Source organism: Campylobacter sp. MIT 12-8780 (genome assembly GCF_006864535.1).
Taxonomy (GTDB): domain Bacteria; phylum Campylobacterota; class Campylobacteria; order Campylobacterales; family Campylobacteraceae; genus Campylobacter_D.
On the sequence record NZ_QHLL01000005.1, the window covers coordinates 57180 to 158168 of the forward strand.

Consider the following 100989-nt stretch of genomic DNA (forward strand, 5'->3'; position numbering starts at 1 on the left):
TAAGTAAAATTGTAGCTTATATTTAAGTTGTTTAAGGAAAATTATGGATTATAAAGATACTTTGCTTTTGCCAAATACGAGTTTTGCTATGCGTGCAAACCTTCCAGAAAATGAGCCAAAGGCTTTTCAAAGGTGGTTTGAAAACAATTATGCGTATGAAAAAATGAAAAAAAAGCGAGAAAAAGCAAGCAAAAGTTTTACGCTTCATGATGGTCCTCCTTATGCAAATGGCTACATTCACATAGGACATGCCTTAAATAAAATCCTTAAAGAAACTATCATTAAAACACATTATTTTAATGGCGAAAAAGTGCGTTTTACACCGGGGTGGGATTGTCATGGTTTGCCTATAGAACAGCAAGTTGAGCTGAATTTAAAAGAAAAAAAACAAAGTGCAAATACTCAAGAAATCCGCACGTTTTGCCGTGAGCATGCAAATAAATTTATCGCTTTGCAAAAAGAAGGTTTTAAAGAACTTGGTGTGATTGCAGACTGGGATAAGCCTTATTTGACTATGGATTTTGCTTTTGAGGCAAATATTTATCGTGCGCTTTGCAAGGTGCTTGAAAAAGGGCTTTTACTTGAAAGAAGCAAGCCTGTATTTTGGAGCTGGGCAGCTCAATCAGCCTTAGCTGAAGCTGAGGTGGAATATGAAGATAAAGAGGATTACTCACTTTTTGTAGCCTTTGATTTAGATGAAAAAGCTTGTGAAAAGCTTGGAGTAAAAGAAGCAAAGGCTGTGATTTGGACAACTACGCCTTGGACTTTGGTAGCAAATGTAGCTATAGCCTTAAATCCAGATGAAGAATACGTACTTACAAGTGAAAATTTAATCTTTGCAAAGCCTTTGCTTAAAAGTATGGTAGAAAAGGGCTTAACTAAAGCTCAAGTGCAAAAAAGTTTTAAAGCTAGTGAGCTTGAGTATCTTGAGGCTATCAATCCTTTAAATTCAAGAAAATCCTTACTCATATTAGGCGATCATGTCTTAATGGACGGAGGAACTGGGCTTGTGCATACAGCTCCAGGACATGGTGAAGATGATTATCATGTGGGGTTAAAATACAAGCTTGAAGTGCTTATGCCTGTTGATGATAAGGGACTTTATGATGAAACTTTAAGAACAAAAGCACTTTTACCACAAGATAAACTTGATGAGTTTATCGGACTTCATATCTTTAAGGCAAATGAAAAGATTATAGAGTTGCTTGGCTCAAGTGTGTTATCTTGTTCTAAATTCATACACTCTTATCCATTTTGCTGGAGGACGCACAAACCTGTGATTTATAGGGCGACAAAGCAATGGTTTGTTGTAATGGATGAAAAAAAACTTAGCCAAAAAAGCCTAAGAGAGCTCGCCTTAAAAGAGCTTGAAAAGATCAAATTTTATCCACAAAGTGGGATTAAACGCATAGGTTCTATGGTGCAAAATCGCCCTGATTGGTGTATCTCAAGGCAAAGAGCTTGGGGAACACCAATAGCTTTTTTAAGAGATAAAAAAACAAAAGAAGTGCTTTTAGACTTTGCTTTATATGAGCATATAGCAAAGATTTTTGAGCAAAAAGGAGCTGATGCGTGGTGGAATTTGAGCATAGCTGAACTTTTACCGCCAAACTCAAGCTATGAGGCTAAAGACTTAGAAAAGGTTGAAGATATACTTGATGTGTGGTTTGATAGTGGTTCTACCTTTGAGGCTGTGCTTAAAAGCGGACTTTATGATGCAGGTGAATTTCCAGCAAGTATGTATTTAGAGGGTAGCGATCAGCACAGAGGTTGGTTTCAAAGCTCGCTTTTAATCTCTTCAATCATCAATGAAAAAGCCCCTTATAAAAGTGTTTTAACGCATGGTTTTACCATAGATGAAAAGGGTCAAAAGATGAGTAAGTCTAAGGGCAATGTCATCGATCCAAAAATGGTTGCAAAGACTTATGGAGTAGAGGTTTTAAGGCTGTGGATTTTTTTAAGTGATTATTCAAGTGATTTAAAAATTTCAGAAAATATACTCAAACAAGTTGCCGAACAATATAGAAAAATCCGCAATACCCTGCGTTTTTTACTCGCAAATACCAACGATCTTGAATTCTTAGAAACACAAAATTTTAGCCTCATTGATAAGTGGATATTAAGCAAAGCAAGCAAGGTTTTTGCAAGTACAAAGGCTTTGTTTGATGCTTATGAATTTGCTAAAGCTTATGGACTTTTGATGAATTTTCTTATCGCCGATTTAAGTGGAATTTATCTTGATATTTGCAAGGATAGATTGTATTGTGATGCAAAAAACTCGCCTAAAAGACAAAGTGCGCAAAGTGCTATGGCTTTGATAGCAAAAGAGCTTTTAATCCTACTAGCTCCTACCTTAACTTACAGCGTTGATGAGGCTTTAGAGCATGCAAATACGCTTATAAAAGGCAGTGCAAAAGATGTATTTGATCTTTGTTTTGATGGGGGTTTGGAGTATGATTTTAAGATAGAAGATGAATTATTGTTGAGTGCTAGAGCGAAATTTTTAGAACAAATTGACACTCTTAAAAAAGATAAAATCATCAAATCAACCTTAGAACTCAGCCTGCAAAGCACAGCAAATGAGCTTTTAAGCCATGATATAAGTGAGATTGAGGACTTTTTTATGGTGAGCGAGGTGCAAAGCTTTGATCAAAGTGAAGCTTTGGCTGAATTTAGTGTAGGAGATCATCAATTTAAAATCATTAAAGCAAGTAAGCACAAATGCCCAAGATGTTGGAAATTTCACGCTAAAAGTGAAAATGAACCTTGCTCAAGATGTGCTAAGGTTTTAAAGGCGATGAATGTTTAGTCAAGAAGTGCCAACAAGTCTTATCATCACAACGATAATTGTCGTTTTTGCCCTAGCTGGGCTTTTTTTTGTTTTAATTAAGAAAAAGGATAAAAAATGCTGAGTTTAAAAGAGGCTTTAAAGCTCTCAAAAAATGAGCTTGATGAGCTAAGAAAAGAGCTTAATGAAAGAGCTAAAAAAGAAGCAAAAATAGGTGCTTATGTCGAGCAGTTTTTAGGAAAAGATTTAAGTCAAAGTGGGGATGGCGTGCCTATAGCGATAAAGGACAATATCAGCGTAAAAGACTGGGAGCTTACTTGTGCAAGCAAGATTTTACAAGGTTATGTTGCGCCTTATGATGCTACGGCTATAGTAAATTTAAAGAAAAATGGCTTTGCACCTTATGGCAGGACAAATATGGACGAATTTGCTATGGGAAGCACCACAGCAACTTCCTTTTATGGCAAAACCTTAAATCCTCTTGATCCTACAAGGGTGCCGGGCGGCTCAAGTGGAGGCAGTGCCGCAGCAGTTGCAGCAAACCTAGCTTTAGCAAGCTTAGGTTCTGATACGGGCGGTTCTGTGCGTCAGCCAGCAGCTTTTTGTGGTTGTGTGGGTTTTAAGCCAAGTTATGGCAGGGTAAGTAGGTATGGACTTAGTGCCTACTCATCAAGCCTTGATCAAATCGGTGTTTTGACAAGAAGCGTTGAGGACGCTGCTTTTCTTTATGATGCTATAGCTGGAGCTGATGAAAAAGACAGCACCAGCTTAAATGAGCCTTTTGAGCTAACTGCACCAAAGCTAAATTCCAAAGCAAAAGCCAAAATCGCTGTGATACAAAATTATATAGATGAATGCACTCCAGAGGTAAAAAGTGCTTTATTAGCAAGTCTTGATAAGCTTAAAAGCGAAGGCTTTGAGCTTGAGTTTCACTCCTTGCAAGATTCTAAATTTGATATAGCAGCATATTATATCATCGCTACGGCTGAAGCAAGTGCGAATTTAAGCCGCTATGATGGGGTGCGTTATGGAAGAAGGGCTGAAAATTTAAGCAATCTTAAGGATTTATATATAAAAAGCAGAAGCGAGGGCTTTGGTGATGAGGTTAAAAGACGTATAATGCTAGGGTGTTTTGTGCTTAGTAGTGGGTATTATGATGCCTATTATATCAAGGCTCAAAAAGCAAGGGCATTGATTAAACAAAAATACGACGAGCTTTTAAAAGGAGCTGATCTTATCTTTATGCCTGTTACTCCAAGCACAGCCTTTGAGTTTAACAGCCAAAAAAGCCCTATGCAAGTGTATTTAGAAGATATTTTTACTATTTCTGTAAATTTAGCTGGTTTGGCTGGAATTTCTGTGCCTATAGCTAAGGATAAGGACGGGCTTAATATCTCAGCTCAGCTTATTTCAAATGATGAATTAAAGCTTTTAAACTCAGCCCTTAGCCTTGAAAATTTAGTAAAGGAAAACAAATGAAGATCATCAAACGCGCTTTAACCTTTGAAGATGTGCTTTTAGTGCCTCAGTATTCTGAAATTTTACCTAAAGAAGTAAGGGTAGAAACTCGTTTAAGTAAAAACTTAAAGCTTAATATCCCTATCATCTCAGCAGCCATGGACACAGTTACAGAACACAGAGCTGCTATTACTATGGCAAGGCTTGGTGGAGTAGGCATAATCCACAAAAATATGGATACAGCAAGCCAAGCAAGAGAAGTCAAACGAGTGAAAAAAAGTGAAAGCGGAGTTATCATCGATCCTATTTTCATCAGCCCAAAAGCAAGCGTAAAAGATGCCCTTGATCTTATGGCAGAGTATAGAATTTCAGGCGTTCCAGTTGTTGATGAAGAAAAAGTTCTCATAGGCATTTTAACAAATCGCGATTTGCGTTTTGAAGGCAGGCTTGATAACTTGGTTGAAAATGTCATGACAAAAGCACCTTTAATCACGGCTTTAAAAGGCTGCACCCTTGATGATGCAGAAAAGATTTTTAGCACAAACAAGGTAGAAAAACTCCCAATCGTCGATGAAAAAGGACGACTTGAGGGCTTAATTACCATTAAAGATTTAAAAAAACGCAAAGAATACCCAAATTCAAACAAAGATGAGTTTGGAAGGCTTTTAGTTGGTGCTGCTGTTGGAGTAGGACAGCTTGAAAGGGTGCAAGCTCTTGTTGAAGCTGGGGTTGATATCATTGTGCTTGATAGCGCACACGGGCATTCAAAGGGTATTATTGATACAGCAAAGGCTATAAAAAAGACCTTTCCTAAGCTTGAGCTCATCGCTGGTAATGTCGCTACAGCAAAAGCCACAAAGGCTCTTTGTGAGGCTGGGGTTGATGGGGTTAAGGTAGGCATAGGACCAGGAAGCATTTGCACTACACGTATAGTTTCAGGTGTAGGCGTGCCTCAAATTTCAGCCATAGAAGAATGTGCCTTAGAGGCGAGTAAATTTGGTGTTCCAGTGATAGCTGATGGAGGTATTAAATACTCAGGCGATATAGCAAAGGCTCTTGCAGCAGGAGCAAGCTCAGTGATGATAGGCTCACTTTTAGCTGGCACTGATGAAAGTCCGGGCGAGCTTTTTACCTTTCAAGGCAGGCAGTATAAGACTTATAGAGGCATGGGAAGCTTAGCAGCTATGCAAAAGGGAAGCTCAGATCGCTATTTTCAAGAAGGAACAGCCAGTGAAAAGCTCGTGCCAGAAGGCATAGAAGGACGTGTACCTTATATAGGCAACATCAAAAGTGTGCTTCATCAGCTTGTAGGTGGTTTAAGATCGGCTATGGGTTATGTTGGAGCAAGGGATATACTTGATTTTCAAGAAAAGGCTGAATTTGTAGAAATCACTTCAGCTGGACTTAAAGAAAGCCATGTGCATGATGTCATCATCACTCAAGAAGCCCCAAATTATAAGGTCAATCAATGAGCTTTGAAGAGAATTTAAACAAGGCAAACAAAGCCCTAGAAGAGCTTAACAAAGATGAATTAAGTCTTGATGAAAGTGTAAAAATTTACAAACAAGGCTTAGAATTTATCAAAAATGCAAGAGAACTTTTAGAAAAAGCCAAGCTTGAGATAAAGGAAATTGATGAGTAAAATAGCTGCACTTCAGCTAGCGACTTTGCCTTTAAGCGAGATGAGGCTTGATTATTATCTTAAAGCTTCAAAACAAAGTGGAGCAAATCTTGTCGTGCTTGGCGAATATGTGCTAAACAGCTTTTTTACCGAGCTTTTAACCATGCCTAAAAATATGATTAAAGAACAAAGCGAGGCAAAAAAAGAAAGCCTCGTGCGTTTAGCAAAAAAGTATGAACTCAGTATCATCGCGCCTTTTATCGAGGTGCAAAGTAAAGCTTATAAAAAAGTGTGTTTAAAGGTAACTTCAAATGGCGAAATTTCAAGCTACGAACAGCAAATTCTTATGCCTTATACGCATTGGAATGAAGAGAAATTCTTTAGCAACAAAAGCACGAACTTAAAACTTTTTCATTTTGATTATGAGGGTATAAAATGCGCCTTACTTTTTGGCTTTGAGGCTCATTTTGACGCCTTTTGGGCTTTGATTAGAGCTAAAAAAATCGATCTAGTGATACTCCCAAGTGCTTGCACTTTTAAAAGTCAGCAAAGATGGCTAGAACTTCTTAAAACAAGGGCTTTTTTAAACTCAGTAGCTATTTTAAGAGTAAACCGCATAGGACAACTTAAAAATGATGAAGATTGGCTTTTTTATGGTGATAGTTTGTATATAAATGCTTTTGGCGAGCTTGAAGATAGACTAAAATCTGATGAAGAAATGCTTATCATAGAGCCTGTAAAGGCTGATGAGGCGCGTAAAATTTGGGGCTTTGATAGACTAGCTAAAAAGCATAAGGCTTAAAAAAGGTTAGATTTGAATTTAAATGCCGAAATTTTAAATAAAAATATTGCAGCGCTTATCTCAGGCACAAATGAGCCACTTGCTCGCAAGCTTTTAGATTTTTTGAAAAGCAAAAGTTTTACTCGCTTTAGTTTAAGTGAGGATTTTAATATCTATGACAAAAGCAATCAAACTTTTATGTATGAAAATTTAGAAAATGAGCTAGAGCATTTTTATACACATATACTTGCTTCAAGTCCTCGTTATCCTTTTATCTGTCTTTATGGTATAGCTAATGCTTTTCTTGTGAAAAAGCTTGCAAGGCATTATAAGCATATCTTTGTTTTTGAAAGCGAGCTTGAGCTTTTTGCTTTGGCTTTATCAAGCGTTGATCTAAGCTTGGAGCTAACAAGTGGAAAGGTTTATCTCATCGATAGCTTAGAAGAAAAGGTAGCAACGCAACTTTTGATTTTGTTTGATCAAAAAGATATGTTTGAATACCTTCTTTTATATGAACTTTTTATAAACAATGCCTATTATAGTCGTTTTTATGAGCAAGAGCTTAAAAACATCAATGAATTTATCCTAGAACATATTCAAATCGTTATTCGCAATCTTAATCTTAACTCCAAGCTTCCTTTGTTGAATTATCAGAATTTTCTTAGCAATACACCCGCAATGCTTCAAAGCATTCCTTTTCAAAAATTACTCAGTCAAAGAAAGGGTAAATTTGACACAGCCATTGTCGTTTCAGCAGGTCCTAGTTTAAACAAACAGCTTGAGCTTTTGGCTATGGTGCAAGAAAAGGCTGTGATTTTTTGTGCAGATGGAAGCTTAAATACGCTTTTAGCGTGCAAAATCAAACCAGATTATGTGACAAATTTAGATTATAGCGATCATGCTTTGAAATTTTTTCAATGCACCTTACCTTCAAAAACAATCAACGCCATTTCTGCTTCAACTCATCCTAATATGCTTGCAAAACTTGAAAACAAATGCGTGATCTTAAAAACCACTCCTATATATGAGCGTTTTGGCTTGAGTGAATTTGGATATTTAGATGTTGGCACCCAAGTTTCTCATTTTTCTTATGTGCTTGCTTTAGAACTTGGTTTTAAAACTATTATTATGCTAGGACAAGATTTAGCTTTTGATGAGGCTGGAAATTCACACGCTAAAGGTTTTGCTTACGGACAAAGCTTTGAAGCTGAAGAAGAATTTACAAAGCTTAAAGTTTTAGCTTATGGCGGTAAGGGCGAGGTTTTGACGCATTATACTTGGTATGATTATAAGATAAAACTTGAGTTTCTTTTTTCTTGTAATGCTTTAAAGGCTAAATTTTACAATGCTACAGAAGGTGGAGCAAGGATAGCTTTTACTGAGGAGCTTAGTTTTAAAGAGTGCTGCGAGCGTTTTTTGAGTAAAGAAAAGCCAGAATTTGAAGTCCCTAAAAGTTTGCCAGAAAACAAAAGTAAAAAGCTTTTGCTTAAATTTAAAGAAAAATTACAAAAAGATCAAAAAACTTGCGAACTTTTCTTAAATGATAGCACAAGTTTATATCAGGCTTTAGACAATATCTTAAACTCAAACAAAGATTTGCCTCTTGAGTTCTTGCAAAGCGTAAAAGCAAGTATAGAAAAGCTTAATTTTAGTTTAGATACTAGTGATTTTTGTCAAGATGGTATGCTTAGGGCAGTGTTTTTTCAAAGAGGAAGACTTATAAGCAAGGTTTTAAATTCAAAAATTCAAGATGAAAAATTATATTTGTTTCATTTTGTGTGTGCTTATAAAGAATGGCTCGAGCTTTTTATACAAGCCTTAGATGAAAGAAAAAAAGCCATTGAAGAAGCTTTGTTTGAAAGATAATTATAATTACAAATTTATAATTCATTTTTTGTGTATAACATATCAAAGTTTTTATTTTTTGCCCTAAAATTAAGCAAAAAAAGTGTAGAATTAGCTTTTTAAATTGAAGGTTTATCATGCAAAAAATTCATTTTATCGGTATTGGTGGCATTGGCATTTCTGCTCTTGCTCGTTTTTTAAAAGAAAAAGGTTTTAGTATTAGCGGGAGTGATTTGCAAGCTTCTAAGATCACTACTGAACTTGAAAATGAAGGCGTGATAATCAGCATTCCTCATCATAAAGATAATGTCTTAGGCAAGGACTTAGTCATTTACTCAGCTGCCATTAAAGAAGAAAATCCAGAGCTTAAAGAAGCTAGAGCCAAAGGCATAAAATGCCTTTCACGCAAAGAGGCTTTACCTCTTATCTTGCAAGATAAAAAGGTTTTTGCTGTGGCTGGAGCACATGGAAAAAGCACTACTTCAAGTATATTAGCCTCGCTTTTAGATGAAAGCTCAGTCATCATAGGAGCGATTTTAAAGGAATTTAACTCAAATATGATCTATAAAGAAAACGAAAAGCTTATCTTTGAAGCTGATGAATCAGATAGTTCTTTTCTAAACTCAAATCCTTATTTAGCCTTAGTAACAAATGCAGAAGCTGAGCATTTAGAGCATTATAATGATGATATTTCTAAGCTTCATCTAGCCTATAAAGACTTTTTAATGAGTGCACAATTAAGAGTGATTAATGCTGAAGATGAGTTTTTAAGCACGCTAAAATGCGAAGCAACAAGGCTTTATCCAAGTAAGGATATAAAAAATATCAGCATGACTTTAGAAAATTTTAAGCCCTATGTAAGCTTTGAGCTTAAGAACCTTGGTGAGTTTAAAGTGCAGGGCATGGGCGAGCATTTAGCCCTTGATGCGTCTTTAGCTATACTGGCTACTCAACCTTTTAAAGAGCCTGAGCAAATTAGAGCGAAGTTAAAAAATTATCAAGGTATCAAAAAACGTTTTGATATACTTTTAGCCAATGAAAAATGTGCGATTATTGATGATTATGGACACCATCCAACCGAGATAAAAGCCACTTTAAAAGCAGCCTTTGAGTATGCTAAGCTTGCAGGATATTCAAAAATCACAGCCATTTTTCAGCCTCATCGCTATACTCGTTTAGCTTTAAATTTACAAGGCTTTAAAGAAGCTTTTAAAGGCGTTGATGAGCTATTAATCTTGCCTGTATATGCAGCTGGAGAAAGCAAGATAGAGCTCAATTTACAAGCTGTTTTTGAGAAAGCACTTTTTATAAATGATATTAAACGTATAGGAAATTCTTTGGTTGATGATAGTGGTAGAGTTTTTGATACTGGACTTATTATAGGCTTTGGGGCTGGAGATATTAGTCAAAAACTTAGGCTTTGATTAAGGGTGGTTTGTGTTAGAAAAGCTTGTCGTTCAACTTGATTTAAATGAGTATTTACAATCCTTTGAAAAGCTTTTTGCGCGTAAAAAAAGCTTTATTTTACAAGGTGATTCTAGCCTTCATTTTAAACGCATTAATGAGCTTTGCGAGCTTGAGTTTAAGCCAGCCCCAAACCTTAAAAACCTTGATATAGCTTTAACTCACTTAAGCAAGCAAGGGGTATTGCATTTAGAAGAAATTTTTGAATTTGTTAAAATCATCTCATATTTTATATATCTTAAAAAACTTGAATTTAAGCCAAATTTAGGCTCTTGGCTTGATAAGATCATTATCCCAAACGCATTTGAAAGCTTGCTTGAAAGCTTTACGCAAAAAGGCGAGTTAAAAACTGATCTTGATGAAAGGCTGATTAATCTTGAAAATGTCTTAAAGCTTAAAAAAGAAAGCATACAAAATGAGTTTAAAAAGCTTATTTATTCAAAGTCCTTAAGCCCTTATCTTATCGATACGCAAATTCATCTTATCAGCCAAAGTGAAGCCTTGCTTGTAAGAGGGGGCTTTACGCACGCTATAAAGGCAAAGATAGTAGCTAGAAGCAGTAGTGGAGGCTTTTATATCCTGCCTTTAAGCGTTGAAAATTTGCAAAATGATATGGCAAAAATTCAAAATGAAAAAGAAATGATTTATTATGAATATGCTAAAAATTTCTCCTTGCTTTTGCATAAGAATTTAGCCTTTTTAAAATTTATTAATTCAGCCTTTGATCTTTTTGATCATTATAGCGCAAGGGCGCTTTTTGCTAAGGCAAAAGATTATGAATTTGTCTTAGCAAATGGAAGTAATGAAATCGTGCTTAAAGACTTTGCCCACCCAGCGCTTAAAAATCCAAAAAGCATAAGTTTAGACTTTAGCAAACAAGTCTTAATCATCACAGGGGTAAATGCTGGAGGAAAATCCATGCTTTTAAAAAGCTTGCTTGCAGCAGCCTTTTTAGCCAAATACTTACTGCCGATGAAAATCAATGCAAGCTCAAGCAAAATAGGCTCTTTTAAGCATATACAAGCCATACTTGAAGACCCGCAAAATGTCAAAAACGATATCTCAACCTTTGCGGGCAGAATGCTTGCTTTTTCAAAGCTTTTAGGACAAAAAGACTTACTTTTAGGCGTTGATGAGATAGAACTTGGCACGGATTTTGAAGAAGCAGCGAGTTTATATAGTGTTTTGATTCAAAAGCTTATGAGCCAAAATCAAAAAATCATCATCACTACGCATCACAAAAGACTTGCTATGCTACTAGCAAAGAATGAAGCTGTCGAGCTTCTTGCAGCTTTATATGATGAAGAGGCTTCGCGTCCAAAATATGAGTTTTTAAAAGGCACCATTGGTAAATCTTATGCCTTTGAAACAGCCCTTCGTTATGGCATAAGTGAAAACTTAGTTGCCAAAGCAAAGCAAATTTATGGTGAGGATAAGGGCGATCTTGAGGAATTGGTTAATAAAAATATCAAGCTTGAACTTGAGCTTAAAACGCAGTTAAAAAGCCTTGAAAATAAAGAGCAAAAAGTCGGTACAATTTTACACTCCTTAAAAGAGCAAAAAGAGCGTCAAGAAGAGCGTTTTAAAGAGCAAAGTAGTAGGCTTGAAAGGCAGTATTATGAAGCTATAAAGCAGGCTAAAGCGACTTTAGAATTTAAAGAGCTTAAAGACAGACAAAGAAGCATAAATAAAGCCAATGAGCTTAAAAAAAATATCATCTTGCCTCAAAAACAAGAGACTAAAGACTTTAAAGTCAATGATTTTGTAAAATATGAAAAAATCAAAGGAAAAATCAAAGCCTTAAAAAAAGATGAAGCCTTGATAGAATGTGAAGGTTTAAATTTGAGAGTGCCTTTAAGCTTGCTTAAAAAAAGTGGAGAATTGCCAAAAGCTACTCAAAAAGCAAATATTAAGGTTGATAGAGTGCAAAATTTAAGTCCAAGCTTAGATTTACACGGCTTAAGAAGTGAAGAAGCCATAGAAAAGCTTGATAAATACCTCTCAGATGCTTTAATAGTAGGCTTTGATGAGGTGCTAATATATCATGGCATAGGCACAGGAAAGCTTGCCTTTGCGGTAAAAGAGTTTTTAAAGACGCATAAAAGTGTGAAAGAATTTAGCGACGCACCTTTAAATCAAGGTGGTTTTGGAGCAAAGCTAGTGAGGCTTTAATTTCTCTTAAGATAAGTTTTGTTTAAGCTTTATTTTTATAATGAAAGTGTAAAAATATAAAAAATTATTTTAAAAAAGGAGAAAAAATGACAAAAGAAATTTTGGATTTGCTTGATAAAAGTGTTGGCTTTATTGCGACAAAAGGAACTTGTGGTAATCCACGCGTGCGTCCTTTTCAATCGCCTTTGTTTTATGAGGGCAAGCTATATTACTGCACTAGCTATAAAAAGAATTTTTATAAGCATACTCAGGCTCATTCAGGCGTGGAGTTAAGTGCGTATGATGGCAATTCTTGGGTAAGAATTAGAGGCGAGGCTGTATTTGAGGAGAACTTAGCTGTGAAAAAAGCTATGTTTGAAAAATACCCAAGCCTAAAAGAACTTTACCAAAGCCCAGAAAATAAAGATTTTGCAGTATTTTATTTTAAAAATCCAAGCATTAAAATTCAAGATTTTAATGGTAGAGATGAGATTGTTAAATAAAAACACAAAGGCAAGGTGATGAAAAAAGTGCTGATTTTAAGTGGGGCTGGACTTAGTGCTGAAAGTGGGTTAAAAACTTTTAGAGAAAGCAATGGACTTTGGGAAGAGCATGATGTAATGGAGGTTTGTTCAGCAAGTGGCTTTCGCAAAAATCCTAAAAAAGTGCGTGAATTTTATGATGAAAGAAGAGCTCAGCTTGAAAAAGTGAAGCCAAATCATGCCCATGAGATGATCGCAAAGCTTAAGGCTGAATTTAAAGATCAGATTTTTGTGATTACGCAAAATGTTGATGATTTGCTTGAAAGGGCAGGGTGCAAGGATGTGATCCATTTGCATGGTTTTTTACCAGAGCTTTATTGTGCGAGTTGTGGGACACATTTTAACATAGCTTATAAAAAGCAAGAAAGCACAACTTGTCCTAAGTGCAAGCAACCTTTTTTGCGTCATAATATCGTTATGTTTGAAGAGCCAGCTCCGCAGTATCAAACCTTGTATGAGGCTTTAAGCCAGAGTGGGCTTTTTGTGTGTATAGGTACGAGTGGTTATGTGCTGCCTGTTGGACATTTTGCGAGCATGTGTGAACATAGCATACTTAATAACCTTGATGCTGATCCTGCTTTAGATTCGTGCTTTGATAAGGTTTATACTCAAAAAGCAAGCACGGCAATTGATCAAATCGCTCTTGATATACGAAATTATCTCGGAGGAAATTATGTTTGAAGCCTTTGTGCAAGGAGCTTTACTTGGATTTGGTGTAGCTGTGCCTTTTGGTCCTTTAAACATCTTGATTTTAACTTATGCCCTAAAGTCCTTAAAAAACTCTTTAGCTGTAGGTTTTGGGGCGATGAGCGCGGATATTTTGTATCTTGTTTTACTTCTCTTTGGGGTGCTTACTTTTTTAGATAATGGAGTTTTTAAGCAAATTCTGGCAATTGGAGGCTTTGTTTTTTTAACTTATATGGCTTTAATGATGTTAAGAACAAAAACAAAAGATTTAAATTTAAATGAAAAAGACGCAAAAGTTATACAAGAAAATGTGTTTAAAAGCTTTATCAAGGGTTTTAGTTTAAATCTCTTAAACCCTTTCGTTATCGCCTTTTGGCTTAGCGTATCTTTGCTTTTTTCACATAATGAGTATCATGAGTTTATGCTTTTGGGCTTGTTTGTGGCGATTTTGCTCTGGGTGTGTAGTTTAAGCTTTTTGGTTGCTAAATTTTCAAAGTTTTTTAGCCATAAAGTTATTTTTTATATCAATGTCATCTCAGCTTTTATCATCGAATATTTTGCTTTAAGTTTGCTTTATAAAGCCTTTGTTAGTCTTTGATCTCAAGCACGATTTCTTGCCTTAAACCTTGTTTTTTGATCTCTTTAACGCTAAGCTTATGAGGTAAGTGAGTGAGCAAATCTTGATTACTTTTGCACTCAAAGCAAGCAAGTATGCGAAGCAAAGTCCCACGATATGCTTTTGCAAAATGACTAACGACTTTGTTATTTTTTAAGAATTTATAACTTGTATAAGTTTGCTTTAAGGTATAAAATTTCTCATAAAAACCAGCTCTAAGATCGATGATTTCTTCATTTTGTAAAAACTCATCTAAGGCTTTACTGAAGTGCGTTTTATAAAATTTAGCTGTGTCAAATTCTTTGATTTTAGCCCCTTGCTTGAGCTTATAAAGTGGTAAATGATCTTTTGCTTGAACGACGCCAAAAAGATTTGAGAAAATAAGCGTATTTTCATATACATAATTTTGAGCTTTTTCATCCAAGCTTTCAAAATCAAGATAATCATACGCCACGCCTTTATAACGTTTGATCGCTTCGCAGGTTTTTAGCTTTAAAAGATCATTTTGCAAATTTTGCACTTCTTTTTCGCTTTTAAGTTCGAAAAAATCCTGAAGTTCATTTATTGACGCATATTTAACGAAGTCATTGTAAAGTTTGATAACTTCAAGTCTTTTATCAAAAAGTTCTGCAAAGATAAACGAGCTTTTGTTTATAGGTGCAAGATAGGCTAGCTCGCTCTTACTTTCGCTTGGAGAAAAAAGTATTTTCATTTGTTGTAGCCTTAAAAAAATTTTTAGATTATTATAGCCTAATTAGTCTTGACAAAAAAGAAATTTTAGTCTATAATTTCAGTTTATTTTTCGCTGGTTTAGCTCAGTTGGTAGAGCAGCTGCCTTGTAAGCAGCAGGTCGGGGGTTCAAGTCCCTTAACCAGCTCCATTGTTTTTTAGCAGTGTTTGACCAGAAATGAGAGGCAAATTCTAAGGTGAGTTACTCAAGTGGCCAACGAGGGCAGACTGTAAATCTGCTGGCTTTCGCCTTCCGTGGTTCGAATCCACGACTCACCACCATTGCTTTGCGGGAGTAGCTCAGTTGGCTAGAGCATCAGCCTTCCAAGCTGAGGGTCGCGGGTTCGAGCCCCGTTTCCCGCTCCACTAAATTTAGGATAAACTGGGAGCTGTATTTTTTTCTCGCAGTCCTTCTTAAATTTATTTTGTTGTCTGTAGTATATAATTTTTCTGAGCGCTCGTATGGCTCAGAGGTAGAGCACTCCCTTGGTAAGGGAGAGGTCGCGGGTTCAATTCCCGCTATGAGCTCCATTGTTTTCTAAAAAATTATATTTTATAGACTTGTTTTTGCATTTTATTTATCACAAAACGAAAGGATTTCTTATGGCTAAGGAAAAATTTTCTCGTAACAAGCCACATGTCAATATAGGAACCATCGGTCACGTCGATCATGGTAAAACAACCTTGACAGCAGCTATTTCTGCTGTTTTATCAAGAAAGGGTTTGGCTGAGCTTAAAGATTATGACAATATCGATAATGCTCCAGAAGAAAAAGAAAGAGGTATCACTATTGCTACTTCTCACATTGAGTATGAAACAGAAAAACGTCACTATGCACACGTAGACTGCCCAGGACACGCCGATTATGTTAAAAACATGATTACAGGTGCAGCTCAAATGGACGGAGCTATCCTTGTTGTTTCAGCAGCTGATGGTCCTATGCCTCAAACTAGAGAGCATATCTTGCTTTCTCGTCAAGTAGGCGTGCCTTATATCGTTGTATTTATGAATAAGGCTGATATGGTTGATGATGCTGAACTTTTAGAGCTCGTTGAAATGGAAATTCGTGAGCTTTTAAGCTCTTATGATTTCCCAGGTGATGATACTCCTATCATTTCAGGTTCTGCTTTAAAAGCACTTGAAGAAGCTAAAGCTGGACAAGATGGAGAATGGTCACAAAAAGTTATCGCTTTGATGGACGCTGTTGATGAATATATCCCAACTCCAACTCGTGATACTGATAAAGACTTCTTAATGCCAATTGAAGATGTTTTCTCTATCTCAGGTCGTGGAACTGTTGTTACAGGTAGGATTGAAAAAGGTGTAGTAAAAGTAGGCGATACTATAGAAATCGTAGGAATTCGCGATACTCAAACTACAACAGTAACTGGCGTTGAAATGTTTAGAAAAGAAATGGATCAAGGCGAGGCAGGCGATAATGTTGGTGTGCTTTTAAGAGGAACTAAAAAAGAAGATGTTCTTCGTGGTATGGTTCTTGCTAAACCAAAATCAATCACTCCACACACTGAATTTGAGGCTGAAGTGTATATCCTAAACAAAGATGAAGGTGGTCGTCATACTCCATTCTTTAACAATTACCGCCCACAATTTTATGTAAGAACAACTGATGTTACAGGTTCAATTAAACTTGCTGAAGGCACTGAAATGGTTATGCCAGGTGAAAATGTGCGTATCACAGTGAGCCTTATTGCTCCAGTTGCACTTGAAGAAGGAACTCGCTTTGCGATCCGTGAAGGCGGACACACTGTTGGTTCAGGCGTGGTTTCTAAAATCATCAAATAAAAATTCAATCAAGCTCCTTTCTTTTGGAGCTTGAGTTTCATTTAAGGATTAAAGTATGAGAATAAAAGTTGGCTTAAAATGCGAAGAAACAGGCGATATTAATTACAGCACTTATAAAAATAGCAAAAATACAACTGAAAAGCTAGAACTTAAAAAATATTGCCCAAGATTAAGAAAACACACTATTCATAAAGAAGTTAAATTAAAAAGTTAAAGGGCAATAGCTCCAACGGTAGAGCGCCGGATTCCAAATCCGATGGTTGGGGGTTCGAATCCCTCTTGCCCTGCCATTTTCGAAGGTTGTAGATTATGAAGAATTTAATAAGTTATTTTAAACTCTCAAAAGCCGAGTTATCAAAAGTCATTTTTCCACTTAAAGAACAAGTAAGAAATGCTTATATTACGGTTTTTGTTGTAGTAACGGTAATTTCATTGTTTTTAGCTTTGGTGGATTGGATTATGTCTTCCATAGTTTCTTTGTTTGTTTCTTAAAAAAGGAAAACGATGAGCGAAGAAAAATATAAATGGTATGCGATACAAACCTATGCGGGAAGTGAAATGGCGGTAAAAAGAGCCATAGAAAATTTAATCCGCGATAATGGAATAGGCGAAAGATTAAAAGAAATTGTTGTGCCAACTGAAGATGTGATTGAGTTTAAAAATGGTAAAGAAAAGATTAGCGAAAGAAGCTTGTATTCAGGCTATGTTTTTGCTTTACTTGATCTTAACACTGAGCTTTGGCATAAAATTCAGTCTTTACCAAAAGTAGGGCGTTTTATAGGCGAAGCAAAAAAGCCTACACCTTTGAGTGAAAAAGATATCAAGCTCATCTTAGAAAAGGTACAAAATAAAGCTGCACCAAAACCAAAAATTTCTTTCGATGAGGGTGAAAATGTGCGAATCATCGAAGGTCCTTTTGCAAACTTTACTGGTATGGTTGAAGAATACGATATGGTTCGAGGTTTGCTTAAGCTTAATGTTTCGATTTTTGGGCGTTCAACACCGGTTGAAATTCTCTATTCTCAAGTTGAAAAAATTATATAAGGAGTTTTTATATGGCAAAGAAAGTTGTTGGCGAGATAAAATTACAAATTGCAGCCACTAAGGCAAATCCATCTCCGCCAGTTGGTCCAGCTCTTGGACAACAAGGCGTGAATATCATGGAGTTTTGTAAAGCTTTTAATGAAAGAACAAAAGATATGGCAGGCTTTAATATCCCTGTTGTTATCACTGTTTATGCAGATAAGAGTTTTACTTTCATCACAAAACAACCTCCTGCTACTGATTTGATTAAAAAAGCAGCTGGTATTAGCAAAGGTGCGGATAATCCGCTTAAAAATAAAGTTGGCAAACTTACTCAAAAACAAGTTTTAGAAATCGTTGAGAAAAAACTTGCTGATTTAAACACCAAAGATAAGGATCAAGCGGCGAAAATTATCGCTGGATCAGCTAGATCTATGGGTGTTGAGATTGTCGATTAAGCCTTACCACTTGGCTTAAAAAGTGGAAGCACTTTAAAAATGCGGAGAAAATAAATGTCTAAAATAAGTAAAAGATTAAAAGAACTTGCAAACAAAGTTGATTCTTCTAAAGAATATGCTTTAGCAGAAGCTATTGATACGGTTAAAACTCTAGCTTCAGCTAAATTTGATGAAACTGTTGAAATAGCCTTAAAGCTTAATGTTGATCCAAGACATGCTGATCAAATGGTAAGAGGTTCAGTTGTTTTACCAGCTGGTACAGGTAAAAAAGTAAGAGTAGCAGTTATTGCAAAAGATACAAAGGCTGATGAGGCTAAAAATGCTGGCGCTGATATAGTTGGAAGCGATGAATTGGTTGAAGAAATTCAAAAAGGCAATATCAATTTTGATGTCTTAATCGCCACTCCAAATTTAATGGGACTTGTGGGTAAGGTTGGTAGAATTTTAGGACCAAAAGGACTTATGCCAAATCCTAAAACAGGAACTGTGACTATGGATGTAGCTCAAGCCGTAAATAATGCTAAAAGCGGACAAGTCAATTTCCGCGTTGATAAACAAGGCAATATCCATGCTGGACTTGGCAAGGTAAGCTTTTCAAAAGAGCAATTAAATGACAATATCAGCACTTTTATCAAAGCCATAAACAAACACAAACCAGCTGCAGCTAAAGGAAGATATATCAAAACAGCTGCTCTTTCTTTGACAATGAGCCCATCTGTAAGCCTTGAAACTCAAGAACTTTTAGATATGAAATAAGCCTCTTTTTGAGGCTTAGGCTTAAAATAAAAATTTTAGAATTTAAGTTTAAATTTTAAGATTTTTATTTTAGATTGGAGATAGCCGAGGCTTTTTAAGCTTAATTGTTTAGTTTTTAAACGCTCTGCTTGAAATCACCGGTCGGAAAGGAGAAGTATGACCAAGAGCGAAAAGATCGAGATCGTTGCTTCTTTGCAAGAAGATTTCAAAAAAAGTGAAGCCATAGTAGTATGTGATTATAGGGGCTTAAGCACAAAGAAACTTGAAGTTTTAAGACAAAACGCAAGAGAAAATAATGTCAGAGTTCAAATCATTAAAAATACACTTGCTCATTTAGCCCTAGAAAATGCTGGTAAAAGCGGACTTGAACTTAAAGATACAAATATCTATCTTTGGGGTGAAGATCAACTTAGTGTTTCTAAGGTAGCATCTAAATTTGAAGATGATCATGAGCAGTTTAAGATCAAAATGGCGTTCATTGAGGGAAGTGTGGCTGATGTGGCTAAGGTAAAAGCTTTAGCAAAAATGCCTTCACGCAACGAATTGCTTGCTATGCTTTTGCAAGTATGGAATGCCCCATTACAAAATTTTGTTATAGGGCTTAATGCCTTAAAAACCAAAAAAGAATCAGAATAAAAAAAGGAGATAAAAATGGCAATTTCTAAAGAAGATGTTTTAGAATATATTTCAAATTTAAGTGTTCTTGAGCTTTCAGAGCTTGTAAAAGAATTTGAAGAAAAATTTGGTGTTTCAGCAGCTCCAGTTGTTGTAGCTGGTGCTGGCGGCGGTGCAGCTGCTGGCGGCGGTGCAGCTGAAGAAAAAACAGAGTTTAACATCGTTTTAGTTGAAAGCGGTGCAAAGAAAATCGAAGTGATTAAGGTTGTTCGTGCGATTACTGGCTTGGGCTTAAAAGAAGCAAAAGATGCAGTTGAGCAAACTCCTTCAGTGCTTAAAGAAGGCGTGGCTAAGGCTGATGCTGAAGCAGCTAAAAAACAACTTGAAGAAGCAGGTGCTAAGGTAGAGCTTAAGTAAGTTTTATCAAAGCTTTTTATTTTAATTCAAGTCAAAAGGTTTGCACAAGCCTTTTGACTTTTGTGCGTTTAAAGAGTTTTGCTCTTTATTTTAAAGTTCTTTAAAAAATAAAACGAGGTTTATTATGCCAAGAAGCCAATCTAAAAATCGTCTTAGGATCGATTTTTCCAATAATTCCCAAGATATAGAAATACCAAATCTTTTACAATTACAACAAAAAAGTTTTGATGACTTTTTAAATTTAAACAAACAAAATACCGAAAGTGGTATAGAAAAAGTTTTTAAATCCATCTTCCCTATCCATGATCCACAAAATCGCTTAAGCTTAGAATATGTTAGCAGTGAAATTGGCAAACCAAAATACACTATTCGAGAGTGCATGGAAAGAGGACTTACTTATGCTGTCAATTTAAAAATGAAAATCCGCCTTACTCTGCACGAAAAAGATGAAAAAAGTGGAGAAAAAGTCGGCATTAAAGATATAAAAGAACAAGAAATTTTTATAAGAGAAATTCCTTTAATGACAGATAGAACTTCTTTCATCATCAACGGCGTTGAAAGAGTTGTGGTTAATCAACTTCACAGAAGTCCAGGCGTGATCTTTAAAGAAGAAGAAAGTGCAACTATAGCAAACAAGCTTGTTTATACGGCTCAAATTATACCAGATCGTGGTTCTTGGTTGTATTTTGAATACGACGCTAAAGATGTATTGTATGTGAGGATCAACAAACGCCGAAAAGTGCCTATTACCATGCTTTTTAGGGCACTTGGCTATAAAAAACAAGATATTATCAAACTTTTTTATCCGGTGCAAACCATTCATATCAAAAAAGATAAATTCCTTGTTGAGTTTAATCCAAATGACTTTTTAGAACGTGTAGAATACGATATCAAAGATGAAAAAGGTAAACTTATACTTCAAGCTGGAAAAAGGCTTACTAAGAAAAAAGGCGAACAACTTATTAAAGAGGGCTTAAAATTCATTGAATACCCAATCGAAATTCTCACAAACAGATACCTTGCCAAGCCTTTGCTTGACGCAAAAAGTGGTGAAATGCTGTATGATTCTTTAGTGCAACTTGATGAAAGCAAGCTAGCTAAGATCAAAGAAAGTTTTAAAAGTTTTGATATAGCAAATGACCTTGCGGCTGAAGTTGATGCAGCGATTATAAATTCTTTTATCCAAGATAATGAAACCCTAAAAACACTCAAACAAAGTGAAGGCTTAGACGATGAAAACGATCTTGCGGCTATTCGAATTTATAAGGTTATGCGTCCGGGCGAACCGGTGGTAAAAGACGCTGCAAAAGCGTATGTGAATGATTTATTTTTTAATCCTGAAAGATACGATCTTACCAAAGTAGGACGTATGAAGATGAATCATAAGCTTGGGCTTAAGGTTAGTGAATATGTAACCATACTTACTAACGAAGATATCGTTAAAACCGCAAAATACTTGATCAAGGTTAAAAATGGCAAAGGACATATAGACGATAGAGATCACTTAGGAAACCGCCGTATCCGCTCTATAGGAGAACTTTTAGCAAATGAGCTTCATTTGGGCTTGGCTAAAATGCAAAAAGCGATTCGTGATAAATTCACTTCTTTAAGCACGGATTTAGATAAGGTTATGCCTTATGATTTGATCAATCCAAAGATGATTACTACGACTATCATTGAATTTTTCACTGGCGGACAGCTTTCTCAGTTTATGGATCAAACCAACCCGCTTAGCGAAGTAACGCACAAACGTCGTTTATCAGCACTTGGTGAAGGCGGACTTGTGAAAGAAAGAGCTGGTTTTGAAGTGCGCGATGTGCATCCTACGCATTATGGACGCATTTGTCCGGTTGAAACTCCAGAAGGACAAAATATAGGACTTATCAACACTTTAGCCACTTATGCAAAAGTCAATGATCTTGGCTTTGTTGAAGCTCCTTATAAAAAAGTCGTTAATGGCAAGGTAAGCGATGAGATCGTATATCTTACCGCTACTCAAGAAGAAGGTATTGCTATAGCTGCAGCTTCAACTAAGCTTGACGCAAAAGGCAATATAGTAGAAGATTTTGTAGAGGCACGAAAAGATGGCGAAAATATCCTTGCCAAAAAAGATGAGATCGAGCTGATTGATCTTTGTTCTGGTATGATAGTAGGTGTTACAGCTTCTTTAATCCCTTTCTTAGAGCATGATGATGCAAACAGAGCCTTAATGGGTTCAAACATGCAAAGACAAGCTGTGCCGCTTTTAACTTGCACTGCTCCTATTGTTGGTACTGGTATGGAGCGCACTATCGCTCGTGATGCATGGATGGCAGTAAAGGCTAAAAGAGCTGGCGTAGTTGAAAAAGTAGATAATAAAAGCATATTTATTTTAGGTGAAGATGAAAAAGGTCCATTTATCGATCATTATTCTATGGAAAAGAATCTCCGCACTAATCAAAATACCACTTACAATCAACACCCTATAGTTAAAAAAGGCGATGTGATTGAAGTTGGACAAATCATCGCTGATGGGGCAAGTATGGACGAGGGCGAGCTAGCTATCGGTAAAAATGCTCTTATAGCCTTTATGCCTTGGAATGGCTACAACTACGAAGATGCGATCGTGGTAAGCGAAAGAATGATACGAGAAGATACTTTCACAAGCGTGCATATTTATGAAAAAGAGATTGAAGCAAGAGAGTTAAAAGATGGCATTGAAGAGATCACAAAAGATATACCAAATGTCAAAGAAGACGATGTAGCTCATCTTGATGAAAGTGGTATAGCACGCATTGGCACTCATATAAAACCGGGCATGATACTAGTAGGTAAAGTCTCTCCAAAAGGTGAGGTTAAACCAACTCCTGAAGAAAGGCTTTTAAGGGCTATTTTTGGCGAAAAAGCTGGACATGTAGTCAATAAATCCTTATACGCTACTGCTTCTTTAGAAGGCGTGGTTGTAGATGTAAAAATTTTCACCAAAAAAGGCTATGATAAGGATGCAAGGACAATTCAAGCGTATGATGAGGAAAAGATTAATCTTGAAAAAGAGCACCACGACAGACTTTTAATGATGGATAGGGAAGAAATTTTAAGAGTGTGTGCCTTGCTTGCTAAAACTCCACTATCAAGTGATCAAAAAGTAGGGGATAAGAACTATAAAAAAGGCGATAAAATAGATATTAAAGAACTTAAAAAAATTAATCGTTTTATTTTAAATTCTTTAGTTAAAGCTTATCCTAAAACCATACAAAAGCAGTATGAGGACTTAAAAAACCACTTCCAAAATGAAAAGAAAAAGCTAAAAGCCGAACATGATGAAAAGCTTGAAATTTTAGAAAAAGATGATATTTTACCAAGTGGGGTTGTTAAGCTTGTTAAAATTTACATAGCGACAAAAAGAAAGCTTAAGGTTGGGGATAAAATGGCAGGACGTCACGGCAATAAAGGCATAGTCTCAAACATAGTCCCAGAAGTTGATATGCCTTATCTACCAAATGGCAAAAGCGTTGATATAGCCTTAAATCCACTGGGCGTTCCAAGTCGTATGAATATAGGACAAATTCTAGAAAGCCATTTAGGTGTAGTTGGACTTTCTTTAGGACATCAAATTCAAGAAATTTTTGATAAAAAACAAAAAGATTTTGTGAAACAACTTAGAACAAAAATGCTTGAAATTTGTTCTATCCCTAGACTTGCTAAGGAAAAAGAATTTTTAGAAAAGCTTGATGATGAGAGTTTGATCGCTTATGCAAGGGATTGGGCTAAGGGCGTAAAATTTGCTGCTCCTGTGTTTGAGGGCACGACTATGGACGAGTTTGCAAAGCTTTTTGAGCTTGCTAAGGTAGCAATGGACGGAAAAAGTGAGCTTTATGATGGACGCACTGGCGAAAAGATAGCTGAAAGAGTGCATGTTGGTTGTATGTATATGCTTAAACTCCATCACCTTGTTGATGAAAAAGTGCATGCTAGAAGTACTGGACCTTATAGCTTAGTTACCCAGCAACCTGTGGGCGGTAAGGCTCTTTTTGGTGGGCAAAGATTTGGGGAAATGGAAGTTTGGGCTTTAGAAGCGTATGGGGCTGCTCATACTTTAAGGGAAATGCTTACTATCAAATCAGATGATGTTGAGGGTAGATTTAGTGCATACAAAGCCCTTACAAAAGGTGAAAATGTCCCAGCAACTGGAATTCCAGAAACCTTTTTTGTTTTAACAAATGAGCTAAAATCCTTAGCTTTAGATGTTGAAATTTTTGATAAGGACGATGAAAATGAGTAAATTTAAGATAATTGAGATTAAAGAAGAAAACCGCCCAAGGGATTTTGAAGCTTTTCAACTTCGTCTTGCAAGCCCAGAAAAGATCAAATCTTGGAGCTATGGGGAAGTTAAGAAGCCAGAAACCATTAATTACCGCACCTTAAAGCCTGAAAGAGATGGGCTTTTTTGCGCTAAGATTTTTGGACCTATAAGGGATTATGAATGCTTATGCGGTAAGTATAAAAAAATGCGTTTTAAGGGTGTAAAATGCGAAAAATGTGGGGTTGAAGTAGCCAGCTCAAAGGTAAGACGTTCAAGAATGGGACATATTGAGCTTGTTACTCCTGTAGCACATATTTGGTATGTCAATTCCTTGCCAAGTCGTATAGGCACACTTTTGGGCGTTAAGATGAAAGATTTAGAACGTGTGCTTTACTATGAAGCTTATATAGTAGAAAATGCGGGCGATGCTTTTTATGATAATGAAAGCAATAAAAAAGTTGAGTTTTGCGATGTTTTAAATGAAGAGCAATACCAAAAGCTTATGCAACGTTATGAAAATAGCGGTTTTAAAGCAAGAATGGGTGGCGAGGTGATACGAGATTTGCTTGCGAATTTAGACCTTGTTGAGCTTTTAAATACGCTTAAAGAAGACATGGCAACGACTAATAGTGAAGCAAAGAAAAAAAGCATAGTTAAGCGTTTAAAAGTAGTTGAAAATTTCTTAAATTCAAATCTTAATGCCAATACTAGCGATGAAGAAGCCGTGCCAAATCGCCCTGAGTGGATGATGATTACAAATTTACCAGTTTTACCGCCTGATTTACGTCCTTTGGTAGCTTTAGATGGTGGAAAATTTGCTGTTTCTGATGTGAATGATTTATATCGTCGTGTGATTAATCGCAATACGCGTTTAAAACGTTTGCTTGAGCTTGATGCACCTGAGATTATCATTAGAAATGAAAAAAGAATGCTTCAAGAAGCTGTTGATGCACTATTTGATAATGGCAGAAGAGCCAATGCTGTAAAAGGAGCAAATAAACGTCCTTTAAAATCGCTAAGTGAAATCATCAAGGGTAAGCAAGGACGTTTCCGCCAAAACTTGCTTGGAAAACGTGTGGATTTTTCAGGCAGAAGTGTTATCGTTGTTGGTCCAAAACTAAGAATGGATCAATGTGGCTTGCCTAAGAAAATGGCTTTAGAGCTCTTTAAGCCTCATTTGCTAGCAAAACTTGAGGAAAAAGGCTATGCCACAACAGTAAAACAAGCTAAAAAAATGATAGAAAACAAAACCAATGAAGTGTGGGAATGCCTTGAAGAAGTGGTGCAAGGACACCCTGTTTTACTTAACCGTGCTCCAACCCTTCATAAGCTTTCTATACAAGCTTTTCACCCTGTTTTGGTTGAGGGTAAGGCTATACAATTGCACCCTTTGGTGTGCTCAGCCTTTAATGCTGACTTTGATGGCGATCAAATGGCTGTTCATGTGCCTTTATCTCAAGATGCAATCGCAGAATGTAAGGTTTTAATGCTTTCATCAATGAATATCTTACTTCCAGCAAGCGGTAAATCAGTTACCGTGCCAAGTCAAGATATGGTTTTGGGCATTTATTATCTTTCTTTAGAGAAAAATGATGCTAAAGGAGCGCATAAAATTTGCACTGGCATTGATGAAGTGATGATGGCTTTAGAATCAAATTGCCTTGATATACACGCAAGCATACAAACCCTTGATGGGGGACGCAAGATCACAACTACAGCTGGTAGGCTTATCATTAAGTCTATTTTGCCAGATTTTGTGCCTGAATATATGTGGAATAAAATTTTAAAGAAAAAAGATATAGCCGCTCTTGTTGATTTTGTTTATAAAAAAGGAGGTTTAGGCTTTACAGCAAGCTTTTTGGATAGACTTAAAAATCTTGGTTTTGAGTATGCAACTAAGGCTGGAATTTCTATATCAATCGCTGATATTATCGTGCCTGAAGATAAACAAAAAGAGATTGATAATGCTAAAAAACAAGTGCGAACCATACAAAACTCATTTAATCAAGGGCTTATTACAGCTGGAGAAAGATACAATAAAATCATTGATATTTGGAAAAGCACAAATAACGCTCTTTCAAAAGAGATGATGAAGCTTGTGCAAAAAGATAAAGATGGCTTTAACTCAATCTACATGATGGCAGATAGTGGGGCAAGAGGTAGTGCGGCTCAAATTTCTCAGCTTGCTGCTATGCGTGGGCTTATGGCAAAACCTGATGGTTCTATCATTGAAACGCCTATTATTTCAAATTTCCGCGAAGGGCTTAATGTTTTAGAATACTTTATTTCAACACATGGTGCAAGAAAAGGGCTAGCAGATACTGCGCTTAAAACAGCAAATGCTGGTTATTTGACAAGAAAGCTCATTGATGTGGCTCAAAATGTGAAGATTACTATGGAAGATTGTGGCACTCATGAGGGTGTTGAGATTAATGAAATCACCGCTGATGGTAGCTTGGTTGAAAGCCTAGAAGAGCGAATTTTAGGACGCGTTTTAGCCGAAGATATTATCGATCCTATTACCAATGAAACTTTATTTGCTGAAGGTGCTTTGATGGATGAAGAAAAGGCTAAAATTCTGAGTGAAAGTGGGATTAAAAGCGTTAATATCCGCACGCCTATCACTTGCAAAGCAAAAAAAGGAATTTGTGCAAAATGCTATGGTATTAACCTTGGCGAAGGAAAGCTTGTTAAGCCGGGCGAAGCAGTAGGCATAATCTCAGCTCAAAGTATAGGCGAGCCAGGAACCCAGCTTACTCTAAGAACCTTCCACAGCGGTGGAACAGCAAGTACGGACTTACAAGATAGACAAGTTGTAGCTCAAAAAGAAGGTTTTATAAGATTTTATAATATCAACACCTACACCAACAAAGAAGGCAAAAGCATAGTTGCAAACCGCCGAAATGCTGGAATTTTGCTTGTTGAGCCTAAGATAAAAGCTCCATTTAAGGGCGTTATTCACATAGAAACTATACATGAAGATGTAGTTATCAGCGTAAAAGATAAAAAACAAGAAGCTAAATACATACTTAGAAAATACGACTTAGCCAAACCAAACGAGCTTGCCGGTGTAAGTGGCAATATAGGTGGAAAGCTTTATTTGCCATATCAAAACGGAGCTGAAGTTGCTCAAGATGAAAGTATAGTTGAGGTGATTAAAGAGGGCTGGAATGTGCCAAATCGTATCCCTTACGCAAGTGAAATTCTTGTTAATGATGGCGATCCTGTGGTGCAAAATATCAAGGCTGGAGCTAAAGGCACGCTTAAATACTATTTGCTTAAAGGCGATGGACTTGATAGAGTAAAAAATATCAAAAAAGGCTATATAGTCAAAGAAAAAGGCTTTTTTGTGGTGATAGCTGATGAAAATGATAGAGAAGCAAAACGTCATTATATACCAAGAGAAAGTGTGATTGAATTTGATGATAGTGCAGTGATTGATGATGCTAATACCTTAATCGCCACTGCTTCAAAGCAAGAAAAAACGATCATCGCTGAATGGGACGCTTATAATAACACTCTTATCGCTGAGCTTGATGGCACGATAAGCTTTGAAGATATTGAGCTAGGTTATAGTGCAGATGAGCAAATCGATGAAGCTACTGGTAAAAGTTCCTTAGTGATTAACGAATATCTTCCAAGTGGCGTTCGTCCAACCCTTATCATTACAAAAGGAAGCAAAAGTATCCGCTATCCGCTCGAGCCAAAAAGTGTTATCTTGGTTAGTGATAAAGATAAGGTTGCCTTGGCTGATATTTTGGCTAAAACTCCAAAAGCAGCAGCCAAATCAAAAGATATTACCGGAGGTTTGCCTCGAGTGAGTGAGCTTTTTGAAGCAAGAAAGCCTAAAAACGCAGCTATTATAGCAGAGATTGATGGTGTAGTCAGATTTGATAAGCCTTTGCGCTCAAAAGAAAGGATCATCATCGAAGCAGAGGATGGAAGCACAAGTGAATATCTTATCAACAATTCAAAGCATATTCAAGTGCGAAATGGCGAGTTTATCCATGCTGGTGAAAAGCTTACTGATGGGGTTATCTCAAGTCATGATGTGCTTAAAATTTTAGGCGAAAAAGCCTTGCACCATTATTTGATAAGCGAAATTCAACAAGTCTATCGCGGACAAGGGGTTGTGATCTCTGATAAGCATATCGAAGTGATCGTTTCTCAAATGCTCAGGCAAGTTAAGGTTGTTGATAGTGGCAATACTAAATTTATCATCGGTGATTTTGTTTCGCGTCGTAAATTTAGAGAAGAAAATGAACGCATAGTGGCTATGGGTGGCGAGCCAGCTATCGCTGAACCGGTATTGCTTGGGGTGACTAGGGCAGCTATTGGTTCTGATAGTGTGATCTCAGCAGCATCTTTCCAAGAAACAACAAAAGTGCTTACAGAAGCAAGCATAGCTGGTAAATTTGACTTCTTAGAAGACTTAAAAGAAAATGTTATCTTAGGAAGAATGATCCCAGTAGGCACAGGGCTATATCAAGAAGAAAAAATTCGCCTCAAAGAAGAAGAATAAACTTCTAAACCTTTAACCAAAAGTAAGCATTAGCGAACTTTTGGTTCTTGGCTCCATTTGATTTAAAGAAAAATCAAGTTTTTTATATGTTAATCGAATTTATATTATTTTTTTTATTTGCAATGAGAAAATTTTAGAGGGTGGCTTTAAATAAAAAAGAGATAAAGTAGGGCAGACTCTAAAGAGGCGCGAGAAAGCAAGCTGTAAAGAAAGATAAATGCTTAATTACCACTCTAAAAAAATACATGATAAAGATAAGTTTTATTTTTGCTTAAAAAAAAGAAGGAATTTCAAGCCTAAAAGCTTGAAATTGAAGTTTTATGCTAGATAATCATTAATGATAACGCCATCATTTAGCCCCACAACTATGCTTGCGCCATTTTTTGTAGCGATATCGCCAGCTACAAATATGCCTTTAACATTGCTTTGTTTATGTGCGTCAAATACAGGCACGCCTTTGTCATCAACTTCTATGCCACATTTTTGTAAAAAATCCACCGGCGTAGAACCACCGATCGCATAAATGGCTCTATCATATACTTCGCTACTGCCGTCATTGAAGAGCATTTTTACCTTACCATTTTCATCTTGGACTTCGCTAATATCAACGCCGAGCTTAAGTGTGATTTTACCTTCTTTAGCAGCCGTTTCTACATCGTTTAGATTGATATCATTAAGCCTTGTGAATTTATCTCTTCTATAACAAAGCGTAACTTTGTGTTTGCTTGCAAGATCAACAGCATATTCAGCCGCTGAGTTTCCACCGCCTATGATAATGATTTTTTCGCCCTCTTGCACGCTGTTTGCGTTGAAATTGACGACTTTATTTAAAGTGGCTGGGATTTTATAGTCTGGTTTGTTTGGTTTGCCCATTCTGCCTATAGCGACGATGATATTTTTGCATTCATAGCTCTGTTTTGGTGTAGTGATGATGAAATTTTCTCCGCTTTTTTTCACACTTTCAACTTCGCTGTTAAGCTCAAGTTCTATATTGTTTGCTTTTAAGGCTTCTTCAAAGGTTGCAAGCGAGCTTTCTTTGGTGCCGTCTTCAAAAGGGATATGTCCGCGGTTTGTGCTATCATGCCCTTTATACTCTTTATCAACTCTTTTGCCATCTTTATAAAATTTCACAAAGGTTTGGCATATAGCATCAGCTTTTTCAAGCAAAACAACTTCTTTACCCTTAAGCTTTGCTTCTACGGCTGCTCCAATGCCAGCTGGACCAGCACCTATAACGATAAGATCAACTTTTTTCATACTCAAAATACCTTTCTTGATAAAATTTTTGTATAATGTATCAAATTTTTTATAAACAAAGGATTAAAAATGCGTCAAAGCCTTGAAAAACTTAAGAAAAATACACAAAAATTACTCGAACTTAATCCAAGCCAAAAAGAAAAAATCATACTCGCTCTTGCTCAAGCTTTGCGTGAAAAAACACATTTGATTTTAAGAGCAAACGAAAAAGATTTGGCAAATTTTAACAAAAATGAAGCTTTTAAAGATCGCTTAAAACTTGATGAAAAAAGACTTGAAGCGCTTTGCAAAGGCTTAGAAACGATCGCTTTTTTGCCTGATCCTGTTGGTAGGGTGCTTGAGGGCTGGGTAAATTATGCTGGTTTAAAGATAGAAAAAGTGAGCATTCCTTTAGGTGTCGTGGGGGTGATTTATGAGGCGCGTCCAGCGATTAGTGCGGAAATTTTGGCTTTGCTTTTGAAAAGTTCTAATGCTGGAGTTTTAAAAGGCGGAAGTGAAGCAAGATACAGCAATGAAGCGTTTTTTAGCATTATAAATGAGGTGCTTAAAGGCTTTGATTTGCATGAATGCTTTTTAATGCTTGTTGATAGGGCTGAGTTTCAAAGTTTACTTGAATTTGATGATATTATCGATGTGATCGTGCCTCGTGGAAGTTCGGCTATGATCGCGCAAATTGCTGCAAATACGAAAATTCCGCTTATCAAACACGATAAAGGCTTGTGCCATATCTTTGTCGATGAGGGTGCAAATTTAAAAAAAGCATGCGAGATTATCATCAATGCAAAATGCCAAAGAGTAAGTGTTTGCAATGCTTTAGAAAGCTTGTTAGTGCATAAAAATATAGCCAAAGAGCTTTTTGGTTTGCTTGTGCCAGAACTTGAGCGATTTAAGGTAAAAATTCACGCACACGAAAATGCTCTTGAGTTTTTTAAGCATTCAAAGCTTGAATTTCAAATCGCTGATGAAAAGGCTTTTGCGAGCGAGTGGCTTGATTTTGAACTCAGTGTAAAGCTAGTTGATAGTGTTCAAGAAGCTTGCGAGCATATCAATGCTTTTTCTTCAGCTCATTCTGAAGCTATACTTTCAAATAACGCCCAAAATATCGCTTTTTTTCAAAGACATATTAACTCAGCGTGCGTGTATGTTAATGCCTCGACGCGTTTTAGTGATGGAGGCGAGTTTGGTTTTGGTGCAGAGCTTGGAATTTCAACAAACAAGCTACACGCTAGAGGTCCTATGGGCGTAAATGAGCTTTGCACTTACAAATACCTTATCAATGGAGAAGGGCAAATTAGGCTTTAGTCGCTTTAAGTGTCTTAGTATTTTTACTAAAATCAAGTAATTCTTGAGTGGTTTTGATATAAAATGGGAGTTTTTTAAGGCAGTGTTTTAGGATTTCAGCTGCAGCTTTAGCATCGCTTAAGGCTCTGTGATGCACGCTTGTGATATGTAAAATTTCTTTTAAGCTATCAAGCCCATAACGCTCACTTTGAATAAGTCTTCGTGCAAGATCAATGGTGCAAAGGCGTTGATTTAAAAGCACGCCAAAGCCACATTCTTGCAAAGAACTTGAGATAAAACCATAATCAAAACGCACATTATGAGCCACAAAAATACTATCTTTTAAAAAAAGTCTAAATTCATTTAACACTGAAGCTAAAGAAGGTGCATTTTGTAGCATAGAGCTTGAAATTCCAGTGAGCTCTTGTATATTTAAAGGCACATTTGAGGCTTTGATAAGCGTGTTAAAATGGGCTATTTCTTTGTAGTTTTGGATTTTAACAGCTCCGATTTCTATGATCTGTCCGCCTCGTTTAAAGCTTCCGTTGCTTTCTATATCCACAACGCAAAAAATTTGATCTTTTAAGGCAGTGCTTTTGCTTTTTAAAGTAAGCTCATTTTGAGCATTTAAATTCACACTTAAGCCCAAAAGTTCAAGCATATATAAATCAAAATCGATAAAATCAAGCTCTTCGATCTTGTTTAGTTCTTGAAGTGCGAGTGTGTAGGGCTTGTTTTGTTTAGCGAGTTTAGCGACAAACTCATCGATTTGTTGTTGGCTCAAAATTCAAGCTTTAAAGATGAAATAGCGTTTTTATAATCTTGCGAAGAAAAGATATAGCTTCCAGCCACGAGTATATCAGCTCCAGCAAGTTCAAGCTCGCTTGCATTAAGCCCATTTACCCCTCCATCAACTTCGATGAAAAGTTTAGCGTTTTTTTGATCGACAAGTTCTCTTAAGCGTTTGATTTTATCATAAACTAAGGGCAAAAACTCTTGTCCGCCAAAGCCAGGATTAACGCTCATTAAAAGCACTAAATCCACAAATTCAAGCAAATGCTCAAGCGTGGAAATGTTTGTATGTGGATTTAAGACTATGCCAGCTCCAATACCTTTTGATCTTAAGTATTGACAAAGTTTTATAGGGTGGGCATGGTTTTCTATATGAAAGCTTAAAAATTTAGGCTTGAAAGGTAAAAACAAATCCACAAAAAAGTCTATATTATCAACCATCAAATGAATGTCAAGTGGCACAGAGCTTGCTTCTTTGATACTTTTAAGCACGCAAGGTCCAAAAGTAAGATTTGGCACAAAATGTCCGTCCATAACATCAATATGTAAAAGATCAGCCCCAGCTTCACATACTTTTTCTATCTCTTCTTTAAGGTGCAAAAAATCAGCCGATAAAAGACTTGGTGCTACATACATTTTTGTTTTTCCTTTCAAAAAAGTGAATTTTATCTTTTAAAGTATAAAAAAAATATAAATATTTGAAAAATTTAAGCTTAAATTTGCTAGAATTGCACTTTAGAAATTATTTAACAAGGAAAAATCATGTCAAGAATTTGTCAAGTTACAGGAAAAGGTCCTATGGTAGGAAACAATGTAAGCCATGCGAACAACAAAACAAAAAGACGCTTTTTGCCAAATCTTAGAACCGTTCGTATCACCTTAGAAGACGGCACTACAAGAAAAATCAGAGTTGCTGCTTCAACTTTAAGAACTCTAAGAAAACAAAACTCTTAACCACAAGCCTCTACTTAAGAAATACCTTAAATATACTTTTTACCTTCGCTTTTATATTAAGAGCGGAGGTTATCTTGTGTGCTTATCTTGATTTTAATTAAAATTGCACTTTTGTATCAAATTTTCACAATTTGTTCTTTCAAAAGCAAAAAAACACCCAATTTTTTTGCTTATTTTATATAAGTTTAGCATTTTTTTTGTTATAATCTTGATTATATTTAACTTAGATTCAAGGAGTATTTAAAATGTGGCATGAATATAGAGATTTGATGACCGAGCTTAAAGGGAAGGACGGACGCTTTGACAGCTTGTTTGAAAAACATAATGAACTTGATGATCAAATCAAAGCTGCCGAAGAAGGAAGAGTTCATCTTGACGATCTTGAAATTTCAAGAATGAAAAAAGAAAAATTACGCGTAAAAGAAGAATTAGGACAATATTTGGCTAATTATTCTAAAAATCAATAAGGAGCTATCGTGTTTGGCTTAAATAAAAAAACTTTAGATGTGGCATTGAATACAAATTCAGAAACACAAAAAATGCAACTACAAATCTCACAGCTTAGAAGCGAAAATGAAAACTTAAAAGCTGAGATTGAAAAACTTAAAAGTAGTTCTCAAAAGACTTTGCAGTCTGATCTTTTCCGCACGCTTTTAGCCGGAGTTTTAAGCAATATCACGGTTGTTCAAAATGATATGCTTGCAAATGTAAATAAAGCTGAAGCGATCGCAAACTCTTCTAACTCTTCTTTAGAAGCTATGAATGAGCTTGATGAAATCACCAATTCTATCACGCATTCTTTAGGTGATATTATAGAATCAGCAAATAAATCCCGAGATACAGCCGGCACCTTACATAGAAGCGTTGATGAGATCAGTAATGTTATCAATTTAATCAAAGATGTTTCAGATCAAACCAATCTTTTGGCTCTAAATGCAGCTATTGAAGCAGCAAGAGCTGGCGAACATGGGCGCGGTTTTGCTGTCGTTGCTGATGAGGTAAGAAAACTTGCTGAAAAAACCCAAAAAGCAACAGCTGAAGTAGAAATGAATATCAACCTACTCAAACAAAATGCGAATGAAATGTTTTCTCAAAGCGAACAAGTTGAAAAAGTTTCTATGGACTCAAATACTCATATTATGCAGTTTTCTGATAAATTTAATGAGCTCAAAGAAGAAGCAAATGCAAACAATGTAAATGCTACCGGTATAGTTTCAGAAGCTTTTGTGTCTTTAGTGAAGCTTGATCATGTCGCCTTTAAACTTAATGGATATAAAGAAATTTTCACTCATTCAGGTAAAAAACTTTCAGATCACTTAAGTTGTCGTCTAGGCAAATGGGTCGCAGCTGATGGAAAACAACGTTTTGGAACAAACCCAATGTTCCCACAAATCAATGAGCCACACCAAAAAGTGCATCAAAGTATGAATGAAGCGATCGAGCTGGCAAAAAATATAGATGGAAGCGAAAGCGAGCAACTCAAACAAGAAATTCTTTCTAAGTGTAATGACGCTGAAGCTGCTTCAAATCGTTTGTTTGATATATTCAAAGATATGCTTGCTATTGCAAGTAATACACAAACTAAAACTCCTTCGCAGCAAGAATCTTCTGCTCCTCAAGAAACTCAAACAAATAAAGAAAGCTGATGTTAAAGCCCATAAATTTGGGCTTTGTTTTTCATAAACCAAAGATAAGCAAACTCAAAACTTGCTGCGCGCACAATGTGTTTTGAGAATTCTTCAAATTCTTTAACCTTAACAAAAACACTTTGAATTTCCTCATCATCAATTCCACCGCCCTCAGCCTTCTTGTCCTCTTCGCTCACTTCGGCAAAAAACAGGCTTTGCTTGCTTGCTCCAGAACCAAAACCGCCATAAAAATCAGCTACTTTTTCAAGGCTTTTTGGTAGATAGCCAAGCTCTTCAAGGCATTCTTCTTTGGCTATATCCTCTATGCTTAAGTTTTTATCAACAAGTCCAGAGCAAAGCTCTACGCTATAGCCAAGCTCGCTTTTGTCTATATTGACATTGTTTCTTACTTGATAATCCCACAAAGGCACACGAAACTGCCTTACAAAGATAAAACTTTGCTTTTCTTTATGATATAAGAGTATAGAGACGCTATCTAGGGCTTCTATAAAGTCCCAAGTATGTTTTTTGCCGTTTTTAAGATAACTGAAACGTTTGGCTTTGATATAAATAGAGCTTTTAAATTCTTCCTGTTTGAGTGTGCTTATATCCATAATTTTGCCTTAAAAGTTTTTGAAATTATAATTAAAAAAACTCAATAAGGCAAATTTTTAGTGAAAATCTCATTCACTTTAAAGTTTGTTGTTTTTATTTAAGAGCTTTAAAAACTTCATCAACCATAACTTTAAAAGACTCTAAACCACCACCTGAAAGATACCAATACTCCGGATCAAGATAGATGATTTTGCCATTCATTGCTGCATTTGTTTTTGCCACTAATGGATTATCAAGGCTAGTTTGAGCTCGTTCTTGATTGCCAACGATGACATTTCTATCCACGACAAAAAGATAATCTGGATTGATTTTTAAGATATATTCAGAATCAGCTCTATTTCCATGAGTACCAGCTTTTATGCTTTCATCAGCTGCTTTGATACCCAAAACATCATGGATAATGCCAAATCTTGAACCCTCGCCAAATACTGAAATGCGATTTGCATTTGTTAGCACGATAAGGGCTTTTTTGTTAGGATCAAGTTCTGCTTTTTTGCTCTCAATGTCAGCTTTTATGGCTTCAAGTTGAGCTTTGGCTTCTTCTTGTTTGTCAAAAAGTGTGGCTAGAGTGATGACTTTGTTTTCAAAAGAATTTAAAAAGTCAGCATTGTTTGTGCCAACATAAATTGTCGGTGATATTTGATTAAGTTTATCAAAAAATTTAGCTTGTCTGCCCGAGATGATAATCAAATCAGCTTGAAGTTCATTTACTTTTTCAAAATCAGCTTCATTTACAGCCCCAACACTTGCTTTGTCCTTAAACTGCTCAAGGTATTTTGGTAGAGTTTTGCTCGTAACACCTACGACACGATCATTTAAACCAAGTGCATCAAAAGTATCTAAAGCTCCAAGATCAAAGATGATTACCTTGCTTGGATTTTTTATCACTTCAGCTTTACCTAAAGAATGCTCGATCTCAAAGCTTGAGCCTTTATCATGAAGCACAAGAGGCTTATAACTGACTTGCACTCTTGCTTTTTCTTTGATCGAAGTGTTTGACTCGGTGCTATTTGAGTCTTGTTGAGTGCTTTTATCATTGCTGCAAGCAAAGAAAGCAAAAACTGAAAAAATCGTAATGAAAAGCGTTTTTTTCATTATTTCTCCTTTAAAATAAGATAAATTTTATTCATAATATACGCAAATTTTCTTTGAATTTATTTCTTGTATTTTAATATCAAAATCATAAATTTCTCTTAAAATTTCACTTTGAATGATATCTTTTGTATCGCCATGAAACAATACCCGTGCATTTTTCATTGCTATTATGGTGTCTGAATACACAGAAGCAAAATTAATATCATGTAGCACAAGTATGATGCTTTTATCAAATTCAAGCACAAGCCTTTGAAGCATTTTCATAATATGCACGCAATTTTTCATATCCAAGTTATTTAAAGGCTCATCAAGCATAATATAATCAGTATCTTGAGCGATAATCATCGCGATAAACGCGCGTTGTTTTTGTCCTCCACTTAAGGAGTCCAAAAAGCGATCTTCTAAGTCTTTAAGTCCCATAAATTCGATGGCTTGAGCTATTTTTTGTTTGTCTTTTTCGCCCAATTTACCTGCACTATGAGGAAAACGTCCAAAACTTACAAGCTCTTTAACTCTAAGACGAATGTTAAGATGATTTTGCTGTTTAAGAATAGAAATTTTTTTCGCAAGTTCGCTATTTTTATATGTTTTAAGGTTTTTACCATCAAATAAAACTTCGCCTGAATCTGGGCTTAAAAGCCTGCTTGCTACGCCAAGCAAGGTGCTTTTTCCAGCACCATTTGAGCCGATTAAGGAGGTAATTTTACCTTTTTGAAAGCTTAAATTTATATCTTCAAGCACGATTTTTTCATCGTATTTTTTGTTGATATTTCTAAGTTCTATCATAAGCGATTGCCCTTTAACACAAGATAAATAAAATAAATTCCCCCGATAAAATTAATCACCACGCTAAGAGTTGCATTAAAAGCAAAAACTCTAGCAACAAGATAAGTCCCACCAACTAAAGCGATGATACTTACAAGCGTGCAAGCGACAAGTAAAATGCTATGCTTGCTCGTCTTAAAAAGCTCATAGCTTAAGTTTGTAACCAAAAGTCCAAGAAAGGTAATGGGTCCTACTAAAGCCGTGCTTATAGAGATTAAAACAGCAATGATGATGAGAAATCTTTTCACTAAGTTTTCATATTCAAGCCCTAAATTTATGGATATATCTTTTCCTAAAGCTAAAATATCAAGAAATTTAAAATACGAAAGCATATATATAAAAATACCGATAAAAAGTATATAGCTTAATGCTAAAAGTTCTATTTTGACATTATTAAAGCTAGCAAACATACGCCCTTGCACGACTAAAAATTCATCTGGATCGATTAAGACTTCAAAAAAGGAGCTTAAAGATGAAAAAAATGTTCCAAAAATAAGCCCTAAAAGCAAGATATGATAAATGCTGCGATTTTCTTTAAATAAAATCTTATAAAAAACAATGCCAAAAGCGATCATACAAATTACAGAAGTAAGAAAATTAACCCTCTCATCATAAACACTCACATGCGTTGCTGTAAGCATAAAAACAAGAAAAGACTGCACTAAAAGATATAAAGAATCAAGCCCTATAATACTTGGAGTAAGGATTTTGTTGTTTGTAATCGTTTGAAAAATAAGCGTGCAAATAGCGATACAAGTAGCCACTAAAATGATAGCTAAAATACTTATAGTTCTTTCTTTGATAACAAATTCAGGAAATTTTCCCATAAAACTAAAAATATAAATCAAAATACACACTAAGGTGATGAACGCAGTAATAAAAAGCTTTTTACGCATAATTTTTCTTTTTAAGTAAAATCAATGCAAACATAAAAGAACCAAGCACGCCTAAAGTAAGGCTGATAGGCACTTCAAAAGGATAGATAATAAGCCTTGAAAAAATATCACATACAAGCATTAAAACTGCCCCAAAAAGTCCAACGATAAGAATTGATCCTCTTAAATCATCTCCTTTGAAAATCGAAACGATATTTGGCACTATAAGCCCTAAAAATGGGATAACTCCAGCCATAAGTATGATCACAGAAACGATAATACTTACTATAATTAAGCCTAAATTTAAAATAAATTGATAAGAAAGCCCTAAATTCGTGGCTATGTCCTTCCCCATACCAGCGATTGTGATTTTATTTGCATATAAAAAAGCCAGCAAAAGTAGGGGCAGGGTAAGGTAGATCAGCTCATAACTTCCTTGCATGGTATTTGAAAAATCGCCCTGAAGCCAGCCTTGCATATTTTGAATCAAATTCATCTGATAGGCAAAAAAAGTCGTGATTGAGTTGATAACACCTCCAAACATAAGCCCTATTAAAGGCACGAGGATAAGATTTTTGAGCTTGATTTTGTTTAAAATTTGCAAAAAAATCAAACTTCCTGCCAAAGCAAAAAGCGAAGCGATAAAAACTTGAGTGATAAAAGCACTTTGAGCGAAAAAAATCATACTCACAAGTATGCCAAGCTTAGCACAATCCATAGTCCCAGCTGTGGTTGGGGAGACAAATTTATTTTGCGTGAGTTGCTGCATAATCAGCCCACAAATACTCAAGCTCATTCCTGTGATAATGATGGTAATGGTTCTAGGAATTCTTGAGATCAAAAAGACTTCATTTTCAAGACTATGTCCTTGCAAAATATCAAAAATATGAATATCACTTACCCCGATAAATAAGCTCAAAATAGCCAAAATGCAAAGCAGAGGAAGCAAAAAAGCAATATGAAAGAAAAAGCCTAAATTCAAAATAAACCTTAAAATTAGATAATTATTATTAAAATGTATATTTTAACAAAAGAAATTTTAATCTTAGCTAATAAAATCTTAAAAAGCTGTAAGATAAAATACTTTCTTTTTAAATTTGAAAGAAACTTTTTTTATCTCAAATAAGCATACTTTTTCTTAAATAAAATTTTTAAAAACTTATGTTATACTTTAAATATATACGAACAAAGGGATACGCCATGACTTTAATCATAAAAAATGTAGATGAAGCTTTTTTGCCGATATTTCAAGGCATAGCTAAAAGCATAAAGGCAAAATGTGGGGTGCAAGCGAGTGAAAAGCAGGCTTTAAAGTGGAAAAAAGAAGCAAATAAAATGCTAAAAGACTATAAAGCTGGCAAACTCAAAGCCTTTGATGATATAAATGAACTAAGAGCGGAGCTTGACAAGTGAGATGTAAAAAAACCTTGTGAGTTGTTTAGTTTTTTGTGAATTTATAGAAAGCTTGAAATCGTGTCATTGTGAGGGTGTAGCAAGGAGCAATTCATTTTTTAGGCTTTGTGGATTGCAACGCTTAAGGCTCGTAATGACAGCTTTATATCTCATTGGTTTAATTTGTGGAGTTTGTATATAGGTTTATATTTCATTATCTTATTGTTTGATTTTAATATATCCTTGTTCTTTTCCCCATTTTTCTAATGCTTTTTGAATATTATCATTTGAGCTATTTTGTTTTGTTGAATTATTTTGTTCAGTTTCTTTAAAGCATTTAAAGGCAGTATAAAGGTGAGGATATATTTCAAAGCACTTAAAAATTTCATCAATGTCAAAATTATTAATTTTGCTATATAGAACCGGATCTTTTATAAAATCAGTATAATAGGCAATTTTATTCTCTTTTATTACGATTTCTAAAGCTTTATTTTTGAGAGAATATTGTGAGTCTTGTTGTTTGTCTTTTTGATTTTTAGCCCCATCTATCATTTGTTCTAATTGCTCTATTAATTCGTTTTCATTGTTTGTAATTATACGGTATGACTCCAAGCTTTTGTAGTCTTGATTTGCTTGTTTTATATGCGAATGGATAAAAAACTTCATTACTTCATTTCTGTAATGTTTTTCTATTTGTGTATAGTATTCCTTGTCTTCATAATATTCGTTTAAAACTTGACATAAGTTTAGAGGCATTCCACTATACCGTCCATCTGTAAAATTGTATATCTTTTTAAGTAATTCATGAGCTTTCTTTGCAAAATCTTTATCGTTATAATTTTCGAGCTTAAAATATTTTTTAGGTAAGAGATCTTCCAAAAGCTCAATATTTGTATAATATTCGTAATTTTTAAGTTGTGCTTTGATTTCTTCAATTAAATTTTGCGTTATTGCATTGTCTTTCCAGTATTGTTCTAGTATAAATTTGAAGTTCTCATAATTGTAGTTTTCATATTTGTTTGATAGTTTTAAATATGGGCATGTTACAACCAAGTTTTTATAAAATGTTTCTATGACAGTATTATATTTTTCATCCTCATACATTGTTGATAATTTCAATTTTTCATTAAATTCTTTTATTGCGTTTAATAGTCGCTTTAGCATTCTTAAATTATTTGTATAAGAAGGTTGATTATTTTGCATAAGTATATTTTGAGCTATTTTCGCAAGTTTGCTATTATTTATTTCACTTTCAATAAGCTCTTTATAAGCATCAAAATTCGTCGTAATCTCAATAGAATAATCTATACATTTTTCTTTATATTTTTCATAAATTTGAAAATCTTTTTCTTCATTATCATCATTACCTCTTGAATTCTGTGATATTGATTTAAGTTTTTTATCATTTAAAATCAGCACTACGCTACATTCTTTTATATCGCGTAAATGTGCCATCAAACCCATTAAATCATTCATTTTTAATTTTTCAGATTTGCGTTCTATGTCATCAAAGCAAATGATTATCTGCTTAAAATCATTTTCTTTTAATGCCCCAAAAAGGGAATCTAAATTAACATTTATATTGGCTAGTTTTAGCATGCCATTAGTGAGTTTTGATGCTTTATCGATTATGCCATTGTGTGTCCCACATACCTTCAAAACAATTTCTTCTAGTATTTCTTTGTAGTGCTCTTTTCCAAAAAGAGAGATATAAACAACTTTTTTGATTTTAGATTCATCTAGTTTTTTCTCGACTATATTTTTCCAAAAATGTGTTTTTCCAACTCCCCATTCCCCTGTTATGGTTATACAAAAATTTATATCATTTTCTAGCAAATTCTTAATATGCGTTGCTTTTTCTTCAAGTTCTTGGTTATTCATCGGTTCTTCCTTGTATTATTTTAATCTCATTTTCATCAAGATTATACAATTTATACACCAAAAAATCAATTTTATCCTCTAGTTCTTTTGTATCAGCTTTTCTGTCTTTTTCTTTTAAATTTAGGATTTCATCAGTTAATTTTATCAACTCATCAGCTAGATTTTTATTTTTTTGGTTTATTTTTGGGATAGGTAGATTTTCTATATAAATTTTTGCAGCGTATATCCCATCACCCAAGCTCGCTGTGTTATTTTTAATCCAATATTTAGCAGTATTAGAATTAAAAATGGCTAATAAATACTTCATAAGAAGACTATCACAACTAGTTATCATAAACATAGAGTCTAGGATGCGACTTTCGTTATTGTCGTAGCTAAATAAAGTATCAGTTGAAATTCTATTCCACACTATCTTTTCCCTAGCAAATTCCTCATAATAATTTGCTCCCCAGCGTTGCAGACAATACCACTCGTAGCGAATTCCTGTTTCTGCCTTATTGCGCTTTGATAGTTTTTCTTTGTGTTCTAGTAAGTGTGCGTAAAGTGCTGGATAGAGGTTAGCCAAATCTTGCTCGTTTTCTTGCATAGTTTTTGGATTGTTGATATTTGGAAAATGCCAAGGTATAAATATCACCCACAACCCAGCCCATTCGTAGCTGTATCTTTTTATATCTCGTCCTCTTAAGATCGGTTTTATCAGCTCGCTTGTTCTTTGTCTTTCAGCTTCGTCTTTACAATTTGCTAAAATTTCATCTTTTTTGGCTGTATCTATGATAAAGGCTTCATTGTAGCCTGTTAAAATTCCCCTGTAAATAGATATGTCCCATTCTTTCAAAGGTGTGCCTATCTTTTCTATCTTGGCTTTTAGGGCATTTGTCTTTTCATCATTAAAAGAAAAGCTTTCTTTGCTTAAACTTTTTTGCTCTAAGTTTGCGTAGTCTTGATAAAGGCTTATGTTGAATTTACATTTTTCTAAAAGCTCGTTGTTTAACGCTAGGTAGGCAAAATGAGAGTCTTTAGCTGGCTTTGCTTTGCTAAAGCTTAGTATGCTGGTATCAACCGTAGCAGAGTCAAAGACTTTTACCGAGTTTAAGTCTATGTAGGCTAAAAGGCTGGTATTTTTAAGCAAAAACTCACGCAAAGCCTCGCCGTATCCTGCTCTGGTGTATTTATTTGAAGTGATAAAGCTTAAAATTCCTTTATCTTTAAGCACCCTAAAACCAAGCTCGAAAAAATAAGTATAAATATCACTCGTGCCTTTATATACCTTATAATTTTCAGCCAGCATAGGCTTTAGCTCTTTAATCTCTTCTTGTCTTATATAAGGCGGATTACCGATGATAAGATCAAAGCCTGTGAAATTGCCCTCATCATCTAAAATTTCTGGGAATTCAAAACGCCATTCAAAAGGCTTGTTTGCTTCGAGATTAAAAATCTTTTCATATTCGTTTTGTAGTTCTTTAAATTCTTGTTTGGCTTTGTTTTCATCAAATTCAAAGACAAAGATACTTTTTGGGATATAAAATATCAATTTCTCATCATCTCTTGCAAGATAATCGCTGTATTTTTGAGAATACTCTTGGCATTTTTTCTCAAAATTTTTCACTTCTTTAGCGAATTTATCTTGAAAGCAAAAATTTTTAAAGCTTTCTTTGAGGGCTTTGATTTCTTGTGCGATAGCCTCTTTATCGCTGTAAAAGCCATCTTTGTAGTCTTTAACGGCTCGTTTGTAGCGTTTGATGCGTTCTTTTATGTTTGGGTAGTGGCTGAGGCTTTTATCGGTTTGAAAGTATGAGATCAAGGAATTTCCGCATTTTATGTTGATATCTATATTTGGTAGGGTAGCTAGCTGGTGGGTGTTTTCAAATTCGCTTTTATACTCTTCTTCAAAATCAAGATAATAACTATTTTTAAGCAGTTCTATCCAAAGGCGAAGCTTGGTGATCTCACACGAGTTTTGGTTAATATCTACGCCAAAGAGGTTGTTTTCTATGATAGTTTTTTTAAGCTCAAAAAGTTCTTTTTGTATGAGCTGGGCTTCATCATTAGCTTTGCTTGGTTTTGTGTAGATAAAATGCTCGCCTTTTTTGGTTTTGATAAGTAGCTCATCATTGATAAGGCTTAGTTCATCGATATATATAAGTAAGCCAAGTTCATAGTAGATATAAATCATCTCATTCAAACAAGACACCAAAAAATGCCCACTACCCACAGCTGGATCACAAATTTTTATACTTTGTAAAAGCTTTTTATACTCTGCAAATAAGGCTTCTTTCTTGTTTCTATCAGTTCTTATAGTATGCCTTATCTCATCGCTGATATCTGCTAGGCTTGAGACTTGCCAAGCTGGATAAGTTTCGTTAAATTTAGCCACAACGACTTTTTCTAAGCTTTGCTTACTCATATAAGCTGTGATAAAGCTTGGGGTGTAAAAAGAGCCTTCTTTGTAGCCGTTAAGCTTTTCAAAGACAAGCCCTAGCACGCTTGAGCTGATGAGTTCTTTGTGCTCGTCCTCATCACTACCAAAATCAAAGGCATCTAAAAACTCAAAAATATACTCAAGCAAGCCTACTTGCCCGCTTTTTGCCTTTGCATTTTGATCTTTGATCTGCGTCTTTGGGTAATACTCAAGCTTGCTGTAATCATCTAAATTTTCTATGCTTAAAAGCTCTTTTTCTATATTTTGCTTTTCAAACAAAGAGGAGTTGAGGTAGGGTAGGTAAGATAAATTTACAGAGTGGGTGTTGTTTTGTCTTTGGTCGTAGTTTTTTGCTAGGACTTCAAAAAAGAGTATGGAGAGGCTGTCAAAGCTTTTGATTTTGGTTAGGTTTAGGAATTTTAGACTTTGTTTATTTGTAAATGCCCCCCCCCAGAGCCTATATATTGGGGATTTAAGCCTGTGTTAAAGCGAACCAAATTTGACTCTATAAGCTTTAAAAACAAAATGCGATTAAGCCACAAGATGATAAGTTTCATCACATTTTCAAAGCTTTGATTTTGTGGGCTTAGTTTTTCATATATGGCGTTATATAGCGTGCCTTGTTTATCCTCGCTTTCTTTGCTTGGTAGTATGAGGGCTTTGCCTTTTTCTTTGCTTTCGCTTAGTCCTAGTATGTATAAAAGTTCTCGGTAAAATTTTTCGTTTAAGACATTGGCGTCATTTGGGTTAAACTCGGCGTATAGTAGCTCTTTATTAAAGACTTTAAAGGCTTGAGGCAGGGCTTTATCCTCTCGTATATCAAGATACAAGCCCTTTAAATTCGCACTTTCATCAAAAAGATGAGCCTTGCTTATGCTGTGATTAAAATTTTGGCTTTCTAAAAGTTTGGCACATTCTTTATAAAACTCATCTGTATTGCCCTTAAAAAGTGAGTTTGGGCTGGTAAAATTGGCATAAAGCTTTTTAAAAAGGCTGTTTTGATAAAAAAGGCGTTCAAATTCCTTTGCTTCAAAGAGATAAAAGCGGTAAAAATCTGTGATGATGATAAATTTCAAAGCAAAATTAAGTGCCCCTCTTTGCCTAAAATAATACAAAATCGCCTCACACAAAGCCTTACATATAGGCTTTTGAGGGCTAAAAAAGTCTTTATCATTTGGTTTTTTAGCTTCTATGATGACTTCTACACTTTCATCTTTAAGCAAGGCTAGATCAATCTCACTTTTGCCCTCAAGCTTAAATTTAGTATGCGTATCAAAGCCAAGACTTTTTAAAAAAGGAGCAAGAGCATTTGCCACTAAGGCGTCTTCATTATGCGAGGAGTTGGCCTCTAGGGCTTTTTGATAGTTTTTTAAAAGCTCGCTAAAATCCTTAAGCTTGGTTTCGCTGATAGCTACTCTGTTATATAAGGGGTTTAGAAAATCTTTGATTTTAAGGGCTTGAAAGTGAAGTGCCATGCTTGCTCCTTTGATTTAAATTTTTTACATAAAGCTCGGTGTATCGTTTGAAAAGAGGATTAAATCCCCATTTTTTGTGTGTGTAGCTAAGCTTTGCACGAGTTCGTTTTTGTCTTTTAGCACTAGCTTTTCTATTTTAATGCAAGCGTTTAAGAGTTGGGCATTGCTTTCGCCTATGATGATGACAAAGTCAAAGCATTCATTTATCACGCTTGCAAGGGCTTCATTTTGTGCTTTGCTTACCTCTATAATGCCCGGAGTTACTAGAACTTTGCGTCCTTTATAGCTTTTGCAAAGCTCATAGCTTTGTTTCATGCCCTCAAAATTGCCATTAAAGCCATCATCAATGATAAATTTTGGCTCTTTAGTGATGATTTGTAAGCGGTGCTCTACGCTTTGTAGGGCTTGAACTTTGGTTTTTAGCTTTTCTAGGCTTAGTCCTAAGAACTTTGCAACAAGAATGCAAGCGCAAAGATTTTGAGCATTAAACTCCCCAAGCAAATTTGCCTTAAAGTCTTGTTCTGTATCATCAAGTTTTAAGCTAAACTCAAGCCCTTCAAGGCTGGCTTTTGCACTACTTAGCTTAGTATCATAAATGATTTGTGTCCTACTTTCTTGCATGAGGGTTGAGGAGTGTAAAAAGGCTTTTTGAAGACGTTTTGATTGTAAGGCTTCAAGCTTGGTTGCACGGATATTTTCCTTGCTTTTAAAATACTCTAAATGCGCCTGTCCTATCTCGCCAACTATGCAAATTTGAGGATTTAAAAGCTGGGTAAGTTCTAGTATATCGCTTTTTTGTCTTGCTCCTGCTTCGGCTATGTAAATTTGGGTGTTTGAGTTTAAATTTTCATTGATGTCTTTGACTATGCCAAGCAAGGTATTGACACTTCTTGGGGTAGCATGCGTTAAAAAATCATCTTTTAAAAGTTCATATAAAAACTTTTTCATACTTGTTTTGCCATAGCTTGCGGTGATTAAGATGATGGTGAGTTTATTAAGTTTTGCAAGCTTGTTTTGAGCCTGTTTTATAAATTTGTGTTTTTGATACAGATCAAAACATTTTAAAGCCACTAAAGCACATACTAAAGCAAGTAAATTCGCTCTAAATTCAAATACATAAGAGCTTAAGCTAAGGATTAAACTAAAGCTTATAAGTAAGCTTAAAAAAACCTTGACTTTGTGAGTAAAAACCAGCTTTTTATCAAGTTTTTTATACCAAAAAACAAAAAAGAGCAAATATATAAGAGTAAAAATGATAAAAAATTGCGGCACAAGTATATACACAAACCAAGGCACAATGATAAAATATATATGCCAAAAAGGGCGTGCAAAGTGAAAAAATACGCGTGAAAGCTTATAAGAATACCACTGCAAAGCAAGGATAAGATAAAAACCAATGCATAAATTTAAAATAAAAGCCGATACAGCTTCGTTAAGTAAAAAAAGATCAATCATGATTGCTCCAAGTTTTTATGAATGATTTTGGCGATAAACTCAGCATGTTTTAGAAAAAAGAAATGATCGCCTTTGAGGGGATACAATTCATTTTCTTTGATAAGCGAGGCGATTTTTTCTCCACTTTTTAAAGGTGTAGCCTTATCATCTTGTCCCCAAAAAATAAGACTCTTGCAAGGAATTTGAGCAAAAACTTCACTAAAATCCTCATCAACGACTTTTTTAAAAGTTTCATACATCAAGGGGTTTAAATTTTGTGCGTCTTTGCTTGCAAAAAGAGTATAAAATTTACCCAAGCCAAGAGCTTTTAAGGCTTTAAAAAGCTTGATTTTAAGCCTTGTTTTTAAGCTTTTTTGCCAGATAATGCCAGCTGAGGAAAGCAAGATAAGAAGTTCTGCGTTTTGGTTTAGACTTAATAAAGCGCAAATTTTGCCCCCAAAAGAATGCCCCATCAAAGCATTTGGCGTAAAATGCAAATGCTTTAAAAAAGCCTCAATTAAGTTTGCATATCCCTTGGTATCAAGGCTAATGGGGCTATTTGACTTACCAAAGCCAGCTAGGTCTAAATATAAGCATTTGTATTCGCTTAAAACAGGATTAAAAGCCTGTTTCATCAGCTCTTTATTTGCTCCCCAGCCGTGGAGTATGAGTAGGGATTTTTGGGCTTTTAGATTAGTAAGCTCATAGCTGATCTCATAAGCTGTATTTTCAAAGTTAAGATTGCAAAGTGCCATTGTTAATTCTTTTGGTTTTTGTAGATATTTTCAAGTAAATTGACTGCATTAATAAGGCGTTCGTATTCGTCCATACTGAGCATTACGGCTTGAAATTTATTGTTTTTGAGTATGACTAATTTTCCATTTTTGTTTTTGCTGACTTTTTCAAGTATGGTGCTGAAATTTCGCACCACTTCAGTGGCGGTAAAAATTTCTTCTTGATGAAAAGGTATCATTTATATCCTTATTTTACTTTAAATTTTATGTAAAATTTAGCGTATTTTGGTGTATGAAAGGCTATAATTTTCCTTTTGAGCCATTAATGGAGTGCAAAAAAGCAAAGTCAGTTTTGATTTTTTTCTCATTTTTAACATTTTTTGCAAGACGTTCAAGCACCACAGAAAAATCATCAAAAAGATAGTTTGCTAAAGAACCCGGATTTGGATTGATTTCATTGATATATATTTCATTGTCAATCACAAAAAAATCACACCTTATCAATGCTCCTTTAAACAAAGGATTGTATATCTTTTTAAAGGCTTCGTAAAATTGAGCTTTTAAAGCCTCATCAAGCTTGGCTTCTTTGACTTCATTGCTGCCTGAAAAGCTGAGGTATTTTTGCTCAAAGTCCAAAAGCTCTTTTTTTTGTGGCTCTTCTATCATAGAAAAAATAAAATCATCCTTGATCATACACCCTGCTAAATTATACTCCTTAATGTCTTTGATAAAAGGTTCTACAAGCAATTCCTCATCAAATTCAAAGCCCACATCTTTAGCATACTCAAGCTCATCTTTATCCTTAACTACGCTTATGCCTATGCTTGAACCTAATCTTGCTGGCTTTATGATACAAGGAAAGTCAAAGTCTTGAGCTAAAGAAGCTTTATCATAGCTTTTTAAAAGCTTATAAGGCAGGGTTTTTACGCCAACTTTTTGAGCGTAAATTTTAGTCAGTTCTTTGTTATATGAAAGCACGCTCGCTTCTATGCGAGGTCCTATGTAAGCAAGCTTAAAAAATTCAAACAAAGAAGCAAATTTTCCATCTTCTCCGTCTTTACCATGCACGAGGTTGATATACATTTCGCATTCTAGCTTTTTTTCTCCAAACAAGCCCTTTTCAAAAAAGCCGCCTTGTTTTAAAAAAAGCTCTTTTTCTTTAAGATAAGCTTTGCTGCTAAAGGTTTTTGCATTCATTTTATCCTTAGGGATAAGATAAAAATGCCCCAAGCTATCACAATACACAAAGCTCATATCAGCTCTAAATACCTTTTTAAGCACCACAGCTGAAACTATGCTGATCTCATGTTCGTATGAATTGGCTCCAAAAATCACTGCGTATTTCATAAAAAGTCCTTAAGAAAGTTGTTTTAAAGCTTGTTTGACAAGCTCTGAAGTTTCTTTAGCGTCGCATTTTGCAAGCACTGATATGGCTTTGCTTTGATTAAAGCCTAAGGATACAAGAGCAGCTAAGGCTTGACTTTTGTGATCATCTACACTTTCAAATTTAAACTGCTTGTCTGCTAACTCAACGATAATGCGTTTTGCACTTTTTGCACCAATTCCTGGAACTTTAATAAAAGCACTTTCATCACCTAAGCTTAAAGCTTGATAAAAAGAATTTGTATCTAAAGTCGAGCAAATAGCTAGGGCTGTGCTAGCACCAACGCCATTTACCTTTAAAAGCAATTCAAACATTTTTTGCTCATTTTTATCTAAAAAGCCATAGAGTTTTTGTGAGTCCTCTTTGATGATGGGGCTGGTTAAAAGCTCTATTTTTTGTCCTTTTTCAAGCTTTGCTGTGCAAAATAAAGACACATGCACCCCATAACTTACACCCGAGCTTGTTTTAATGATAGCAAAGGTTGGTTCTTTGTATGTGATTATGCCTTCGATGGCTGCGACCATTCTATATCCTTTTCGTTGTATTCATTTGCACTTTCAAGCTTGATTTTACCTTCATTGTCAAAGTCTCTTTTTACAAAAAAACGTTTAGCAACTTCGTTTGCACTTGTAGCATGCAAAAGCTCACTTTTTGGGAATAAAAACTTAAATTTAATCTCATTCATATCCCCCCACACGCCACCTTTGTTGATCACTTGAGCTTCCAAAAGCTCATCTTGAGCCTCTCCTAAAGTCTTGATAATCTTTTGTTCTTCAAGATTAAGCTCATTTTCTTCAAGTTGAAGCTTGTTTAATTCTTGAGTAAAATTCTGAAATTCTTTGATGATAGGAGCAAAATTTGGCGGTATAGCTTGATTTTGGCTTTTAAGCTTAGCGATAGTTTTTAAAAGGGTTTCTACTCCATTTTTGCTTGAGTTTATGTTGTGTTTAAGGTTTTCAATGAGTGCTGGCAAAGCCTTTTGTCTTTCTTGAATTTGCTTTAATTTTGCTTGCAAATCATCTTTAAAATCAATGACTTGAGCATGAAATTTATTATTTGTGCCAGATTGGCATTGATCAACATAAGCAATTTGGCTAAAAATGATGGTATTGTTATTTGCTGGGGTAAGTATGCTGACTTTTTTAGCTGTGATATTTGCTCCTAAGCTCTTTTTGATCTTTGCAAGGTCCGCTTTTATAGAGCCGTTTTCAATACTATCAATATCAGCTTCTTTAGCTTCTAAATATCCTCTATGCGTTGATATATAGGCTTGTTCAGCACTCATTTTACTTGTGCTGTGTGTGTGTCCGTAAATTTTAAGCACCTTAGCCTTTAAGGTTGTGTTTCCAGCAACATTGCCATTTATAGTTAGATTTTCACACTCAATATACACTCCAGAGCCCACAGCTTCTTCAAGCTCGCTTGCATTTCTTATATTTATAGTTACATTTTTATCAAGCCCAGCACAAATAGCTCCAGTATCTTTGAAATTGACTGAAGATAAATTCAGCTCATTTTCGATCTCAAAATTATGGTTCATTTCGCTTACAAAGCCTTTCTTTTTGGCTTTATATTCACCAATGCAACTTTTATAAGTATTTTCATTCATCTTTGTAAGCTCAAAATTTGCGGAGCAAGAAAACTCTATCTTTTTTTCAGGTGGCACGAAAGCTTTGATAGGTTCAAGCTTTAAGTTCTTGCCTTCTCTTGTAAGTCCGGGTGTGATGTGTTTAAGCACCAAATCCCCTTCATTAACCCCGATGATACTTACCTTTTGCACCTTTTCTTGTTTGAAATTTTCTCTATAAGCTAAAACGAGTTTTTCACTTTCTGCTGAGATAGAATGCACGCCTTTGCAAACAAGTATATATGCTTTTTTTCTATGTAATTTTTGCTCTTTAAGTTCATTGAGCAAATCAATGAGTTTTTGTTTAAAGTCAAAAATACGAATACCTATAAAAAATTCTTCTTTAATCATCTTTTTATAAATATCTTGCAAGATATCCATAGCTATGCTTTTGTAAAATTCAAGTCCGCCTAGCTCGATCACAGCGATAAGTTTGTTTGTGGTTTTGTCGCTGATAAGTTTGATCCTTTGGCTAAGTTCTGTTTGGGCTGGGCTTTTTTCGCTGATTTTGATTTTGTATTCTTGAGTGATTTTTAAATTTGCTTGTAAGAAATTTTCATCATTATCAAAATAGCCAAGCTCTTTATCATTAAGTTTGTTTTGTTCTTTTTCATCGATACTATAGCTTGTATTAAAGCCTAAAATTTGAAAATCAAGCTTTTTAAGATCGATTTTATATTTTGTGCTTGCTTTTAAAAGCTCATTATACGGATCGCTTGTGATGAGAATTTCTTCTTCTAAATTCATAACTTTGCTTTCTAAAAATATCTTTACAATGAGAAATTATACTGAATTTTAATCAAAATTTAGCTAAAATAAATATTTTTAACCATATATTTTATAGAAAAAAGAAAGCAAGTGCAAAAAAATAAAGTCTTTAAAAATTTCATCATCAATGCCTTGGGTATATTATTTTCTCGTGTTTTAGGGCTAGTTAGAGATGTGCTTTTGGCTTTGTTTTTAGGAGCTGGGCTTTATAGTGATATTTTCTTTGTGGCTATTAAAATGCCTGCTTTTTTTAGACGCATTTTTGCTGAAGGTGCTTTTGGGCAGAGTTTTTTGCCAAATTTTACTAGTGCGAAAAAAAAAGGCGCTTTTACCCTTGCTGTTTTGGTGCAGTTTTGTGCTATAGTGTTTTTATTTTGCTTACTGGTAAGTTTTTTTGCTGAGTTTTTTACCAAAATCTTTGCTTTTGGTTTTAATGCTCAAACTATAGCCATGGCAGCTCCACTTGTGGCTATAAATTTTTGGTATTTGTTTTTTATCTTTTTGGTTACGCTTTTAGGAGCGATTTTAAATTATGAGCAGAAATTTTTTATCACTTCTTTTTCAAGCTCCTTTTTTAACCTCTGCATAGTTTTAGCAGCTTTTTTTGTTGATGCGAATGAGCCTGAGAAAAATTTATATTATTTTTCTTATGCCATAGTTTTAAGTGGACTTGCTCAACTCATCTGGCATATCATAGCCTTACGCAATAATGCTGTGATAAAAGCCATGTTCTTAAGTATAAAACTTAAAAAAACTAAGGTGCGTTTAAAGAAATTTTACAGCACTTTTTTTCATGGCATATTAGGAAGCTCAGCCACTCAGCTAAGCACGCTTTTAGATACGACTATAGCAAGCTTTTTACTTACTGGAAGCATTTCTTATCTTTATTATGCAAACCGCGTTTTTCAGCTTCCACTAGCTCTTTTTGCCATAGCCTTAACTCAAGTTTCTTTTCCAAAGATACTCAAACACCTTAAAAGTGGGGAAGAAAAATTAGCTCTAAGCTTTATGCAAAAGGCTTTAGAAGCTTTATCTTTTTTACTTATCTTAGCTACCATCATCGGTATAATTTTTGCTCATGAGATCACGGCTTTGCTTTTTGAGAGGGGAAATTTTAGCGATAAAGATACCAAGCTTACAGCCTTAGTGCTTATTTCTTATATGCTTGGGCTTTTGCCCTTTGGCTTACAAAAGCTACTCTCACTTTGGTTGTATGCAAAATTCAAGCAAAAAATCGCTGCGATAATAGCCTTTAAAGCCTTGCTTATTTCTTTAATTTTTTCTTTAGCTTGTGTGTTTTTGATAGAAAATGCAGAGTATAAAGTCATAGGCGTATCTTTGGCTAGTTCAGTAAGTGCTTTTTACTTACTTGGTGCAAATATCAAAGAATTTGGTTTTGCGCGTTTTTTTAGCCTTATTCGTTTAAAACATTTTCTCATCGCTTGCGTGCTTTTACTAGCTTTTGCTTTACTTTTACTTGAATTTAAAGCTATAATGATACAATGCTTAGTTTATACTTATGAATTTTTTAAAGGGCTTATATGATTTTATTTGATAGTGTTTCAAAGCAAAAAAAAGAGCTAAGTAAAAAACAAGTAAATATCTATCTATGCGGTCCTACAACTTATGATCACGCACATTTAGGGCATGCTAGAAGTAGCATTTGTTTTGATTTGTTGCGTAGAGTTTTGCTTGCTCTTAATTTTAAAATAAAATTTGCAAGAAATTACACTGATATAGATGATAAAATTCTTAAAAAAATGCAAGAAAACAACCAAAGCCTAGAAGAACTTACCGCCTTTTACATAGCTTCTTATGAAGAGGATATGAGGGCTTTAAATGTTTTAGAGCCAAATTTTAAGCCAAGAGCGACACATTTTATCAAAGAAATGATTGTTTTGATACAAGAGCTTATAAATAAAGGCTTTACTTATACACTTAAAGATGGAATTTATCTTGATACAAGCAAAGATAAAGCCTATCTAAGCCTTTCTCATAGGTGCTTTGAAAACAATATCAGCCGCCTTGAAAATGAGAGCAAAAAACGCAATGAAAGTGATTTTGTGCTGTGGAAATTTGATGAAAACTTTTATCCTGCAGCCTTTGGTAAAGGGCGTCCAGGTTGGCATAGTGAATGCGTTGCCATGATAGAAAGTCTCTTTAAAGAAGGGCTTGATATACATTGTGGAGGTATAGATTTACTTTTTCCTCATCATGAAAATGAGGCTTGTCAGTGCCGTTTAGCCTTTGATAAAAACCTCGCTTCATTTTGGCTACACAATGGCTTTGTAAAAATTGACGGCGAGAAGATGAGTAAGAGTTTAAATAATAGCTTTTTTGTCAAGGACGCTTTAAAATCTTTTCAAGGAGAAGTCTTAAGGCTATATCTTTTAAGCTCACATTATAGGGCACATTTTTCTTATTCTTTGCAGGATTTAGCTGGGGCTAAAAAAAGGCTTGATAAGCTTTACCGCCTTAAAAAACGCTTAGGTTTAGAGGCTTTTAAGGACTTAGAAACTCAAGAATCAAAAGAAAGCTTTAAAAGCGAGCTTGCTTTAAATTTGCTTTTCAATTTAAAAGATGATTTAAATATCTCAGCAGCCCTTGCAAGCTTTGATGAGTTTATAAACGAGAGTAATCAAAAGCTTGATGAAGATAGTAAAAACAAAGCCTTAAAAGCCGAGCTTAGCAAAGCCTTAGAAGAAGCTTGTTTGATCTTGGGGCTTGGTTTTTTAGATACAAATGCGTATTTTCAATTTGGCGTAAGTAAAGATGAGCTTGACTTTATTGAGGAGCAAATCGCCTTAAGAGCTGAAGCAAAAAAAGAAAAAGACTTTCAAAAAGCCGATGCAATCAGAGCAAATTTACTTGCAAAAGGCATTAGCTTGCAAGATACACCAAATGGCGTAGTATGGGAAAAAAATAATGAATAAAACGCGTAAAGATATGAATTTAAAAGAAGTTTTGATCCGCTTTAAGCCTTATTATATAGAGCATAAGCTTTATTTTTTACTTGTGGGTGTTGGCATTATCTTAAGTGCAGCTGGGACATCTTTAAGTGCTTGGATAATGGAGCCGGTGATTAATGGAATTTTTATTAACAAGGGCAAGGAAATGCTGTATTATCTGCCTCTTGGTATCATTGGGGTGTATTTGCTTAAAGATATAGGTATGTATATACAAAGCTATTATACAGCCTTTATAGGCACACGTATTTTGCAAAAACTTCGCGATCATATGCTTAAAAATATACTCAGCCTTGATATGCACTTTTTTCATAAGTATAGAAGCGGAGAATTGATGAGCCGCTGCACCGGCGATATAGGGGCTTTACAAAGCATAGTTTCAAACATAATCCCTGAGTTTATAAGGGATTTTATTATGGTTGTGGGGCTTTTGGCTGTAGTGATTTATCAAAGTCCAACTCTGGCTTTTTTTGCCCTTGTTGTTATCCCACTTGCTCTATATCCGCTCATACTTTTTGCAAAAAAATTAAGAAAGATAGGACACGCTTCTCAAGAAAAAAATGCTGATATGCTTTCAAGATTAAGCGAAATTTTTTCAAATATAGAGCTTATTAAAGCCAATAATGCTCATACTAAAGAAGAACTTAAATTTAGCAAGGAAAATCAAGAGCTTGCTCGGCTAAGCTTAAAAAGTGCAAGGGTTGATGCGGCTATTAGTCCTATCATGGAAATTTTTGGCTCTATAGGTGTTGCTGTAGTGATCTTTATAGGTGGAAAAGAAGTTGTTGATGGTTCGCTTGATGTGGGTAAGTTTTCAAGTTTTATTACTGCGCTTTTTATGGCTTACACTCCGCTTAAAAAACTCTCATCAATGTATGGACGCATACAAGGAGCAATGGCAGCAAGTGAAAGAGTGTTTTATCTGCTTGACTTAAGAGCTGAAATTCAAGATGGCAAAGACGAGCTTAAACACATACAAAGGATAGAGTTTAAAAATGTGTATTTGCGTTATGAAGATGATAAGCACGCACTTAATGGCACAAGCTTTGCTTTTGAAAAAGGACAAATTTGTGCTTTAGTTGGACCAAGTGGGGGTGGAAAAAGCTCTATCATCAATCTTTTGCTAAGATTTTATGACAAACAAAAGGGTGAAATTTTACTCAATGAAAAAGATATCACAAACTATACTTTAAAATCCCTCCGCCTTAGAATCGCCCTAGTGACTCAAAATATCTATCTTTTTAATGATACAATCGCTGAAAATGTCGCTTATAGTGAGGAATTTGATGAAGCAAGGGTGATACAAGCTTTAAAAGAAGCAAGTGCGTATGATTTTGTGCAAGATTTAGGTGGTATAAATGCCGTGTTGCAAGAGCATGGTAAAAATTTAAGCGGAGGGCAAAAACAACGCATAGCTATAGCAAGGGCTTTGTATAAAAATCCAGACTTACTCATCTTTGATGAAGCCACTTCAGCTCTTGATAATGAAAGCGAAAAGGCTATAGTTTCAAGTATAGAAAAGCTAAAAAAAGATCACGCCATACTCATCATCGCTCACCGCCTTAGCACTATAGAAAATGCTGATACTATAGTTGTGGTTGAAAAGGGCAAGGTTATAGCCACAGGAAATGATGCTTATTTGCTTGAACATTGTAGCTTATATAAGAAATTTAAAGAAAAAAGTGCTCAAGGAGAAGAAATTTAAAAGCCATTTTTTAGCTAAGCTTGGCTACAATTTTTAAAAATAATCAAGGAAAAATATGAGTTATGAATTTTTCAAACCCTTGCTTTTTAAGCTTGATCCAGAAAATGCACATCATTTAGCCGAGTGGGCTTTAAGAAGCTTAAATTTTGTGTGTCCGGGGGCTTTGAGTTTTTTAGCTAAAAATTATATCGTTGATGATGATAGCCTTAAACAAGAACTTTGTGGCTTGTATTTTAACAATCCTGTGGGTTTAGCTGGTGGTTTTGATAAAAATGCGACTATGATACGTCCTTTAAGTGCTCTTGGTTTTGGCTTTTTAGAATTTGGCACTTTTACGCCAAAAGCTCAAAAGGGCAATGACAAGCCTCGTTTGTTTCGCCTCATAGAACAAGAAAGCTTGCAAAATGCTATGGGTTTTAACAATGAAGGCAAGGATAAAATTGCTTCAAGGCTAGCTAATCTTTATCCTTTCATACTTCCACTTGGTGCAAATATAGGCAAAAACAAAACTACAAGCAATGAAGAGGCTTTGAGCGATTATCTTATTTTGCTTAAGAGTTTTGAAAATTTGTGTGATTATTTTATCATCAATATCTCCTCGCCAAATACGCAAAATTTAAGGGATTTACAAAGTGAAAATTTTATCAAAGAGCTTTTCAAAGAGGCTAAAGCTATCACTTCAAAGCCTATTTTTCTTAAAATTGCTCCTGATATGAGTATAGATGAAGCCTTAAAACTTTGTGAATGCGCGATCAAAGAAGGAGTAAGTGGGCTTATCATCGCAAATACTAGCACAGATTATTCTTTACTTGATAATAACCGCACCTTTGGAGGCATTAGTGGTAAGCTTATACAAGAAAAAAGTGGGATATTTTTTAAAGAGCTAGCGAAAACACTTTTTGGTAAAACCTTGCTTATCGCAAGTGGGGGCATTGATAGTGCTGAGGTGGCGTATGAGAGGATTAAAAATGGAGCAAATTTAGTGCAAGTTTATACAGCTTTTATCTATAAAGGACCAAGCATAGCCGCACAAATTAATCAAGGCTTAGTTGAGCTTTTAAGAAAAGATCAATTCGTGCATATCAGTCAAGCAGTAGGAGCAAATTTAAAATGATCGCTTATGAAAAACAAGTGTTAAAAAACAAATTTGAAGTTTATGCTTTTCCAGTCAATGAAAAAAGCGGAGTTATAAGTGTAGATATTTTTTATAAGGTTGGCTCAAGAAATGAAGTTTTAGGCAAAAGTGGCATAGCTCATATGCTTGAACACTTAAATTTTAAAAGCACAAAAAATTTAAAAGCAGGGGAATTTGATGAGATAGTAAAAGGCTTTGGAGGGGTTGATAATGCAAGCACAGGCTTTGATTATACGCATTATTATATCAAATGCTCTAAAGACAATTTAGACAAGGCTTTGTGGCTTTTTGCTGAACTTATGCAAAACTTAAATTTAAAAGATGAGGAATTTCAGCCAGAGCGTCAAGTCGTGCTTGAAGAAAGACTTTGGAGAACTGATAATAGCCCTCTTGGGTATTTGTATTTTCGCCTTTTTAACAATGCCTTTTTATACCACCCTTATCACTGGACACCAATTGGCTTTATGAAAGACATTGAAAATTGGAGTATAGAAGACATTAAAGAGTTTCACCAAACCTTTTACCAGCCACAAAATGCTTTTTTGCTTGTTAGTGGAGATATCAAAGCAGCTGAAGTTTTTGAGTGCGCAAATAAGCATTTTTCTCATATTAAAAATAAGGGTAAGATACCAAAACTACACACCAAAGAGCCAAAGCAAGATGGGGCTAAACGCATAGAAATTCAAAAAGAAAGTGGCACACAAATGCTCGCTCTTGGCTTTAAAATCCCAAATTTTAAGCACAAAGATATACCAGCCTTGCAAGCCTTAAGCGAGCTTTTAGGCAATGGAAAAAGCTCTTTAATCAATGAAATTTTAGTTGATAAACTAGGGCTTATAAACGAGCATTATGCCTTTTGCAATGAGAGTATAGATGAGAATTTATTTATTTTCATTTGTATTTGTAATGTGGGTGTAAAAGCCGAGCAAGTCGAACAAGAACTGCTTAAAATTTTACAAAGTATCAAACAAGAAAAGCTTGAAAAAGAAGTGCTTGTAAAGATTAAAAATAGTGTTAAAAGTGATTTTATCTTTTCTTTAGCAAATGCAAGCTCGGTAAGCAATGTATATGGAAATTTCATCGCCAAAGGAGATTTAACGCCCTTGCTAGAATATGAAAAAAATATCTCACAACTTGAACTAAAAGATTTAGTAAGAGTAGCTAAAAAGTATTTTACAGCTAAAAACTCAACCACACTCATCTTGAGAAAGGACAAAAAATGAATACAAAATCCATCACCGGAGCCATGACAGCTCTTGCAACGCCGTTTAAAAATGGCAAGCTTGATGAGCAGACTTTTCACAAGCTCATCAAAAGACAAATTCAAAACGGCATAGATGCTGTAGTGCCTGTTGGCACCACTGGAGAAAGTGCGACTTTAACGCATGAGGAGCATAGAATTTGCATAGAAATCGCTGTTGATGCGTGCAAAGGCACAAATACAAAGGTTTTAGCAGGAGCTGGCTCAAATGCTACTCATGAAGCTGTTGATTTGGCTCAATTTGCTGCTAAACACAAGGCTGATGGGATTTTAAGCGTTACGCCTTATTACAACAAGCCTACTCAAGAAGGGCTTTATCAGCATTATAAAGCTATAGCACAAAGTGTTGCAATTCCTGTGCTTTTATATAATGTGCCGGGCAGAACAAGTTGTGAGATAGAAACAAATACCATCATAAGGCTTTTTAGAGATTGTGAGAATATTTATGGGGTTAAAGAAGCAAGTGGGAATATGAATAAATGCGTGGATTTACTCGCTCATGAGCCAAGAATGATAGTTATAAGTGGGGATGATGCTATTAATTATCCTATACTTTCAAATGGCGGAAAAGGCGTCATCTCAGTAACTTCAAATCTCTTGCCTGATATGATAGCAAAGCTTACGCATTTAGCTTTAGATGAGGATTATAAGGGTGCAAAGGCTATCAATGACAAGCTTTATAATATCAATCAAGTTTTATTTTGTGAAAGCAATCCTATACCATTAAAAGCTGCGATGCATTTGTGTGGTTTGCTTGAAAGTTTAGAATACCGCCTGCCTTTAGTTGCTCCAAGCAAAGAAACATTAAAAAAACTTGAAGAGGTTTTAAAGCAATATGAGATCGTTTAAGTATATCAAAGCCATAAGCTCAAATTTTAAAAGCAAGAATTTATTTTTGAAAAATTCCTGTTTAGACAAAGAGGCAAGCTATGTTTAACCGCTTTGTGTGGCAGTATGTTTTTGCCTTTATTTTTATCGTTTATGTGTTGGTAAGTTATAGTGCTTATGATGAGCTTATGGCAAATATTATCCGCTTTGTGGGCTTTTGCTGTGTGATTGTAGGCGTTATTGGCAGGCTTTATGCGACGATTTTTATCGGTGGTATGAAAAATGAAGGCACAGATGGGACTCATTTTATTGATTATGGAGCTTATAGCTTGTGCCGCAATCCTTTGTATTTTTTCTCTTTTATCGCCTTTATAGGGCTTGTAGCTTTAAAAGCTCAGCTTAGTCTTATCATCATCGCAGTGATTTTTTATCTATGGGTGTATCACTATACGATTAAAGGGGAAGAAAATTTCTTGCGTTCTAAATTTGGAAGTAAATATGAAGAGTTTCTAGCTAAAACTTCAAGATTTTTTCCAAAATTTAAAGATTTTTATGTGCCTTATGAGATTAAAATGCGCCCAGAGTTTTTTCATAAAGAACTTATGAGAAGTATAAATTGGTTTTTGGGAGCTTTTGCACTTTTGCTTGTGGAAATTTTACATCAAGGCGAGTTTTTACCAAATTTGCTTAAAGTGTATTAGCTGTTTTTTAAGCAAGATTTGATAAAATTTAGACTTTAAAAGATTATATAGTTAAAGGAAGAGAATATGAAAGATTTCTTTAAGGGAAAAACCCTTGTCATAAGTGGTGGCACAAGGGGTATTGGCAAAGCTATAGTATATGAATTTGCTAAAGTTGGAGCAAATGTTGCTTTCACTTATAATTCAAACGCTGATATAGCTTCAAGTTTGGTAGAAGAGCTTGAAAGAGATTATGCTATAAAAGCAAGAGCGTATGAGTTTAATATACTTGAGCCAGAAACCTATAAAGAGCTTTTTGAAAAGATTGATGCAGACTTTGATAGGGTGGATTTTTTTATCTCAAATGCCATTATCTCAGGACGCGCTGTAGTAGGTGGATATACTAAATTTATGAAGCTTCGCCCAAGAGGGATTAACAATATCTTTACAGCCACAGTAAATGCTTTTGTAGTAGGCGCTCAAGAAGCTGCTAAAAGAATGGAAAAAGTTGGTGGGGGTTCTATCATATCCATCTCATCGACTGGAAATTTAGTCTATATTGAAAATTACGCAGGGCATGGCACAGCAAAAGCTGCTGTTGAGGCTATGGCAAGATACGCTGCAACTGAACTTGGGGACAAAAACATACGCGTAAATGTAGTAAGTGGCGGTCCTATAGAAACAGACGCTTTAAGAGGCTTTACAAATTATGAAGAAGTCAAGCAAGCTACTATTGATCTTAGCCCACTTAACCGCATGGGACAGCCTGAAGACTTAGCCGGTGCATGTTTATTCTTGTGTTCTGAAAAAGCCAGCTGGGTAACAGGACACACTTTCATCGTAGATGGTGGCACAACTTTTAAATAAATCTACCAAAAAGCCTTTTTGGGCTTTTGCTCGCTTGTTTAATCCTTAAAATTATATTTTTTAACACTATCATTTTAAAGACAAAGCACCGCTGTGCTATTAGTAAGTAAAAGCTAGAAAAACAAAAAAGAGACAAAAAAATCTGTTATTTTAAATAAAATTTGATAAGATTATAAAAACTCAAAAAAATTATAAAGCAAAATGAATTCAATAAAAAGCGTGGCTTAAAATCACTTAAAAGCCACACCAAGTTTTTAGCCTTTAGCTAAAGTTTTGATATACGCATCAGCAAGATAAAGCCCATTTGCGTGATCGCCAATAAGCTTGATTTTATCAACTATACCTCTAAAAAGTGCTTCTTCTTCGTGCTGTTCAGCAACATACCATTGAAGGAAGTTAAAAGTTGGATAGTCTTTTTTGATCAGCATAAAATCAACCAAATCATTAATTGACTTTGTGATGAACTGCTCGTGTTTATATGTTTTTTCAAACACATCAAGCAAGGATTTAAACTCATCATCTGGTTTTGCAACTTCAGCAAGTTTGACATGTGAATCTGTCTCATTAAGGTAAGTGATGAGTTTTTTAGCATGATCGCTTTCTTCACCAGCATGTTCAAATAAAAACAAGCCAGCACCATCATAACTATTTTCATAGCACCAAGAACTCATACTAAGATACAAATTCGCCGCGAACATTTCTTTGTTGATTTGCTCGTTAAGTAGAGCAATAACTTCTTTTGAAAGCATAACTTTCTCCTTTTTTTTGATTTTGTGAGAAAATTATAGCACAATTTTTTAATTTTTTTACAAAAAATGAAAAAAAATTTATCAAAATTATTTTATTTTGATAATAAAAAGTGCTTTTTAAACCTTGATATTTTAGTATAAATATACCTAAAAATAGACTTTTAAACTTATATTATCAAAAATATAAGTTTTTGATAATATCATTATTTAAAGAAAATATTTATCAAAAATATGAGATTTTTTTAAATAAAATGATATGTTTCTAAAAAGTTTCTTTTTTATCTTACACTTTGCATGCTTAAATTATTTTTTAGGAGAAAAAATGAAAAAAATTCTAGCATTAAGTGTAGTAGCTTTTTCTTTGCTTCAAGCAGATGAGCTTAAAATAGCCGGTTCTTCAACCGTGTATCCTTTTACAAGTTTTGTGGCTGAAGAATACGCAGCTGTAAAAAATGCAGGCACGCCTATAGTTGAAAGTGTTGGCACAGGTGGGGGATTTAAGGTGTTTTGCGAGGGTAAAACTGATATTTCAAATGCTTCAAGAGCGATTAAGCCAAGTGAGTTTAAAGCCTGCCAAGATGCAGGTGTAAAAGACATTATAGGTGTGATGATAGGCTATGATGGCATAGTTTTAGCACAAAACAAAGCCAATGCACCTTTAAACATCACTTTAGAGCAACTTTTTTTAGCTCTTGCTAAAGAAATTCCACAAAATGGCAAGCTTGTGCCAAATCCTTACACAAATTGGCAACAAATCGATAAAAAATTACCAAATCGCAAAATAGCCATTTATGGACCTCCATCAAGTTCTGGCACAAGAGATACTATAGAAGAGCTTGTTTTAAGCAAAGTTTCAAAGAAATTTAAAGAATACGGCGATCAAGCTGGCAAATACAAAAGTATGCGTCAAGATAGTGCGTATATCCCAAGCGGAGAAAATGATAATTTAATCGTTTCAAAGCTAGGTGCGGATAAAAATGCCTTTGGGCTTTTTGGATACGGCTTTTTAGCTTCAAATAAAGATAAGATCAATGCTGCTAAGATAGATACCATAGAAGCAAACGAAAAAAATATCGCTGAGGGCAAATACGAGCTTGCAAGAAGTTTGTATATATATTTAAACGCTAAAAATCCTGAAACTTTAGAATTTGCTAAGCTTTATATGAGCGATGATCTAGCAAAAAGCGGTGGAGAGCTTGAAAAAATAGGGCTTGTGCCACTAAGCGATGCGAATTTAAAAGCAAGTCAAAAGCATTTAGAACAGAAAACAAAACTTGATGAAAGTCTGGTAAAAGCTGGCAGGGTGTTTTAAAACAGCAAAACACCTTTACCCAAAGCCCATAAAAAGGCTTTTGGGTAAGTTTAGTGAAAGAAGTTAATAAAGCTTAAAAAGCTCAAAAGTCGTATTTATAATGCATCCAAAAGCTTCTGCCCTCAGTATAGTCTTGATAGAGGTTAGCATATCCGCTTGGATTGCCTGTTGTGGCGTCTCTTCCTGTAGCTATAGGATCAAAAAAGTCTTTATCAAATAGATTGTAAATCATAAAGCTTAAGGTTGAGTTTTTATCTATCTTGTAGCTTGTGCCTAGATCAAAAGTATAAAAAGGCTTGTATTTTTCTATGTTTGTTCCACCTGCGTTAGTTAAAGGTCTATTGTTGCCACCCTTTGCTCTAGCTATAGTGTTAAATTTGCCTCTAAATTTTAAAAAAGAGTTGAATTTACCATATTCATGATCAAGTTTAGCACTAATGATATGTTTTGGTTTGTTTTCAACCCTTGTGCCACCAAGCACATTTAAAACACCATCTTTATATACATTTTCTATAAAAGTATAGCTTGAACTTAGTCTAAAATCATAAAATTTTGCACTCTTAAAAGCAAATTCTATACCCTTAGCTTGAGTTTTGCCAAGATTGATAGGATAGGTACAACCTCCGCTTGCGTTGCAAGTTACGCCATTTGGTAAAATATCTCCCATTACTGCGTTTTGTGTGCTGATTTGATTTTTAAAGTCTGTTAGAAAGCCTGTGATAGTGTAATTTGCATAATCAAATAAATTAAAATCAACCCCAAGCTCATAATTTATGCTTTCTTCTGGTTTTAAGTCCGGATTACCATAAGCATCACTTGTTGCACTTGAGCTATATCTGCCTTTTCTGATTTGCTTAGCTTGCGGTGTTTTATAGCCTTTTGCTATGCCACCTTTTAAGGCTATATCATCAGTGATATGATAGATTGCATATACTCTTGGTGTAAATTCACTTTTAAACAAATCACTATACACCCATCTTAAACCAGTGGTAAAGATGAAATCTTCAGTGATGAAGTATTCGCCCTCGCCGTATAAAGCGGCTGTGATTTGATCGATATTTTTACCTTGTAAAATATTTGTGCTGCCTCTACTTCCTGCCGTATCATCGGTTAAAACCTCATAATCAGCCCTTGCTCCAAAAGAACCTACTAAATTTCCAGCCGCACCTAAATCAAAAGGAAGCACAGCCTTTGTTTCTCCAACTATGATTTGAGAAACGAGCTCTTTATCCCAAGTGCGTCCGTATTGTGCGTAAGAATTAATGCTTCCAAAAGCAAAGCTTCCATCATAATTTCCCACGAAATTATCTTTTTTGATTACTCTATCTGAGCGAATGGCTTGTCCGCTTGTTGAACGCGTAACGATGTTATTATCATAATGCTCATAGTCAAAATAAAAGCTATTTGCCTCATCAAGCACAAAATTAAAGCGTCCGCCTATATTTAAAGCTGTAAGCTTGCCCGGACTATGGCTTGGAATTTGAAAATTAGCCGGTCTTTGAGTGCCATTGTTATAAGGCACGCTAGGCCAAAGATGAGAAGATTCATTTTTGCTATAGTATTTTATACGAGCTGAGAAAGAAAGCTTATCTTCTATGAGTGGGGTTGAGATATAGCCATTCATAGAGCCAGCATTACCATAAAGATCAGGATGTTGTTGAAGTTGGGTATCAAGAGCTATAGAGCCACTAACTTCATTACTCATCTTTTTAGTGATAATATTTATCACTCCACCAACCGCATCAGTGCCATAAAGCGTTGAGGCTGGTCCTCTTATAACTTCTATCCTTTCTATCATCGCAAGTGGAGGCATATAACCGCTTTCACTACCATCAAAGCCATTGCTATAAAAGCCATTTGCTACGCTTTGACGTTTGCCATCTATCAAAACAAGGGTATAAGCAGAGCCAAAACCGCGTATGCTATAATCATAAGTGCCGGTTTTATTCATCGATACATCAACACCGGGGATATCTTGTATAGCCTCACCTATGTCTTTTATAGGACGAGAATTAAGCTCTTCGCTTGTGATTACTGAGATACTCGCAGGAGCGTCTTTGATGTCTTGTTCAAAGCCTGAAGCAGAGATAACTGAAGATTCAAGAGTATGCGTTTCTTCAGCGTTTAAATGCCCCCCCCCAGCGAGCAATAGTATAGCCGCTATACTTAATTTGAAGTTTAATTTCATTAAATTCTCCTTTTTTATGATTTTAAAATGAAGTTTCAATTTTATATAAAATAGTATAAAAATTCACTTAAATAAAAAGTTTATAAGTTTCCAAAAAGTTTCCAAGTCCTTTTATACTTTCACAGCTTTTTTAAAGCGAGGATTTTAAATTTGAAAAGAAGATTATGAAAGAAAGAGTGATTAAAAGCATACTTTTTTTATGCGCTTTTGTAAGTGTGGTGATTAGCTTTGCGATTATGCTTACTATTTTGATCGAGGCTTTGAAGTTTTTTAGCAAAGAAAGCGTTTTTACCTTTCTTTTTTCTTCGCAGTGGGCAGCTGATGCGGCTTTTACCTTGGCTGATGGTAGCACAGGGCATGGGGTTTTTGGTGCGGCGAGTTTGTTTTGGGGGACTTTTTATATCTCTGTTATTGCTATGATTACGGCTTTGCCTTTGGGTATTATGTGTGCTGTGTATCTTGGAGTTTTTGCAGGTAAAAGATCAAAAAACTATCTTAAGCCAGTGCTTGAGCTTATCGCTGGAATTCCAACCGTTGTTTTTGGTTTTTTTGCTGTGATTATCATCGCCCCTTCAATAGTCTGGGTGTTTCACGCTTTTGGTATGAATGCAAGTTATGAAAGTGCTTTAGGAGCTGGTTTTATGATGGGGATTATGATCGTGCCTATAGTGGCTTCTTTATCACAAGATTGCATTGAGGCTGTAAATGTTAAGCGAATTCAAGGAGCGTATGCTTTGGGTATGACAAAAAAAGAGGTGGTATTTGCTGTGATCTTACCAGAAGCTATGCCTGGCATTATCGCTGCTTGTTTGCTTGGGCTTTCAAGGGCTTTAGGAGAAACTATGATCGTGGTTATGGCAGCGTCTTTGCGTCCAAATATGAGCTTAAATTTCTTAGAAGATATGACAACGATAACCGTGCATATAGTCCAAGCCTTACAAGGCGATCAAGCTTTTGATAGCTCTTTAACCTTAAGCGCTTTTTCTTTAGGACTTGCGCTTTTTATCATCACTTTAATCATCAATATGTTTAGTGTTTATCTTATCAATAAATTCCATAAAGGAAAAAGCCTATGAAAACTCTCATAAAACGACGCAAAAAAGCTTCAAAACATTTTAAGTTTTTTTGTAAAGCTGGCTTGTATATTAATATGTTTTTTTTGTGTATCTTTATAAGCACGCTTGTATATCTTGGTTTGCCTGCTTTAAAGCAAAATTATATTTTAATCAGTGCTGAGTCAAACTCAAGCGTGATAGCGTTACTCTCAAGAAATGAAAGAAGACAAATTCGCCAAAACGGCTTACCACAAGATCAAATTTGGCTCTTAGCAAATGCAGAAGTTGATCAATACGCTAAGCAGAAATTCAACAAGCTTGATGACACACAAAAAGCCCTTGTGGATACGCTTATACAAAATCATTTACTTGAGGCTAAATTTAACTCAAATTTCTTTTTAAGCGGGGATTCAAAAATAGCTCCTGAGCAATCAGGCATACTAGCTTCAGTAGTAGGCACCTTGCTTTGTATGTTTGTGTGTATGGTTGTAGCTGTGCCTATAGGCGTAGCAGCTGCGATTTATCTTGAGGAATTTGCTCCACAAAACTTGCTTACTCATATCATAGAAGTGTGTATAAACAATCTTGCGGGCATTCCTAGTATCATCTTTGGGCTTTTAGGGCTTGCTTTATTTATCAACTTTTTTGGTGTACCTCGCTCCTCAGCTCTTGTTGGTGGGCTAACTTTAGCTATTATGAGTCTTCCTATCATCATCGTTGCGACAAAAGCAGCTTTAAAAAGCGTTGATGTGAGTATGAAAAATGCAGCTTTAGCTCTTGGCTTTACAAAATGGCAGATGGTTAAAGGCATAGTTTTGCCTTTAGCTATGCCTATGATCTTGACAGGCTCTATCCTAGCCTTAGCCCAAGCCATAGGCGAAACTGCACCTTTAATGCTTATAGGTATGATAGCTTTTATCCCAGATGTAGCAAGCTCACTCAATCAGCCTACAACCGTGCTTCCAGCTTTGATTTATAACTGGGCTTCTATGCCAGAAAGGGCTTTTTTAGAGCGAGCTGCGGCTGGAATTTTGGTGCTTTTAGGGCTTTTAGTGATATTAAATTTAGTAGCCATACTACTTAGAAAATACTTTCAAGGAAAACAAACATGCTAGCACAAGTTATAAATTTAAATCTTTTTTACGGAAAAAAACAAGCGTTATTTGATATCAATATGCAAATCAATAAAAACAAAATCACCGCATTAATCGGTGCTTCAGGTTGTGGAAAATCAACCTTTTTGCGTTGTTTTAACCGCATGAATGACAAGATCGCAAAGATAGAAGGGCTTGTCGAGCTTGAGGGTAAAGATGTAAGAGGGCTTGATGTGGTTGAGCTAAGAAAAAGCGTAGGTATGGTGTTTCAACAGCCCAATGTCTTTGTGAAAAGCATTTATGAAAACATAGCTTATGCTCCAAGACTTCACGGCTTAATAAAGCACAAAAGTGATGAAGAAGCTCTAGTCGTTGATAAACTTGAAAAAGTAGGGCTTTTTAAAGAAGTAAAAGACAAGCTTAAAAGCAACGCCTTAGCTCTTTCAGGCGGACAGCAACAAAGACTTTGCATAGCTAGAGCTCTAGCGATAAATCCAAAACTTTTGCTTTTAGATGAACCAACTTCAGCCCTTGATCCTATCTCATCAGCTGTCATAGAAGAGCTTTTAAAAGAACTAAGTCATAATTTAAGTATGATAATGGTTACGCACAATATGCAGCAAGGCAAAAGAGTAGCTGATTATACAGCGTTTTTTCACTTAGGCGAACTTGTTGAATTCAATGAAAGTAAAGAATTCTTTGAATTTCCAAAAGAGGAAAAAACGAGAGCTTATTTAAGCGGAGTGTTTGGATAATTGGTGCTTTGTGGTGCGTGATATTTGATTTGTTACAGCTAAGAGAGTTTTTGTAAAACAAGAAAAAGTTTTTATTGAAAATTTATTTTTTAAAACAAACTTTAAATATTTTCGTGATATAATCTTGCAATTTTTTGAAAATGTGCGATTATATGATAATTTTCGTCGTTTTCGATTTAACAAACTCACTACGCAAAAAAGGAAAAAGATGAAGTCTTTCAACAATCTAAATATAGGAACAAAGCTCATATCTTCGGTGCTTGTTCTTGTCGCTTTGGGTATTTTTATTATGCTTTTTACCATTTCTTCTAGGGTAACAGCAACTACAGATGAAGATGTGCAAAAAATACTCACTGCTTCAGTAAATCGCTACGCAAATTTTGCTGAAGGTATCTTTCAAGAGCTTACAACCTTACTTGAGTCTTCAAGTCAAAACATCAGATCAGGACTTATTTCACAAACGATGAGTGTAGATGAGGTTGAATTTAGCATTATTTCAGCTGTTGATGCAAGCAATTATATCGAATTTGCGTATTTGCATTTACTTAATCCAAGTGCTGAATTTAAAGATCAAGACTCAGCTTTCATCAGCAAAAATAATAAATTTATGATGTTTTATCGTGATGAAAACCCAACTTCAAGAGGTGGGGTAAAGGTTGTTGATACTGATGATGTTGTGCTTACAGGACGATCTGTTCCAAAAGTTTTAGCAGATAAAGTTCCAGTTTTAGGTAATCCTAGAATGATGGAGTTGGATGGAAAGAAATTCTATGGAGTAAATATAGTCTATCCTATCTTTGGAGCAAAAAATGATGAAATTATAGGTGTGATCGGTTTCATTGTCGATCTTAAATCTTTAGCAGATAATATTTCAGATCCAAGATTTCAAATGTATGAAGGCGATTTGCGTTTTATCATCAATGAAGAAGGCGTCATAGCAGCACATACAAATACAAGTGCTATAGGACAAAATATCAAAGATTTTAACCCAAATACTAAAAGTGCTCAAAAAATACTTGATCTTATCCATGGCAATGATAATATTGCTTTTGTGGACGATTATCTTACAGGAGAAAATATTGAATCTATGCTTTCAATCAAAGGTTTTAACATACGAAATATCGGCACTTGGTATATGGTAACAACAGCTCCTAAAAGTGCGGTGCTAGCAAATGTAAGAAGCTTGCAAATTGATATTGCTTTGATTGGTATTGCTGTTTTGGTGGTTATTGGGGTTATTCTTTATATCCTTGTGCGTAAAATTATCGCTTCAAGAATAGGCGTAGTGCTTAATACTTTGCTGAATTTCTTCCGCTACATCAACCACGAAAATGTTAAAGTTCATACTGTTAAAATTCACGCTCAAGATGAGCTTGGGCAAATGGGAATGGCAATCAATGAAAATATAACCAAAACTCAAAGAACTCTTGAGCAAGACAAACTTGCCGTCCAACAATCAGTGCAAACCGTGCAAGTGATAGAAGGTGGCGATTTAACAGCAAGAATCACAGCAAATCCGGGTAATCCTCAGCTCATAGAGCTTAAAAATGTATTAAATCGCTTACTTGATGTCTTACAACACAGAGTAGGTTCAAATATGAATACCATTCATGAGATTTTTGAGCAGTATAAAAATCTAGACTTTAGAAATAAAATCCCTAATGCAAGTGGTAATGTAGAAATCACCACAAACACTCTAGGCGATGAAATCGTAAAAATGCTTAAAACCTCATCTGACTTTGCTAACTCTTTAAGTGAAGAAAGTGGCAAACTCCAAGAAGCTGTAAATGCTCTCACTCAAAGTTCAAACTCACAAGCTCATTCTTTAGAAGAAACAGCAGCAGCTTTAGAACAAATCACTTCTTCTATGCAAAATGTCTCGACAAAAACAAGTGATGTCATCACTCAAAGTGAAGAGATTAAAAATGTCACAGGTATCATAGGAGATATAGCTGATCAAATCAATCTTTTAGCCTTAAATGCAGCTATAGAAGCAGCAAGGGCTGGAGAACACGGAAGAGGTTTTGCTGTTGTGGCTGATGAAGTAAGAAAGTTAGCTGAGCGAACACAAAAGTCTTTAAGTGAGATAGAAGCAAATACTAACTTACTTGTGCAATCCATCAATGATATGGCTGAATCTATCAAAGAACAAACTGCAGGTATTACTCAAATCAATGAAAGTGTAGCTCATATAGAAAGTGTAACTCAAGATAATGTGAAGATTGCTAATGATAGTTCTGTGATTTCTGATACGGTTAATAGTATCGCCAAAGATATACTTAGCGATGTGCAAAAGAAGAAATTCTAAACCTTTTTTAAGACTTCATAATAATGAAGTCTTAATCCTTAAAAGCGATAAAGCTTTCAAAATTTCCCCATTTAAAAAAGCTTTCTATTTTTTTAAATCCTGAATTTTCAAGCATAGTGATATTTTCTTTTTCACTATAAGGCACAAGCACATTTTCTAAAGCTTCTCTTTTTTTGGCGATCTCAAAATGCGAATAGCCTTGTTCTTGCTTGTATTCAGCGTAAATATCTATCATTTGCTTAGCTAAAACAGCATCTTCATACACAATCTTTTCACTTAAGATAAAAAAGCCCTTAGGATTTAAGCTGTGATAAATTTTATCAACCAAAGCTTGCCTTTGCAAAGGGCGTATAAATTGCAAGGTGTAATTTGCGATAAAAATATCGTGTTGCTTAAACTCAAGCTCGTTAAGATTGCCTTGTAAAAACGAAATTTCAGCCTTAAAAGCTTTAGCCTTTTTGCGAGCGATTGAAAGCATAGCTTCAGCCTCATCTACTCCGCATAAAACAAAGTCTTTTTGCAAGGAAAAGAGTTCAAAAAGTAAAGAAGCTGTTGAGCAACCCAAATCACAAATTCGAGCTTTTTTAGGCGCAAGATGAGCGATGAGCTGTGTGATGAGCCTTACATTTTGTTTGTAAAAAGGCACGGATCGTTGTATCATATCATCAAAAACGCTAGCCACGCTCTCATCAAATTCAAATTGCTTGGTGCTTATTTTACGAAAAAGTTCGTCTTTCACACTTATCCTTTTTTTGAAATTTTACTCGTGATTATAGCACAGAAAAAGGCATAAAAAGTGATAAAAATACTAGCAAAGTGAGTTGATTTTATGCTAAAATACGGCTATGATTTTTTAGCTTTAAGGACACACAATCAAAAAAGAACTCATTTTTATCATCTCAAGTTTTGCTCTTTTTTATCTAGCTTTTGTTAGCATTATGCCTGATTCTTTGGGTTTTATTTCTCGAATTTTAGGAGAGTTTAATCTCTTTTTGTTTGGGGATTTTGCTTTATTTTATCCTTTTGTTTTGCTTCCTTTAAATTTTATTTTTTATAAAAGAAAATACGAGTTTGATAATATTTTAAGACGTGAGAGTATAGGACTTTTTCTAGCTTTTTTTGGCTGTGTTTTGTTGTTTGGAATTTTAAGCAAAGAGGCTGGTTATATCCCTGAAGTGCTTTATACTATCATCGGGGCTCTTTTTGGGCGAGTTTTAAGCGGGATACTTGCTTTGCTTATGCTTTTGCTTGCTTTGATTTTGCTTTTTCCAGCTTTTATAGAAGCGGTATTTGGTGTAAGGATTGATTTTTCGGTTTTTGCTTCTTATGAAGAAAAATTAAAACATATCTTGTATCGTTTTTTTGGCGGTAAAAATGAAAAAGAAAAAGAACAGACTAAAGAAAACATTCAAGAAGAGCTTGTGAAAGAATTTACACAAGATGAGACTTTTAAAGAAAAAGACTTTAACACGCAAGAAGCAGAGTTAACGCAGCTTGAAAAAGAGGATTTACAAGGATTAGAAGCTGAAGTTTTTATTCAAAGGGATTTGCAAGATAAAGATATAAACGAACAAGAATCACAGCAGATAGAAGATAGCAAGCAAGAAGAAAGCAACCTAAGTGAAGCCTTAGACGAGCCAGCTTTTTCTACTCAAAACAAGCAAATTCATAATTTTGTTACCAAAGCAAGCGCTCAAAGTTTTGAATTTGAGGATTCAAATCCTCTTGAAATGAAAAAAGAAGCCTTTGTGCCAGAGCGATTTTTAAAGCCTAAAAAATTAGAAGAGATTAAGATGAATTTAGCTTACAAATCAAATTTTGATGAGCCAAGTTATAAAAGAAAAAATATCAATCTCAAAGAAGAAATAACTAGCCCAGAACAAGAAGAATCAACACAAGAGCCAAATTTAACAGAGCAAATTCAAAGCGCTAAAACCGAGCAAGAGTCAGATCAGCCTTTTAGTTTTGAAGTTAGCGAGCTTGAGGTAAAAGAAAAGCCAAAAGAACCAAAAGAGCAAGAGTTTATCCCTATAGTTGAAGAGTATCAGCCAAAAGAAAACTCTCAAGAAGTTTTAGCAAGTCAAAGTTTGCAATCTTTAAATTCAGCTCAAAGTCAAGTTCAAAAACAAATTCAACACACAAAAGCATATATTCAAACCGAGCTTAAGTCAAACACCGCCTTGCTTGACAGCCTAGAAAAAGGCAAACTTGAAGCTCCAAAGGACTTTAAACTGCCCTCACTTGAGTTTTTAGTCAATCCTAGCCAAAATAAAATTGAAATCAACGAGCAAGAAATCGATAAGAAAATTTATGATTTGCTTGAGAAATTGCGTCGTTTTAAGATAGGTGGCGATGTGATAAGCACCTATACAGGTCCTGTGGTAACTACTTTTGAATTTCGTCCAAGTGCAGATGTAAAGGTAAGTCGAATTTTAAATTTACAAGATGATTTAGCTATGGCTTTAAAAGCAAGCTCTATACGCATACAAGCACCAATTCCAGGCAAAGATGTAGTTGGCATAGAAGTGCCAAATGAACAAATTCAAACTATTTATCTAAGAGAAATTTTAGAAAGTGAGATTTTTAAAAATGCAAAAAGCCCTTTAACCCTAGCTTTAGGCAAGGATATAGTAGGCAATGCTTTTATCACTGATCTTAAAAAACTCCCTCACTTACTCATCGCTGGCACTACAGGAAGCGGTAAAAGCGTGGGGATAAATTCCATGCTTTTAAGCTTGCTGTATAGAAATAGTCCTAAGACTTTAAAGCTGATGATGATTGATCCAAAGATGCTTGAATTTAGCATTTATAATGACATACCGCATTTACTCACTCCAGTTATCACTGATCCTAAAAAGGCGGTAAATGCTTTATCAAACATGGTTGCAGAGATGGAGCGACGTTATAAGCTCATGGCTGAAGCAAAGACTAAAAATATAGAAAATTATAATGACAAGATGAAAGAGCTTAAAAAACAAGGCTTAGAAGCAAATGAAGAACTGCCTTTTATAGTAGTCATCATCGATGAATTAGCCGATCTTATGATGACAGCCGGAAAAGATGTCGAGTTTTACATAGCTCGCCTTGCTCAAATGGCTAGAGCAAGTGGAATTCATCTTATAGTCGCTACGCAACGCCCAAGTGTTGATGTGGTAACTGGGCTTATAAAGGCGAATTTACCAAGCCGTTTAGCCTATAAAGTAGGGCAAAAGGTTGATTCAAAGGTGATTTTAGATACTCAAGGTGCTGAAAGCTTGCTTGGTAGGGGCGATGGTTTATTTACTCCTCCTGGAACTTCAAATTTAGCGCGTATCCATGCTCCATATGCTAGCGAAATGGAGATAGAAAAAATAGTAGACTTTTTAAAAGCCCAACAAGCTGTAGAATATGATGAAAATTTCTTAAAAGATAATTCTTCAAGCCAAGCTGTATCAATGAGTGGCCAAAGTAGTGTTGGGACAAAAGATGAGCTTTTTGAGCAAGCTAAAGCTGTGATTTTAGAAGATAGAAAAACAAGCATTTCTTACCTACAACGCCGACTTAATATAGGCTATAACAGAGCTGCAAATATCATAGAACAGCTTAGCGATGAGGGCTTTTTAAGCCAGCCAAATGCTAAGGGGCAAAGAGAGATTTTGTGATGAAAATTAGAAAAATAATGTTACAATGCAAAGAAAAAATACAATAAGGATTAAAAAATGAAATACAAAAAGCTTTTTCTTATATTTTTTATGCTTTTGTTTGCAAATGCAGAAGATAGATGCAAAAGTCAAGAAATGCAAGAAGCCGTAAAACAAATCAAAGCTATATTTAATCCGCCAACTAGAATCGATCCGATAAGCACTTTAATAGAAGTTGATTGCAACAACGATACTTTAGAATACAAATACACACTCGATCCAGTAAATGATATAAAATCCCCAAGCACGCAACAATCCATGAAAAAAAGGATTGATGAAAGAAATCAAGCTTTATATTGTGAAAATGAATTCATGTCTTGGTATAAGTATAATGATTTTGGTATGAGTTGGAGCTATTATCTTGACAATAAACTTATCATTTTCATTAAAAAAACAGCAAAAGATTGCTCTTAAGCAAGACTTAAAACCTAAGCCTTACTTGCTCCTAGCTTAATGAAAGCTTGCATTTTACGTTCACTTCTTTTAAGCCATAGCTATGAAAAAGAAGTTTTATGCCTTATCCTTGCTTAAAACTTTATCTTGCTTCTAAAAAATCTTTCACCTCAAGCAAAATGATTTCATTATCATCGCTTTTGTTTGGCTCTCTTGCATCAGAAAATGGAAAATTATTGTCATTAGCCACGATGATATGGTTAGTATCTACAATATCCACATCTTCTATAGTAAAAAATGGAAAAACAAAATTTCCATCAACTAAGGGCTTTTTAGAAAGCTTATGAGTATCTTTAATCTTCATGAGATCAATATAAGCTATTTTTTGAGCTATGCCACTTTTTTCATCAAGCTTGATTTTATATATCCTTTTAAATTTAGCTGCACTTTCAAAACACTTGCTTGTATCCTTTGTTTTGCAAAGCTTGTCTTTCACTCCAGAGCTATTATCTCTTTCTATGACAAGGGCGTATTGTTCATCTATCATGTTAAAATCGCCTATAGCATGGTCATTTTCTTCAAAAAAGTATTTATAGCTCTTATTTGTAAATTTCTTTTTTGCCACATCAAATTCAAGTATCCTTGTAAATTGCTTACCCTTTTCGTTTTCATATTCTTCGTTTATAAAAAGTGCACCCTCAAGCATAGGATAAAGAAAACTTCCATCTTTTGAGCTAGCCATTGCTTCAAAGCCTTTTGAACGTCTTACATTAAAAGAAGCTTGCTTTGATTGAGGTTTTGAGCTAAGCTCTAAGCTAGGGTGATCAGGAGAAAGAAGCTTAGCACCTTGCGCGTAAGTTTCAAAGACTTCTTTTAAAACTCCATTTTTATCAAAATGAAGCAAAAATGGTCCAAATTCTTCGCCTACCCAAAATTCACCCTTAATGATTTGAAAGCTTTCAGGATCAAAATCAGCCCCAGTTAAATACCGCTCTTTTGTGCCTTCAAGTGTGATTTTATAAGGGGATTTTTTGTTTGTATCTTTAAAAAATATAGTTTGCAAACGTTGAAAAGAGCTATTTTTAAAATCAAGCTTATATTTGTTAATAAAAAGCATATTATCAGCTGAATTTGCCTTAGTTCCAAGCCCATTATCAGTGATTATATAAATTTCATCATTGCCAAGATATTTGAATCCACTATGACCTTGCACAGCTTGATCCTTAAAAGGAAGCTTGAAATTTTTTATCCTATCTTGAGGCAGATACTGGGCTTCAAAGCTATGAAGCTTTTCTTCTCTTGTCCCATTAAAAAATTTCCCAGCAGTATGCAAAAACTCAGGTGCATCTTTTGGAGCCTTGATTTTTTCATCAGCCTTAATGACTATATGTCCAGCCAGACTTGCTTCATACTCCTTAGCTACAAGCAAACTGAGGCTCAAACTTAAGCTCAAAGCAATTTTTTTAAGCATTTTTTCTCCTTTGAAAATTGTTTGTGAAACTATATTTCAAATGGGAAACATTTTGAATACAATGTGCTTAAATTTTTAAAATAAAAACATTTAAAAAAGGTAAGGATATACTTGGTTGCGAAGGGGAGATTTGAACTCCCGACCTTCGGGTTATGAGCCCGACGAGCTAACCACTGCTCTACTTCGCGTCAGTAAAATGAGAGATTTAAAAAGAGTGGATGGGGTAAAGGGATTCGAACCCCTGAATGACAGGACCAAAACCTGTTGCCTTACCGCTTGGCTATACCCCATCAAAGGTTTTTAAAATGTGATTATAGTCAATTTTAATATAATTGTCAAGATTTTAGGTTATAATTTCGTTTTGAAATTAAATAAGGAGAAAAATTATATGGCTTTTGTAAGCGTAGAGCAAGCGATTGAGGATTTAAAAGCTGGAAAAATGCTTGTTATGGTAGATGCAGAAGATAGAGAAAATGAAGGAGATTTGATCTTTGCTGCTGAGTTTAGCACTCAAGAAAAGGTAAATTTTATGATAAAAGAGGCGAGGGGAGTGGTGTGCGTGGCATTAAGCGAGCAAATTGCTAAGCATTTTGACTTACCTTTAATGGTGCCAAAAAATACTTCAAATCACGAAACAGCCTTTACTATAACCGTTGATGCTAAGTCTGCAAGCACTGGTGTGAGCGCGTATGAACGGAATTTAACCATCAAACTTTTTGCTGATGAAAAGGCTAAGGCTGATGATTTTGTGCGTCCAGGACATATTAATCCACTCATTGCTAAAAAAGGTGGCGTGCTTGAACGCACCGGACATACTGAAGGCACGGTTGATTTGTGTCATTTGGCTGGACTTAAAGAAGCTTGTGTTATTTGTGAGATCGTTAAAGAAAACGGCGATATGGCAAGAAGAGCGGATTTAGAAGAGTTTTGCAAAATTCATAAACTCAATATGATAGCAGTGAGTGATTTGATCGAATATCGCTTAAAGCACGAAAGCTTAATCGAGCTTGTAAGCGAAAGCCAAAGCGAAATAGCAGGCTTTAAGGCAAAAAAACTCAGCTTTAAAGATCATAATAATCTCACGCATATTGCTTTTGTATTTGGCACACCAAGAAGGAGTGAAAATGTGAAATTTCACACAAGTGGAAGTGATTTTGAGCTTCTCACTTCAAGTGAATTTAGTGATTTTTTAAAGCAAATCGAGTTTTTAAGTCAAAATGGCGGTGTGCTTGTTTTTATGCAAATGCAAAAAAATACAGGCTCGCAGTTTAAAAACTACGGCATAGGAGCTCAAATTTTGCGTTTTTTTGGTATAGAAGAAATCAAGCTTTTAAGTAAAAATTGCGATAAGGATTTTATCGCTTTAAAAGGCTTTGGTTTAAATTTACAAACTTGCTCAGTGTGAGTGTTGCTGGGTAAATAAAGCATTAAATTTATTGATAAAATCTATAGGATCAACTTGGGTGCCACCAGCAAAAATACCAAAATGCAAGTGCGCACCCGTAACTCTGCCGCTATCACCACTTAAAGCGATAATTTGTCCTTTTTTAACTTTTTGTCCAACCTTAACTTTAAGCTCTGAAAGATGATAGTATTGAGAAAAAATTTGATAGCCATGATCGATGACTATGGATCCACCAGCATAATACCTATCCTTAGCGATACGCACTATACCATCATTTACAGCCTTTATTGGTGTGCCAACACTTGCTCTAAAGTCAGTTCCTGAATGATAGCTTGCAAGGGTATTGTTAAACACTCTTGCTGAGCCAAATTTACTGGTAATGCTTGAGTTTAAAGGCAAGATAAACTCGCCATCAAACAAAGCTTCATCAGTAAAGCTGGCATATACTGCATTTGCTTCATTTAACTCGGCTTTAATACGTTTTAAAGCTTCTTTAGGAGGGCTGATCTTACTTTGTGCGACTTTAAGAATTTCTTGAGGATAAAAGCCCTCATCACCTAAAATATCATAGCGAAATTTTTCTTTATTGCTATAAAATGCCGTTACCATAGCTTTTTTTATAGGCTTTTTATAAGCTGATGAAAAGATCAAGATGACTTTGTTATCCTCGGTAGGATGAACAAAAAAACGTTGTTTTTTAGGCTCTTGTTTCTCATCTTTGCTGGCTTTTATCTCTTCTAAGCCCTTTTTGCTAAATTCTAAAATAACGGCTTGTCCTTTACTTATGCTTAAATTTTGATCAGCAAAACTTAAAGAAGTAAAAAATGCTAGTATAAATATAATTTTTTTCATACGCTCAACTCCTTAATATCAGCTATATTTAAAAAAGCCTTGTAAATACTATAAACCAAAGCTTGGCGATTGTTTTTGATCTGGCTATCTTGAGTATTAATCATCACCTTATCAAAAAAATCATCAATATAAGGCTTTAAAGCAAATAAGCTTTCAAGCACCACCTTAGGCTTAGCATTTAAATCGCATTTCTTAAAAGCCTCAAAAAGTGTGTTTTCGGCCTTGTGTTCAAAAAGCTTTTCATCAATTTTGGCTGAGTTTTCGCTTGCTATATTAGCAAGTCTTTTAAAGGTTGTAAAATTTTCATTAAAATTTTCTTTGTTGCTAAGCTCTATTAAGGCTTTAATGCTTGCATCAATGTGAAGTAAATCATCATTTTGTGAGCTTAAAACCGCCTTTATAAAAGAAGCATTTACCGGATAAAAAGTATAAAGTCTTTCAAGCATGAAATCATATAAAATTCTTGTATCAAAGCTTTTATAATTTAGGCTTAAGTTATCAAGTAAATTTTTAAGTTTTAAGCTTTTTTGAAGCTTAAAAACAATCTTTAAAATCCCATTTGCAGCGCGCCTTAAAGCATAAGGATCCTTAGTGCCACTTGGGATTTTGCCTATGCTAAAAAGCCCCATAAGCGTATCAAGCTTATAAGAAAGTGCAACTATGCTTGAAAACTCACTACTTGGTAAAGGATCTTTTTCAGCATTTGGTAGGTATTGTTCTTTAATAGCCTCAGCTATTTCTTCACTCAAGTTCATCTTTTTAGCATAATAATACCCCATCACGCCTTGAAGCTCGCCAAATTCATAAACCATTTGAGTAAGTAAATCACATTTAGCATAATCTAGTGCCTTTAATATCTCTTGTTCTTTAGAACTTAAATCATAACTTTGACACAAAAATGAAGCGATTTTCTTTTCCCTAGCAACCTTATCAAGCATGGTGCCAAGCTCTTGCATATACATGATATTTGAAAGCTTATTTGGCTGAAGTCCTGTTTTTATATCATTTTGCCAGAAAAACATCGCATCGCTAAGCCTTGCTCTTAATACTCTTTCATTACCCATGATGATTTGCTTATAATCTTTGCATACCGCATTTGCAACAACGATGAAATGATTGCTGAGCTTGTTTTTATCAAAGACGCTAAAATAACGTTGATTTTCACGCATAGAAGTGATGATAACCTCACTTGGAATTTCTAAAAACTCAGGCTCAAAACTACCTAAAAGGGCTTTTGGGTATTCAGTGATGGCAACAACTTCTGCTAAAAGCTCTATATCTTCAGCAATGCTAAGTTTGTGTTTTGCTTCAAGTTCTTTAAATTCAGCAAGGATTTTTTCTTTTCTTTGCTCTTGATCAAGAATGACAAAATTATCTTTTAAAAGCTTAAAATACTCGTCTATAGTCTTAAATTCTAAGGCTTCATAGCTTACACTTCTATGCACGAAGCTTTTTTTTGCACTTTTTACACCATAGCTTTCAAACTCGATTAATTCATCTCCTAAAATACACACAAAGGAGCGAATCGCACGGATAAACTCATACTCGCCATTACCCCAACGCATAGTTTTGCCAAAATTAAGGCTTTTAAGCCATTCTTCTATCATTTGTGCTAAGAGCTTGCTACTTTTTACACCTTGAATTTCTTTTTTGTGATATAAAACTTCTTTGCCTTTAATCTCTTTAAATTCAAGCTCGTTTTCTTTTAAACCTGTTTTTTGCATAAAGCTTTTTGCCGCTGCACTTAAAACACCATCTTTGTAAGCAAGCTCTTTTGGTGCTCCTATAAACTCAGCAAAGCTGTTTTCTTGCTGGGTTTTAAAGCTTTTGTGAAAAAGTACTAATCTTCTTGGGGTATAAAAAAACTCAAATTCACTTGCTAGAGCGTATTTTTCAAGCACGATTTGCCATTTTTTGCTGATATTATCAAGTTCTTTAAGCAAAGGTATGGCAGGTAGTTCTTCTGTGCCAACTTCTATGAGTAGTTTTTGATCCATGTTTCCTCTTTAAGAAAAATAAGCCTTTATTTTAGCTTATTTTTCTTTGTAAAATGCTAAATTTAAAAGCAAAATATGAAAATTTATGCTTCCATTTGAGTGTGTAAAAGTTCGATGAGTTCATCAGCGTTTTTAAACTCATCTTTTTGGCACTTTTCTTCGCCCCATTTAGCGTGAAAATAAGGCATATTAGCATTTTGTGCTGCTTGTTTGTCCTTATCACTATCGCCTACAAATACACTTTTTTCAAAAGGCGCTTCATCGCTGATAAGCTGTAGCATCATAGGGTGTGGCTTTGGCTCTATACCTAAGGATACGCCTAAAACCTTGCTAAAAAAGGGCAGGATATTATGCTTGTTTAAAATTTGTGTTAAAGAGCTTTGCGGGGCATTTGTAGCTATGGCTAGGTAGCAGTTTTTGCTTTTTAAAAACTCAAGTACTTCTACAACTCCATCATATAAAAGCACGCTTTTTTGATAATGTTTGATAAAATACCGCTCAAAGCCATCTTTAAAGCTTGAATGCTCAAATTTATCTATATCATACAAGATTTTTGCCCAGTCTTTACCTGGTGTGTTTATGGTTTGCATGATAAAACGAGGCTCAAGAGGAGCAAGTTTTAAATCCGCTCTGATTTCATTGACAGCTGAGCTTATGGCATTTGCACTATTGATTAAGGTGCCGTCCATATCAAAAATAACATTAATCATTCATACTCCTTAAATTTACTTTTATGCTTGTCTTTTTTATAAGTTTGACTCTTTTTGAGCTTATCAAGGTTGTTTGCTTTATTTAAAAGCTCTACTTTTGAGTTTTTAAAATCCAAGCATGCATTTACAAAGCTTTCAAGTTCTTTGATATAGCTAGAATTAAGTTTTATCACTTCGCATTTTTCAAAAAGTTTATAGTTTTTAAGCATTCTTTCTTGAAAAAGTATTTCATCAAAATTTTCTTTTTTAAGTGCTGATATAGCTGCATTAGCAAATTTTTCAAGTATTCTTAGATAGCGCGTGCGTAAGGATTTTTCACTTATTTTCATAGGTTTGGCTCAAAATTTTTGATATTTTCTTCAAAGACATTTTTATCATTGCATAAAATAAGGAGCAAATCTCCTTCTTCAAAGATCAAGGAACCACTGGCTTTGATATATTCGCCTTCTCTTTTAACGATAAGTATAATGAACTCTCCACTTAAATTTAGCTCAGCTATGTTTTTACCGATAACGCTTGAGTTTTCTTTAAGTGTGTATTGTCTAAAGGTGCTTAAAGCGATTGGCAGATTATAACTTTCTGTTTTAGCTTCCTCAGCTGTCAGTCTTAAGGCTTTTGCAAGAGGATTAAGGCTCACACCTTGAATTAAAACAGATAAAAGCACGATAAAAAAGACTATATTAAAGATAAAATGTGAGCTTTCAATACCAGCAGCAAGTGGATAGGTTGCAAGTATGATAGGTACGGTGCCACGAAGTCCTACCCAAGAGATGAAAAGCTTTTCTTTGAAGTTAAATTTCTTAAAGAAAATGAGACTGATAAAAACAGCGATTGGACGCGCAAAAAACATAGTTACAAAAGCTACTCCAAGTCCTATAAAAGCAACACTTGGAAGCTGGCTTGGAAAAACTAAAAGCCCAAGCGTTAGGAAAATCACCACTTGAGCAAGCCACGCTACACCTTCAAAAAAACCAATAAGTCCCTTTTTATAGATAAATTCCTTACTATTTGCAACAATACCTAGTAAATACACACACAAATACCCATTTGCTCCTATTTTGTTGCTTGCGCTAAAAGCAAGCATAATCCACGCTAAAGTAAAAACAGGATACAAGCCCCAAGAGCCAAATTTGATTTTATTTAAAATAAGCGGCATTAAAGCCCCAAATACATAAGCACAAATAAAAGCTAAGATAAATTGAGTAAGCATAGTCAAAGCAAAATCACTCACGCTTGGTAAAGATGAAAGCGTGATCATTTGTATAATAGTGATGGTAAGAAAAATCGCCATAGGGTCATTACTTCCGCTTTCAAGTTCAAGTAAAGGAGCGATATGATTTTGAAGCTTTAAGCCCTTTGATCTCATGATAGCAAAAACAGCAGCTGCGTCAGTTGAACTGATAATGGCTCCTAAAAGCAAAGCATCATTAAATGAAAAATCAAAAAGATAATAACAAAATAAAGCAATAAAAATTGCTGTTAAAACAACCCCAAGAGTAGCTAAAACTATACCTTCTTTAAGCACGGGGCGAATAAGCTTAAAACTTGTGTCAAAACCACCACTAAAAAGTATGAGTATAAGACAGAGCATACCTATATCTTGAGCGATTTTGCCATTATCAAAAGGTATGCCAAGCACTCCATCACTTCCAGCAAACATACCCACAAAGATAAAGATAAGCAAGGCTGGTATGCCGTATCTATCACTAAATTTGCTTAAGATCACACAGCTTAAAAATAAGATTGCAAAGATTAAGATAAGTGCTTCCAAATTTGCCTCTTTAAGTGATATTGCTATTGATCTTGCATTCAAGTGCTTCTTGCACAAGTGTTCTTGCTACAGCTCTTTCAGCCTTGATGATATGAAAATTTTCTCTAGCATTTAAGAAAAGAATTTTTTCAAGATCGCCACTGACTTGCACTATGGTTTGGATAGGTTTTTTGTAGTTTGAAAGCACTTGAGTAAGTATTTCAAGTTTAGCTTCATTGCTTAAGGTGATGATAGCAACGGCACATTCTTCTATATTGGCAATTTGTAAGGTTTGTTCTTGTGTTGCGTCTGCAAAAAAGATATTTTCGCCCCTACTTGTGCCAAGCTCAACTAAATTCAAATCACTTTCTAAGACAAGATAAGGAATTCCAGTGTGTTTGATCCTTTGCACGACTTCTTGCCCCAAACGCCCATAACCAAAGATCACAAAGTGGTTTGTAAAGCTTTGATTTGAAGGCAGATATTCGTTTGGAATTTCTTTGTTTGTCTCAACTGCATTTGAAATTTTTTGTATATTTTTAAGCACAAAAGGCGTGATAACCATAGTGATGATAGAGGTGATGATAAGAATTTGAGCGCTTGCATCATCAAGCAAGGATCTAGCTTGAAGCAAGGAAAAGATCGCCAAAGCAAATTCGCCTATTTGCATGATACTTAAAGCTGTTTTTAAAGCCACTCTTCTTTTTGTATATAATCTTAAAAGTAAGTAAATGACGCCAAATTTAACTATTAAAACCAAGCATACTAAAAAAAGCACTAAAGACCAGTTTTCAAATACGATTTTAAAGTTGATCTGCATACCAACAGAAACAAAAAATACCCCCAAAAGCAAGTCTCTAAAAGGGATTAAATCAGCTTGAATTTTATGTTTATATCTTGTCTCACCGATTAAAGCTCCTGCTAAAAACGCACCCAAAGAGTAAGAAAAGCCAAATTTATGTGCCAAAAAGCTTGCACCTATAACGATAAATAAAATCGTCGTGATGAAAATTTCTTGAGAAGAAGCCTTAATCACAAAGCGAAAAAATCCGTCTAAAAAATACCTACTGATGATAAGAAGCAAGATGATTAAGATCACAGCGCTTGCTAAAGTCGCGATAACAAGGCTTGTGATATCGTTATTTGGTGTAGAAAAAATATCGACCATTAAGAGCAAAGGGATCACAGCTATATCTTGAAAAAGCAATATCCCAAGGGCTTTTCTACCATAGTTTTGGTTGATCTCACCACTATCGTTTAGAATTTTAAGCACCACAGCTGTAGAAGAAAGAGCAAGTGCAAAGCCTACAATGATAGAAATTCTATCATTCAAACCCAAAAGAAAAAACACAATTAAAGCACAAGCAAAACCGCAAGTAAGCATTTGTAAAGAGCCATTTAAAAACACTTCTTGTTTCATCGCTAAAAGATGTTTAAAGGAAAACTCAAGTCCTATAGTAAACATCAAAAACACTATACCAAACTCAGCGATATGGCTTAATTCCTCAGAGCCGTGAAATTGATAAAGTGAGGAGACAATAACACCTGTGATGATATAGCCGATAATGCTTGGAATCTCAACGCGCTTTAAAATGACATTAAGCACTATAGCACTTGCCATAGCGATGAGAAAGCCTTGTAGATAATTTTCCAAAGCTCGCCTTAAAGCTTTTTCTTATCATCATAAAAGATGAGATCAAAACTACTTTTGTGTTTAACTACAGCTTTACCGCTTTTGCCTTGTCTTTTGTCAAGCTCGAGGCGAAGTTCATTGACAAGGCATTCAAATTCAGTAATTTGTGTTTTAAGCTTAAGTATTACATCAACACCGGCTAAATTCACGCCCATATCACGCGTTAAACGTAAGATAAGCTTAATGCGATCAATATCTTTTTGAGAATACAAACGCATTTTACCATCTGTCCTACTTGGTTCGACAAGTCCTTCTTTTTCATATTGCCTTAAGGTTTGAGGGTGTATGCTTAAAACCTTTGCAACAACGCTGATGAGAAAGAGTGGTTCTTCGTAATTTTGCTGCATAAATCCTCCTTAAGGTAGCTTTGCTTCAAGCTCTTTAACAAAAGCTTTATCAAGCGTATCAGTATTTGGTAAAATCACATTTAAGCTTAAATACATATCCCCATAAATATCATTTTTTCTATTTTGCACCCCATAGCCTTTGAGGCGAATTTTTTGGTTGTTTTTTGAATTTGGTGGGATTTTTACGCTTACACTTTTGCGTGGAGTACTTACTTCCACCTTGCCTCCAAAAAGAGCAGTTTTAAGCGATATATCAAGCTTTTTGTATAAATCATCATCTTCTCTTTCATACTCATTGCTTGGCTCAACCTGCACTTTGATAATCAAATTTCCTCTTTTTCCACCAAGGCTTCTACCTTTGCCACTAATGCGAAGCTTATCGCCGTTTTTAATGCCGTGCGGGACTTTGATCTTAATGCGTTCGCCATTAAAGTTTATGCTATGCTCTCCACCTAAGATGGCTGTATCAAAAGGGATTGAAACCTTAGCTTCTAAATCAAGATCAGCCTCATCATCAAAACCAAAAGAACTAGAAAAGCCATTTGAGTTAAAGCCTCTTGAGCCTGAAAAGCCCCCAAATCCACCGCTACTGCCAAAACCTCCAGCACCGCCAAATCCGCCACCAAAGATATTTCTTAAGATATCATTTATATCAGCCCCGCCAGCTCCAGCACTTCTTGAAAAATCACTAAAGCTTTGTCCGCCAAACATATTATCCCCATACATATCATACTGCTTGCGTTTTTGCTCATCGCTTAAAATTTCATAGGCTGCATTGATTTCTTTGAATTTTTCCTCAGCCCCTTTTTCTTTATTGATATCAGGATGATACTTGCGCGCTAGGCGTCTGTAGGCTTTTTTTATCTCATCAGCGCTTGCGTTTTTATCAATCCCTAATGTTTCGTATAAACTATTACTCATTTATTATATCCTTATTTATTTTTAGTGTGATTATAGCATAAAGTTTAGTCTAAGTCAATCAAGTTTTGTAAATTTTTTTACTTAATTTTGTTTCATTTACAATTGAGTAAAAGTTAAATTTTATACTAGCTACAAACTTAAATTGAAAGGACTTAAATAATGAAAAAGAAAATGTTTTTACTCAGTCTTTGTGCGAGTTGTGTTTTAGCTGCAAATATAAATTTCAAAGAAGCCGCGCAAGATATAAAAAGAGCTGATCCTTCAACTCAAGCAGGTGTGGTGCTTTCTTATCATGATGCGATTAAAGATGTGAAAAAAAGTGTGGTAAATATCTCTACTTCAAAGACGGTTACGCGCAATATGGCTGGTTTTGATGATTTTTTTAACGATCCGTATTTTAAGCAGTTTTTTGGCTTTGATTTTCCTCAACAACAAAGAGGCGGTTCTAAAAAAGAAGTGATAAGCTCTCTTGGCTCTGGGGTGATTATCTCAAGTGATGGTTATATCATTACAAATAACCATGTTATTGCTGATGTAGATAGCATTAGCGTGTCTTTGCCAGATGATGATACTGAATATAAGGCTAAGCTTATAGGAGCTGATGAAAAAACTGATTTGGCTGTGATTAAGATAGAAGCAAAAAATCTTTCAGCTGTGAGTTTTGCGGATTCTGATAAGCTTATGGAAGGAGATATGGTTTTTGCACTTGGCAATCCATTTGGTGTAGGCTCAAGCGTAACAAGCGGTATAGTTTCAGCTTTAAATAAAAACAATATAGGCTTAAATCAATACGAAAATTTCATTCAAACAGACGCCTCGATAAATCCGGGAAATTCAGGTGGAGCTTTAGTAGATAGTAGAGGAGCTTTAGTTGGTATCAACTCAGCCATACTTTCAAGAAGTGGGGGTAATAACGGCATAGGCTTTGCTATACCTTCAAATATGGCAAAAGATATAGCTAAAAGATTGGTTGAAAAAGGAAAGATTGAAAGAGGCTTTTTAGGCGTTACGATAACAAATTTAGAAGGCGAAACAAAAAAAGCGTATTCAAATCAAAGTGGAGCTTTAATCACTAGTGTTGAAAAAGGTTCATCAGCTGAATCAGCTGGGCTTAAAAGAGGAGATTTAGTCCTTAAGGTGAATGAAAAAAATATAACAAGTGCAAGCGATCTTAAAAACTACATCGGCACACTTGAGCCAAACCAAAAAATTACAATCATTTATGAAAGAGATGGAGTAAGCAAAAGTGTGAGTTTTGTGCTTAAGGCAGATACACAAAGCATTAGCTCACAAGGGCTTATTGATGGGCTTGAATTAAAGAATTTAGATACAAACGCAAGAGCAAAAATCCCAGCAAATATCAATGGTGTCTTAGTAACAGGTGTAAAAGAAGGCTCAAAGGCTGATAATGCTGGCTTTGAAGTAGGGGATATCATCATTGGCGTAGAACAAGATGAGATCAAAAGCCTAGAACAGCTTTCAAGTGTGCTTAAAAACAATCAAGCCAAAAGCTTTACAAAAATTTGGGTCTATAGAAACGGCGTAGCTCAGCTTCTCGTGCTTCGCTAAATTTTGTGTTAAGCTAGGCAAATGAAACAAAGAACAAAAAGAAAATGATCCAAGTTTTCTTTTTGTTGAAACAAATGTTTTACAATTAAAAGTAAGATTTTACTTGAAGGGAAGATTATGGTAAATATTTTGATGATAGAAGATGACTTAGAGCTTGCTGAGATTATCGCTGAATACTTAGAAAAATTTGATATGAAGGTTGATATAGCTCATGAACCTTATATAGGGCTTTCAAAGCTTGCTTTAAAAGAATATCAGCTTGTGATACTTGATCTTACTCTGCCCGGACTTGATGGACTTGAAGTGTGTGAAGAAATTCGCAAAAAATACGATACACCTATCATTATTTCAAGCGCAAGGCATGATCTTAGCGATAAAGTTAATGCGCTTGAGTTGGGGGCTGATGATTATCTTCCAAAGCCTTACAATCCAAAAGAGCTTCAAGCCCGCATAAAAAGCCATTTGCGTCGTATGAGCACGACTAAAAAGGCTATGGCTGAGAGTGTAAAAGACTTGGTATATGATCAATACAAACATATCATCACGATGAAAAGCAAGGAAATTCAGCTTACAAATGCTGAGTTTGATATTTTAAGTTATTTAATCAAAAAAGAAGGCGGGGTAGTGAGTAGAGAAGAGCTTGTGTATAATTGCTCAAGCATAAGTGAGGACAGCTCAAACAAAAGTATCGATGTTATCATCAGCCGAATTCGTCAAAAAATGGGCGATGATCCAAAAACTCCAAAGTATATCCACTCTATCAGAGGCATAGGCTATAAGCTTACTCAATGAATCGCTCGTCTATTTTTTATACCATTACTTTAATCTTTATCTTAGCTATAGTAAGCGTTATACTCGCTTTTTTATGGCTCATAGAATACGATCAGCAAAACTACACTAAGGTTTTAAACGACAAATACACTCTTGTTGCAAATGCTAGGCTTTTGTATTTTAATGGCGTGATGAGCGAGGAGGAGTTTTATGAGCAAACTAAGCATTATAAAATGACTCAGGTTATGAAGCCAAGCGAGATTAGAAAGGTTATTTTTAGGGGCGATGTTTTAGCAAGAGCGCAAACTACGACTGGACTGATTGAGATTATCTCGTATGAAAAAGAGATTTTTTTAAAGATTATCCACGAGGGGAAATTATATCTTTATAATGATCAAGATTATGAAGGGTATCGTTACTTTAAATTTAAAGCCCTTGCTTTTGGTGTGATTTTAGTGCTTGTTTTGCTTTATGTTTTTGTGATTAAAAAGCTTAGACCGCTCACTTCACTTAAAAAGCAAATCGATAAATTCGCCCAAAACAAACTTGATGAGATTAAAGATGTCAGCAGTGGAAATGATGAAATTTCCCAAGTTGCACAAGCCTTTTTTCAAGCAATCACTCAAATTCAAAAGATGAATCAATCAAGGCAGTTTTTTATCCGCAATATCATGCATGAGCTTAAAACGCCTATTACTAAAGGCTTAATCACCCTTGAAATGCTTGAGGATAATAAATACAAAGAACGATTAAGGGGGATTTTTGATCGTCTTGAAATTCTTATCAATGAATTTGCTGCTATTGAGCAAATCACTTCAGGAGCAGCTTTTATCAACCGCAAAAAGTATAATATCTTAGATATTTTAGATGAAGCAAAAGAAATTGCAATGAATGATGATAAAAAAATTCGCATTCATCTTGAACAAAGTTTTTTTGTGAGCGTGGATTTTAAGCTTTTTACAACAGCGATTAAAAATATGATTGACAATGGTGTTAAGCACTCAAGTAACGAATTTATCGAGCTTGAGATATGCAAGCAATACCTTTGCTTTAAAAATCAAGGCAAAGCCCTTGAAAAACCTCTTGAATACTACACTCAAGCCTTCACTCAAGGGGCGAAGCAAAAAGATAGCTTTGGGCTAGGGCTTTACATAGTTGATACCATTTTAAAAGCCCATAATATGAAGCTTGAGTATGAATTTAAAGATGGCTTTAATTTGTTTTATTTTAAAGAGCTTGAGCATATCATCGTCAAAGAATAAATCAGCTCAAATAACGTTTATAAAACCAATGCCAATAAAAACTTGCAAAGATAAAAAATCCCCCAAGTAAAGCAGTAATAAGCATCAAAGAAAAACTAAGCTCAAAAAGTAAGCCACTTAAAAGCGAAATAAACACGCTAAAACTCAAATAAGTCATATCAGTATAAGCAATCACGCGTCCAAAATACTCTTTATCACAATGCTCTTGTATAAGCGTATAAGTAAAAGACCAAATCGATGAGGTGCAAAAACCAGCCGCAAGCAAACCTATAAAGGAAAGATAAAAATCAAACTGCGTAAAACTCCACAGCAAAATTCCACTTCCTTGCCCGAAAAAGAGGTATTTAAGCGTGCGTTTGTTTGTAAAAGAGCTTAAGATGATAGGAGCGATGATTAAAGAGCATGCTCGAACAGAGTTTAAAAAGCCTATGACAAGAGCAACTGATAAAATTTCTTTATATTCATGCTTAGCAAGCAAGGTTACTAAGGTTTCATACGCTGTAAGTCCTATAAAAGCATGTAATAAGATAAGATGAAAGATGAGTTTGTTTTTAAAGATATACACAAAGCCATCTTTAATCATACTGATGAATTTTTGTGCTTTTGCAGGCTGAAATTGTGGGATTTTTAAAAGAAGCAAAAGCGATATGCCAAAGGCTAAAAGTAAGCAGTCAAACAAAAATGCACTATACACGCCAAAAGCACTGATAAAAAAGCCAGCCAAAGCCATACCTAAAGTGTATGAAACCGCCCAATTAATGCTGTGAATTTCATTGACAAGTTTAAGCTCTTTTGGCTCTAAAAGCTTTGCCATAAGACTCATTTCAGCTTGAAAATAAAGCGTTGCGACACAAAGCCTGATAAAGATTAAAATAAACAAAAGCCAAAGCATACTCAAGTTTGTTACAAAAATCAGCATAAAGATGGAAACAAGCTCAAGGCTCGCACTTAAAAGCAAAAGCGTTTTAGGCTTGCTCTTTTCAACAATCACGCCACTAATAGGTGCAAGTAAAATTCCGGGCAAAAAAGCTAGCATAGCACTTATAGAAACTGCCCAAGTAGGAGCGTTTAGATCAACTAAAAGAGTAAAAACGCCAGTTTGTGAAAACCATGCTCCAAAATACACGATAAATTGCACGAAAGCTAAAATACGAACATTTTTGTTGTTTTTAAGCAAAATGATATAATTCATAAGTAAAATTGTAGCATATTTCAAATTTAAAATGCTATAATACAGCCTTTAAAACACAAAAAAGGAAATTTGTGAAAACGATGAATGCAAAAGATATGAATTTTAGCAAAAGACTCAGCCAAAAAGAAGCTTTATATCTGCTTCAAAATGCTGATTTATACGAGCTTGGTGAGCTAGCGTATCAAAAAAAACTTGAGCTTCACCCAGAAAAAATCACTACTTTTGTGGTGGATAGGAACATCAACTATACCAATGTTTGCTGTATAGATTGTGATTTTTGTGCTTTTTTTAGGCATGCTAAAGATAGTGATGCTTATGTGCTAAGCTTTGATGAGATAGGACAAAAGATAGAAGAACTTTTAGCCATAGGTGGCACGCAAATTCTTTTTCAAGGCGGAGTGCATCCTAAGCTTAAGATTGAGTGGTATGAAGAGCTTGTGGAGTTTATCGCTAAAAAATACCCAAGCATTACCGTGCATGGTTTTTCGGCTGTTGAGATCGCCTATATCGCCAAAATTTCAAAAATTTCTATCAAAGAGGTTTTGCAAAGACTGCAAGCAAAGGGACTTTTTAGCATACCCGGAGCTGGAGCTGAGGTTTTAAGTGATAGGGTAAGAGATGAGATCGCTCCTCATAAATGTGATACTCAAACTTGGCTTGAAGTGCATAGGCAAGCACACAAGATAGGTATGAAAAGCACAGCTACGATGATGTTTGGCACTATAGAAAGTGATGAAGAGCTTATCGAGCATTTTGAGCATTTGCGAAATTTACAAGATGAAACAGGAGGCTTTAGGGCTTTTATTTTATGGAGTTTTCAAAGCGAAAATACTAAGCTAAAACTCAAGCACCCAGAGATTATGAAACAAAGCTCAAACAAATACTTGCGTTTGCTTGCTCTTGCAAGGTTATATCTTGATAATTTTAAAAACCTACAAAGCTCATGGGTAACGCAAGGCTCTTTGATAGGACAGCTTGCCTTAAAATTTGGAGCCAATGATCTAGGCTCAACCATGATGGAAGAAAATGTCGTCTCAGCAGCTGGAGCAAGCTATAAGATGAATCAAGATGAGATGATAAGGCTCATTGAAAGTTTGGGCGAAAAACCAGCTAAAAGAAACACAGCTTATGAAATTTTACAAAGGTATTATTAAATTTATTTTTTAAAGCAAACAAAGTTAAGCTAGGGCTTTGTTTGCTTATTTTTTGGTTTGATAAGGCTTTTTTAATACCTATATCCCACCTCTACCCAAAACTGCCGTCCTGTTTCATAAGTCTTTTTTATAGTTCTTGTGGCTGTTTTTCCTGTGGTAGTAATGCGTCTATTTAAAACATTTAAAATATCTATATTTGTATAAAAAATATTGCCTTTGCTTATATCTATATCAAAGCCAACTCGCATATCCCATGAAAAATTTCCAGCTATTCGTTCATTTTCATATACATAAACTCTTCTATTTAGCCCATCTATATTTTGCATTCTTTCGCTTGTATTTACAAGGGCTTGATATGCTCCTCTATATCGAAAGAAGTTATTTAAAAGCCAAGTTGTCCTGCCTTTTTTAAGCTGATGAGTGCTTGTAAGTCTTAAGGTGTAAGGGCGAGTGAAATTTGAGCTAGGTAAGTCTTTAAGCTTGATAATACTGCCTTGATATTCTGCATATTCACGATCAATTGGATCAAATTCATCATTAAAGTCATTATAAGAACGTTTGGTTTGAGTATAATCAAAGGCAAATAAAAAATAATTATCAATAAAACCTAACGCAAAAGGATTAGAATTTTGCACGCTTAAAGTGATGATATCACTATCTGATCGCCCTGTATTATCATAAGTATAAACACTACTGCAAGCATTGCTCGTAGGATCGATGATGCAATTTCTTTGAATTTGATCGCGTCCAAAGCGGTGTATGTATTTGCCTACAAGATCAAAATGATAAAATTCTTGAGTAAGACTTACGCTTAGTTCATCATCGTAAGGAATTTTGAGTTTTTTAAAGCTTGTGTTGTTTGGCACAGCATTTACTAAAGTGCTTTCATCGAAGTTTTGGTTAGGATCCATTCTAACATAATTTTCTTCTAAAGCACTTTTACCATCAGCCAAGCGATAAGCAAAGAGATTGCGTCCATAATAACGATTTGCCCCAAAGATGAAATTTGTATTAAGTCTATCATCTCGCCCCCAAGGTGCTATATATTTAAAGCTAAATCTTGGAGCAATAGGAGCTTTTTGCATATAGGTATCATAATCCATTCTTAAACCTAAGCGAGTGTTAATATCGCCTTTGTTATCAAGATCAAATTTAAGCTCATCTTCTATAAAAAAAGCTAAATTTGTGCTATCTAAAGAAATTTTGCCTTTTTTGTATTTATTCATAACGCCAAGGAATTGTCCGTAATTGTCTCCTGTTGGATTATTTAGGTTGTTGCTTGGATCGACTGGAGCTGAAGAGCAGTATTCATCTTGACACACATAGTTTTGATCTTCTATACCAAAAGGACTTAAAACATCGCTAGATTCGCTAAGTCTTTTAAAATGAGCCTTGGTGTAACCAAGTTCAAACCCAGCATTAAAAATATTTTCAAAGTTGTCATTATAATAAGGCTCAAAGCTTTGATTGAGTTTTAGCTCAATATCGCTTTGTATATTATCCTCATCGCCAAAACTTCCTTCGTATTGAAAATCATTAGGATCGCCCCAATTTTTATCAGCTGAATAAATCCATGTTTTGGTGCCTTTTGCATCGCTTCGACGCGATTCTTCAAGATAAGAAAAGCTTGTTTGAGCTGTGAGAAAACCAAATTTATTGTTTATATAGGCTTTTGCACCAAGATTATGCCCTCCGCTTTTTATGGTTGTCCCAGAATTAACATAATCAGCATTATAATACTTGTTGTATTGAGGCATAAAAGCATAGCTTGTCTCAAGCGCCACATCATCACTTGCTTGATAGTCAGCTTTGATAAAGAAATTATAACTTTGCCTTTTTTCTTTTCTATCAACTGAAACTAAATTTGAGGGTGTATTTTGATCTTGCACGAATTCTTTTACCGGAATAAAGCTTTGAGTGGTGGTAAAGCTAGCGATGATACCAAGTTTATCATTTATCCTACTTTCTAAAGAAGAACGAAAAGAGTGTTTGATAAATTTGGGTTGATTGCTTCCAGATGAAGAGTTTAAAAATTCTTCTTCATTGCCGTAAATATGATACTGAGTAAGCGAAAAAGCCCCCGGCGAGGCATTGCCTTGTGAAATTTGATAAGCAAAATTTGCTCCAAATTCTTTTCGAGCTTTTTTAGTTGTCGCCTCAACAACCCCACCCGTAAAGCCACCATAACTTGCTCCTATATTGCTATCTTGCACGCTTATATTTTCTAGTAAAAAGCTGTCTATGTTAAGCCCTTGAGAACGTCCTGAAAATTCTCTTTGCTCTCCGGGCGTGTAATCTTCGTTCATACCGGGTTTATTAACTCCTCCGCTTAAGTCATTATTCATACTCATACCATCAAGCAAAAAAGAGTTTTGATAATACAAACCCCCGCTTATAGAGATATTTGCTGGATCGATTTCTCCGGGAGTATTTGAATTAAGCTGGTTATTATCAAATTGCACATTAGGAAGGACTTTTAAAAGACTAGTTATATCGCCGTTGCCATTGGGCGCGTTTTTAATAAAGCTTTGATTGAGGCTTTGTCCGGAGCTGTAAGGGTAGTTGCTTGCTTCAACGACTGAAGCTTCAAGTGTGTAATGCCCCCCCCCGTTGATACTGAAGTATTGTTATCTTCAGCCAAAAGTGAGCTTGAAAGACAAAACAAAGAAGCGATGAGGCTTAAATTTTTGCTCATTTTTTGTCCTTTTTATAAAATTAAGCTGTGATTATAATATAAAATTTCATAATCTTATATTAAAAATATATTTTTTATAAAAAATAATTTGAAAGTATATATTAATTATATATTTTAAGATAATTATTTTTTAGGATTTATAAATTTATATACAAGGAAAATTTTTAATTTTAATTTAATATTATAAATGATAATATCTATTTTTATTTTTATAAAAAAGGAAAACAATGAGAATAGTCATTTTGTTAGCAAGCTTCTTTTTTCTTGCCTGCTCTACACATCAAAACTCAAAGCAAGAGCTTTCATTTCTTGATCAAAACACTTCTTTTAAAGTCAAGGATACAAAAACAAAACGTTTTATCTCTTATGATGATTTGCTTAATACGCTTAAAAAGCAAGATATTATCATACTTGGAGAATACCACGATGAGAAAAAACACCATGATTTGGAGCTTGCTTTAGTAAAAGAGCTTTCAAAAAATGAGCCTATAGCCATAGCTTTTGAAATGCTTGATGATGATAAACAAGGTTTTATTAACAAAGCAAAAGACGCAAAAGCTCGCATAAAACCTTCTCATATAAGCAAGGCTTTATCTTGGCAAGATGAGTGGAATTATGAGGATTATAAGGATTTGATCGAATATGCCTTGTATTCAAATAATGATTTTTTAGCTGTAAATTTAAGTCAAGATAAGCTTGATATGGTTTATAATAAAAAGCTTGCACCTTTGCAAGGTAAGTATTCTACAGCTTCAAAGGTTAAGAAAATTCTTTTTGATGAGATTAATTCTTTTCATGCGATGAGTCCTGAGGTAAGTGAAATTTTTGTTGAAGCTCAACTTAGAAAAGACAGAAATATGGCTGAGTTTTTGCTCGCAAGTAAAAAGCAAATCGTGCTTATTGCTGGGCTTTATCATGCAAATAAAAGCTTAGGCATTCCTTTACATCTTATGGATTTAGACACTAAACAAGTAAAAAGTGTGAGTGTTGTAGCTCTTGAAGGAAGTGAGATTAGGGAGCAAGATGCTGATTTTATAATTTTTTGGCAGTAAAAGAGTTTTGAAAGCTAGGCTAAACAAGTTTCAAACTCTTTTTAGCCTAAAATTGCTATAATTTTTCCTTTATTTTACGCCAAAAGGACAAGTATGCTTCATCAGCTTAAATTTAAAGACATTCAAGTTCCTGTTATTTTTGAAGAAAATCATGATTTACCCATTTTTGTTTTAAGGCTTGTATTTAAAAACGCTGGCAAAGCGTATGAAGGCGATATAGATGGGCTTGCAAGTATGTTTGCAAGGCTTTTAAACGAAGGAAGCGATGAGAACTTTTTTAAAGAGCTTGAATTAAGAGCGATTGATTTTAGTGCAAATAGTGGTTTTGAGAGTTTTGAATTAAGCATTTCTTGTTTAAAAGAACATGCTTTTTTTGCTGTAGAAAAACTTAGCCTTTTGTTTGAAAAGGTAAATTTTGATGAAACTTTGCTTGCTAGACTTAAAAAAATCACGCTTGGCGAGCTTGCAAGCAAGCAAAGTGATTTTGACTTTTTGGCAAAAAATTTACTCAATGAAAGCGTGTTTGAAACAAAAGAATTTCGCACTAGTAAATACGGCGATGAACAAAGCCTTGCAAAGATGAGTTTGAAAGATTTGCAGGATTTTTACGCAAAGCATTTAAATTTGAGCGAACTTATAGTTTGTGGAGGAGGGGATTTTGATTTTGCTGAGTTTAAGGCTTTAATCACGCCTTGTTTGTCAAAGCTTAAAATCGCTAAGCTTGAAAAAACAAAGACTTTCAAACTTAGCAAAAGTCTTAAAGATGAGCTTTTAATCAAGCCTGAAAGCCAACAAGCTTATATTTATTTTGCTTCGCCAATTGAATTTAAATTTAATGATGAAGACACTCACCTTACAAAACTTGCGCTTTTTATACTAGGAGCTGGAGGCTTTGGTTCAAGGCTTATGGAAGAAGTGAGGGTAAAAAGAGGCTTGGCATATAGTGCTTATGCTATGCTCGAGGCGAATTTAAGTTATCAAAGAGTGTTTGGGTATTTGCAAACCAAAAATGAAAACGCAAAAGACGCAAAAGCTTTGGTGCGTGAGCTTTTTGCCGAGTTTGTAAAAAATGGCGTGAGTGAAGATGAGCTTACTCAGGCTAGAAATTTCTTGCTTGGAAGTGTGCCACTTCGTTATGAAAGTCTTGAAAAACGACTTGATATGGCTTTAAATGAGTTTTATAAGGGTTTAGAGTTAGGACACAGCCTCAAAGAACTTGAACGCATTAAAAAAACGAGTTTAAGCGAGCTAAACGCTTATATCAAAAAGCATACAGAGCTTGCTCAAATCAGCTTTGCAAGTGTGCAAAATAAATGAAAGTTGCATCTTGTGATCTAGGGCTTTTTAAAAAATTGCATATTAAAAATGCGATTAATTTAGCTTTATTATTACCCAAAAAGATAGAAAATTTAAGTCTAAGTAAAGAGCCAAAAGAAAGCGCTTGCACTGAAGAAGTGCAGATTTTGGAGTCAAGTTTTAGAGGCGGAAAGCTTTTTGGGCTGTGTTATTGTAAAAATTGGGATATCAAGGCTCATTTTATATTCTTTCGCCCAAGTAGGTGGCATGTAGGCGTTTTTAAGCGAGGAAAAGAGTGTATTTTTCACGCTAAGATGAGCTTTTTTAATAATTTTTGGCAGTTTGATAATCCAAAAATTATTAAAAAAGCCAATATTTTTGAGCCAAAATACCAAATTGCTGGTATAAAAGATGAAAAAATAGCCAAACTTATACAAGAATACGTCACAAAAGAAAACCTTATGGCTGAGGGCATAGATAAAAAAAGAGCCAATTTACTTGTCAATTTGCACCGCTATGATGAACAAAGTTTTGAGGTTTTTTCTCATTTAGAGAATTTTTTACCAGATTTAAAATTTGTGGAAATTTATAGCTTTTTAAAACGTTTGCGTCAGAAAAAAACTAATTCAAAAGCCTATGAAATAAAGCTTTTTGATATACATTCTTGGCTTGAGAGCTTACCTTTTAAGCCAACCTTAGATCAGCTTGGTGCCATCAATGACATAAGGGCTGATTTAAGTCAAAAAGAGGCAAAAAGACGCATTATCATGGGTGATGTGGGCTGTGGAAAAACCCTTGTTTTACTTGCAGCAGCACTTAGCGTATATCCAAAACAAGCACTTTTAATGGCGCCCACAAGTATCTTAGCAGCTCAGCTTTTTAATGAGGCTCAAAGACTTTTGCCAAATTTTATGCAAGTTGTCTTTGTCAAAGGTGGCAGAAAGGAAAAAGCCCTTGATGAAAAGCTTGCAAAGGCTCATCTTATCATCGGTACGCACGCACTTATCCACCAGCAAGGCTTTGAAGCGGTTTTAGTGATGGTTGATGAACAGCACCGCTTTGGTTCAAATCAACGCCAAAAGATCAGCGAGCTTGCAAGTAAAGATGGACTAAGTCCTCACTTCGTGCAATTTTCAGCCACGCCTATACCAAGAACTTTAAGTATGATACAATCTGAGCTTGTGAGTTTTTCTTTCATTAAACAAATGCCCTTTAAAAAAGATATTCAAACTTTTTGCATACAAGATAAGGACTTTCAAAGCTTACTTGAAAAGATTAAAAGTGAGCTTGAGCAAAATAATCAAGTTGCGATTATTTATCCTCTGGTTAGTGAAAGTGAAAGCTCGCAGTATCTTTCTTTAGAGCAAGCTAAAGAGTATTGGCTTAAGCATTTTAAGAATGTATATATCACGCATGGAAAAGATAAATTTAAAGATGAAGTTTTAGCTCAGTTTAAAGAAAAAGGGCAGATTTTGCTTGCTACAACTGTTGTTGAGGTTGGAATTTCTTTGCCTAGACTTAGCACCATTGTCATCGTTGGGGCTGAAAAACTAGGGCTTGCGACTTTACACCAATTACGCGGCAGGGTAGGGCGTGTGGGGCTTAAGAGCTTTTGTTATCTTTATACTAAGCAAAAAGAAATTCCAAAAAGATTGCTTGAATTTGCTGGGACTTTAGATGGCTTTAAGATCGCTGAGCTTGATCTTAAAAATCGCTTAAGTGGGGATTTAATCGATGGCTTTATGCAACATGGCAATGAGTTTAAGTTTTTTGACTTTAGTAGTGATGAAGCAATCTTAGAAGAAGCAAAGAAAACCTTAAATGAGCAAGATTTATCTTTGAAAGAGTAGGGGTGATTGGCGGTTTTGTTTGTTATTTTAGCCCTTGAAATTCAAAAATCAAATTTTCAGATAGTTTTTTATCAATGTCTTTGTATTCATTGTGAGTTTCTACAAACAACGCATATCCGCCCTTTTTGTGCCTATCCCAAATACTAAAAAATTCACTTTTTAAGCTGAGGTATTCACCATGGCTTGGATCAAGCACTTCTAAAAAATCCCCTTTGTGATTGATGATGACTACAAAGTGTGGGAAACGTGGATCATCTTCAATCTTCACAAGCATAGGGATATCCGTAAGCTTATCTAAATTTTCTCTTGTGATTTGGTAAGTCTCGCTTTTATAATCAAGCTTATGCGCGCTTTGTCTTAACTCTGCGAAGCTAATCATATCTGTAAAAAGCTCTTTTTCGCCAAAAAGCTTTAAAAGATCAAGTTCGCTTAGTTTTTTATCATCTGTGAGATTGATTAAAGTCGCTAGTGCGGCTGCTCCGCAGGATTCTTCATAATTTTGTCTTATCGTTCTTTGGTTTTTTAGCTCTTGATAAGAACTAACCACAAATTCAGCCCTTACAAACAATGGCAAAAGCAAGAGCAAGCATAAGACTTTTAGAACTTTTTCCATATACTCAAACCAAAGATACTATCAGGAGAAGCTGAACTTCCGCCAAAGCTTGCGTTAAGTGAAACGGCGGTATCAGAGTTTATACTATAAGTTGAGCCTAAATTTAAAGTTGGGATAGAGCGAATTTCTGAGTTTTGATAGCCATTGATCTTTTGTTTGGTTTGAAAGCGTTGCTGCGCACCCAAGTCTAAAGTGATCTTAGGGCTTAAGATGATGGATAAATCCCCACCTACATAAATGCTATGTCCGTATTCAACCTTGCCTATATCAAAAAATCTTGGTGCATTATACCCAAAGCCAGCATATAAGCTATATACCACCGGATCGCTATAGCCTCTTAAACTTGCTTGCAAGCTTTGGGATTTAAGATAAAAATTCTTTGTGTTGTTGATCACTTTTTCTCTTTGTACCAAAGCTGTTTGAAGGGTGATTTGCGGGATAAGATCAGCTATGCTATCAGCTGTATAGATAAAGCCTAGCCAAAGATTATCAAAACCTATTCTTGTTTTGCTTGAGTATTCGTTAGTGAAAAAATTCGTGTATTCGTGTCTTGCATAACTTGCACTTGCTGAAACAAGTATATCAAATTTAGGATGCAGGGTATAAACAAAGGTTTGACTTAAAAAGCCTTGCTTGGTGTCATTCCAAATGGTGGGATCTCCGCTTATGGTGATATTTGGATAAAGTGAATATGAGTTTGCATTGCCTGTGCTAAGAAGTGAAAAGCTCGTAATGCTTCTTAAGCCAATCTGCTTTTTAAAAAGCGAATCTATACTGAGCTCATCACTTGCAAGCATAGCATTAAGGCATATAAATAGAGTTAAAAGAAAACGTTTCATTTAAGATACAATCCTTAATTTTCGTGGTTTTATCATAAATAAGTTAATTTTTATATCATATTCTTAAGACACAAGCTTAAACCCTAGCAGATCAAATTTATCTTACTCTTTTACTGCTACACCTTCACATCCACACTCTTATTTAAAACATTAAAAGTATTTAAGCTTATCTTTGAAAGTATACTTATTAAATCATTTGAATTTAAAAACTCATTTGAATTTAAATCAAGACTTTTTAAATTTAAATTCTCATCTTTTATCCCAAAAATCATTTTAAGAAAATCTTTTTCATCAAAACTTTCTTCTAAAAGTTTTTTAAGAAGCTCATTTGTATCTATAGCCTTATAAGTTTCATTTTTACTTTCTGCTTGTATTGGAGTGAAGGTTGTTTTGTTTGTTTCATCACTTTGTGAGTTATTGCTATTATTTAAATTAATGTTTTTATTCTGTTTTTCTAAAAAGGCTTGCATTTGTTCTTTTGGTATTTCTTTTGCCGTAACTTCATTATCAAATTTTGCCTTTTCATCTGCTAAAATTGCATTCCATTTCTTTACAAATTCTCCTACATCAGCTGTTGTTTTAAGTAAAATTTCTTTTTCTTTGTCAAGATCAACTCCTATGCTATATATAGTTTGAGATAAGGCTTCGCCTAACATTTTATCCTCAAACTCGCTTAGCGTACCTTCTAATTGCCTTTGAAAAAGACTATTTTGGATAAGCTTAACATCTGGTGCTTTATTAAAATATAAATTTGAAATGCGTGTAAAAGCTTCAGCTGCTTTATCCCAATACTCTTTAGAACTTGCATCAAATTCATTTAAGCCTAAGTTTTCTCGCATTTTATCATGATAATAATCATGTCCGCTCTCTACTAATTTTCCACCATTTTCTACAAATTCTTGCACTATAGTATAAGCTTGCTGGGAACGCTTTTCATAGCTTTGCTTGATGTGATAATAGCCATAATTTACACCCACAAATGTTGAATCTATCATATCTTACCTTACCTTTAAAATAGATTAGGATTATAGCCCCCTAATTTGCTTTCCATGATTTCTTTGTATTTATTTGATATTTCCTTTATAATCATATTGTAATTTAACAAAGCACTAGAAGTTGTTTTGTCAAACTGAAATAATTGTCCTGTATGCGCATCTTTAACTCCCACTCCATAAGTAAAAAGCACATAAGGTGTTCCTAAATTTGAAGTTTTTATTTGTCGTTTTACTATATAAACAGGTCTTAAATCCAAATATCCTCTTGAGGCTTGTAGCCACTGAGTCATGCGTTGTGAGCTTGGATTAGAGCATTTATCTTGTCCTATCGCACATAAGCCCTCTGGTATATTTAAAATATTACCTAATCTACGATTTATATCATAATTAAAAATATACTGCTCTTCACCTCTAGTATAACCAGCTGTTGCATAAATTTCTGATTTTAAGGTGCTAAAATCTTTGCTGTAATCATTTATGCTCACTACATACCCACCCTTAACCTCTTTCATCTCTTCAAGGCTAAGTTTTTTCACTCCAACTGAATAATCACTTAAATTTCCCTTGCTTATCCTTGCTAAAAAA

General features: G+C 35.0%; 83 protein-coding genes, 7 tRNA genes and 3 pseudogenes. 55 read left to right on the forward strand and 38 right to left on the reverse strand.

Going from position 1 to position 100989, the window contains the following annotated elements:
• Window positions 1-43: 43 nt before the first annotated feature.
• The 11 genes from ileS (at window position 44) to DMB95_RS05155 (ending at window position 13935) form a co-directional block, all read left to right on the forward strand.
• The gene (gene ileS / locus DMB95_RS05105) at window positions 44-2809 is read left to right on the forward strand and encodes an isoleucine--tRNA ligase (protein WP_142931189.1); all 2766 of its coding nucleotides are present in this window, start codon (window positions 44-46) and stop codon (window positions 2807-2809) included.
• A gap of 96 nt (window positions 2810-2905) precedes the next feature.
• A complete protein-coding gene (gatA, locus tag DMB95_RS05110; protein ID WP_142931190.1) occupies window positions 2906-4267 on the forward strand; it encodes an Asp-tRNA(Asn)/Glu-tRNA(Gln) amidotransferase subunit GatA in 1362 nt (453 codons plus the stop codon).
• The gene (guaB, locus tag DMB95_RS05115; protein WP_142931191.1) at window positions 4264-5718 is read left to right on the forward strand and encodes an IMP dehydrogenase; all 1455 of its coding nucleotides are present in this window, start codon (window positions 4264-4266) and stop codon (window positions 5716-5718) included. Before gatA ends, guaB begins: the two co-directional genes overlap by 4 nt.
• A complete protein-coding gene (xseB, locus tag DMB95_RS05120) occupies window positions 5715-5888 on the forward strand; it encodes an exodeoxyribonuclease VII small subunit (RefSeq protein ID WP_137633156.1) in 174 nt (57 codons plus the stop codon). The genes guaB and xseB overlap by 4 nt, the downstream gene beginning before the upstream one ends.
• Window positions 5881-6669, forward strand: a complete 789-nt coding sequence (locus tag DMB95_RS05125; protein WP_142931192.1) for a carbon-nitrogen hydrolase family protein — start codon at window positions 5881-5883, stop codon at window positions 6667-6669. The genes xseB and DMB95_RS05125 overlap by 8 nt, the downstream gene beginning before the upstream one ends.
• 12 nt (window positions 6670-6681) lie before the next feature.
• Window positions 6682-8514, forward strand: a complete 1833-nt coding sequence (locus DMB95_RS05130) for a motility associated factor glycosyltransferase family protein (protein ID WP_260604824.1) — start codon at window positions 6682-6684, stop codon at window positions 8512-8514.
• A 113-nt stretch (window positions 8515-8627) separates the two neighbouring features.
• Window positions 8628-9917: a UDP-N-acetylmuramate--L-alanine ligase gene (gene murC / locus DMB95_RS05135; protein WP_142931193.1), complete on the forward strand. Its 1290-nt coding sequence runs from the start codon at window positions 8628-8630 to the stop codon at window positions 9915-9917.
• 13 nt (window positions 9918-9930) lie between these two features.
• The gene (locus tag DMB95_RS05140) at window positions 9931-12129 is read left to right on the forward strand and encodes an endonuclease MutS2 (RefSeq protein ID WP_142931194.1); all 2199 of its coding nucleotides are present in this window, start codon (window positions 9931-9933) and stop codon (window positions 12127-12129) included.
• Window positions 12130-12215: 86 nt separating this feature from the next.
• Entirely contained in the window at window positions 12216-12611 is a 396-nt protein-coding gene (locus DMB95_RS05145) for a pyridoxamine 5'-phosphate oxidase family protein (RefSeq protein ID WP_142931195.1), read from the forward strand.
• A gap of 18 nt (window positions 12612-12629) precedes the next feature.
• Window positions 12630-13331: an SIR2 family NAD-dependent protein deacylase gene (locus DMB95_RS05150; protein ID WP_137633161.1), complete on the forward strand. Its 702-nt coding sequence runs from the start codon at window positions 12630-12632 to the stop codon at window positions 13329-13331.
• Window positions 13324-13935, forward strand: a complete 612-nt coding sequence (locus DMB95_RS05155; RefSeq protein WP_142931196.1) for a LysE family transporter — start codon at window positions 13324-13326, stop codon at window positions 13933-13935. Before DMB95_RS05150 ends, DMB95_RS05155 begins: the two co-directional genes overlap by 8 nt.
• Here the strand turns inward: DMB95_RS05155 and DMB95_RS05160 are convergent.
• A complete protein-coding gene (locus DMB95_RS05160) occupies window positions 13925-14665 on the reverse strand; it encodes a YaaA family protein (protein ID WP_142931197.1) in 741 nt (246 codons plus the stop codon). The genes DMB95_RS05155 and DMB95_RS05160 overlap by 11 nt on opposite strands.
• A gap of 92 nt (window positions 14666-14757) precedes the next feature.
• On the opposite strand from DMB95_RS05160, the gene DMB95_RS05165 reads away from it, so the two are divergent.
• The 15 genes from DMB95_RS05165 (at window position 14758) to rpoC (ending at window position 28558) form a co-directional block, all read left to right on the forward strand.
• A tRNA-Thr gene (locus DMB95_RS05165) sits at window positions 14758-14833 on the forward strand.
• Window positions 14834-14878: 45 nt separating this feature from the next.
• Window positions 14879-14964, forward strand: a tRNA-Tyr gene (locus DMB95_RS05170).
• Between the two features lie 7 nt (window positions 14965-14971).
• Window positions 14972-15048: transfer RNA gene (locus tag DMB95_RS05175), tRNA-Gly, on the forward strand.
• A 90-nt stretch (window positions 15049-15138) separates the two neighbouring features.
• Window positions 15139-15213, forward strand: a tRNA-Thr gene (locus tag DMB95_RS05180).
• A gap of 72 nt (window positions 15214-15285) precedes the next feature.
• Window positions 15286-16485 (forward strand): elongation factor Tu, encoded by a 1200-nt coding sequence (tuf, locus tag DMB95_RS05185; RefSeq protein ID WP_034902735.1) that lies wholly within the window; start codon window positions 15286-15288, stop codon window positions 16483-16485.
• Between the two features lie 55 nt (window positions 16486-16540).
• Window positions 16541-16699 (forward strand): 50S ribosomal protein L33, encoded by a 159-nt coding sequence (gene rpmG, locus DMB95_RS05190; RefSeq protein WP_034902732.1) that lies wholly within the window; start codon window positions 16541-16543, stop codon window positions 16697-16699.
• A tRNA-Trp gene (locus DMB95_RS05195) sits at window positions 16700-16775 on the forward strand.
• Window positions 16776-16794: 19 nt separating this feature from the next.
• Window positions 16795-16977 (forward strand): preprotein translocase subunit SecE, encoded by a 183-nt coding sequence (gene secE, locus DMB95_RS05200; RefSeq protein ID WP_137633164.1) that lies wholly within the window; start codon window positions 16795-16797, stop codon window positions 16975-16977.
• 12 nt (window positions 16978-16989) lie between these two features.
• The gene (gene nusG / locus DMB95_RS05205; RefSeq protein ID WP_034902727.1) at window positions 16990-17529 is read left to right on the forward strand and encodes a transcription termination/antitermination protein NusG; all 540 of its coding nucleotides are present in this window, start codon (window positions 16990-16992) and stop codon (window positions 17527-17529) included.
• An 11-nt stretch (window positions 17530-17540) separates the two neighbouring features.
• Window positions 17541-17966 (forward strand): 50S ribosomal protein L11, encoded by a 426-nt coding sequence (gene rplK, locus DMB95_RS05210; RefSeq protein ID WP_137633165.1) that lies wholly within the window; start codon window positions 17541-17543, stop codon window positions 17964-17966.
• Between the two features lie 54 nt (window positions 17967-18020).
• Entirely contained in the window at window positions 18021-18722 is a 702-nt protein-coding gene (gene rplA, locus DMB95_RS05215) for a 50S ribosomal protein L1 (RefSeq protein ID WP_142931198.1), read from the forward strand.
• 156 nt (window positions 18723-18878) lie between these two features.
• A complete protein-coding gene (rplJ, locus tag DMB95_RS05220; protein ID WP_142931199.1) occupies window positions 18879-19358 on the forward strand; it encodes a 50S ribosomal protein L10 in 480 nt (159 codons plus the stop codon).
• Between the two features lie 15 nt (window positions 19359-19373).
• On the forward strand, window positions 19374-19754 hold the full coding sequence (gene rplL, locus DMB95_RS05225; protein WP_142931200.1) for a 50S ribosomal protein L7/L12: 381 nt from the start codon (window positions 19374-19376) through the stop codon (window positions 19752-19754).
• Window positions 19755-19878: 124 nt separating this feature from the next.
• A complete protein-coding gene (rpoB, locus tag DMB95_RS05230; RefSeq protein WP_137633169.1) occupies window positions 19879-24015 on the forward strand; it encodes a DNA-directed RNA polymerase subunit beta in 4137 nt (1378 codons plus the stop codon).
• Complete coding sequence (rpoC, locus tag DMB95_RS05235) at window positions 24008-28558, forward strand: DNA-directed RNA polymerase subunit beta' (protein ID WP_142931201.1); 4551 nt, start codon at window positions 24008-24010, stop codon at window positions 28556-28558. Before rpoB ends, rpoC begins: the two co-directional genes overlap by 8 nt.
• 318 nt (window positions 28559-28876) lie before the next feature.
• Here rpoC and DMB95_RS05240 read toward each other — a convergent pair whose 3' ends face one another.
• A complete protein-coding gene (locus DMB95_RS05240; protein ID WP_137633172.1) occupies window positions 28877-29815 on the reverse strand; it encodes an NAD(P)-binding domain-containing protein in 939 nt (312 codons plus the stop codon).
• 69 nt (window positions 29816-29884) lie between these two features.
• Here DMB95_RS05240 and DMB95_RS05245 point away from each other — a divergent pair, with 69 nt between their 5' ends.
• Window positions 29885-31117, forward strand: a complete 1233-nt coding sequence (locus DMB95_RS05245) for a glutamate-5-semialdehyde dehydrogenase (RefSeq protein ID WP_142931202.1) — start codon at window positions 29885-29887, stop codon at window positions 31115-31117.
• Here the strand turns inward: DMB95_RS05245 and DMB95_RS05250 are convergent.
• On the reverse strand, window positions 31107-31880 hold the full coding sequence (locus DMB95_RS05250) for a 3'-5' exonuclease (RefSeq protein ID WP_137633174.1): 774 nt from the start codon (window positions 31878-31880) through the stop codon (window positions 31107-31109). The genes DMB95_RS05245 and DMB95_RS05250 overlap by 11 nt on opposite strands.
• Entirely contained in the window at window positions 31877-32524 is a 648-nt protein-coding gene (rpe, locus tag DMB95_RS05255) for a ribulose-phosphate 3-epimerase (protein WP_137633175.1), read from the reverse strand. Before rpe ends, DMB95_RS05250 begins: the two co-directional genes overlap by 4 nt.
• A 126-nt stretch (window positions 32525-32650) precedes the next feature.
• Here rpe and rpmB point away from each other — a divergent pair, with 126 nt between their 5' ends.
• The 4 genes and pseudogenes from rpmB (at window position 32651) to DMB95_RS09885 (ending at window position 34488) form a co-directional block, all read left to right on the forward strand.
• Window positions 32651-32842: a 50S ribosomal protein L28 gene (gene rpmB, locus DMB95_RS05260; RefSeq protein ID WP_137633176.1), complete on the forward strand. Its 192-nt coding sequence runs from the start codon at window positions 32651-32653 to the stop codon at window positions 32840-32842.
• Window positions 32843-33087: 245 nt separating this feature from the next.
• A complete protein-coding gene (locus DMB95_RS05265) occupies window positions 33088-33309 on the forward strand; it encodes a YdcH family protein (RefSeq protein ID WP_137633177.1) in 222 nt (73 codons plus the stop codon).
• 393 nt (window positions 33310-33702) lie between these two features.
• Window positions 33703-33963: pseudogene (locus tag DMB95_RS09880) on the forward strand (methyl-accepting chemotaxis protein); the annotation flags it as partial.
• 18 nt (window positions 33964-33981) lie between these two features.
• Window positions 33982-34488, forward strand: a complete 507-nt coding sequence (locus DMB95_RS09885; protein ID WP_442861448.1) for a CZB domain-containing protein — start codon at window positions 33982-33984, stop codon at window positions 34486-34488.
• Between the two features lie 2 nt (window positions 34489-34490).
• Here the strand turns inward: DMB95_RS09885 and DMB95_RS05275 are convergent, their stop codons facing one another.
• The 5 genes from DMB95_RS05275 to DMB95_RS05295 form a co-directional block, all read right to left on the reverse strand.
• Window positions 34491-35084: an NUDIX domain-containing protein gene (locus tag DMB95_RS05275; RefSeq protein WP_137633178.1), complete on the reverse strand. Its 594-nt coding sequence runs from the start codon at window positions 35082-35084 to the stop codon at window positions 34491-34493.
• A 94-nt stretch (window positions 35085-35178) separates the two neighbouring features.
• Window positions 35179-36180: a siderophore ABC transporter substrate-binding protein gene (locus tag DMB95_RS05280; RefSeq protein ID WP_142931203.1), complete on the reverse strand. Its 1002-nt coding sequence runs from the start codon at window positions 36178-36180 to the stop codon at window positions 35179-35181.
• A gap of 27 nt (window positions 36181-36207) precedes the next feature.
• Window positions 36208-36966 carry an iron ABC transporter ATP-binding protein gene (locus DMB95_RS05285; protein ID WP_137633180.1) on the reverse strand — a complete coding sequence of 253 codons (759 nt, stop codon included), beginning with the start codon at window positions 36964-36966 and terminating at the stop codon, window positions 36208-36210.
• Window positions 36963-37901 (reverse strand): iron chelate uptake ABC transporter family permease subunit, encoded by a 939-nt coding sequence (locus tag DMB95_RS05290; RefSeq protein WP_142931204.1) that lies wholly within the window; start codon window positions 37899-37901, stop codon window positions 36963-36965. The genes DMB95_RS05285 and DMB95_RS05290 overlap by 4 nt, the downstream gene beginning before the upstream one ends.
• Window positions 37894-38862 carry an ABC transporter permease gene (locus DMB95_RS05295; RefSeq protein ID WP_260604825.1) on the reverse strand — a complete coding sequence of 323 codons (969 nt, stop codon included), beginning with the start codon at window positions 38860-38862 and terminating at the stop codon, window positions 37894-37896. The genes DMB95_RS05290 and DMB95_RS05295 overlap by 8 nt, the downstream gene beginning before the upstream one ends.
• A 218-nt stretch (window positions 38863-39080) precedes the next feature.
• Between DMB95_RS05295 and DMB95_RS05300 the strand changes: the two genes are divergently transcribed.
• The gene (locus DMB95_RS05300; RefSeq protein WP_142931205.1) at window positions 39081-39293 is read left to right on the forward strand and encodes a hypothetical protein; all 213 of its coding nucleotides are present in this window, start codon (window positions 39081-39083) and stop codon (window positions 39291-39293) included.
• Between the two features lie 198 nt (window positions 39294-39491).
• Here DMB95_RS05300 and DMB95_RS05305 read toward each other — a convergent pair whose 3' ends face one another.
• From DMB95_RS05305 to DMB95_RS05340, 8 genes and pseudogenes are all read right to left on the reverse strand, one after another.
• A complete protein-coding gene (locus tag DMB95_RS05305; RefSeq protein WP_142931206.1) occupies window positions 39492-41153 on the reverse strand; it encodes a P-loop NTPase fold protein in 1662 nt (553 codons plus the stop codon).
• Window positions 41146-45047, reverse strand: a pseudogene (locus DMB95_RS05310) (type IIG restriction enzyme/methyltransferase). The gene DMB95_RS05305 and the pseudogene DMB95_RS05310 overlap by 8 nt, the downstream one beginning before the upstream one ends.
• Window positions 45048-45071: 24 nt before the next feature.
• On the reverse strand, window positions 45072-46502 hold the full coding sequence (locus DMB95_RS05315; RefSeq protein ID WP_142931207.1) for a Mur ligase family protein: 1431 nt from the start codon (window positions 46500-46502) through the stop codon (window positions 45072-45074).
• Window positions 46499-47236, reverse strand: a complete 738-nt coding sequence (locus DMB95_RS05320; RefSeq protein WP_142931208.1) for an alpha/beta fold hydrolase — start codon at window positions 47234-47236, stop codon at window positions 46499-46501. The genes DMB95_RS05315 and DMB95_RS05320 overlap by 4 nt, the downstream gene beginning before the upstream one ends.
• A 2-nt stretch (window positions 47237-47238) precedes the next feature.
• Entirely contained in the window at window positions 47239-47454 is a 216-nt protein-coding gene (locus DMB95_RS05325) for a type II toxin-antitoxin system Phd/YefM family antitoxin (protein ID WP_142931209.1), read from the reverse strand.
• Between the two features lie 61 nt (window positions 47455-47515).
• Window positions 47516-48562: a D-alanine--D-alanine ligase gene (locus DMB95_RS05330; RefSeq protein WP_142931210.1), complete on the reverse strand. Its 1047-nt coding sequence runs from the start codon at window positions 48560-48562 to the stop codon at window positions 47516-47518.
• Between the two features lie 9 nt (window positions 48563-48571).
• A complete protein-coding gene (gene ruvA / locus DMB95_RS05335) occupies window positions 48572-49123 on the reverse strand; it encodes a Holliday junction branch migration protein RuvA (protein ID WP_142931211.1) in 552 nt (183 codons plus the stop codon).
• Window positions 49099-50973 (reverse strand): DUF342 domain-containing protein, encoded by a 1875-nt coding sequence (locus DMB95_RS05340; RefSeq protein ID WP_142931212.1) that lies wholly within the window; start codon window positions 50971-50973, stop codon window positions 49099-49101. Before DMB95_RS05340 ends, ruvA begins: the two co-directional genes overlap by 25 nt.
• Before the next feature lie 111 nt (window positions 50974-51084).
• On the opposite strand from DMB95_RS05340, the gene murJ reads away from it, so the two are divergent.
• The 8 genes from murJ (at window position 51085) to DMB95_RS05380 (ending at window position 60436) form a co-directional block, all read left to right on the forward strand.
• Window positions 51085-52539: a murein biosynthesis integral membrane protein MurJ gene (gene murJ, locus DMB95_RS05345; protein ID WP_142931213.1), complete on the forward strand. Its 1455-nt coding sequence runs from the start codon at window positions 51085-51087 to the stop codon at window positions 52537-52539.
• A complete protein-coding gene (gene cysS / locus DMB95_RS05350; RefSeq protein WP_142931214.1) occupies window positions 52536-53927 on the forward strand; it encodes a cysteine--tRNA ligase in 1392 nt (463 codons plus the stop codon). Before murJ ends, cysS begins: the two co-directional genes overlap by 4 nt.
• Window positions 53920-55665, forward strand: a complete 1746-nt coding sequence (locus tag DMB95_RS05355) for an ABC transporter ATP-binding protein (RefSeq protein WP_238386957.1) — start codon at window positions 53920-53922, stop codon at window positions 55663-55665. The genes cysS and DMB95_RS05355 overlap by 8 nt, the downstream gene beginning before the upstream one ends.
• 55 nt (window positions 55666-55720) lie before the next feature.
• The gene (locus DMB95_RS05360; RefSeq protein ID WP_142931215.1) at window positions 55721-56779 is read left to right on the forward strand and encodes a quinone-dependent dihydroorotate dehydrogenase; all 1059 of its coding nucleotides are present in this window, start codon (window positions 55721-55723) and stop codon (window positions 56777-56779) included.
• On the forward strand, window positions 56776-58023 hold the full coding sequence (locus DMB95_RS05365) for a M16 family metallopeptidase (RefSeq protein WP_137633192.1): 1248 nt from the start codon (window positions 56776-56778) through the stop codon (window positions 58021-58023). Before DMB95_RS05360 ends, DMB95_RS05365 begins: the two co-directional genes overlap by 4 nt.
• The gene (dapA, locus tag DMB95_RS05370; RefSeq protein ID WP_142931216.1) at window positions 58020-58910 is read left to right on the forward strand and encodes a 4-hydroxy-tetrahydrodipicolinate synthase; all 891 of its coding nucleotides are present in this window, start codon (window positions 58020-58022) and stop codon (window positions 58908-58910) included. Before DMB95_RS05365 ends, dapA begins: the two co-directional genes overlap by 4 nt.
• An 80-nt stretch (window positions 58911-58990) precedes the next feature.
• Complete coding sequence (locus tag DMB95_RS05375; protein ID WP_142931217.1) at window positions 58991-59590, forward strand: methyltransferase family protein; 600 nt, start codon at window positions 58991-58993, stop codon at window positions 59588-59590.
• A 66-nt stretch (window positions 59591-59656) separates the two neighbouring features.
• Complete coding sequence (locus tag DMB95_RS05380) at window positions 59657-60436, forward strand: enoyl-ACP reductase (RefSeq protein WP_142931218.1); 780 nt, start codon at window positions 59657-59659, stop codon at window positions 60434-60436.
• A 254-nt stretch (window positions 60437-60690) separates the two neighbouring features.
• On the opposite strand, the gene DMB95_RS05385 is transcribed toward DMB95_RS05380, so the two are convergent.
• Window positions 60691-61185: a ferritin gene (locus DMB95_RS05385; protein WP_142931219.1), complete on the reverse strand. Its 495-nt coding sequence runs from the start codon at window positions 61183-61185 to the stop codon at window positions 60691-60693.
• Between the two features lie 322 nt (window positions 61186-61507).
• Here DMB95_RS05385 and DMB95_RS05390 point away from each other — a divergent pair, with 322 nt between their 5' ends.
• Window positions 61508-62497 carry a substrate-binding domain-containing protein gene (locus DMB95_RS05390; RefSeq protein WP_142931220.1) on the forward strand — a complete coding sequence of 330 codons (990 nt, stop codon included), beginning with the start codon at window positions 61508-61510 and terminating at the stop codon, window positions 62495-62497.
• An 82-nt stretch (window positions 62498-62579) separates the two neighbouring features.
• On the opposite strand, the gene DMB95_RS05395 is transcribed toward DMB95_RS05390, so the two are convergent.
• A complete protein-coding gene (locus DMB95_RS05395) occupies window positions 62580-64685 on the reverse strand; it encodes a TonB-dependent receptor domain-containing protein (protein ID WP_142931221.1) in 2106 nt (701 codons plus the stop codon).
• 161 nt (window positions 64686-64846) lie between these two features.
• Here DMB95_RS05395 and pstC point away from each other — a divergent pair, with 161 nt between their 5' ends.
• From pstC to DMB95_RS09815, 4 genes are all read left to right on the forward strand, one after another.
• Window positions 64847-65761 (forward strand): phosphate ABC transporter permease subunit PstC, encoded by a 915-nt coding sequence (gene pstC / locus DMB95_RS05400; RefSeq protein ID WP_137633199.1) that lies wholly within the window; start codon window positions 64847-64849, stop codon window positions 65759-65761.
• Window positions 65758-66855 carry a phosphate ABC transporter permease PstA gene (pstA, locus tag DMB95_RS05405; RefSeq protein WP_142931222.1) on the forward strand — a complete coding sequence of 366 codons (1098 nt, stop codon included), beginning with the start codon at window positions 65758-65760 and terminating at the stop codon, window positions 66853-66855. Before pstC ends, pstA begins: the two co-directional genes overlap by 4 nt.
• Window positions 66849-67589 carry a phosphate ABC transporter ATP-binding protein PstB gene (gene pstB / locus DMB95_RS05410; RefSeq protein ID WP_142931223.1) on the forward strand — a complete coding sequence of 247 codons (741 nt, stop codon included), beginning with the start codon at window positions 66849-66851 and terminating at the stop codon, window positions 67587-67589. The genes pstA and pstB overlap by 7 nt, the downstream gene beginning before the upstream one ends.
• Before the next feature lie 208 nt (window positions 67590-67797).
• Window positions 67798-69897: a methyl-accepting chemotaxis protein gene (locus DMB95_RS09815; protein WP_142931224.1), complete on the forward strand. Its 2100-nt coding sequence runs from the start codon at window positions 67798-67800 to the stop codon at window positions 69895-69897.
• A gap of 31 nt (window positions 69898-69928) precedes the next feature.
• Here the strand turns inward: DMB95_RS09815 and cmoA are convergent, their stop codons facing one another.
• Window positions 69929-70636, reverse strand: a complete 708-nt coding sequence (gene cmoA, locus DMB95_RS05420) for a carboxy-S-adenosyl-L-methionine synthase CmoA (protein WP_142931225.1) — start codon at window positions 70634-70636, stop codon at window positions 69929-69931.
• A gap of 1429 nt (window positions 70637-72065) precedes the next feature.
• Here cmoA and DMB95_RS09890 point away from each other — a divergent pair.
• A pseudogene (locus DMB95_RS09890) lies at window positions 72066-73538 on the forward strand (DNA translocase FtsK); the annotation flags it as partial.
• A 57-nt stretch (window positions 73539-73595) separates the two neighbouring features.
• Window positions 73596-73991: a hypothetical protein gene (locus tag DMB95_RS05430; protein ID WP_142931227.1), complete on the forward strand. Its 396-nt coding sequence runs from the start codon at window positions 73596-73598 to the stop codon at window positions 73989-73991.
• Window positions 73992-74112: 121 nt separating this feature from the next.
• Here DMB95_RS05430 and DMB95_RS05435 read toward each other — a convergent pair whose 3' ends face one another.
• The 3 genes from DMB95_RS05435 to DMB95_RS05445 form a co-directional block, all read right to left on the reverse strand.
• Window positions 74113-75441, reverse strand: a complete 1329-nt coding sequence (locus DMB95_RS05435) for an esterase-like activity of phytase family protein (RefSeq protein WP_142931228.1) — start codon at window positions 75439-75441, stop codon at window positions 74113-74115.
• Between the two features lie 112 nt (window positions 75442-75553).
• Window positions 75554-75629 (reverse strand) — tRNA-Met (locus DMB95_RS05440).
• Between the two features lie 27 nt (window positions 75630-75656).
• Window positions 75657-75731, reverse strand: a tRNA-Gln gene (locus DMB95_RS05445).
• A gap of 98 nt (window positions 75732-75829) precedes the next feature.
• Between DMB95_RS05445 and DMB95_RS05450 the strand changes: the two genes are divergently transcribed.
• Window positions 75830-76846 carry a bifunctional 3,4-dihydroxy-2-butanone 4-phosphate synthase/GTP cyclohydrolase II gene (locus tag DMB95_RS05450; protein ID WP_142931229.1) on the forward strand — a complete coding sequence of 339 codons (1017 nt, stop codon included), beginning with the start codon at window positions 75830-75832 and terminating at the stop codon, window positions 76844-76846.
• On the opposite strand, the gene DMB95_RS05455 is transcribed toward DMB95_RS05450, so the two are convergent.
• The 8 genes from DMB95_RS05455 to DMB95_RS05490 form a co-directional block, all read right to left on the reverse strand.
• Window positions 76838-77698, reverse strand: coding sequence for a M23 family metallopeptidase (locus DMB95_RS05455; protein ID WP_142931230.1), 861 nt, complete (start codon window positions 77696-77698; stop codon window positions 76838-76840). The genes DMB95_RS05450 and DMB95_RS05455 overlap by 9 nt on opposite strands.
• Entirely contained in the window at window positions 77695-79695 is a 2001-nt protein-coding gene (gene glyS / locus DMB95_RS05460) for a glycine--tRNA ligase subunit beta (protein WP_142931231.1), read from the reverse strand. The genes DMB95_RS05455 and glyS overlap by 4 nt, the downstream gene beginning before the upstream one ends.
• Window positions 79696-79778: 83 nt before the next feature.
• Window positions 79779-80405, reverse strand: a complete 627-nt coding sequence (locus DMB95_RS05465) for an HAD family hydrolase (RefSeq protein ID WP_142931232.1) — start codon at window positions 80403-80405, stop codon at window positions 79779-79781.
• Complete coding sequence (locus DMB95_RS05470) at window positions 80402-80734, reverse strand: hypothetical protein (RefSeq protein ID WP_142931233.1); 333 nt, start codon at window positions 80732-80734, stop codon at window positions 80402-80404. Before DMB95_RS05470 ends, DMB95_RS05465 begins: the two co-directional genes overlap by 4 nt.
• Complete coding sequence (locus DMB95_RS05475) at window positions 80731-82176, reverse strand: potassium/proton antiporter (protein WP_142931234.1); 1446 nt, start codon at window positions 82174-82176, stop codon at window positions 80731-80733. The genes DMB95_RS05470 and DMB95_RS05475 overlap by 4 nt, the downstream gene beginning before the upstream one ends.
• A gap of 10 nt (window positions 82177-82186) precedes the next feature.
• The gene (locus DMB95_RS05480; protein ID WP_142931235.1) at window positions 82187-83809 is read right to left on the reverse strand and encodes a cation:proton antiporter domain-containing protein; all 1623 of its coding nucleotides are present in this window, start codon (window positions 83807-83809) and stop codon (window positions 82187-82189) included.
• Between the two features lie 8 nt (window positions 83810-83817).
• Complete coding sequence (locus DMB95_RS05485; protein WP_142931236.1) at window positions 83818-84195, reverse strand: heat shock protein transcriptional repressor HspR; 378 nt, start codon at window positions 84193-84195, stop codon at window positions 83818-83820.
• 9 nt (window positions 84196-84204) lie between these two features.
• Window positions 84205-85116 carry a DnaJ C-terminal domain-containing protein gene (locus DMB95_RS05490; RefSeq protein ID WP_137633214.1) on the reverse strand — a complete coding sequence of 304 codons (912 nt, stop codon included), beginning with the start codon at window positions 85114-85116 and terminating at the stop codon, window positions 84205-84207.
• A 159-nt stretch (window positions 85117-85275) separates the two neighbouring features.
• Here DMB95_RS05490 and DMB95_RS05495 point away from each other — a divergent pair, with 159 nt between their 5' ends.
• From DMB95_RS05495 to DMB95_RS05505, 3 genes are all read left to right on the forward strand, one after another.
• Window positions 85276-86685, forward strand: coding sequence for a DegQ family serine endoprotease (locus DMB95_RS05495; RefSeq protein WP_142931237.1), 1410 nt, complete (start codon window positions 85276-85278; stop codon window positions 86683-86685).
• Between the two features lie 117 nt (window positions 86686-86802).
• Window positions 86803-87477: a response regulator transcription factor gene (locus tag DMB95_RS05500; RefSeq protein ID WP_142931238.1), complete on the forward strand. Its 675-nt coding sequence runs from the start codon at window positions 86803-86805 to the stop codon at window positions 87475-87477.
• Window positions 87474-88718: an ArsS family sensor histidine kinase gene (locus DMB95_RS05505; RefSeq protein WP_137633217.1), complete on the forward strand. Its 1245-nt coding sequence runs from the start codon at window positions 87474-87476 to the stop codon at window positions 88716-88718. Before DMB95_RS05500 ends, DMB95_RS05505 begins: the two co-directional genes overlap by 4 nt.
• A 1-nt stretch (window position 88719) precedes the next feature.
• On the opposite strand, the gene DMB95_RS05510 is transcribed toward DMB95_RS05505, so the two are convergent.
• Window positions 88720-89910 (reverse strand): MFS transporter, encoded by a 1191-nt coding sequence (locus tag DMB95_RS05510; RefSeq protein ID WP_142931239.1) that lies wholly within the window; start codon window positions 89908-89910, stop codon window positions 88720-88722.
• A gap of 95 nt (window positions 89911-90005) precedes the next feature.
• On the opposite strand from DMB95_RS05510, the gene DMB95_RS05515 reads away from it, so the two are divergent.
• Window positions 90006-91064, forward strand: a complete 1059-nt coding sequence (locus DMB95_RS05515; RefSeq protein WP_137633239.1) for a dehypoxanthine futalosine cyclase — start codon at window positions 90006-90008, stop codon at window positions 91062-91064.
• Window positions 91065-91135: 71 nt separating this feature from the next.
• Here the strand turns inward: DMB95_RS05515 and DMB95_RS05520 are convergent, their stop codons facing one another.
• Together DMB95_RS05520 and DMB95_RS09735 are read right to left on the reverse strand one after the other, a co-directional pair.
• A complete protein-coding gene (locus tag DMB95_RS05520) occupies window positions 91136-93526 on the reverse strand; it encodes a TonB-dependent receptor (protein WP_335890349.1) in 2391 nt (796 codons plus the stop codon).
• A 26-nt stretch (window positions 93527-93552) separates the two neighbouring features.
• A complete protein-coding gene (locus DMB95_RS09735) occupies window positions 93553-93759 on the reverse strand; it encodes a hypothetical protein (RefSeq protein ID WP_260604826.1) in 207 nt (68 codons plus the stop codon).
• Between the two features lie 227 nt (window positions 93760-93986).
• On the opposite strand from DMB95_RS09735, the gene DMB95_RS05525 reads away from it, so the two are divergent.
• The 3 genes from DMB95_RS05525 (at window position 93987) to recG (ending at window position 97957) form a co-directional block, all read left to right on the forward strand.
• Window positions 93987-94811 carry a ChaN family lipoprotein gene (locus DMB95_RS05525; RefSeq protein ID WP_142931241.1) on the forward strand — a complete coding sequence of 275 codons (825 nt, stop codon included), beginning with the start codon at window positions 93987-93989 and terminating at the stop codon, window positions 94809-94811.
• A 93-nt stretch (window positions 94812-94904) separates the two neighbouring features.
• Window positions 94905-96128, forward strand: coding sequence for a M16 family metallopeptidase (locus DMB95_RS05530; RefSeq protein WP_142931242.1), 1224 nt, complete (start codon window positions 94905-94907; stop codon window positions 96126-96128).
• A complete protein-coding gene (recG, locus tag DMB95_RS05535; RefSeq protein WP_142931243.1) occupies window positions 96125-97957 on the forward strand; it encodes an ATP-dependent DNA helicase RecG in 1833 nt (610 codons plus the stop codon). The genes DMB95_RS05530 and recG overlap by 4 nt, the downstream gene beginning before the upstream one ends.
• A 22-nt stretch (window positions 97958-97979) precedes the next feature.
• Here the strand turns inward: recG and DMB95_RS05540 are convergent, their stop codons facing one another.
• The 4 genes from DMB95_RS05540 to DMB95_RS05555 all read right to left on the reverse strand — a co-directional run.
• A complete protein-coding gene (locus DMB95_RS05540) occupies window positions 97980-98570 on the reverse strand; it encodes a cysteine peptidase family C39 domain-containing protein (protein WP_142931244.1) in 591 nt (196 codons plus the stop codon).
• A complete protein-coding gene (locus tag DMB95_RS05545) occupies window positions 98555-99409 on the reverse strand; it encodes a hypothetical protein (RefSeq protein ID WP_137633224.1) in 855 nt (284 codons plus the stop codon). The genes DMB95_RS05540 and DMB95_RS05545 overlap by 16 nt, the downstream gene beginning before the upstream one ends.
• A gap of 116 nt (window positions 99410-99525) precedes the next feature.
• Entirely contained in the window at window positions 99526-100404 is an 879-nt protein-coding gene (locus DMB95_RS05550) for a hypothetical protein (RefSeq protein ID WP_142931245.1), read from the reverse strand.
• A gap of 14 nt (window positions 100405-100418) precedes the next feature.
• Window positions 100419-100989 (reverse strand): bacteriocin (locus DMB95_RS05555; protein WP_260604827.1); only part of this gene is annotated, 571 nt, incomplete at its 5' end.

Coding starts and splice junctions, on each gene's coding strand:
- ileS (WP_142931189.1), top strand. CDS start 44: ATGGATTATAAAGATACTTTGCTTTTGCCAAATACGAGTTTTGCTATG.
- gatA (WP_142931190.1), top strand. CDS start 2,906: ATGCTGAGTTTAAAAGAGGCTTTAAAGCTCTCAAAAAATGAGCTTGAT.
- guaB (WP_142931191.1), top strand. CDS start 4,264: ATGAAGATCATCAAACGCGCTTTAACCTTTGAAGATGTGCTTTTAGTG.
- xseB (WP_137633156.1), top strand. CDS start 5,715: ATGAGCTTTGAAGAGAATTTAAACAAGGCAAACAAAGCCCTAGAAGAG.
- DMB95_RS05125 (WP_142931192.1), top strand. CDS start 5,881: ATGAGTAAAATAGCTGCACTTCAGCTAGCGACTTTGCCTTTAAGCGAG.
- DMB95_RS05145 (WP_142931195.1), top strand. CDS start 12,216: ATGACAAAAGAAATTTTGGATTTGCTTGATAAAAGTGTTGGCTTTATT.
- DMB95_RS05150 (WP_137633161.1), top strand. CDS start 12,630: ATGAAAAAAGTGCTGATTTTAAGTGGGGCTGGACTTAGTGCTGAAAGT.
- DMB95_RS05155 (WP_142931196.1), top strand. CDS start 13,324: ATGTTTGAAGCCTTTGTGCAAGGAGCTTTACTTGGATTTGGTGTAGCT.
- DMB95_RS05160 (WP_142931197.1), bottom strand. CDS start 14,665: ATGAAAATACTTTTTTCTCCAAGCGAAAGTAAGAGCGAGCTAGCCTAT.
- tuf (WP_034902735.1), top strand. CDS start 15,286: ATGGCTAAGGAAAAATTTTCTCGTAACAAGCCACATGTCAATATAGGA.
- rpmG (WP_034902732.1), top strand. CDS start 16,541: ATGAGAATAAAAGTTGGCTTAAAATGCGAAGAAACAGGCGATATTAAT.
- secE (WP_137633164.1), top strand. CDS start 16,795: ATGAAGAATTTAATAAGTTATTTTAAACTCTCAAAAGCCGAGTTATCA.
- nusG (WP_034902727.1), top strand. CDS start 16,990: ATGAGCGAAGAAAAATATAAATGGTATGCGATACAAACCTATGCGGGA.
- rplK (WP_137633165.1), top strand. CDS start 17,541: ATGGCAAAGAAAGTTGTTGGCGAGATAAAATTACAAATTGCAGCCACT.
- rplA (WP_142931198.1), top strand. CDS start 18,021: ATGTCTAAAATAAGTAAAAGATTAAAAGAACTTGCAAACAAAGTTGAT.
- rplJ (WP_142931199.1), top strand. CDS start 18,879: ATGACCAAGAGCGAAAAGATCGAGATCGTTGCTTCTTTGCAAGAAGAT.
- rplL (WP_142931200.1), top strand. CDS start 19,374: ATGGCAATTTCTAAAGAAGATGTTTTAGAATATATTTCAAATTTAAGT.
- rpoB (WP_137633169.1), top strand. CDS start 19,879: ATGCCAAGAAGCCAATCTAAAAATCGTCTTAGGATCGATTTTTCCAAT.
- rpoC (WP_142931201.1), top strand. CDS start 24,008: ATGAGTAAATTTAAGATAATTGAGATTAAAGAAGAAAACCGCCCAAGG.
- DMB95_RS05240 (WP_137633172.1), bottom strand. CDS start 29,815: ATGAAAAAAGTTGATCTTATCGTTATAGGTGCTGGTCCAGCTGGCATT.
- DMB95_RS05245 (WP_142931202.1), top strand. CDS start 29,885: ATGCGTCAAAGCCTTGAAAAACTTAAGAAAAATACACAAAAATTACTC.
- rpe (WP_137633175.1), bottom strand. CDS start 32,524: ATGTATGTAGCACCAAGTCTTTTATCGGCTGATTTTTTGCACCTTAAA.
- rpmB (WP_137633176.1), top strand. CDS start 32,651: ATGTCAAGAATTTGTCAAGTTACAGGAAAAGGTCCTATGGTAGGAAAC.
- DMB95_RS05265 (WP_137633177.1), top strand. CDS start 33,088: ATGTGGCATGAATATAGAGATTTGATGACCGAGCTTAAAGGGAAGGAC.
- DMB95_RS09885 (WP_442861448.1), top strand. CDS start 33,982: ATGCAGTTTTCTGATAAATTTAATGAGCTCAAAGAAGAAGCAAATGCA.
- DMB95_RS05275 (WP_137633178.1), bottom strand. CDS start 35,084: ATGGATATAAGCACACTCAAACAGGAAGAATTTAAAAGCTCTATTTAT.
- DMB95_RS05280 (WP_142931203.1), bottom strand. CDS start 36,180: ATGAAAAAAACGCTTTTCATTACGATTTTTTCAGTTTTTGCTTTCTTT.
- DMB95_RS05285 (WP_137633180.1), bottom strand. CDS start 36,966: ATGATAGAACTTAGAAATATCAACAAAAAATACGATGAAAAAATCGTG.
- DMB95_RS05290 (WP_142931204.1), bottom strand. CDS start 37,901: ATGCGTAAAAAGCTTTTTATTACTGCGTTCATCACCTTAGTGTGTATT.
- DMB95_RS05300 (WP_142931205.1), top strand. CDS start 39,081: ATGACTTTAATCATAAAAAATGTAGATGAAGCTTTTTTGCCGATATTT.
- DMB95_RS05305 (WP_142931206.1), bottom strand. CDS start 41,153: ATGAATAACCAAGAACTTGAAGAAAAAGCAACGCATATTAAGAATTTG.
- DMB95_RS05315 (WP_142931207.1), bottom strand. CDS start 46,502: ATGATTGATCTTTTTTTACTTAACGAAGCTGTATCGGCTTTTATTTTA.
- DMB95_RS05320 (WP_142931208.1), bottom strand. CDS start 47,236: ATGGCACTTTGCAATCTTAACTTTGAAAATACAGCTTATGAGATCAGC.
- DMB95_RS05325 (WP_142931209.1), bottom strand. CDS start 47,454: ATGATACCTTTTCATCAAGAAGAAATTTTTACCGCCACTGAAGTGGTG.
- DMB95_RS05330 (WP_142931210.1), bottom strand. CDS start 48,562: ATGAAATACGCAGTGATTTTTGGAGCCAATTCATACGAACATGAGATC.
- ruvA (WP_142931211.1), bottom strand. CDS start 49,123: ATGGTCGCAGCCATCGAAGGCATAATCACATACAAAGAACCAACCTTT.
- DMB95_RS05340 (WP_142931212.1), bottom strand. CDS start 50,973: ATGAATTTAGAAGAAGAAATTCTCATCACAAGCGATCCGTATAATGAG.
- cysS (WP_142931214.1), top strand. CDS start 52,536: ATGATTTTATTTGATAGTGTTTCAAAGCAAAAAAAAGAGCTAAGTAAA.
- DMB95_RS05355 (WP_238386957.1), top strand. CDS start 53,920: ATGAATAAAACGCGTAAAGATATGAATTTAAAAGAAGTTTTGATCCGC.
- DMB95_RS05360 (WP_142931215.1), top strand. CDS start 55,721: ATGAGTTATGAATTTTTCAAACCCTTGCTTTTTAAGCTTGATCCAGAA.
- DMB95_RS05365 (WP_137633192.1), top strand. CDS start 56,776: ATGATCGCTTATGAAAAACAAGTGTTAAAAAACAAATTTGAAGTTTAT.
- dapA (WP_142931216.1), top strand. CDS start 58,020: ATGAATACAAAATCCATCACCGGAGCCATGACAGCTCTTGCAACGCCG.
- DMB95_RS05375 (WP_142931217.1), top strand. CDS start 58,991: ATGTTTAACCGCTTTGTGTGGCAGTATGTTTTTGCCTTTATTTTTATC.
- DMB95_RS05380 (WP_142931218.1), top strand. CDS start 59,657: ATGAAAGATTTCTTTAAGGGAAAAACCCTTGTCATAAGTGGTGGCACA.
- DMB95_RS05385 (WP_142931219.1), bottom strand. CDS start 61,185: ATGCTTTCAAAAGAAGTTATTGCTCTACTTAACGAGCAAATCAACAAA.
- DMB95_RS05390 (WP_142931220.1), top strand. CDS start 61,508: ATGAAAAAAATTCTAGCATTAAGTGTAGTAGCTTTTTCTTTGCTTCAA.
- DMB95_RS05395 (WP_142931221.1), bottom strand. CDS start 64,685: ATGAAATTAAACTTCAAATTAAGTATAGCGGCTATACTATTGCTCGCT.
- pstA (WP_142931222.1), top strand. CDS start 65,758: ATGAAAACTCTCATAAAACGACGCAAAAAAGCTTCAAAACATTTTAAG.
- pstB (WP_142931223.1), top strand. CDS start 66,849: ATGCTAGCACAAGTTATAAATTTAAATCTTTTTTACGGAAAAAAACAA.
- DMB95_RS09815 (WP_142931224.1), top strand. CDS start 67,798: ATGAAGTCTTTCAACAATCTAAATATAGGAACAAAGCTCATATCTTCG.
- DMB95_RS05430 (WP_142931227.1), top strand. CDS start 73,596: ATGAAATACAAAAAGCTTTTTCTTATATTTTTTATGCTTTTGTTTGCA.
- DMB95_RS05435 (WP_142931228.1), bottom strand. CDS start 75,441: ATGCTTAAAAAAATTGCTTTGAGCTTAAGTTTGAGCCTCAGTTTGCTT.
- DMB95_RS05450 (WP_142931229.1), top strand. CDS start 75,830: ATGGCTTTTGTAAGCGTAGAGCAAGCGATTGAGGATTTAAAAGCTGGA.
- DMB95_RS05455 (WP_142931230.1), bottom strand. CDS start 77,698: ATGAAAAAAATTATATTTATACTAGCATTTTTTACTTCTTTAAGTTTT.
- glyS (WP_142931231.1), bottom strand. CDS start 79,695: ATGGATCAAAAACTACTCATAGAAGTTGGCACAGAAGAACTACCTGCC.
- DMB95_RS05465 (WP_142931232.1), bottom strand. CDS start 80,405: ATGATTAATGTTATTTTTGATATGGACGGCACCTTAATCAATAGTGCA.
- DMB95_RS05470 (WP_142931233.1), bottom strand. CDS start 80,734: ATGAAAATAAGTGAAAAATCCTTACGCACGCGCTATCTAAGAATACTT.
- DMB95_RS05485 (WP_142931236.1), bottom strand. CDS start 84,195: ATGCAGCAAAATTACGAAGAACCACTCTTTCTCATCAGCGTTGTTGCA.
- DMB95_RS05490 (WP_137633214.1), bottom strand. CDS start 85,116: ATGAGTAATAGTTTATACGAAACATTAGGGATTGATAAAAACGCAAGC.
- DMB95_RS05495 (WP_142931237.1), top strand. CDS start 85,276: ATGAAAAAGAAAATGTTTTTACTCAGTCTTTGTGCGAGTTGTGTTTTA.
- DMB95_RS05500 (WP_142931238.1), top strand. CDS start 86,803: ATGGTAAATATTTTGATGATAGAAGATGACTTAGAGCTTGCTGAGATT.
- DMB95_RS05505 (WP_137633217.1), top strand. CDS start 87,474: ATGAATCGCTCGTCTATTTTTTATACCATTACTTTAATCTTTATCTTA.
- DMB95_RS05510 (WP_142931239.1), bottom strand. CDS start 89,910: ATGAATTATATCATTTTGCTTAAAAACAACAAAAATGTTCGTATTTTA.
- DMB95_RS05515 (WP_137633239.1), top strand. CDS start 90,006: ATGAATTTTAGCAAAAGACTCAGCCAAAAAGAAGCTTTATATCTGCTT.
- DMB95_RS09735 (WP_260604826.1), bottom strand. CDS start 93,759: ATGAGCAAAAATTTAAGCCTCATCGCTTCTTTGTTTTGTCTTTCAAGC.
- DMB95_RS05525 (WP_142931241.1), top strand. CDS start 93,987: ATGAGAATAGTCATTTTGTTAGCAAGCTTCTTTTTTCTTGCCTGCTCT.
- DMB95_RS05530 (WP_142931242.1), top strand. CDS start 94,905: ATGCTTCATCAGCTTAAATTTAAAGACATTCAAGTTCCTGTTATTTTT.
- recG (WP_142931243.1), top strand. CDS start 96,125: ATGAAAGTTGCATCTTGTGATCTAGGGCTTTTTAAAAAATTGCATATT.
- DMB95_RS05540 (WP_142931244.1), bottom strand. CDS start 98,570: ATGGAAAAAGTTCTAAAAGTCTTATGCTTGCTCTTGCTTTTGCCATTG.
- DMB95_RS05545 (WP_137633224.1), bottom strand. CDS start 99,409: ATGAAACGTTTTCTTTTAACTCTATTTATATGCCTTAATGCTATGCTT.
- DMB95_RS05550 (WP_142931245.1), bottom strand. CDS start 100,404: ATGATAGATTCAACATTTGTGGGTGTAAATTATGGCTATTATCACATC.